Below are 115343 nucleotides of genomic sequence, written 5' to 3' on the forward strand. Positions count from 1 at the left end.
AGGAAACCGTCCACCGTGGTCTTGTGGATGACCGTCTCGTCATCGGCGGGGGCGAGAGCGGGCGCGATCCGCCAGCCCTCGGTGCCGGCCTCCAGACCGTCACCCCGGTGCTGGATCGTCACGATCGGCACACCGGCCGCCTTGGCGCGTTCGCGCAGCCCGGCGATCACGGTGACGGTCTCGGTGGCCCGGTGCGCGATGGCCATCAGCGTGTTCTGCATGTCGATGACGAGGAGGGCGGAGGTGTGAGGCATGGCGCCACGGTAGCGGCGCTCGGCTCGGGGGCGAGGTGCTCGGGAGGGGAACGGCCGGATGTCGTGGGCGTGATGGTCAGCCGGTGTGCGGTGCCCGGGTGAACTCCCGGATCAGCCGGGCGAGTTCCGCCGGCTGGTCCAGTGGAACGAGGGTGTAGCTGTCCGCGACCTCGGCCAGCCGGCCCTGCGGCAGGAGTGCGGCGAGGCGTCGGCCGTGCTCGGGCGGCATCACCCGGTCTTCGGCGGCCCAGACCACCAGGGCGGGACGCTTGAAGCCGGGCAGGCGTGCGGCCGTGGACAGCAGGAGGCCCGTGTCGGCCGCCGCGGCCCGCAGGACGCGTACGGCGTCGCGGCGGATGTCGGGCTGCCGCAGGACCGGCCCGATCCAACGCGCTGTCGCCGCGTCCCCTCGGCGGGTCAGCCACCCGAAGGCGATCGGGAGCCGTCGGAGCATCCGGAGCCGCATCTGCTGCATGAACAGCCCGAACAGCCGGGGCGGGAGCCTGCCGGAGAGCACGAGCGTTTTGCCCGTCAGCCCGGGCGGGAAGTTGTCGAACGCGTCGCACGAGACGAGAACGGCCCGGCCCACGCGATCCGGGCCGTCGCACATCAGCAGCTGGACGAGCGCCCCGCCGGTGTCATTGCCGACGAGGACGACATCCCGCAGGCCGAGACGGTCGAGGAACTCGGCGACCAGACGGGCCACCCCGGGCAATGAGAGATCGGCGTCCGCGCGCATCGCCCGGCGATGGGCGCCGAGGGGGAGCGTCGGGACGACGCAGCGATGGTCGGCGGCGAGGTCCGCGACAGGTCCGTCCCACAGCGAGGCGTCCATCATCAGACCGTGCAGCAGCACCAGCACGGGACCGTCACCGCCGGTGTCCTCGTACTCGATCGTCCCGGCGGACAGCTCGATCGTGGCGCGGACCTTCTCCTGCATACGTGCCTCCTGTGAGTGTCTCCAACCAAGAGGACGCCAAGCGGCCGAAGTGTGACATCACTTCAGGACGGCGAGGCCTCATCGAGCCCGAAGTCCTTGGGGAGCGGCCCGGGTCGGAACAGCCGGGCAGGGACGGTGTCGGCGAGGAGCTGGTAGCCGGCCGGGTTGAGATGCAGATGATCACCGTCGTCGATCGTCGCCAGGAGCCGTACGGGTTGCAGCGGGTCCCGGGCCGCCTTGTCGAAGTCGACCACGGCATCGAACCGGCCGCTGGTGCGAATCCACTGGTTGACGGCCTGCCGGGACGCCTCGCGGTACCCGTCCGCGTCGTCGTAGAGCGCGTTGCCTCCAAAGGGAGTCAGCGTCGCCCCGTACACCCGGATGCCCTGCGCGTGCGCCCTGACGACGATCTGGTCGTAGGCCGCGATCAGGTCGTCCGTGACCTGCTTCTGGGCGGCTTGCGTGGGCTCGGCGGTCCCGATGTCGTTGACGCCCTCGAAGACGAGCAGCCAGTCGACTCCGCTCTGCGCCAGCACGTCACGGTCGAGGCGCGCGATCGCGCTCGGTCCCAGACCGTCGTTGAGCACCCGGTTGCCGCCCGCCGCCTGATTGAGGATCGCGGTGCCGGCCGTGCCTGCCTGGGACCGCAGGCGTTTGAGCAGCTGGTCCGGCCAGCGGTTGTTCCCGTTGGTCGTGGAGCCGCGGCCGTCCGTCAGCGAGTCGCCCAGCATGACGGCCGCCGCGGTGCCGGCCCTGGACCACGTCTCGACGCCGCTGAGGAAGTACCAGTGGTTGACCGGCGTGGCGCCGGCCAAGTCGTCGTCCGTGACGTGGTTTCCGGCCCGCAGGTAGGAGGTGGTTCGGGAACCGGGATGGGACGTGATGTCGTTGGACGCCTGCCCTTGGGCCAAGTACGTCGTCACGGTGAGATTGGAGCCCGGCTCCAGGTCGAAGTCCAGTGGATCGGAAACCATCTGCGCTCCGACCGGCACCACCGCCGAGGACCGGCCGTGGAACGTCACCGACCTGGAGGTCCCCGGCCGGATCGCACTGACGCCGGCCCGACCGTCGACCGGCAAGGCCACCGAGACGGCGGTGATCGGCAGCACCGCACCCCCGAACGCGTTCGAGAAGCGCAGCCTCATGTGCCGTCCCCCGACCGACACCTGGACGGTCTGCCGCACCGTGGCATCGGCCAGTACGCGCTTGTCCTGTGTGAACGGCGCGGGTGGCATGTTGCCGGGCTCCGTGAGCTGCGGCATGGACACCCAGGTGTTCACCCAATGCGCGTTCTCGCGTGGGGAGTCAGCCGCCTCGGCCGAGTGAGGAGCGGAGGTCGAGTGAGGAGTGAGGCCGGAGTGAGAAGTGACGGCGGCGGAGGCCGCGAGAATCCCCGCGACCACGAGGCTCACGAGCGGCGATCTTCGATTCATGGATGGTGCGCCCTCCCTGTTTCCCGGGATTCCGGCGATGGCACTGAACCGGTTCAGTGGCGCACCGTAAGGCATCTCCGCGGGGTCGGACGAGCGGAGGGACGAGATCGGCCGAATGTGAGCCCCCGCCTCGGATCAGTGCCCGTCACGGCTGCGTCCTCTGCTTTGACCGGATCGGTCCGCTGCCGGACCCGATGCGGCCTGTCGCCGCCCCGTCCGCGCGGCTCAGGCTTGGGGCATGACCCGAGCACTGATCGTCATCGATGTCCAGGAGTCCTTCCGCGCCCGTCCCCTGTGGGAGACCACCTCCGACCTGAAGATCGCCGACCAGGTGAACCGCCTGGTCCGGCTTGCCCGCGAGGCCGGGGAGCTGGTGGTGTGGGTGCTGCACTCCGAGCCCGGCAGCGGCGATGTCTTCGACCCGGCCCTCGGCCATGTCCGGCTGATGGAGGAGCTGGAGCGGGCGGACGGGGAGCCGTTGATCCACAAGACCTCGCACAACGCCTTCACCACCACCAACCTGCAGCAACTTCTCACCGAACGCGGCATCCGCGAGCTCACCGTCTGCGGCATCCGCACCGAGCAGTGCGTGGAGACCACCACCCGCGTCGCCAGTGACCTCGGCTACCAGGTCACCTTCGTCGTCGACGCGACCGCGACCAATCCCATCCCGCACCGCGACGCTCCCGCCGACCAGAGCGTCGCCGAACTGCTGGCCGACCCCCGCACACTGCCTGCCGACGAGGTCATCAGGCGCACCGAGTACGCCCTCGCAGGACGCTTCGCCACCATCGCGACGGTCGACGAGCTGGAGGCCGCGGCATCACCTCGGGCATGATGACCGGATCGTGAGCCACATCGTCTTCTTCCTGGTGCCCGGGGTCCACTTGCTGGACCTGGCCGGTCCCGCGCAGGTCTTCTCCACAGCCGCCGACTTCGGGCACCCCTACACGCTCTCCTACGTCGCCGAGCAGCCCCAGGTCTCCACCGCCCAGGGGCTGCCGCTGGTGGCCGGGCTCGACTGGCCGGAGCTCGGGCCGGAGGATCTGATCGTGGTGCCCGGCTGGCGTTCCGTCGCGCTGGCCGACAGTCCCGCCGTCGGCGCCGCCGCCCTCCAGGTCTTCCGGGACCACCATGCCAGGGGCGGGACGGTCGCCAGCGTCTGCGCCGGAGCCGAGGCGCTCGGCCAGGCCGGTCTGCTCGACGGCCGCCACTGCACCACCCATCACGACGTGCAGGACGAGCTGGCCCTGCGCCACCCCAGGGCGCTGGTCGTCCGCGACGTCCTGTTCACCGCCGACGACCGGGTGATCACCTCGGCCGGCATCGCCAGCGGCATCGATCTGGCCCTGCACCTGGTCGCGACCCGGCACGGCCCGGCCGTCGCCGCCCAGGTCGCCCGCGACATGGTCGTCTACGCCCGCCGCAACGGCCATGAACCGCAGTCCAGCGCGATGCTCCGGCACCGGTCCCACCTCGACGACACCGTGCACCGCGCCCAGGACCTCATCGACGCCCGCTTCGACCAACCGCTTCCCCTGCCCGCCCTCGCCTCGGCCGTCGGCGTGAGCGAACGCACCCTCACCCGCCTCTTCAGCCGCGCCACCGGGCTCACCCCACTGCGCTACCAGCAGACCCTCCGCTTGGAGCGCGCCCAGCACCTCATCAGCCACGGCGCGACGATCGACTCCGCCGCCCGCTCGGTCGGTTTCGAGGACCCGCGCATGCTGCGCCGCCTCCGCGCCCGCACGGCCTGACCCCGCCGGCCCTCAGTCCGCGTGGGCCGGGAGCCGCAGCCTCACTTCGTAGCCGCCGTCCGCCGTGGGCCCGGACTCGAAGGTGCCGTCGAGGAGTTCGGCACGCTCTCTGAGGCCGATCAGCCCGTGGTGCGAGCCGGGCAGGGGCAGTGACGGACGTGTGGGCGCCGTGTTCGTCACGCTCACGCCGAACCCGTCGCCGTCACCGTCACCGTCGTTTGCCTGCCACAGCCGTACGGTCGCGGTGGCGCCCGGCGCGTGCTTGCGCACGTTGGTGAGGGCTTCCTGCACGGTGCGGTAGACGGCGCGCTGGGCGGTCGTGCCGATGTCGGAGGGGAGCTCACCCGTCAGCTCCGCGTCGATGCCGCTCGTCGAGACGAGTTTGTGCAGGTCGGCGAGCGTGGGCTGCGGGGTGAGCTCGGTGGCGCTGCCGCCGGATGCGCGGAGCAGCGTGACCATGTGGCGCAGTTCGTCGAGCGTGTCGACGCTCAGCGAGCGGATGGTGCGGGCGCCTTCCTTGAAGTCCGGTTCCTTGGCGGCGACTTGCAGGGCTCCGGCCTGTACGGCGATAAGGCTGACCTGGTGCGAGACGACGTCATGCATCTCGCGGGCCGGCTGGGCGCGTTCCCGGGCCAGCACCGCCTGCGAGTGCAACAGCCGTTCGTGCTCGCGCGCTTCCTCGATCTCGATGAGCTGCCGGGACAAGTCTCGTCGTGCCTGGACGAGTTGGCCCAGCAGGACGGGGGCGGCGGCCGTTGCCAGCGTGTAGACGAAGTAGATCAGGGTCCAGGTGCGGTCGCGTGAACCGAAGTCGTCCAGGGGCCACGGAGCGGCGGAGGCGATGGCGAACAACACGGCGCACACGACGAGGAGCCGGCGGTCGCGCGACCGCTCGGACAAGGTGAACAGCGCGGCGAACGGGGCGAACACGATGTCCAGCGTCAGGCCGGCCGGAAGCGTGAGCAGGAACACGGTGAGCGGGAAGCGCTGCCGGAAGGCCAGCGCGGCGCAGGCGACCGCGGCGAGCGCCTGCGTGAAGGATGTCGAGTCCCACAGGTTGACCCAGACATCCACGGCCGCGACGGCGATGACCAGGGCGTCGACGACCGGAGCCGGGATCCGCGCCCACCACTCCTGGCGCACGGTCATCGCCCGGACTCCGACCGGCCGCGCTCGTCCAGCAGCCCGGCCCGCTGGGCGAGCGGCGCCGCCTGGACCCGGCTGCTCACCCGCAGCTTGGTGAGGATCGAGCTGACATGGTCCTTGACGGTGCCCGCGCTGAGGTGGACGCGCGTACCGATGTCGGCGTTCGACAGCCCCTCAGCGATCAGCACCAGCACCTCGCGCTCGCGCTCGGTGAGCCGTCCCACGCGGGCGGCCTCCACGTCGTCGACGGCCGCTGCCCCGGGGTGGCTCTGCCACACGGCACGCGACGCCTTCGGCGACATCACGACCCCGCCCGCGGCCAATGTCCGTACCAGCTGGGCGAGTTGCTCGGGCTCGGTGTCCTTGAGCAGGAAGCCCGCCGCGCCGGAGCGCAGCGCGGTCAGGATGTACTCGTCGGCGTCGAACGTCGTCAGCATTGCCACCACGGGGGTGCCCGGCAGCGCGCGCAGCTTCCGCAGCACGGTCAGCCCGTCGACGTCCGGCATCCGGATGTCCAGCAGCACGACGTCCGGGCGCTCCCGCAGCACCGCGTCTACCGCCTCCGCGCCCGCCGTGGTCGAGACGACCTCGATGTCGTCGGCCGCGTTCAGAATGAGCCGGAAGCCGGACCGCACCCTTCCAGTCGTCCGGGGGGAGGGCCTGGACGCCCGGTGGGGTAGTTCCGGCGGCGCGACGGATGGTGGTGTCCTCAATGACTCGATTGTCATGGGCTCAGGTAGATGATTCCTGCCCGCGCATGACAGACACCGACAGCCGAGGGACGTCCACGATGCACACTCCGCACCTCCTCCGCCGCGGCGGTCGCGCCCTGCGCCGCGAGGCCACGCGCCCCAACGTGCTGTTCGGCGGCGTGTACGGTGCCGTGCTGGCCAGCTCGATGGTCGCCGCGCTCACCCAGTACGGCCCCACGGCACGCGAGGTTCGGCTGTACGACGCTCAGTGGCTGCTGGTCACCGCGTTCGCCTCGGCGTCGGCCCACGGGTACGCGCACATCATCGCCCGGCGCGGCGAGGGGTCCCACCCCGGGCTGACCGGCGCGCTGCGGCTGCTGCTCGACGAATGGCCCCTGGTGATGGCCACCCTGCCCACGGTGGTGATGCTGCTCGGCGCGGGCTGGGGCTGGTGGCCGTCCGAGGACATCGAGTACGCGGCCTTCGCGTTCAACATCGTGTTCCTCTTCGGCTGGGGCCTGACCGCGGCACGCGCCGCGCGGCGGCCCTGGCGTACGGCCCTGGCGATCGGCTGCGTGGACGCGCTGCTCGGGGTGATCGTCGTCGTGGCCAACGCGTTCATCAAGTAGCCCCCGGGAGCCCGTGAGTTGGGTGGTGGCCCCCGTCCGGCGGGGTCCCTACCCGCCGGGCGGCGGATAGGGACCGGACGGCTGCCGGATACGAGTCGGCGGGCGTTCTCTCCAGCCTGAAGACATGACACAGAACGCAGTCGACGCAGCGCTCCCGACCCCGGCCCGGCCAGAGGCGCCGACCAGTGAGCGCACCCCGCTGGGACGGCTGATCGGCGTGGACCTCGCCCGGGGACTCGCGGTCTTCGGCATGTACGCGGCCCATCTCGGCCCCGATCCCTCCCAGGGCGGCACCACCGGCTTCTTCATGGAGCTCGCACACGGCCGTTCCTCCGCGCTGTTCGCCTTCCTGGCCGGCTTCTCGATCGTCCTGATCACCGGACGGCGTACCCCGAAGACGGGCCGGGCGGGCCGCCAGGCCGTCGCCAAGGTGGTCATCCGGGCCCTCATCCTGCTGGCCACGGGCACCGCGCTCACCCTGAGCGGAACCCCGGTCGAGGTGATCCTCGCCTTCTACGGCCTGTACTTCCTGCTCGTCCTGCCGCTGTACCGGCTCAGCGCCCGACCGCTGGCGATCATCGCCGCGAGCAGCGCGCTGATCCTGCCGCAAGTCCTGTACGTCATCCAGCACGCCCTGAACTCGGGCGGCGCCGACGGCGGTCCGGGCGCCGGACCCGGCGGCATCTGGGCCTGGCCCACGGGCGCCGACGGCATCGTCTCGCTGCTCTTCACCGGCAGTTATCCGGCACTGACCTGGATCTCCTTCGTCATCGCGGGTATGGCCGTGGCCCGCCTAGACCTGGCCGCCCAGGCCGTCCGCGTACGCCTCGCCATCACCGGTGTGTCCCTGGCCGTGCTCGGTTACGGCGGCTCCTGGCTGGCTCTGCGCCTCGTCCCCGGCGCCGCCTCGGCGATCGACGCCTCCGGCTGGGGCGAAGGCGGCGGCGCCCTGTCCGCCTGGTGGGCCGATACCGCGGGCTATCCGTCCGGCGACACCCCGGCCTGGCTGCTGGCGGCCTCCCCGCACAGTGAGACGACCCTGTCCATCGTGGCCAACACGGGTGTGGCCATCGCGGTCCTGACCGCCTGCCTCGCCGCCGTCGACGCCTTCCCGCGCCTGCGGCGGCTCGCCAAGCCGGTCATCGCCGTCGGCACCATGTCCCTGACCGCGTACGTCTTCCACGTCATCGGCATCCGCGTCCTCGGTATCGAGGAACTCCCCGGTTCGCCCCTGCACGTGCTGCTCGGCTTCATCGTGGCCGTGACCGTGTGCGCGGCGGTCTGGTCGCGCTTCTTCCGGCGGGGCCCGCTGGAGTGGCTGCTCGGCAGGGCCACCAGGATCGCGGAGTGTGTGCGCTGAGGCGCCGCGTGCCGATCACGAAGGCACATGCTCCAGATCGAGGAGCTGCCGCTTGCGCTCCAGCCCCGCGGCATAGCCGGTAAGGGCTCCGTTCGCACCGATCACCCGGTGGCAGGGGCGCACGACCAGCAGCGGGTTCGCGCCGATCGCCGTGCCCACGGCACGCACCGCGGCCCTGGATGCGCCGATCCGCGCGGCGATCTCGCCGTAGCTGAGCGTGGTCCCGTACGGGATGGTCTCCAGGGCCTTCCAGACTCGCTGCTGGAAGTCGCTGCCGCTCGTGACGTACTCGATGTCGAAGTCGGTGAGCGTGCCGTCGAAGTAGGCGCGCAGCTGGGCGGCGATCTCCGCGAACGCGTCCGCGTCCTCGACCCAGCCGTCCTGGACGACGGCCCCGCGCTTCTGGCCGGGCATGGACAGTGAGGCCAGCGCCGTGCCGCCCTTCGCGGTGACCGACACCTCGCCCACGAGCAGCAGTTCGCCCAAGGGGCTGTCGATGGTCGTGCAGACCGTCATCGGAAGTGTCCTTTCGAGAGTCCTCAAGCGCTGCCGGCATCGCTTCACCAGCAATCCTGCCGCTTCTCCGGCGCTCCGTCCGGCGGGATTCGGACACCGACCTGGCGCAGGTGAGGGCCGACGGCGTCCGCCGTCGGCCCTCACTCACGCCCCAGTGGCGATCAGCGCTTGATCAGTCGTACGGACAGCCCCTCGCCCGTGTACACGGGCACTGCCCGGTATCCGTCGGCCTGCACGGTGATACCACCGAACTGGCCCCGCAGCGCGGGCGCCCAGATCACCGGAACCGTGGTTCCCGAGGCCGGCGGACGGTCGGCGTCCAGCCGCAGCGAGAGCGCGCTGTCCCGGCCCAGCAGCACGCGTCGGTCCACCACCAGCGCGGGTATGCGGCCTTCCCGGAGCGTCACCTCAAGGGTCGCCCCGGACGCCTGCGCGTAGGCGCCGCGCACGCGGGCCGCCGTGCCCGGAGCCACCCGCAGCGTGCCGCCCTCCACCCGGACGTCACCGTGGCCGAGCGCGCCCGCGGAACCGGCCGTCAGTGTGCCCTCCTCCAGTACCGTGCCGCCCGTGTGACGGTTGGCTCCCGTCAGGGTCAGTGCACCGCTGCCGCGCTTGACCAGGCCACCGCAGCCGGAGATGTCGTTGCGCCAGGTGTCGGCCGCGTCGAAGCCCCCGGCGGCCGCGTCCATGGTGACGGTCACGTCGGAGTCGAAGGCGCCGTACCCGTCGGCGGCGGCGAACAGGTTGAGGCGGCCCCACTGCTCGAAGCCGTCGAGCAGCACGTACCCGGAGGGGAGCGCGGTCGTGCGGAGCACCTCGCGGCGCTGCGCGGCGTCGAGGTAGGGCAGCCGCGTCTCCAGTAGAACCTCGGCGCCCTTGGGCACGGTCAGGTCCTCGGAGCGGCCGTGCCGGGTCAGGACGTACGTCAGCCGGGGCGTGAGCGCGCGGGCGTTGGCGGCCCGGTCGGCGTACGGGTCGGCCTCGACGCCCGCCGAGTGCGCGTAGGCGTACAGGGTGTCCGCCGTCGTGCCGGTCTGCTGCTGGAAGTACGCGGCGGCCTGGGCGCGCGCCGCTGCCTTGAGGGCGGCGTTGGCCGGGTCGGCCAGCGTGGCGGCGGCCAGCGCGGTGGCCATGATGCGACCGCCGAGGACGTCGACGGTGGAGTGCATGCCCGCCATGATGCGGGTGTGGCCGAGCTCGAAGGCGCGGGTCACCAGCTCCTGGAAACGCTCCGGAACGGCGTACGCGTACGCCAGCGCCGCCAGATGGAAGGCGTTGGTGTGCCCGCTGGGGAAGCCGCCGTCGTCGACCGGGGCCGTGCTGCGCTGCCACAGCAACTGCGGGGCGACGACCACGGCGGAGTCGTACACGGGGTAGCCGAGCGCGTCGATCTCGCCCGTGTCGACGACCTCGCTGTCCTCGTTCATGCGCCACGGACGCGGGTATTGGTACGCGTACTTGGACGGGTTGCCCGAGGCGTAGTTGCCGCGCACGGTGTCGACCAGCTCGGCCACCTTGCCGAGCGCCGAGTCGTGCGAGCCCGCGCCGAGCGCGGAACCGGCAGGAGCGCCGGACGGCACGGCGTCGTTGATCTTCCCGGAGGGGGTGCCGTCGGGTGCGCGGGTGATCGACGTGACCGCCTGGGCGCCCGACTTGTAGAGGTCGGCCAGCGGCCCCAGGCCCGCGATGATCGCGTAACTCTGGTGCTGCCGGTCGTAGATGAACGCCTCCTTCGCCTGCGCGTCGGTGCGGGCGGCCGTGATCCGGGCGCAGTAGCGCATGTTGGCGCGCAGCACCTCGGGCATGAGCGGCGTGCCCGTGTTCCACGTGCCGCCCGTCTTCCACACCTCGGCCATGCCGCCGAGGATCCGGACCACCGCGTTGGTCTCGGGCGTCAGGTTGGTGAGGACGTTGGTCGTGTAGTCGTCGACGAACGCGGCGGGGCTCGTGGCGGCCTTCGCGTCCGCGGCGGCGAGCCAGGTGACGAGGGTCGGCGCGGCCAGCAGACCGGCCGAGGCGCCCAGCGAGGTTCTGAGGAACCCCCGCCGGTTGACGGTGAGTCGACCGGCCGACGAGGTGGAGTGGTGCCCGGCTGGTGACGGCATGGGTGTGCCTCTCTTGAGTTCTTCGGCCGTGCGGCCGGTAGGAGGTCGTTCGAGCAACCGGACGCCCAGGGGCCTGTGAGACCTGTCAGTCGCAGGTGCCCCGTGGCGAGGATGTGTCGTACGAGCGAAGATCTACGGCCGAGTCATGGCGGGCTGGGTATGGCTCGGCGACCGAGACATGTCATAGGAGTGAACGGGCCAGCGACACGGCCCCTTCGACCGGCGGCACCCGCAGGGGCCTCGGTCGCGCCCCCGGCACGGCCTCGGCCAGCCAGGCCGCGAAGGCGTCGTACAGGGCGGGTTGGGCGAGCACGGCAGTGCCGGCCACGACGACGTCGTCGACGGCGACCCCACGTTGGGCGAGTCGTACGACGAGCGCGGCGAGCGATCGTCCGCCCTCGGCTATGACCTGGCGGGCGAGGGCTGAGCCCGCTGCTGCGGCGGCGAACACGACCGGCGCGTGCCGGCCCCACTCGGCCGAGACGTCCGTGGCGCTCTCCAACGCCGCGCCGAGGGCGGGCACTTCGCTCACCCCGAACGCGGCGATGAGTCCCAGGGCCAGCTCGTCCGGGTCCTCGCCGCGATCGTGCGCGGCCCACGCGGCGCGCGCCGCCTCACGGACGAGACCGGCCGAGCCGCCCTCGTCGCCGAGCACCGCACCCCAGCCACCGACCTGAACGGGGCTGCCGTCGGAGAGCCGGCCGACCGCCACCGAGCCGGTACCGGCGACCAGACCGACGCCCTTGTCCAGGCCCGCGGCGGGGACCAGGAGTTCGGCGTCGCCGACGACGAGCGCGGGCACATCGAGAAGCTCCCGGAGCGCGAGGCGGATCCCGGCGCACTGGCGAGGTGTCTCGCAGGCGTGCCCGCCCACGGCGACGGCGGACGGACGGGTGCCGGCCGGCAGGGCCTCATGGACCAGCGCGGCCAGCCAGGCTGCGGCGGCCTCGGGGTCGTGCGGCCGCCAGCCGCTGCTCGTACGGACGTGATCGGTGACCGTGCCGTCCTCGGCCACCGCGCGGAGATGGGTCTTGGTGCCGCCCACGTCGATACCGACCACGATGGGGCACGAGGGGGGTACGTCCTGCACGGATCCTCTTTCGTCGTTGCAGTGAGCTACGACGGCGGGCGAACCGTGTCTGGACAGGGGAGCAGAAGAACTAGGGAAGCCCCGGGACGGGCCTCTGACGGAGCACGGCAGGCGAGTACCGTGAAGTTCGTTAGGAAACTAACTAACGAAGTATGGTGCGTCAAGAGGCATCGCGCACTCGACCACCGGGACGACCGTCCGGGCCGCCGTGGGGCGGGAATCGCGTGACGTCAGGGCAATCCATCGCCGCATCCCCGGAGCCGATCGACCTGGGAGCGCGGCCCTCGACCCGTGTGGGGGAACTGTGGAACATGGCGTGGCGGAAGCCACCCGCCTGACCGAGAGCGCGAGCACGGTCTTCGCCGTGCTGGCCCAGGCGGGCAGTGCGACCCGGCCGCAGCTCGCGAGCCTGGCGGGCCTGTCCAAGCCGACGGTGTCCTCCGCCGTCTCGGAACTGGAGAGCGCCCGGCTCGCCGCACATTCCGGCACCGCGTCCAGCGGCACGGGCCGCTCCGCCGCCGTCTACCGTCTCGGAGCGGCCGCCGGGGCCGTGCTCGCCGTCGACCTCGGCCCCGCGCTCACCCGGGTACGCGGCTGCGCCCTGGACGGCACCCTGCTCGCCCAGGCCACCGGCTCCCGCGCGGACGCCGCCGCCGTCGTACGCGAGGCCCTTGTCGCGCTGCCCGCCGACACCCCGCTGCGCACCATCGTCGTCGCCGTCGGCGACGTCACCGCGCAGGAGGAGGGCGCCCGTGTGCGCCCCGCGACCGCCAAGGCCGGCCCCGTCTTCGACGCCATGGCTGTCGCGCTGCCGCCGGGTGTTCCCGTCCACCTCGAGAACAACGTCAACTGCGCGGCGCTCGCGGAGCTGCACGAGGGTGCCGCCCGTGGCCGCCACACCTTCGGCTATCTGCGGATCGGCGTGGGCATCGGCCTCGGCATCGTCGTCGGGGGTCAGGTGCTGCGCGGGGCGAACGGTGCCGCCGGAGAGCTGGCCCGACTGCCCTACCCCTGGGACGAGGGCCGCGAGCCGCGCCAGGAGGCCCTGGAGGAGTACATCGGCGCACGCTCCCTGCTGCGCCGGGCCGCGGAGGCCTGGCAGAACGCCGACGGGCCGTGCCCCCGCACGGCTGAGCGCCTCTTCGCCCTCGCCGGAGAGGGCCGGGCCACGGCCCGCGCCGTCGTCGGCCGCCATGCCGCGGACATCGGCCGGCTCGCCGCCGCCGTGGTCGCCGTGCTGGACCCGGGACTGATCGTGCTGGGGGGCAGTACCGGCGCGGACCCGCAGCTCCTGCCGGGTGTGCGGGCCGAACTGGAGCGGCTGAGCTGGCCCACCGAGGTGGTCAGCAGCACGGTCGGGGATCTCGGCACCGTCGTGGGCGCCGCCCGGCTCGCGGTCGCCCGGGGAGTCCAAACCGTGACCGAGGCCGCGCAGACGAAGGATTGACGGCCTCCGACTCGGTCTGCCAATGTCCGGACAAGCGCTTTCTAAGTTGGCCGGGACGCCGACTTGGGGTGAGCGTCCCGCCCGTACGAGACGTACGGCAGCCACGCGAGGGCGTGCTCGCGTGACGACGGCCATGGTGGCCGGGGATCCCACCCGTCAGGATGGTGCGGCCGGGCGAGGCCGTGCCCCGGGAGGCGCATTCCGAGAAGGACGCACCCGTGCCCGCAGCGACTGGCCGGGAATTCCATCACGCACATCCAGGGAGGACCCGGTGGGTCACCAGATCTCGCGCAGAACCCTTTTCCGCACCGCGAGCGGACTCGCCGTTGCCGGTGCGCTCGGCGGCTCGCTGAGCGCCTGCGGCGGAGGCACCGGTGCCGGCAGCACCAGCTCCAAGCTGACCATGACGTGGTGGGGCAGCGACGACCGTCACAACGCCTACAAGAAGGCGCTCGCGACGTTCCAGAAGAGCAACTCGAAGATCAAGATCGAAGAGCGCTACTCCGGCTACGACGGCTACTTCGACCGGTTCAACACCAACGTGGCCGGCGGCAGCGCCCCCGACCTGCTCCAGATGGACACCGCGCTGGTGGCGCAGTACGCCCGCAAGGGTGTCCTCGCTCCCATCGACGAGTACGTCGGCAAGTCCCTGGACCTGACCGGCTTCTCCAAGACGCTCCTCGCGGCCGGCACGGTCGACGGCAAGCTGTACGGCGTGCCGTCCGGCATCGGCGTCAACATCCTCACGGTCAACGTCACCGGCCTGAAGAAGCTGGGCCTGGAGCTGCCGGACCGCGAGTGGACCTGGGCCGACCTGAAGAAGGTCGCGGTCGAGGTCAACAAGAAGAGCGGCGGCAAGCAGTTCGGCGTCGACGACGGCGGTGGCGGCACCCTCCAGGCGTTCGAGGTGTTCGCCCGGGAGAAGGGCCAGACCTTCTTCGCCACGGACGGCAAGAAGCTCGGCTTCACCGCGGACACCCTCCAGGAGTGGTGGGAGTTCTGGGCCGAGATGCGCAAGGACAAGGCGTCCCCGCCCGCCGCGATCACCTCGGCCGCGCACAACGACCTCACCAAGAACGGCGTGGTCATCGGCAAGACGCTGTTCACCTTCGACTCCGGTGTCTACGGCGCGGGCGGCGCGATCACCGACGCGGTCCTGGACTTCCTGCCCACCCCGAAGGGCGACTGGTCCGGCGCCCGTGAGGGCAACTTCGTCAACGGTGGTGTCCTGCTGAGCGCCACCAAGGCGAGCAAGCACATCGCCGACTCGGTGAAGATCATGAGCTTCTTCGCCCAGGACGCGACGGCGATCAAGGACATGCAGCTGCTGCGCGGCATCCCGCCGACCGAGAAGGCCCGCTCGCTCATCGCCGCCGGTCTGTCGGACACGGACAAGAAGTCCATGGACATCGCCGACTACATCTCCAAGCGGGTCGCCAAGGCGACCGACGCGCTGGCCGCCCCCCAGCCGCCGCCGAACGGCGCCGACCAGATCTGGGACCTGCTGTTCCAGTCCAACCTCGCCATCGCCTTCGGCAAGAAGTCCATCAAGGCGCAGCTGACCGCGTTCTTCGACCAGGCGGGATCGATTCTGTCGCAGTAGGCGTCGGCGCGGCTGTGGGCCGCGGTGCACAGAAGGACCGGGAAAGGGCCAGGGAGATGAGCATGACCACCACCGAGACCGACGCGGTCGTCAAGGAGCCGACGGCTCCCGCGACCCCGTCCGACCAGCGCGAGCGTGAACGGATGCGTCGCCGCGCTGCCAGACGGCGCGGTGGAGGCTGGTGGCCGTACCTCTTCCTGGCCCCGTGGTTCGTCGGCCTGTTCGGGCTGACGATCTACCCGATGCTCGACTCGCTCTATCTGTCGTTCACCGACTTCGACCTGCTGTCTCCCGCCAAGTGGGTCGGCACCGAGAACTACACCCGGATGTTCACCGACGACCCGGTCTTCTGGGACTCGGTGCACGCCACGCTCTTGTATGTCGTGGTCTCCGTTCCGCTGAAGCTGGCGCTCGCCCTCGGCGTCGCGATGCTGCTCAACCGCGACCTGAAGGGCATCGGCCTCTACCGGGCCGCCTTCTACCTGCCCTCGCTGCTCGGCGGTGCGGTGGCCATCGCCATCGTGTGGCGGCAGGTCTTCGGCGGCGACGGGCTCTTCAACGACTTCCTCGGCTGGTTCGGCATCAAGGGTCAGGACTGGATCTCCAGCCCCGACACCGCGATCTACACCCTCATCCTGCTGGCCGTCTGGCAGTTCGGCACCCCGATGGTCATCTTCCTCGCCGGTCTGAAGCAGCTGCCGAAGGATGTGTACGAGGCGGCCGAGATCGACGGCGCCAGGCCCGTCACCCGGTTCTTCCGCATCACCCTGCCGCTGCTGACCCCGATCGTCTTCTTCAACGTCGTCCTGCAGATCATCGACGCGTTCAAGACGTTCACCCCGGCGTACGTGGTCAGCAACGGCACCGGCGGACCGCTCAACTCGACCATGCTGTACTCCCTCTACCTGTACAAGAAGGGCTTCACCGACCTCCAGATGGGATACGCCTCGGCGCTCGCCTGGGTGCTGTTCCTGGTCATCGCAGGCTTCACGGCGGTCAACTTCATCGCCAGCCGCTACTGGGTCCACTACGACGACTGACGTCTGAGCGAGGAGTCCTTCCCACCATGTCCGCCATCACCCCGCCCCGTTCGTCGCTGTCGCCGCTTCAGAAGCTGCGGTCGGCCACCGGCTCCCGGCGCATCCTCATCCACACCCTGCTCATCGGCGTGGCGATCGTCATGCTGTATCCGCTGCTGTGGATGCTGAGCAGTTCGCTCAAGCCCGACACCGACATCTTCACCCACCCGGGAATCATCCCGGCCAAGCTGCGTCCGGAGAACTACTCCGAGGGCTGGAGCGGCTCCGGCAACTCCTTCTCCCTCTACATCACCAACTCGCTGATCGTCACGATCGGCGCGGTGATCGGAAACGTGATCTCCTGCTCGCTGGCCGCCTACGCCTTCGCGCGCTTCGAGTTCCGCGGCAAGAAGATCTGGTTCGGCCTGATGCTCGGCACGCTGATGCTGCCCACACAGGCCGTCCTGATCCCGCAGTACACGATCTTCTACAACCTGACCTGGATCAACACCTACCTGCCGCTGATCGTCCCGAAGTTCCTCGCGGTGGACGCCTTCTTCATCTTCCTGATGGTCCAGTTCATCCGCTCCATCCCGCGCGAGCTCGACCACGCGGCCATGATGGACGGCGCCAACCCCTTCCAGATCTACTGGAAGATCATCCTGCCGCTGATGAAGCCGGCCCTGATCACCACCACGATCTTCACCTTCATCTGGACGTACGACGACTTCCTCCACCAGCTCGTCTACCTCCAGCAGAACGACAAGTTCACCGTCCCCCTCGGTCTGACCCTGTTCCTGGACCAGACCAGCGGCTCCTCGTACGGCGCGATGTTCGCCATGTCGACACTCGCCCTCCTGCCCACGCTCATCTGCTTCCTCATCTTCCAGAAGAGGCTGGTCGAGGGCCTGGCGACCTCCGGCATGAAGGGCTGACATCCGGTGCATCTTCCCCACCAGCGCGGTCCGCTGCACGACCTCCCGGACGATCCCGCCGCATACGACACCGTCCTCGCCGCCGTCACCGAGGAGGCCCTGGCCCGCCTCACCCCCGAGGGCAACCTCGAACACCCCGCGGCCCTCGACGACATCGGCGATACGTCACTGGGCATCACCTCCCTCCTCGCACTCGCCTGGCAGCGTGCGAAGGACCCGCGCCTGCCGGAGGCCGTGCACCGCAGCCTCGCCTTCCATCTGCGCGAACGGGTCTTCACCGAGGACAACCCCGGCTACCCGAACCTCCGGCGACGCGACACGCGTGAGCCGTACGCCCGATACGTACTCGAAGCGGGCGCGCACCCCATCGGCGACTGGCCGAGCACGGTGTGGGCCCTGCTCCAGGCGGTGAACGTCCTGGACGCGGCGGACGGGCTCATCGACGACGAACAGCGCCGTGAACTCGTCGAGCTGGCGGGCGGTTACTGGCACTGGCTGACCGAGTCGACCTTCTTCAACCCGCAGGAGGCCGGAAACCAGGCCATCGGCTGCATCGTCGGCGGCCTGATGCTGGCCCGCCATCTCCCGCCCGCCGACGGGGAGCTGGTCCACTCACGGGCGATGAGCCTGTACGTCGACGAAATCCGCGCCCGTCGCGTACGGGACCGGGGCGCCCTTCTGCCCCCGGAGCACGGCGGCGCGTACGACAACAACTACGGCCCGATCTCCCTCTCCTTCCTCGCGCAGGCCCACCGGATCAGCGGCGAGGAGATCTTCGCCGAGGACGGCGACGCGCTGGCCCGCTACATCGACGCGCGCCTGACCGCCGGCGGCTACGACAACGGCGGCCCCCGCTACAGCGAGCAGCACTCCGGCTTCGAGTCCGTCCTCGGCCTGCGCTACTTCGGCCACCGCGTCGGCGCCGACCTCGGCCGCTACCGGGGAGACACCCGCTGGGGCCGGCACGCCGTCAACCAGGACGGCGGCATCGACGGCCACTTCGCCTTCATGCTGGTCTGGCAGATCCAGGACGCCACGCGCTGGCACCGCACCCCGTCGAAGGACCCCGTACGCCATCAACTCCGCGCGGGCACCGTCTCGGTGGCCTTCGACGACCGGATGACGCCGTCACTGGTCGAGGCGGCGGGCACCTACTACCTGCCCGCCGCGGTCAACCGCCAGCACGGCTTCGGACCGGTCACCGACGGCTTCCTGCTGTGCCGGCCCATGGGCGAGACCCGGGTCCGCGATCTGCGCACCGACGCCCTGACGGCCAAGCTGGTCACCAAGCCGGTCGTCGGCCGCGACCATGTGCTGCGCCACATCCGGTCCCTGTACGTCACGGACGGCACGAGCCTGTGGGTGACGGTCGCCGTGGAACGCCTCGACGGAACGCCGTATCTGCTCGCCGGGATGCCGTACGCCGAGGACGACGGCGACCGGGTGCGCAGGACCGCCGAGGCCGACGTGACCGCCGCCGGTGCCCTCCGGCTGACCCACCCGGCGACGGAGGGCGCGGACCACTTCGACGCCCGCTCGGAGACGACCCAGCAGCAGGCGGCCTTCGCCCTGGCGGCGGACCCGCGCGGCTACGGCAATCCGGACGAGGGCTGGCGGCACCTGGTCGCCTCCACGGCCTTCGAAGCGGACCCGGCTCCCGGAGCCCCGGAGGACCTGCACGTCTTTGGCGTGCGCCATGGCCCCGGCGGCCCGTTCACCCCGGCCTTCGCGCGCACCCCGGCGGGACTGACCGTCCGCACCGAGAAGTTCACCGCACTGATCGGCGATCCCGCGGGCGATGCGCGCGGGGAGCCCGAACTGGAGCTCCAGCCTCACTGACCGCCGCCTCGACGACCAGGTCGGCGCGGTCCCGTGTCGCGGCGACCAGGTCGGCGTTGCGCTGGTCCGTGCCGAGCACCCACGCCACCGCCGTGTCGTGGTCCTTGCCGAACTCCTCGTGCCGGGCGACGAGCCGCCGCAGACGTTCGGCTTCCTCGACCTCGCAGAACCAGACCTCGTCCAGCTGCGACCTCGCGCGAGCCCAGCCGTCGTCCCGGAGCAGCAGGTAGTTGCCCTCGGTGACGATCAGACGGGCGGTGCGGGGCACCGGAACGGCACCCGCGATCGGCTGCTCAAGAGTCCGCTCGAAGCCGGGCGCGTAGACGAGGTCGTCCTCGTCCTCGCGCAACCGGCGCAGCAGCGCCGCGTAACCCGCCGCGTCGAACGTGTCGGGGGCGCCCTTGCGGTCGCGGCGGCCGAGGCGGTCCAACTCGACGTCCGCGAGATGGAACCCGTCCATCGGCACATGCGCGACCCAGGCGGGCCCGTCCCCGTTCAGCTCCCGCACCAGGCGCTCGGCGAGCGTCGTCTTGCCCGCACCCGGGCCACCGGCGATACCGAGCAGGGCGCGCCGCCCCGGACGTACGAGCGACCCGGCGCGCTCCAGGAGATCGTCGAAGCTCATGCCCGCGGCATCCGTACGACGGCGGTGACCATTCCGGGCGGAGTCATGAAGACGGCGAATTCCATGCGCCCAGTATTGGGGCATGCATGGACCATGAGCCAAGACGAGGACCAGATCCGCACCCTGATCGAGCACTGGGCCGCCGCCGTGCACCGCGGCGACCTCGACGGTGTGCTGGCCGACCACACGGACGACATCGTGATGTACGACGTGCCGCCGCCCTACGCGGGGGTCCGCGGTATCGAGGCGTACCGCGAGGCCTGGCCGCCGTTCTTCGAATGGCAGGCGCAGGGCGCGACGGTCGAGATCGAGTCCCTCGACATCACCGCGGGCGACAACGTGGCGTACGCGCACGCCCTGCTGCGCTGCGGAACGCCGAAGGAATTCGCCGAGAAGCCCGCCCGGCGGCTGCGGCTCACCCTCGGACTGCGCAAGGAACAAGGCCGCTGGACGGTCGCCCACGAGCACCACTCGTTCCCGCACGACTGACCCGGCGTACGACCGGTGGTGTCCTCCCGTCCGGACCCGAGGCTGCGCCCCGCCCCGGACCAGCCGCCACACACCGGCGGCCGGCCCTCAGGAGATAGGCGCGGTGCGAGAGGTCAGTCGCGGGCGATGCCGGGGGCGATGTCCTCGTTCCGCTCCAAGGGCGTGGCGGCGCGCGTGGCGGCCTTGGTCGCGGACTTGCCGCAGAACGCGGATTCCAGAGTGCCGTACATGGTGTTCAGCACATTGGTGTTGTTGGAGGTGTTCGCCAGCGCGCTGACGCTGCGCTTGCCGTCCTTCGAGGTGAACGCGTACGTGTAGAAGCCCTGCACGGTGCCCGTGTGCCCGTAGACGGAGACCCCGCACGACAGGGTGCGGCGGCGCAGACCGAGGCCGTAGCTCGTGGTGCTGTTGACCGTCGTCCACTTCTGCATCTGCGTCAGCTGGGCGCCGGACATGAGCTTTCCGCGGATCAGCGCGGAGAAGAAGGTGTCCAGGTCGTGCGTGGTCGAGATGATCGCGCCGGCGCTCTGCGCCCAGGAGGCCGTCTGCTTGGTGGAGTCCACCAGCGCCGCGCCGGCCTCGTCGGGGGTGAGATATCCCTTGGCGTGGGTGCCCGGGATCGCGGTGCCGGGGTGGACGTAGAAGGTGTTGGTGAGGTTGAGCGGTGTGAAGATGCGCTTCTTGTACTCCGTGCCCACGGAGTGGCCGGTGAGCTTCTCGATGAGCATGCCCGCGACGACGAAATTGGTGTTCGAGTACGAATAGGCCGCCCCCGGCGCGTTGGTGCGCGGCTTCTTCAAGGACAGCTTCACCAGGTCCCGGTAGCTGAACACCTTGTTGCGGACGGCCTCGAAGCCCGGGACCGTCTGCGCGAACATGTCGTTGGTGTAGTCGTACAGGCCGCTGCGGTGGCTCAGCACATGGCGCACGGTGATGCCGTTGTCGGGCAGCAGCCCCGGCAGATAGCTGTTCACAGAGTGGTCCAGCTTCAGCTTGCCCTCGTCGACCAGTTGGAGCAGCACCACGGCGGAGAAGCTCTTGGTGACGCTGCCGACGCGGAACCGGTCGTTCGTGCTGATGGCCCGTCCACTCGCGCGGTCGGCGACTCCCTCGGTCAGCCGGTGCACCGTGCCGTTGTCGTCGATCCTCGCCATCGCGCCGGGGGCTCCCTGCGTCAGCGCCGTGCGCAGCACCTTGCGCAGTCCCGCGTCGTCGGGGGCCGCCAACGCCGCCGTGGCCGCGACTTGTTCGGTGTCGGCGCCGTCCGTGGCCGCGGGTGCCGCTGCCTGGGCGGGGGCTGCAAGGAGGGACACCAGAACCGCGCCCAGCGCCGTACCCGTGCCCACCGTTCCTGAGACCATCTGATTCTTCTCCCGAGTTCCGTCCGCCGGTGCGGGTGCCCGGCACGAGACGCGCCGCGGATGCGGGCGTCGGCACCATCTGTACGCGCCGGACGGGCGCGTGGGTTGCATTGCCCGGGGAAGAATCAGAAACGGTGAATTCGAATCGGTGAATTGGCGGAAAGGCAGCAGTCGAGGCGCGTCAGCCGCCGAAGAGCTGCGTCCAGTACGTGCCCGCCTTGCCGCCGCCCGCGAGGCCGATGCCTATGTGGGTGAAGTCGGGCTTCAGGATGTTGGCGCGATGGCCGGGGCTGTTCATCCAGCCGAGGACGACCTCGGCCGGGGAGCGCTGCCCGCAGGCGATGTTCTCGCCGATGGTCCGGCGGGTGCAGCCCGCGGCGGCGGTCCGGTCCCATGGCTGGCTGCCGTCGGGGGAGGTGTGGGAGTAGAAGGCGCGGGCCACCATGTCGGCGCTGTGCGCCTGGGCCGCGACGGTGAGCAGAGGGTCGCCGGACAGGGGCGGCAGACCGGCCGCCCTCCGTTCGGCATTGGTGAGAGAGATGACCTCACTCGCCGTCCGCGTCAGGCCCGCGGAGCTGAACGGGTGCGCCCACAGCGCCGTCCAGTACAGGTCGCCGGAGCGATCGCCGGCGACGTACGCCAGACCTGCCTGGCTGAACACGGGATCGCACAGTGTGCGCCGGGACTGCTCGGCGGAGAGGCAGTACTCCACGAACTCGCCGGGTGTGCGCGGGCCGGAGACCAGGTGCTCGCCGACGGTGAGATACGGGTATCCGGCCGAGGTGACGCGCTGGTAGACGGAGGTGCCGTCCGCACTCTCCGAGCTGAGGAGTCCGCGGGCGGCCATGGCGGAGGCGTGGGCCCGGGCCGCGGCCGCCAGCCGTGCGTCGAGGGACACCGGTGGGGAACCGGCGGCGGCGCGGGCGGAGTTCACCAGCCCCAGGAACCCGTCCGTGTCAGGCACGCCACGAGGCATCGCACCGGGGGCCGCACCGCGTGTCGCACCCGCAACGGCACCCGGGACAGCACCAATCGTGGCGTCGTCCTCGGTGACATCGACCCCGAAGTCCCGCGCGATGCCTGCCAGTCCGTCCGCGTACCCCTGGCCCAGGGCGCGGAGTTTCCACCCGGTGCCGCGCCGGTACAGCTCGGCGAGCAGCAGCAGGGTCTCCCGCTGCGGACGTGGTGGGGTGAACCGGGCGAGGGGACGACCGTCCGGCGCGGTGACGTGCAGGGTGGGTGCGGGCAGGCGGCCCAGGGGCGTCGCGGGGTCGGCGGGGCTGACGACCACGGTGACGCGGCTCGCTCCGGCCCGCAGCCTCGGCGGATCGACGGTGAGGCGCTCGCCCTGGAGACGGGCACCGGGCGCGGTCGGCTGGTTGTAGAACACGAAGTCGCCGTCCCCGCGCACCTTTCCGCTGTCGTCGGTGATGAGCGCGGACACGTCGAAGGGGCCCGGCACCCTGAGGGTCAGGATGCCGCCCGGCAGGGGCATGTTGGCCCCGGGAACCAGCTCGCTCATGGTGCCGCCCGTCGACGTGGTGCTCGTTACAGGCATCAACGTCCCGTCGGAGCGCGCGGGTTCCCGCGCGCTCCGGGCAGCGCTTCCTTCGGCGTGTCACGCAGCGAGCGCAGGGCCAGCAGCAGGACGCCGATGTCGTCCAGGTAGATGGGGTCGGGCAGCAGATCGGTCGGGAGCACGAGATAGACGACGGCGCCCCAGAAGATCCAGCGGGGTCCGGACGGAAGTCCGGCGCGCCGCAGATCACGGCGGGCGCGGACCAGCCGGACCAGGAGCGCGAGCGCCACCGCCAGCGCGGCGGCTCCCACGACGGCGACGATGAGGATCACTGTCCACACGGTGGAATCCATGAGTCCGTCCCGGGGCACGTAGGGCTGCTCTTCCCCTTCGTGTTCCCGCCCATGGGATGCCTACCACCCCGGTTCGGCCGTGCGAGGGTAACCGGGGCGCTAATCGCTCCCGGACGCGTCGAGGCGGCAGATGACGAATTCGTCGAACACATGCCGTCCGGGCTGCTCGCCGACGGACTCGACCGCCCTCCGGATGTCCCGCAGCTGATCCGTCGTCATCTGCAGCGGCGGCTCGTCGGGCTGGTACGTCGTGCGGACGGGATAGTCCTGACCGGGCTTCCGGCTCATCTCGATGTGACAGCCGAGCACATGGGTGACCGGCCGGTCGGCGCAGAAGCCGATCAGCCGGTCGAGGGTGCGTGTGAACGCCCGCCAGTCGTCGACGTACAGACGGCCGGGGTAGACCGTGTCGCCGGTGAGCAGGAACCCCGTCCAGGGGTCGAAGAACGTCACCGCCGCCTTGTGGTGCCCCGGGGTGGCGAGGCATTCGAGGACCCGGCCGCCGAGATCGACCTCGGCGACGCCGTCGGGGTCGTCCCGGAACCCGAAGAACTCCCAGGCGCTGTCGAGGGCCGCGTCCACGACCCGCGTGCCGGGGCGGTCTGCGAACTGGCCGTCCCCCGCGATGTGGTCGCCGTGGGGATGGGTGTGCAGCACCAGCAGCTCGTAACCCTCTCGGGGATGTGCCGCCAGCCACCTCCCCATCACCTCGTCGACCACTCGTCGCAGGGGGAAGAACTCGGCCGAAGCCGTGGCGCCGGTGTCGATCAGAACGGCCTGTTCCTCGCCGAACAGCAGGAACAGGAAAGGCGCTTCGTAGTTGATCGCCATGTTCTGCCGAAGGATGACCGTGTGCTCGTCGTACGTGTGGACCTGGATGTCGGGATCCGTGTTGTGCTTGGCCGACGGCGAGCCATGGATCCACCGTACGTCGAGGGTCCCGTCCACAATGTCTCCTTCGGTCACGGTCCGCCGGGACCACGACCAGGGCCCGGGACCTCAGTTTCTCGCGACGTTGCTGTCCACGAGAGCCTGGGTCACCGCGCGGATGCTGCGGGCGATGTGCTGGAGCTGCAGGACCTCGGCGGCGTACAGCTTGATGGTGTGCTCGATGACGCCCTCGTGCAGGCCGAGCGCGGGCAGCTCGGCCCGGGCGGTCTGCAGGGCGGTCCGGGCGACCCGTATTTCGTGCTGCACCTGGATGTGCGCGTGACGGGCGAGGAGCACGGGGTGCTTGAGCAGGACGGGGTAGCTCGCGTAGCGGGTCGGGACCAGTTCGCGCAGCCATTTGACCGCCGATCGTTCCCAGTCGTAGCTGCCGGGTGTCTTGACCTGGCACGGCCAGTCCGAGGTGATCGGTGAGTAAGTCAGGGCCATGTTCATCGCTTCCGGGTTACGTCGGCGGGAAGGGGTCGTGGGGGCGTCTGGGGCGGCCCCGGTCTAGGGGATTGGCCGGGGCCGCCACCACGGGCCCCGCGCGAGCGGGGCCCGTCTGAACACCCGGGGCCCGATGCGGGTAGGAGCGGACGGCCCCGGGTGGTCGTGGGACGTGACCAGGAGGCCTCCTGGTCACGATCCGCGAGCAGTATTTATATATACCGCCGGTAGCGCAAGAACATGAAAACATTCATGCGTGAAATGGTGTGAATGATCCCGTGATGCCGTGGTGACAGGCGGTACGGGGGAGGGGGTTCCGCAAGGGCCACGCAGCCTCGGGCCTTGGGGGAGACGGCCTCGGACCTTGCGCGGGAAAGCGTCAGTCCTTGAGGAAGAACTGGTGCTGCTCGGCGACCTGCTCGTACTCCTCCAGGCGGGCCTGCGTCCGCTCCGGATCGGCGTCGGTCATGGCCTGCAGCAGCGCCGCCGACAGCACCACGGGCGCGGCGTAGGAGTCGAAGACGAGACGCGAACCGGTGCCGGTGGCGAACGAGACGTCGGCCTCGTCCACGAGCGGCCCGAGCCCCAGGTCGGTGATCAGCGCCACCTGCAACCCCGCGCTGTGCGCGACCCGCAGCGCCGTGAGCGTCTCCTGGGCGTGCCGGGGCATCCCGAAGGCCAGCACCCAGGTGCCGCCGGCCTCGCGCGACTGGAGCAGCGCGTCGTAGGCGACGCTGCCGCCCCGGGTCACCAGCCGGACGTCCGGGTGGATGCGCCGCGCGGCGTACGCGAAGTACTCGGCCAGCGACACGGAGATCCGCAGCCCCAGGACCGTCAGCGGCGTCGACTTCGACAGTGCCCGGCCGACGCGGATCACCTCGTCCGGATCGGCGAAGTCCCGCCGCAGGTTCTCCAGGTTCTCGATCTCCGCGTCGACCGCCGCCTGCAACTCGTTGCTCGTGGCCTCCGCCGGCGTGCCCGGCGCGCTGCCGAGGGCGCTGAGGGCGATCGACTGGAGCTTCTCCCGTAGCGCGGGGTAACCGCTGAAGCCGACCGCCGCGGCGAAACGGGTCACCGAGGGCTGGCTCACGCCCACGCGCTCGGCGAGATCGGTGATCGACAGGAACGCCGCCTCGGTGATGTGCTCGATCAGGTACTGCGCGATACGCCGCTGTCCCGGGGAGAGCCGGGGGCCGTCGAACAGCTCCCTGAGCTGGGACATGGGTGCCGCACCCGCCTCCGGGGCGGTCTTCCCCGAGGTGATCGCAGATGCCTGCGCGCGTGCCTGCTGCGGCGATGGCACCGGTGCGCCTCCTTCATGTCCCACAAGAACTCAACATAGCTCACGGACCGTGTTGACCTGGGCGTGTATCGCCGTATGCAATGCGTGCGGTCTCGTTCCGCCCGCATCCGCCGAGGTATCCGCGCCGGCGCGCGGCCGAGCCGGCCTGCCGACAAGTCGGCGACGGGCCATGGACACCGCGTGAGGCGGGAGTTGAGGATGGGAGTCCCCATCCGTAGGAGTTGTTCATATGCATAGACGACGCCTGCTCTCCGGCGCTGCCGCGCTCACGGCCTCCGCATCCCTGCTGCCCTCGCTGACGGGCACCGCACAAGCCGCCCCGCGTGCCGCCTCGCCCGGGCTGCCGCCGAGGGCCGAGATCACCGCTGTCCTGCGGCGTGTCGCCGACCAGTGGATCGGCGCCCACACGGATCCCGGCGACAACGGCTGGGCCAACGCCACCTTCTTCAGCGGGCTGCTCGCCCTCCAGCACCTCACCGGCAGCGCCCGTTACCTCGCCTACGCGCGCGGCTGGGCGGAGAAGCACGCCTACGGCCTCAACGGCGGAGTGACCACACGCCACGCGGACAACCACAACGCCGGGCAGGCCTACCTCGACCTCTACGAACGCGAACCCGACGAGCAGAAGCTCACCGCGATCGAGACGTCCCTGCACCGCATGGTCTACGAAGACCAGCCGGACAAGAACGACGACTGGTGGTGGGACGACGCCCTCCACATGGCCATGCCGCCCTTCGCCCGCATAGGCGTCCTGCGCCAGGACCCCCAGTACGGGGAGAAGCTGTACGCCCTCTACCACCACACCAAGCGCATCGAGGGCGGCCCCGGCCTGTACGACGCCGCCACCGGCCTGTGGTACCGGGACAAACGCTTCCTCCCCGGAGGGATCACCTCCCCCACGGGCAAGCCGGTCCTCTGGTCCCGCGGCAATGGATGGGTGACGGGCGGACACGTCAAGACCCTCAAGGCCCTGCCGCCCGGCGCACCGCACACCGTCGAATACCGCGACACCCTGACGCGCCTGGTGACGGCCGTGGCCGGCGTGCAGCGCGGCGACGGCTTCTGGAACGTCAACCTCGCCGACGCCACCCATCTGCCCGGCCCCGAGACCAGCGGCACCTCCTTCTTCCTCTATGGCACGTCGTACGCGATCGGGGCGGGCCTGGTCGACCGGTCCACCTACCTCCCGGTGGCGGCCAGGGCCTGGAACGGCCTGGTCACCACCGCCGTACACCCCGACGGCTTCCTGGGCTACGTCCAGAACGTCGGCGACCGTCCCGAGTCCAGCCAGCCCGTCACCTACGACACCACCGCCGGCTTCGGCGTCGGCGCCTTCCTGCTCGCCGGCACGGAAGTCGCCCGCCTGTCCCGCTCCTGACGGCCACGGACCGGAACCCCCGTCGCGGGTCGCGGCGGGGGCACCGTGGGGTCGGCCGGTCAGGGCTGCGCGGTGAGCGTGAAGCTCTGTGCCGAGGAGCCGTCACAGGTGCGCTGGGTGAGCTGGACGCTGTTCGTCGAGGCGCTCGCCGCGGTCAGGCACTTGCCGCTGTGGCGGGCCGTGAAGTGGTAGCGCCCGGTGCTCTCCTTCACCGGCAGCCACTGCTGGTTCTGTCCGCCCGAGTAACTCCACAACTGGAGTGGCGCGTTGTCGGCCGTCGAGACACCGGTCACGTCGATGACCTGCTGGGGATTGGCACGGATGGCGGCCTGCCGGTACCCGCTGTCGGTCGGGCGGAGCTGGAACTGCTGGGCCTGAGTGCCGTTGCAGGCGTACTGCTGGATCGCGGTCCCGTTCGCCGTGGCGGCCGAACGGGCGTCCACACAGGTGCCGTTGCCGGCATTCGTCAGCGAGTACCAGGCGGTCTCGGAGGGGGAGTCCGCCGGGGGCGTACCGGTGTCGGCCCCGCCGAGCCACTTCAGGCCGTCCAGCAGGAACCGATTCTGTGTCGCGCTCGCGAACGTCGACGACAGACGCGTGTTGGTCGAGTAGTCCATCGCGTTGTGGCCGAAGTTCGCGTACAGCATCTTGTACTGCGTGTTGGTCCACAGGATCGGGTAGTAGCCGCTGTACCAGGACTGGTTGGGATCAGTGCCCACCGGGAAGCTGCTGGCGTCGATCGAGGCCAGGATCTTGATGTTCGGGTTCTGCCGCAGATCGTTGGACCAGCTGTACCACTCGCTGACCGCCGAGGTGAACGTGGCCGGCAGATTCTTGGTGGCCGGGTGCGTACGGTCCTCGACCTTCAGGGTCACCGAGGTCGGACCCCAGGTGTTCGACTGGAAGTTCCCGGAGCCGAGGAACTGGTTGTGGTACCAGGACCAGCCGGCCGCGTCGGTCGTGAAGGCGGAGACATGGAATCCCATCCAGGCACCGCCGCCCCGCATGTACGCCTCGAAACCGGCCCGTTGGGCGGACGTCTGCGGCAAGTCATCGAGAAACAGGACGACTTGGTAGGCGTTGACGCCGCCATTGCTGAGCAGGTCCCAGTTGGTACTGGCCGTGTAGGTGAAGCCGTTCGCCGCGGCCTGCTGCGGGAACCAGGTGTTCGCCTCCTTGTCGAAGTCGATGTGCGCCGCGTCCCAGGTGCCGCTGTAGAGCGCGAGCACCTTGAACGGTGTCGCCGCGGTGCTCGCCTGCGCGGCGGGCGGTACCGCGAGGCCGAGCAGCGCCGCCAGCAGCAGGAGGACTCGTAGGGCCGCGCGGGCGGATCCGGATCTGATGATGTGCATCTGGTGATCGATCCTTTCCGTGCTGTCTACGGGTAGTTGGTGAGGTAGGCGACGTTGGTGCTGGAGTTGGAGGGTCCGCCGGTGCTGTTGATGATGTGGCTGATGGTGCCGACACCGCCCAGCGAGACGGTCACCATGTCGTGGAACTTGACCCCTGACACGCTCGGCACCTCGAAGGCGCGATCGGCGACCACGCTGGAGTTGGCGCTGAAGTAGCAGTAGCTGCCCAGACCCCACGCCTCGTGGGTGGTGACGGAGGAGGCGACCTTGTAGGCGGGATAGCCCTTTCCGGTGCCGTTCATCCAGGAGGCCTGGTTCGGCGGGTCGTAGGGCATCTCGTTCTGGAAGAAGTACGTTCTGCCGCCGTTGCCGTTCCAGGTGACCTGGGTCTTCTGGAAGTGCTCGACGAACAGGCCGTACGCGGTCACGTTGTTGCCGTTGACGGTCAGGCCGTTGTCCGCCGTGTTGGTCGTCCAGCCGACCGTGCCGGAGTTGCCGTGGTCGGCCCGCCAGATCCAGGTGTGGTCGATGATCGTGTTGGCGCTGTTGATCACCAGCGAATTGGTCGCCTTGCCGACGGTCGCGCCGCCGATCCGGATGAAGACGTCGGACAGCTGCGTCGGGTCGGCCGCGTGGGTGGCGGACGAACCGGCCGGGCCGATCTGCATCAGCGTCGGGGAGTTGGTGGTACCCGCGTCGATCAGCAGGCCCGCCAGCTCGATGCCGTCCACGTCGGCGGTGGTGACGGCGGTGATCCCGCCGTCCGGCACGAAGGTGGCCAGGCCCATGCCCAGCACCACGGTGTCGGGGCGCGTGATGTTGATCGTCTGGTTGAGGTGGTAGACGCCGGGGGTGACCAGCAGGTTCTTGCCCGCCGCGAGGGCCGAGTTCATGTCGGCCGCGGTGGCGCCGGGCTTGACGATGTAGAACTGGTCGATCGGCAGGGACTTGCCCGCCGGGGTCTTCCCGCTCCACGTGGTGCCGACGGCGTTGGTCTGCAGGCCGGGCACGAACACCTGGTAGGCGCCCGCGCTGTCGACGTACAGGAAGGGCTTCTCACGGATCGTCGGTGAGCTGGCGACGTTGGTGTACGTCGGGAAGGACTGGGCGGGCGCGCCCTGGTCGCCGACGAAGACCATGTTCCAGTTGGAGCCGGACCAGCTGCCCATCTGCGAGTTCCGGGTGAGGAACTGCTGCTGGGAGCCGGACTGGATCTGCCCGTCGACCTTCGTGTCGGAGATGAAGCCGCCGCTGGACCAGCCGCCGTCGTCGAGCGCGAGGTTGCCGCGCACGTGCATGCGCCGGTACGGGGCGGCCTGGGAGACGGCCCAGCGATCGGTGCCGCCCGTGGGGTTGACCGACAGGTTCTCGGCGTCGCGCCAGAAGTTCTGGGTGGCGTTGCCCTGGAACCAGTCGGCCTCCGCGTGCACGGAACCGTTGATGGTCACGTCGTCCGGCGAGAAGCCCAGGCCGGCGACCTGGGTGTAGAAGCCGACGTTGGCGTTGGCGCTGTACGTACCCGGCTTGAACAGCAGGGCCTGGCGGGCCGAACCGAACTGGTTGGTCTCCTGCTGGGCGAAGACCGAGTCCAGCTTGGACTGGATGCTGGAGGCCGACATCGACGGGTCGAACACCGTCACGTTGGGACCGAAGTCCGGGGTGCCCGGCGGGTTCGTCGTGCCGCCGCCCAGCGTGAAGGACTGCGCGGCGGTGCCGTTGCAGGTGTACTGCGCGAGCTGCACGCTGTCCGCGGTGGAGGCGCTGGGGACGTCCAGGCACTTCCCGCTGTTGCGGTTGACGAAGTGGTAGGCGCCGTCGGACTCGACGACGGGCAGCCACTGTTGGTTGTTGCCGCTGGAGTACGTCCACAGCTGGACGGGTGCGGAGTCGGCGGTCGAGACGTTGGTGACATCCCATGCCTCGGCGGCGTTCAGGTTGCTGTTCACGCGGTAGTAGCCGTCGCTGGTGGCGACCAACTGCCAGTTCTGGGCGGTGCTGCCGTTGCACGTGTACTGCTGGACGGCGGTGCCGTCGGCACTCGCGGCCGCGCGGGCGTCGACGCACTTGCCGCTGCCCTTGTTGACCACGGTGGTGTACCCGGTCGGGATGGCGGCGGCCGCCGCGGTCTGCGCGTTCGCCGAGCCCTGCGCGGCGAACTCGATGCAGGTCACGGTGGTCGCCACGAGCGCGGCCACGGTCAGAATCCTCGGTATCCGGTGGTGGCCGGGCAGTCTCTTCCGTATGAGCACGGATCTGGGCACGGATTTCTCCTGTGATGGTGGGGGGTGAAAGGGAGGAGCGCGTCCGTCAGCCGGTGTACTTGGCGAAGATGCTGGTGAACTGCCAGTCGCTCTGGGCCACGCCCGAGCAGGTGTCGTTGTTCGGGTAGCTGCCCGGGCAGAGACGGTCACGGTTGGCCGACCAGAACGTCAGCCGCGCAAGGTGGTGCTGCTGCGCGTAGCCGAGGATGGTCTGGAAGTCGGCGGTGGTGACGGTCTCGTTGTTGTCGGTGATCCCGTTCATGGAGGAGATGCCCATGTCCCGGTACGCCTGGTCGTCGCTGTAGCCGTACGCGTTCCTGAGCGCCGTCTTCAGACCCTCGGCCGCCCGCTGGGTGAGCGTCCCCATGTTCTGCCCCGCGCCGCCGAAGTCGAACGGCATGATCGTCCAGCTGTCCACGGTCAGCCCGGACGCCGCGGCCCGGTTGATGAGGCCCGTGTCGGGACCGCTCTGCCCGGTGCCGATGGTGACGTACACCTTGATGCCCGGGTTGTTCGCCTTGATCGTCTTGAGCGCGTCCACGGTGCGCTGCTGCACGGTCGTGTTGCTGTAGGCGTCGGCCTCGATGTCGATGTCGATGGCCTTGAGCCCGTAGGCGTTGATGACCTTCTGGTACGCGGCCGCCAGCTCCCCGGCGCTGGAGCAGGAGCTCTCCAGCTTGTTGCCGCTGTAGCCGCCGAACGAGGGGATGATGTCACCGCCGTTCGCCCGCACGGTGTTGACGGTCTGCTGGTCGACGCCGCCGGTCAGTGCGCGGCTGCCGTCCCACTGAGGGTTGCAGTAGCCGTTGCTGAGCACGAAGGCGAGCGTGAACCACTTGACGCCGGTGGCGTTCATGACGGTGGTGGGGCTGGGCGGGTTGCCCCAGCCGTTGTACAGGTACGGGGCGACGGCCATCGGCGCGGAGGGGGTCGTGCCCCCGTCCGCGGCGGGCGCGGTCCACTTCTGGTTGGCGGCTCCGGTGCAGCTCCAGATCTGGATGGGTGTGGCGTTGACCGAGGTGTTGCCCGTGACGTCGGCGCACTTGTTGGCCTGCGGATTGACGATGTCGCGAGCCGAGGTGACCGTCCACTTCTGGTTGGCGCCGCCCGAACAGTCCCACAGCTGGAGCCTGGCCCCGTCCGCGGTCGAATTGCCGGTGACGTCAAGGCACTTGCCGAGCGCCCGTATCGTCCCGTCGGAGCCGACCGTCCACTGCTGGGCGGCGGTGCCGTTGCAGTCGTAGAGCTGTACGGCCGTGCCGTTCGCGGAGTTCGCCCCGGCCACGTCGAGGCACTTGCCCGCGAGACCGGTGATCGTGCCGGTGGCGGCGGAGGCGGGCGTCACGCTCAGAGCGCCTGCCGAGAGAGCGAGTACGGCGGTGGTGAGAGTGCCGCGCCATGCGGTGGAGCGCGCAAGGGAATGTCTGGCCATCAGAGGGATCACAGCCCTTCACAAGTGGCTGGTGGGGGGTTCACGCGAGTTCACGTCCGTGAACAACAAGTGCATTCATGGGACGTTGGTGATCGGTGAACCTAAAGGTCTGAACCAGACACGTCAAGATGTGAAGCAGTAACACCCTTCAAATGCTCCATCAGCACAAGGAGTTGAAGGCGTGATCCCGTGGCGCGGCTCTCTCGTCTCAGCCGAACAGCCTCCCGAGAAGGGTGTTGTCGTATACCCGATGCGGATCGAGCCGCTCCAGGACCGCGGCCGTCTCTCCCCAGTCCGGACCCACGCCGTCGTCGAACGTGCCCGGCACCTCGGTACCCAGGACCTCCGTGTCGGTCCAGGCGGCGTCGTCCGTGTAGCCCCAGCCCTTGGACCACTCGACACGCGCGAGCGCGAACCCGCCGTCGTACGTCGAGAGCAGGAAGCGCTCCAACTCCCGGTAGAACGCCTCCGCGTCGGGAGTGCCCGGCAGGGTGAGCACGTCCAGCCAGACGGCCGTGTCCCACTCGGGGTGGTCGGCGCGGGGCCGCAGCGCGGACAGCAGGGGGGCGCGGGCGCCGGACGACTCGACGTCGGAGGGGTCGTCGAGTCCGGTCACCCGGATCTCGACCTGGCCGTTGACGGGATAGCTACCACGGAGGGCGTAGGCGGCCAGTTGTGCCCGGAAGAAGTCGGTGAACTCGGAGACGACACGCTGCACTTCGGCCCGCGAGGTCAGCACCGCGTAGCCGTTGGCGGTCACGCGCAGGGTGGTGGGCTTGATGTAGAGCAGGGTGTTCTTGGACGGCCCCCAGATGTCCGCCGACAACGTGGCCGTCAGCCCCAGAGTGGCCGCGGTGAGCTGCGCGGTGCCCAGGACCGGAGCCAGGTACCAGGCCGCGTCGGACACCATTCGCCCGGCGAGATCGGCCACGACCGTGGGGATGTTGTCGGAGAAGGGATAGTTGTACGGCGCGGTCACGCTGCGCGAGGTGAGCGGCCGGGTGGGGGCGACGCTCCACACCTTCAGCCAGGGGAACTCGGTGAACGCGAACCAGATCGCCTCGGCCCGCCCGGACTCGTCGAGGAAGCTCGCGAAGGTACGGCCGTCACCGCCCGGCGCGGCGAACAGCTCGGCGGCGGGGATGTCGACGCGGCTGACGCAGCGCAGGTTGGTGTTCACGCCCACCCGCAGCACGACCTCGGTGACGAGGGCGCGGCCCAGATGCGTGAGGAGCGCCGCGCCGTCCGCGTCGGCACGGTCGTAGGTGCGCAGCACATAGGCGTCCGCGTCGGCGTCCCAGACCACCGCGGTGAGCGACAGCACGAGATTGCTGAGCGAGCCGTAGGTGTGCCCGGGCAGCCGGCTCTCGCCGTCGGCCGGTACGGCGGTGCCGTGCGCGTCGATGGCCAGCGCGCCGCCGAGCGTCAGGTCGCCCGGCGCGGGCGTCGCCGTGAGGCCGAGTCCGTGGTCCTCCAGGAAGCCGAGCAGCGCTTCGAGGGTCACGCCGGCACCGGCTCGTACGGCGGCGGGCTCCGTCGACTCCAGTGACAGACCGGTCAGCCGGGTGGCCGTGTCGACCAGCAGCACGGGGGCGTCCGCCCCGGTCCCGGCGGGGATCGTCAGCGGTGACCAGCCGTGCGAGCAGCCCCGCGCGCGGACCGTCCAGCCCTGCTGCCAGGCCCAGTTGACGACCTGCACGACCTGGTCCGCGTCGCCTGGAGCGCAGGCCCACAGCCCGTCCGCGGTGATCTCGCCGACCCAGTTGCGGTACGCCGACCGGTAGACGTCGACGCCCTCGGGGAACCCGGGCAGATCTGCCGCCGCGGCACTGCCCGCCACCATGATCGGTGGCCCGGCGAGGAGCGCGGCGGCGCTCAGCAGAAATCCACGGCGCGACCAGGCGGGTCGCCCTTCACTTCTTAAAGGGTCGGTCATGTGCTGCACGCTAGGCGGCAGTTGACACGAATCAACCTTTCGTCGAAGCGCTTCACCCATACGAGTGACAAACCCTCACAGGGAGTTCTTTGCGGACGCACAGACAGGGCCGGGGAAACGGAGACCGGCACCGGGCGGCGGGTGGCGTCCTGCGCGACGGCGGGGAAGTGTCAGACTGACGGCATGGACGAGCGCGAATTCGGCAGGTCAGGTCAGCATGCTTCGGTCATCGGTCTCGGCACCTGGCAGTTGGGCGCCGACTGGGGTGATGTGAGCGATCGGGACGCCCTGGCGGTGCTGGAGGCGGCGGCCGAGTCGGGGGTGACCTTCTTCGACACGGCCGACGTGTACGGCGACGGGCGCAGCGAGGAGACGATCGCCACGTTTCTGCGCGGCCGGCCGGACCTGCATGTACTGGTCGCGACCAAGATGGGCCGCCGCGTCGACCAGATCCCGGAGAACTACGTCCTCGACAACTTCCGCGCCTGGAACGACCGTTCCCGCCGGAACCTGGGCGTCGACCGCATCGACCTGGTGCAGCTGCACTGCCCGCCCACGCCCGTCTACTCCTCCGACGAGGTCTTCGACGCCCTCGACACCCTGGTCGAGGAGGAGCGGATCGCCGCGTACGGCGTGAGCGTCGAGACGTGCGACGAGGCCCTGACCGCGATCGCCCGCCCGAACGTGGCGAGCGTCCAGATCATCCTCAACCCCTTCCGGATGAAGCCCCTGCGCCAGGTGCTCCCGGCGGCGCAGGAGGCGGGCGTCGGCATCATCGCCCGCGTCCCGCTGGCCTCGGGCCTGCTCTCCGGCAAGTACACCAAGGACACGGTCTTCGCGGACAACGACCACCGCACGTACAACCGCCACGGAGAGTCCTTCGACCAGGGTGAGACCTTCTCCGGGGTCGACTTCGTGACCGGCGTGGAGGCGGCGGCCGAGTTCTCCGCCCTCGCCCCGGAGGACTGCACCCCGGCCCAGCTCGCACTGGGCTGGATCACCAGGCAGCCCGGCGTGACCACGGTGATCCCGGGCGCCCGCTCACCCGAGCAGGCCCGCGCCAACGCGGCGGCCGCGAAGCTGCCCGAGCTGTCGCAGAAGACGCTGGACGCGATCGATGACCTGTACGAGCGGCGGATCAAGGAGCAGGTGGAGAGCCGCTGGTAGGCGACCGCTCGACGCGCCCTCCTCTTGTCGTCCCGGCCATCCACGGCAGTGCGGGAAGTGGCGCGGGCCGGGTCACGGAGTGCGCCCCACCGCACGTGGCGCACTCCCGGCCTCGGGCCGGGGGAAGCGATCCGACTGCTGCGCGGGAACACCCACCGGCCCGAGCCGTTCCGCCCGCGTACCGCCGAGCGCCGCAAGCTGCCGGTCGTGCAGGCGGCTGAGAAGAAGGACCGAGACGGTGGCCCCGATCAGGGCGCAGAACATGTCCCACTGGGTGTCCCACACATCGCCCTGGGTGGCGAGGAAGGCGTCCGCGGAGTGGCCGCCGATCACCGCGGCCGCCCATTCGAACATCTCGAAGACCGCGCTGAAGGCGAGACAGGCGCACACGGTCAGCGGCGCCAGCCATCGGCTGCCGCGCAGCGGTGAGGTCCGGCTGAGCAACTCCCGTACCAGGACGGCGGGTACGAAGCCCTGCATGAGGTGTCCGAACCGGTCGTAAGGATTGCGGTCGAGTCCGAGCCCGTCCCGCACCCAGTCGCCCAACGGCACCTGCGCGTAGGTGTAGTGGCCGCCCACGGCGAGCACCAGCGCGTGCGCCGCGAGCAGACAGCACAACAGATTGGTGAGCGGGAACCGCCGTCGGCTCAGGACGACCAGCGGCAGACCCACCAGCACCCACACCGTCTCCAGCAGCCAAGTCGTCGGGTCGTGCGGATGCCAGGCGGAGAGCGCCATGCCCGCGATCACGATGACGAGGAGTGCGGCCGGGAGCGTCCGGTGCGGGACACGATCCCCGGACGCGGAGTGGCGGGCGGGCGGGGCGAGGACAGATCCGGGCATGGGAAGGGCTCCTTGGTCCAGGTGGCCCCATCGTGCTGGAGCGCGGGAACGAGGGCATGAGTACGGCTACTCACCCGGGGACCGTGCAGATTTTCACGAACATGTTCGTGGCGTACTCGTTCGTGACGAACATGTTCGTTACCTTGGAGGAGTGACAGCACACCCCACTCCCCGCCCCAGCCGTCGCGAGCGCCCGGCGAAACCGGCCCTGACCAGGGACGGCATCATCGAGACCGCCGTCGCGCTCATGCGGGCCGAAGGCCTCCAGCGCGTCACCATGCGCCGCCTGGCGCAGGAGCTCGACACCGGCCCGGCCTCGCTCTACGTCTATGTACGCAACACCGCCGAACTGCACGCGGCGGTGCTCGACGACCTGCTCGGCGCCGTCGACCTGAGCCCGGCCGGGGCGAGCGGCGACTGGCGCGATCGGCTCGTACAGGTGCTCGGCTCCTACACGGACGTTCTCTTCGAGCATCCGGGCCTCGCCCGCTCCGCGCTGGTGGCCCGCCCGTCGGGCGAGCGCTATCTGAACCTGCTCGAAGCGTTGCTGTCCCTGCTGAGCGAGGGCGGTGTCCCCGACGCGCGGGCGGCATGGGCGGTCGACCTGCTGCTGCAGTTCGCCACCGCGACCGCCGCCGAGCACGCGGCGGGGGAGAAGGACCCCACGGACGCCGAGGGCGAGTGGGCGGAGCTCGCCGCCGCGCTGCGCGGGGTTTCCGGGCACCGGCACCCGCACATCGCCGCGCTGGGCACCGAACTGCTCTCCGGCCCCGGCGAGGCTCGCCTGAACTGGGGCTTCCACGTCCTGATCAACGGCGTCCTGCACACGCCCAGGCCGGAGACACCCGGGCCGGACACGCCCGAGACGTCTTGATGGACGCCCCGGCCGTCACCAACCCTCGACCGTTATCGATCCATATGTGGATCGACATATGGATCGACATATGGATCCTCATATCGATCCGCAAGGAGAATCTGCCATGTCGACACCTCCCCACCACCCCATAGCCGTGATCGGCGCCGGTCTCGGCGGCCTCACGCTCGCCCGCGTACTGCGTCTGAACGGCGTCGAGGCCGCCGTCTTCGACCTCGACGCCTCACCGACCGCCCGTACCCAGGGCGGCATGCTGGACATGCACGAGGACTCCGGCCAGGCCGCACTGCGGGCCGCCGGTCTCTACGAGGAGTTCCGCGCGATCATCCACACCGGCGGTGAGGCCATGCGCATCCTCGACAAGGACGCCACCGTCCGGATGGAGGACGACGGCGACGGCGGCACGCGCCCCGAGGTCTCCCGGGGCGCCCTGCGCGACCTCCTGCTGGGCTCCCTGCCCGAGGGGGTCGTCCGCTGGGGCGCCAAGGCCACCGGCACACGGACGCTCGGCGACGGCCGGCACGAGGTGACGCTCGCCGGCGGGGAGACGTTCACCGCCGATGTGCTGATCGGTGCCGACGGCGCCTGGTCGAGGGTGCGGCCCCTGGTCTCGGACGCCACCCCGGTCTACAGCGGGATCTCCTTCGTCGAGGTGCACCTCCTCGACGCCGACACCCGCCACCCCGAGAGCGCCGCCGTCGTCGGCACAGGCATGCTGTTCGCGCTCGGTGAGGAGAAGGGCTTCCTCGCCCACCGCGACCCCGACGGCTCGCTGCACGTCTACGCCGCCCTGAGGACGTCCGCCGACTGGGCCACGGCCGGCGTCGGCGCCATTGACTTCGCCGACACGGAAGCGGCCAAGGAGAGTGTCCTGGAGTACTTCGACGGCTGGGACAAGAGCCTGCGGTCGCTCATCGCCGACGCCGACGGCGCGCTCGTCGCCCGGCCGATCCACGCGCTGCCCGTCGGCCACCGGTGGGACCGCACCCCCGGCGTCACCCTGCTCGGCGACGCCGCCCACCTGATGTCCCCGTTCGCGGGCGAGGGCGCCAACCTCGCCATGCTCGACGCGGCCGAGCTCGCGACGGCGATCGCCGCCCACCCCGACGACGTGGAAAAGGCCCTGGCCGAGTACGAGGGCGCACTCTTCCCGCGCGCCGAGGAGGCGGCGACCGGGTCCGCGGTCAACCTCGACATCTGCTTCAGTCCGGACGCCCCGCAGAGCCTGGTCGACGTGATGGCCGGCTACCGCGCCGAGTCCGCTTGAGGGAGAGCGGCCGTGCGGCGGCACGAGGCGGCGGGCGTGTGTGCACCGCCCACCGCCGAGGAGGGCGCGCCGCCCCTGGTCACTGCCGGGGAGCCGCCCCGCGCAGCGCCGCGATGGCGGAGCCGATCGCCTGCTGGAGGTCCTCCAGACGCTGCACCATGTCGTCCTCGTAGATGTCGTCGGCGTCGTCGAAGGTCAGCTCCTCGAAGACCTTCGTGGCCTTCTGGAGGCTGTTGTAGAACTTCGTCCGCCGTTCCTGGACGCGTAGTTCGGGGTCGGCCTCGACGGTCTCGACGACGAGGTGCTTCATGGTGTCGTACGCCTCCGTCGCCCACTCACCCGAGTCCTCGCCCTCGTCCAGCTCGTCGAGCAGGGACAGATGGCGCTCGGCCTCGGAGCGGAGCCCGGCCGGAGCATCCAGGGTCTGCCCGGCAGGCGTCCTGATCTGACCCTTCTCCGCGATCTGGCGCACATAGCCGATGCGGTCGGCCGCTCTGCTCTCGGTGGCGACCGCCTTCTTCAGTTCGTCGGTGCGGGCGATGTCCCGGGCCAACTCGGCCTGCAGCGCCGGGTCTTCCTTCACCCGGTCGAGCAGTGCGTGCCGCGCGGCCTGGGCGGTGGAGGGGTCGGCGAGGATCGCGGCGCGCAGCGCGGTCGGGTTCTCGGCGACCTCCAGAGCCTTCGTGGGACGGATGCCCTCGGCCTCCGCGGCCTGAGTGATGGCGGTGCCGCGCTCCGAGGTGGCGCTGGAGCGTGAGACGTAGTAGGTCTGCCACACCTCGGCGTCCGGAAGCTCGATGTCCGCACCGGGGACCAGGAGTTCGAAGTGCGGGACGAGACCGTCGTCGGCTGCCCGGTCCCACGCCTTGTAGTAGCGCATCACACGCTCGGGCGAGCATCCGGCCAGCTCGGCGAAGTCCTTCGCGGACACCTTCGGCGTCTCGTCGGCGGACTGCCCGCCGGGACGCACACTGCGCGCCACCTTCAGCGCGAAGGCCCAGCCGCCGGTCCGCGCGTAGGCCCCGAAGTCGTGTGCGTCCCGCGCGACGGGGTCCAACTCGCCCTGGCGCACGGCGGATTCTTCGGATGGGGCGATGGCTACGGTCACCGGGAACTCTCCTGGGATGGTGCGGCGTTCATGTCACTGAGGGCGAAGCGTTGGCCGAAGGTCTGGTCGGAATCAGGCAGGAAAGCGAGTGGACCGGAACCAAGCGGACACCCCAGTAAACCGGAAACGAGCAAGCGGGAAACGACGCGATGTGATGACCTTCACCCCGATGTGGCGGAAAGTGATGAATTCCTTACGGTCATGACACGTACGGGTGGGCGTCGAGCATCGTGAGACCGCGGGAGGATCTTTCGTGCGACCGTTCACTCTCAACTACGCCTTGCCTACGGGGCAGTCGGCCGCAGTACCCCCGTACCACTTCGATGTGTCCCTGCAATTGAACGTGCTGCCCGATGGCCGCCCGGCCGTCAGCGACCGCGCGCTGCTGATGGCCACCGGCACCACGACGTCCACGGCCGGCTCGCAGACGCATTTCGACGACTGACGGCCGCCCGGGCACATGACTGTCCTCATTCTCACGGCCGAGCAGGACGTCACCGCCGACATGGTGGTGGCCAAACTGCATGAGCGGGGCGTGCCCATGGTGCGCCTCGACCCCGCCGATCTGCCGGGCAAGGCGGTGCTGTCCGCCGACTACGCCCATGGTGACTTCGACGGCTATCTGTCGGTCAACGGCCATGTGCTCAGCATGGGCGGCCTGCGATCCGTGTGGGTGCGCCGGCCGGGCGAGCCGGCCGCCCACGCCGCCGAGCCCTCGCCATGGCTCACCGCCGAGACCCGGCAGGCCCTGTTCGGCATGCTCTACTCCGCGTCGACCCGCTGGATGAACCACCCACGCCGGGCCGAGCAGGCCCGGCACAAGCCCTGGCAGCTGCGGGTCGCCCACAGCAGCGGTTTCGCGGTGCCGCCCACCATCATCACGACCGCTCCGCGGGTGGCCCAGCAGTTCGTCGAGGAGTACCGGGACGTCGTGGTCAAATCGGCCTCGGGGCCTCCGCCCGGCGAACCGTCGGCGGCCCTGCCCACCACCCTGATCGGACCCGGCGCGGACTTCTCGGGCGTCGCGGCCGGTCCGGCACTCCTCCAGCAGTACATTCCCAAACGCGCCGACATCCGGCTGACCGGCATCGGCAGCCGCCTGTTCGCCGCCCGGAAGGCCGCCGTGCCCGGACAGATCGACGGGCGGTTCGGCGACACCGGATTCGGCTGGGAGATCACCGCGGTGCCCGACCGTATCGCCCGCGCGGTCCATGAGTACCTCGTCTACACCGGACTCGCGTACGCGGCCTTCGACTTCGCCGAGGACGAGGACGGCGTCTGGTGGTTCCTGGAAGGCAATCAGGGGGGCCAGTTCGGCTTCATCGAGCTGGAGACCGGACAGCCCATCGCCGAGGAGGTCGCCCTGTGGCTGTCGCAGCGAAGACCCGAACTCCGCATCCCCGAGGGGCATTGAGGCCGGCATCCACCGGCGGGTGACCCGGCATCACTGCGAAGCCGGCTGAAAGGACTGGAAGAAGACGTCCAGCGCCCGCCGGTTGGCGGAGGTGTTCCAGTCGTCGGCCGGGGTCGTCCAGCGCAGGGAGAACCCCCGGTGGTCCCCGATGAGGAAGCCCCGGCCGTACGTGCGCTCGCGGACACCCTGGGACACCGACAGCCACTCCATGTCGGCACCCTTGAGGCCGCGATAGTTCACGGCGCGGATGTCGCCCACCCGCTCGTAGCCGGTGGACTCGCTGCGCAGGGACGGCTCCAGCGCGCTCCAGACCGCGACGGGATCCGGTCCCAGTTGCGTGCTGTAGGTGACGGCCAGCGTGCGCGGGTCACCGCTCGCGCCGAAGGTCACCCGGTAGGACCCGTCGGCGGAGCTCGTGGTCCGGACGGGCTTCCAGCCCTTGGGGAGGTCGACGGAGAAGCCTTCGGGAGCCTTGTAGCGGAAGAAGCCGGACGGCACCTTCTCTCCGACGGTGAACGAGGGGGAGGGAGAGGGAATGGAGGACGGGGAGGCCGTGGGCGACGCCGACGGAGTCCGCTGGGGGAGCGTGCCGGGGTCGGTGGGGCCGGCGGACGGGATGCCGGAAGCGGTCCGTGCCGGAGCCGCGCCGGATGCGGACGTGTCCCCGTCGGGCAGTCCGCCCGCCGCGGTGAGCACGGCGAAACAGACGACGGTGACGGCCAGCGCCCCGCCCAGCACGACCGGCCGGCTGACGTGCCTCCCGCCCCAGGTCCGTCCCGCGCGCCGGGAGGCGACATCGATGTCCTGGAAGGGAGGCAGCGGCTCCGTGGGTGTCGCATCGTCGAGGTCCTCCTTGAGGATGCGCGTCAAGGCCTCGCGTACGACCGGCTCGGGCACCCGTTCCAGGGGATCCCAGCGCAGCAGACCCTGAATGGCGGGTCCGAGCGGTCCGGCGTTCAGCGGGGCCCGGATGGGCAGCCGGTCCACGGCGCGGAGCGTGGCGTCGAGCCGTCCCCGGTCCCGGATCGGCGGCCGGCCCTCGACCATCGCGTACATGAGCGCGCCCAGCGCCCACAGGTCCGCCGCCGGTCCGGTGCCCTCGCCGCGGGCCTGCTCCGGTGAGGCGTACGACGGCGCGGTGACGCGTGGCGAGGAGGTGGCCCCCATGAGGCCGAATCCGCTCACGAGGACCGCGCCCCGCTCGTCCACGGACACCTGGCCGGGGCTGAGGTCGCCGTGCGTCACCCCCGCGAGATGGGCGGCCGTGAGGACATCGAGGAGGCCGAGCCCGATGCGGGCCGCATGGACGTAGTCCACGGGACCGCGCCCGAGAAGCTCGGTCAGCGGGGCGCCCGGGGGCCGTTCCGTGACCGTCCAGACGACGTCGTCGCCTTCGATCACATCGAGGACGGTGGCCACGCGGCCGGGGCAGACCAGCGCCAGGCGCTCTGACGCGCGCAGGATCCGGGCCGCGGTACCGCGCTCCGCCTCCTCGCGCCGATGCTCCGGGAGCCGCGACCGGATCAGGGTGACCGGCCGCTCGAAGTCGACATCCTGACCGAGCCAGCCGTCGCGGCCCTCTTCCCGATGGACGACCTCGAACAGCCGGTATCTTCCGGCGACCAACTCGCCCGTGGGGTCTTGCACCTTGACCATGGTCATCCCTCGCTGCGCACCGGGCTCTCGCCTTTCCCGGAAGTACGGAGGGTGTGACGTTGTGTGTTCAACGTCAGACGGTTCCAGGGGCCTGTTTTTCCTCGGCTCCGGCGCCGTCGCCCAGGCGTGCGAAAGGTTCAGGCCAGCGGTCCACGGCGGTTCACCTCACGGTGCCCTGCCTATGTACGAGTCCGCGAAGGTGGCCGCCGCGGCGGGTGAGCCGAGGATCCGCCGCAGCCGCGCGATCGCGGACCCCGCCCGGAAGGGATCGCCCGACGAGGGCCCGTGCAGCAACTCCGCGAACCACTGGGAGAATTCCTGGTACTCCCACACGCGCCGCAGACAGGCCGCCGAGTAGTCGCGCAGCCCGCTGCCGTCACCCATCCCGAAGTAGGCGACGAGGGCGTCCGCCAGGAGCAGCGCGTCGTACAGCGCCAGGTTCATGCCCTTCGCGGCGATCGGCGCCACGAGGTGGGCGGAGTCACCGGCCAGGAACAGCCGTCCGTACCTCATCGGCTCCACGACATAACTGTGCATGTCGAGCACCCGCTTCTCGATCAGCCGTCCCTCGGTGAGCGGTGGGGCACCCGTCACCGACAGCCGGGCGTGGAGCTCCGACCACACCCGTTCCTGCGGCCAGTTCTCCGGGTCCTCGCCCGGCGTCACCTCCAGGTAGTAGCGGGTGACCTGCGGGCTGCGGGCCATGTGCGCGGCGAATCCGCGCGGGTGGACACCGAAGACGACGCAGTCGGAGGACGGCGGGGCCTCGGCGAGCAGCGCCAGCCAGCCGACGCCGTAGTCGTAGCGGGCCGTCGAGCCGCGCTCCGGCGGCACATAGGTGCGGGTCACTCCGCGCGCGCCGTCGCAGCCGGCGATCACCTCGCACTCGATGCGCCGGCGTTCGCCCGTCACCGGGTCCGTGTACAGCACCGAGGGCTGGTCGCCGTCGATGGCGTGCAGGGCCACGTCCCGTACGTCGAACCGGATGTCGCCGCCCCGCACGTCGGCGTACTCACGCACCAGGTCGGTCACCAGCAGCGGCTGCGGATAGACGAAATGGCGGTCCCCGGTGAGTTCGGCGTACCGGAACCGGTGACGTTCGCCGTCGATCCGGAACTCGCACTCGCTGTGCGGCTGCCCCCGCTCGCCCAGCCGGTCGGCCAGCCCACGCTCCCGCAGCGCGCGTACCGCCCACTCCTCGATGAACCCCGCCCGGGGCCGCTGTTCGATGAACTCCCGGCTCTCGGTCTCCAGGACCACGCAGTCGACGGACGCGGCGCGCAGGATGTTGCCGAGGGTGAGACCGGCCGGTCCCGCGCCGACGATGACGACGGGGACGCGCTGTACGGGTGTGGGGGAGGGGGTGATCACCCGAGCATTATGGCGGTGGCCCGTCAACACCCGACATCCAACCGTGTGTTGACGCCCAGCCGGCGCACGCCCGCGTGCACCACCACTTTACTCCCGCCGAGCCCCCATGGACGCGCGGCAGCCCGAACGGGAAGGATGGTGCATGCACATGGTGTCCGTCCGCCGCGTCACGGCCACGGCCCGAGCGCCGCCCGCACCACTGCCCGCACTACCGCACGCCACCCCGAGCCGCCCGGAGGCCGCCCGTATGAGCGCACGTTCCCTGCCCGTCAGCTCGCCCGGCGAGCAGGGCGTCGACGCGTCGGGCGTTCACGCGTTCCTCGATGCCGTCGAGGCCGCCCCGGACATCGAACCGCACAGCCTGATGATCCTGCGCCACGGCCACGTCGTGGCCTCCGGCTGGTGGGCGCCGTACACCCCCGATGGCCTCCAGCTGCTCTACTCGCTGAGCAAGAGCTTCACGTCCACCGCCGCGGGATTCGCCACAGCCGAAGGGCTGTTGCGTCTCGACGATCCCGTGATCTCGTACTTCCCCGAGTTCGAGGCCGACATCACCGACCCGCGCAGCCGCGCCATGCTCGTACGGCATGTCGCGTCGATGGCCAGCGGTCATCTCGCCGAGACCTACCCCGAGGCGTTCCGGCTCGACCGGAAGGAGGCCGTACGCGGCTTCCTGCTGATCCCGCCGGAGCGCGACCCCGGCACCGTGTTCGCGTACAACAACCCCGCCACGTACACGCTCGCCGCGATCGTGCAGCGCGTGACCGGCCAGTCGCTGACGGCGTATCTGCGGCCCCGGCTGTTCGACCCCCTCGGCATCGGCGAGACCGCCTGGCAGCAGCGCCCGGCCGGACGCGACCTCGGCTTCAGCGGCCTGCACGCCGCGACCGACGCGATCGCCCGGCTCGGCCAGCTGTATCTGCGGGACGGCGTCTGGGAGGGCCGGCGGCTGCTCGCGTCCTCGTGGATCGCGGAGGCCACCCGCGCGCACATCTCCAACGCGGACGGTACGGCCGAGGGGGCGCTGTCGGACTGGCAGCAGGGGTACGGATTCCAGTTCTGGAGGTCCCGGCACGGATACCGAGGCGACGGGGCCTATGGGCAGTTCTGTGTCGTCCTGCCCGAGCACGACGCGGTGATCGCGACGACCGCGGCCACCGAGGAGATGCAGGACCTCCTGAACCTGGTGTGGCGTCACCTGCTGCCCGCGTTCGCTGACGCTCCGCTGCCGGGCAGGGAGGACGACGGGCTGCGGCGACGTCTCGCCGGGCTCGCCCTCCCTCCGGTCAAGGCGCATCCGGAGCCCCCGGCGCGCGGCGACGCCTGGGCGGGCGCCGAGTTCCTTCCGGAGGGCGGCGTCTGTGCGGATCAGCGGACACTGACGGGAGTGACGGTCGCGGCGGGCGAACAGGGCTGGCGGGTGTCGCTGGCCGAGGGGGACGGGCGACTCGACTTGCGGCTCGGTGAAACCGACTGGACCGTCGACCCGGGGCCGGTTCCCACGGCGGTGAGCGGGGGCTGGACCGACCCGGAGACCCTGCACGTCGACGTGCTGTTCCTGGAGACCCCGCACCGCCTGACGGTGACCTGCTCGCTCCCGGACCGTACCTTCACGGCGCGGTGGCACACGACCCCGCTGCACGGCGGCCGACTGCGCTCACTGCACGCTCCCCGGCACGTGCCGTAACGGCCGCCGGAAAACGCCAGACCGCGCCACCCCTTCCGCCGCCTAGAAATATCTACCAACATGCATATGCCTAGGGGCTGATGGGCAATCGCAGTCCCCGCTGGCCGTGTCTTTCTCCGTGCCTGTCGCGGAGTGGAATATCCCAGGGGTGGGCGATGACGAACGCGATGTGGACGCAGAGTGTGGAGTGGCTCGCCGCAGCCGCCACGAACCCCCGGGCGTGCAAACGGGAGTGGGATCAGGGGAGCGGGGGTGTGCTCCTGGAGGCCGGGCGCTTCTGGGACGTGCTCAGCGTTCCCGAACAACTGGGTCTGCTCGCCCTGGACATCCTGTGGTGCGATCCGCTTCAGGTGCCGGGGCCCACGCTGGTGGACTGCGCGGCCCATCGCGTCGGTTTCTTCCTGGCGCCCGATCCGGCCAGCCGCTGGGTGGGGTCAGGACTGCGCCACCTCGGCAAGGGCTCATGGGTCGCCGTGCCGCCGCCGTACCGGTCCGCGGGGTTCCTTGAGTGGATCATCCCTCCGGACGGGACGGGCGCTCTGCATCCCGCCGTCCCGTTGGAGCTGGCGCTGCGTCAGGCCAACGGAACACTGGCCGTCCTGGCGCCGCTCAGCGCGGAGTAGTCCTCACCAGCCGGGGAGGCCACGGGGCACGGGCACCGCCGGCACGGGTTCGGCTTCGTGCCTCTCCGGAGCCGGTGCGGCGAAGGAAGCCCACAGCACCTCACGGACATCACGACGCTCCGGAACCCCACGGCCCTTGGCCCGCCACTCCGCGACGAGCTGCGCGTAGATCGGGGGATGGCTCCGGTAGTCGTTGGTCAGTTCGGCGTACGGGCCGCCCGTGATCGCGCGGCTCGGGACGGGTCGCAGTGCTGTGTGAGTGCTGTCCATGCCGGGGCAACGTCTCCGTGCAAGCCGGTGGTACGTGTGGTTGTCGCCGCCCACCGGGTTGAGTGAGCGCGCCCCCCCGATCGGAGTAACGGGGTCGCCCGCTGCCGTCCCCGTCGGTGGCCCGCCCGCATCGCTACTATGCGGCACCGTAGTAGTGGGCCTGCCCCCCGCGCCACTTCACCCATGCCGGATCGTCCAGGAGATCTTCCGCGTCGGGCAGCCCCGCCCGGCCCAGGAACTCGAGCAGATCCTCGTCGGTGAACGCCACGCCGAGGTTCTCGCCCCGCGCGGTCACCTGGCGACCGCCGGTGCCGAGCGCTGGATGAACGATCAAAGGAGCCCGTCCGGACATGTCTCCAGCATCGTCCTGAGCGCGGCAACGCGCATCCGGACGGGTGACCCCTCGGAGGGAGCCTCCTTGCCTCCCGGACGAGGAACGCCGGATTCCGCGTCCTTTCCGGGCACGTCCTCAAGGCGAGCGTTACGGAGAACGGGCACTGAAGAGCCGCCGCCCGACCGATGGGCAGGCGCCCGGGTCCGCGGGATGCTGGGTGGGTTCACGCAACCGCAGGCCCGGCCCCGCGTTCCTCGCGCCGGGCCCCGAACTCGGCGTGTTCCCTCGGAGAGGCGGAAGCCCATGAGTTCCTCCGGCACACCGCATCCCCTCCCGGTGGGGGAGCGGGTCCCCGATCCCGACGCCTACCCCGGCGTGCTGGAGATCGAGCACGGCCTCCAGGTGCGGACGCACCTCGTCAACTGACCTGAACCGGGGGAGAGATGGACGAACGCACCGAGAGCGCCGAGCGTCGGCGGCTGGCCGACGCGGACGGCTCCGGGGTGCCCTGGCGCCGCTGGGGCCCCTATCTGAGCGAGCGCCAGTGGGGCACCGTCCGGGAGGACTACAGCCCGGACGGCGACGCCTGGTCGCACTTCACCCACGACCAGGCACGCTCCCGCGCCTACCGCTGGGGCGAGGACGGCATCGCCGGCGTCAGTGACGACCAGCAGCGGCTCTGCTTCGCCGTGGCGCTGTGGAACGGCCGCGACCCGATCCTCAAGGAGCGCATGTTCGGCCTGACCAACGCCGAGGGAAACCACGGCGAGGACGTCAAGGAGTACTACTTCCACCTGGACAACACGCCCACCCACGCCTACATGAAGTACCTCTACAAGTACCCGCAGGCGGCATACCCGTACGAGGACCTCGTCACCACCAACGGCAAACGCGGCCGCCACGAAGGCGAGTACGAACTCCTCGACACGGGAGTCTTCGACGACGACCGCTACTTCGACGTGTACGTCGAGTACGCCAAGGCAGGCCCGGAAGACCTGCTCATCCAGATCACCGCGCACAACCGCGGCCCCGACGAGGCGGCCCTGCACGTGCTGCCCACCCTGTGGTTCCGGCACACCTGGTCCTGGGCCGGCGGCACCGCCGTACCGAGCCTGCGGCAGGAACCGGGCGGCCGGATCCGCGCCGAGCACGAGGAACTCGGGCGGCGATGGCTCCACGGCGCCACCGGCACCCCAGCCCTCTTCACTGAGAACGACACCAACGACCAGCGCGTCTTCGGCAGCCCCAACCCCTCCCCGTACGTCAAGGACGGCATCGACCGCTGCGTCGTCCACGGCGAGAGCACGGCCGTCAACCCCGAACGGACCGGGACCAAGGCAGCCGTCCACCACGTCCTGTCCATTTCCGGCGGGAGCAGCGCCACCGTGCGCCTGCGCCTGAGCGACACCGAACTCGCCGACTGGGAAGCCGGGTTCGACGCCATCATGAGGCGACGTCGGGCCGAGGCCAACGAGTTCTACGACGAGCTCGGCGCGCCCGGGATGAAGGACGACGAACGCCTCGTCGTACGGCAGGCGCTGGCCGGCATGCTGTGGAGCAAGCAGTACTACGCGTACGACGTCGAACGCTGGCTCGCGGGCCATGGCGTCGACCCGCTCGCCGCCGACCCCAAGGTCCGCAACAGCGGCTGGTACCACATGGTGGGCGGCGACATCCTGTCGATGCCGGACACCTGGGAGTATCCGTGGTTCGCCGCCTGGGACCTGGCCTTCCACACCATCGCCCTGTCCATGGTCGACATCGCCTTCGCCAAAGGGCAGTTGGACCTGCTGCTGCGCCGCCTGTATCTGCATCCCAACGGGCAGATCCCGGCGTACGAATGGAACTTCGGCGACGTCAACCCACCCGTGCACGCCTGGGCGACCCTCTTCGTCTACGAGCTGGAGAAGCAGCGCACCGGCCGCGGTGACCGCGCGTTCCTGGAGAACGCCTTCCAGAAGCTGATGAAGAACTTCACCTGGTGGCTCAACCGCAAGGACCCCGACGGCAACAGCGTCTTCCAGGGCGGTTTCCTCGGCCTCGACAACATCGGTGTCTTCGACCGCAGCGCGCCCCTGCCCACCGGCGGCACCCTCGACCAGGCCGACGGCACCGCCTGGATGGCGCTGTACTGCCAGAACCTGCTGGAGATCGCCATCGAGCTGGCGCTCGACAACCCCGTCTACGTCGAGCACGCGCAGGCCCTCTTCGAGCACTTCGCGTGGATCGCCGTCGCCATGAACCGGATCGGCGCCGCCAACGACAGCCTCTGGGACGAGGAGGACGGCTTCTTCTACGACCTGCTGCGGCTGCCCGACGGCACCGCGACCCGGCTCAAGGTGCGCTCCCTCGTCGGCCTGATCCCGCTCGCCGCCACCACCGTCATCGGCGACTGGGCCGACAAGCGATTCCCCCAACTGATCGCGGGGGCCAGCGAGTTCATCGCACGCCACCCGGCCGTCGAGGCGGTCGTCGCCTCCCACCGACCCTTCGACGACAGCGCGGGCGGACGGCACCTGTTCGCGCTGTTCGGGGAGGACCGGCTGCGCCGGATCCTGTCCAGGATGCTGGACGAGGAGGAGTTCCTCGGCCCGTACGGCATCCGCTCGCTCTCACGCCACCACGCCCGGCATCCGTACACGTTCGACCTGCACGGCGAAGTCCACCGCGTCGCCTATCTGCCCGCCGAGTCCGACTCCGGGATGTTCGGCGGGAACTCCAACTGGCGCGGACCGGTCTGGTTCCCCATCAACCTGCTGATCGTCCGCGCCCTGCTGAACCTGTACGCCTACCACGGTGACCGCTTCACCATCGAGTGCCCCACGGGCTCCGGCCACGAGATGAACCTGTACGAGGTCGCCCGCGAGATCTCCACCCGGCTCACGGACACCTTCCTCGCGGACGACACCGGCCGCCGCCCGGTGCACGGAGCACAGCACAGGTTCCAGACGGACCCGCACTGGCAGAACCTGCCGCTGTTCTACGAGTACTTCCACGGCGACAACGGCGCGGGCATCGGCGCGAGCCACCAGACCGGCTGGACCGGCCTCGTCGCGGTCACCGCCACCCTCTTCCACCTCGTCGACCCCGGACAATGGCCGACACGCAGCCGCGACGGCCTGCGAATGTCGCCGGATCAGGAGGAACCTCTGTCCTGAAGTGGTTGGATTCAGTACCAAGCGTGTAGTTACTTCCCTACTTGAGGAGCTTCCCGATGGGTGCGGTGGACCTTGCAGCGATCGAGGCGGAGCGTCAGCGGATCCGGGACGCGTATCTGCACCAGGAGAGGCCGGCGAGCTCCGCCCGCGGAGTGCACCATGTCGCGCTGCTCTCCTCGGACGTGGAGCGGACCGTGCGGTTCTACCAGGGAGTCCTGGGGTTCCCCCTCACGGAGATGATCGAGAACCGCGACTACAAGGGCTCGACCCACTTCTTCTTCGACCTCGGCAACAGCAATATGCTCGCCTTCTTCGACTTCCCCGGACTCGACCTCGGCCCGTACGCGGAGGTGCTCGGCGGGCTGCACCACCTGGCCATCTCGGTCGACCCCACCACCTGGCGGGGGCTGCGCGACCGGCTCGACGCCGCCGGGGTCGAGTACATGGAGGAGAGCGGCACATCCCTCTACTTCCGGGACCCCGACGGCGCCCGCGTCGAACTGCTCGCCGAACCGCTCGGCGAGATGTACGGCAGGTCGGTGCGCTGACGGCGCGGCTCCTGGCCGACGCCGGCCGGGCGCACAACAGGACCGGCCGAGCGCACAACAGGAGCCGACGCGGGCTCAGCGCAGATCGAAACGCTCCGCCCAGTTCATGACGTCCCGGGTGGTCGCGTTGCCCCCGCACAGCACCAGCCCGATCCGGGCCCCGTCACCCACGCGCTCCAGCACCCGCCGGGCCGCGGGCAGCAGACAGCCCGCGGCCGGCTCGGCCCACACCTTGGCGTGGTCGGCGAGATCGAGGGTGCCCCGCACGGCCTCGCGGTCCGGGACCACCAGCACCTCGTCGACCAGGGCGGACACATGGTCGTACGTCAGCCGCGAAACGGCCGGCGCGCTGAGCGTGGTCACGATCGAGGACAGCGCCACCGGCACCGGACCGCCCGCGGCCAGTGCCTCCGACATGGCCTGCGCGCCTTCCGTCTCCACACCCCAGATCCGCACCCCGGGCCGTAGCGCGCGCAGGGCCGCGGCGACACCGGAGATCAGGCCGCCGCCCCCGATGCTGACCAGCACATCGGTGAACTCGCCCGCGTCCTCGGCGAACTCCAGGCCGACGGTGCCCTGCCCGGCGATCACCAGCGGATCGTCGAACGGGTGGACGAGCGTCAGCCCCTCGGCCCGCAACCGCGCCATCAGCGCGAACGCCCCGTCCATGTCATCGGTCAGCCGCAGTGAGGCGCCGGCCGACTCCACGATCTCGGCAGCACGGGCCGACGCCGACCGCGGCATCACTACGGTCGCCTTCACGTCCAGGGCCGCGGCCATCACGGCGAGCGCGATCCCGTGGTTGCCGCCGCTCACCGCCACCACACCCGCCGCACGCTCGGCCTCGCTCAGCGCGAGCAGCCTCGCCGTCGCGCCCCGCGCCTTGAACGACCCGGTGCGCTGCAGCAGTTCCAGCTTCACGGTGACCGGCACGCCCAGCAGCGAGGACAGCCCCGGACTCGTCACCGTCGGCGTCCGCACGACATGAGCGCCGATCCGCTCGGCCACGGCCCGGATCTCCGGGATGCCGATCAAGGCAGCCGACCCATCCAACCCTTTCAACCCTTCCAACTCTTCCAACTCTTCCAACTTTTCCGTCCACAACTGGCCGCGCGGGAAGGACAGTTCTCCTCAGCGCAGTGTCTCGGCCCAGTTCGCGGGAACCCGTCCGGCGGGCCCGGGCGTGGGCTGGTCGGCCGGGTGGCTCACCGGGGGAGCGAGGTCGGGGCCGGACTCGTACATCTCGGAGGTGTCGTAGTTCCAGAACCAGTTCTCGCCCGGTTCGAAGCTGCGGATGATGGGATGCCCGGTGCTCTGCGCATGCGCGGTGGCGTGCTTGGACGGTGAGTCGTCGCAACAGCCGATGTGACCGCACTGGGCGCAGCGCCGCAGATGGAACCACCAGCCGCCGGCGGCGTCGCACTCGGTACAGCCGGTGCCGCTCGGCGGAACGGTGGGGTCGATTCCGGTCGGCGCGGTCATGACGACTCCTCGGAGGTGTCCGTGGCGGTCAGTGGAAGACGTACCTGGAAACGGGTGTCACCCGGCACGGACTGCACCTGGAGGCTCCCGTGGTGCTTGTTGACGACGATCCGCCACGAGATGTCCAGGCCGAGCCCGGTGCCCTCGCCCACCGGCTTGGTGGTGAAGAACGGGTCGAAGATGCGGCCCTGGATCTCCGCGGGCACCCCGGGTCCGTTGTCGCGGAACTCGACGAGCAGGTGGTCGTGGTCGAGCGCGGTGCGCACCGTGAGCACACCCTCCCCTGCCATCGCCGAGACGGCGTTGTCGATGAGGTTCGTCCACACCTGGTTCAACTCGCCCGGATAGGCGGGGATGTTGGGCAGCGTCCGGTCGTACTCCTTGACGATCGTGATTCCGGAGCCGATCTTCCCGGTGAGCATCATCAGGGTGCTGTCGAGCAGTTCGTGCACATCGGCGACCTGGTAGGGCGCGCGGTCCAGCTGCGAGTACTGCTTGGCCGCGTTCACCAGGTTCGAGACGCGGGTCGTGGAGTCCTCGATCTCGTTCATGAGGAGCTCGGTCTCCACCGTGTAGTTGAGCCAGCGGATCGCGCCTTCGAGTGTCTCCTCGTCTACGGCCCCCGCGATCTGGTCCAGCCAGTCCGTGTCGAGCCCCGCCTGCACGAACGTCGGCGCGAGCTGCCAGCCGCCCGCGATGCCGTGGTCGTCCAGCCAGTCGGCGAGGGCGTCTTCCCGGTCGGAGGCCTCCAGCGGGCTCAACGGGGTGGCCTTGGCGACCTGTTCGGCCGTACGTTCCTGGATCTCGACCAGGGTCTCCATGGCGTCGCGCGCGTACCGGCCCGACGCGATCATGCCGAGCTTGTGGCGCATCCCGGCCACCCGGTCCCGCAGCGCGGACGTGGCCCGCACCGCCGCGGCGGCGGGGTTGTTGAGCTCGTGTGTCAGCCCGGCGGACAGCGAGCCGAGCGCCAGCAGCCGCTCGCGCTGCCCGATCATCCGCTGGGTGTTCTGGCTGCCGAAGAACATCCCCTCCAGCAGATGCACCGCCATCGGGAACCAGTCGCGCAGTATCGAGGCGAACGTCTCGGCGGGCAGGATGAAGAAGCGGGACGGCTCGGTGACCCGCGCGGAACCCTTGTAGCTCGCCTGGCTTGATCCGTCGAGATAGGCCTGCATGGCGCCCGCGTACACCCCGCGCTGCGAGGTGCGGCTGATCTCCACCTCGTCGCCGCCGACCCGCCGTGACATCACGATCGTGCCTTCGAGGAGCACGAAGAAGCAGGTGGCCGGTTCGCCCTCCTGGTAGATGTAGCCGGGCTCGAACAGCTCCACCCGGCCCTCCCGGCACAGCCGCTCGAGCTGCTCCGTGTTCAGCTTCTCGAACAGGAACAGCGTGGCGAGCTCCGCCATGTCGCACGGCATCGGCCGCCCGCTCATGACTGCTCCAGATAACGGTGGACGAGCATCACGGCCATGGCTCCCTCTCCGACGGCGGAGGCGACACGCTTGGCGGACTCGGCGCGCGCGTCCCCGGCCACGAACACGCCGGGCACATTGGTCTCCAGGTGATACGGCGGCCGGTCCAGCTCCCAGCCCGCGGGCGGCTGCCCGTCGGGCGTCATGTCCGGGCCGGCCATGATGAAACCGCGCGTGTCCCTGAGCACGGTCCCCTCCAGCCAGTCGGTGAGCGGGGCCGCGCCGATGAACACGAACATCCATTGCGCGTCGACGAGTTCGGTGTGCCCGCTCGCCACATCGCGCAGGGTGAGCTGCTCCAGATGGTCCGTGCCGTGCGCCGCCTCGACGACCGTACCGGTGCGCACACTGATGTTGGGCGCGTCGCCGATCTGCTGGATCAGATAGTGCGACATCGACGCGGACAGAGACGAACCTCGGACCAGGATGGTGACGGACTTGGCGCCCCGCGCCAGGTACATGGCGGCCTGACCGGCCGAGTTCGCCCCGCCCACGATGTACACGTCGTGGCCCTGGCAGGCGGCCGCCTCGGTCAGCGCCGACCCGTAGAAGACCCCGCATCCCGTCAGATCGGCCAGGCCCGGAGCCTCCAGCTGCCGGTACGACACACCCGTCGCCAGAATCACCGAGTGCGCGGCGATCGCGGAACCGTCCGAGAAGTGGATGGTGCGCGACGCCCCCGTGACCTCGAGACGGGTCACCTCGCGCGCGGTGAGGATCTCGGCGCCGAACTTCGCCGCCTGCCGCCGTGCCCGGTCGGTGAGCTGCGCCCCGGACACACCGTCGGGGAAGCCGAGATAGTTCTCGATGCGTGAGCTCTGCCCCGCCTGCCCACCGGTCGCCTGGCGCTCCACGAGAACGGTCCGCAGCCCCTCGGACGCGCCGTACACGGCCGCTCCGAGCCCCGCCGGACCGCCGCCGATGACGACGAGGTCGTAGAACTCCTCCGTCGGCGTCGTCGCCAGCCCCACCTGCGCCGCCAGATCCGGGTCCTCGGGCTCCACCAGCGGCGTACCGTCCGGGGTGATCACCAGCGGCAGCCGCTCACCGTCCTGCCCGGCGGCGGCCAGCAGCCGCAGCCCCTCCGGCGTGTCGGACGAGTACCAGCGGTAGGGCACCTGGTTGCGGGCCAGGAACTCCCGTACGCCCGAGGAACGCGCCGACCACCGGTGCCCGACCACCTTGCAGGTCGCCACGGGCCGGTAGTCGCTGGCCCGCCACGCGTCCAGCAGATCGTCCACGACCGGATAGAGCTTCTCCTCCGGCGGATCCCACGGCTTGAGCAGGTAGTGGTCCAGATCGATCACATTGATCGCGTCGATCGCCGCGTTCGTGTCCGCGTACGCGGTCAGCAGCACCCGCCGCGCGCCCGGATACACGTCGAGGGCCTGCTCCAGGAACTCGATGCCGTTCATCTGGGGCATCCGGTAGTCCGCGAGGATCACCGCCACCTGGTCACCGCGCAGCTTCAGCTCCCGCAGCGCGTCCAGGGCGGTCTCCCCGGACTCGGCGCGCACGATCCGGTGCGCCTCGCCGTAGCGGCGTCGCAGGTCGCGGGCGACGGCGCGCGACACTCCGGGATCGTCATCGACGGTCAGAATGACGGTCCGCGCTGGACTGGCGGCCTGTGCCATACGTCTCCCACCCCGAGCAGGTCAGTTTCGTTCCGGCCGCACGGACGCATTCGGGCTCCGCTCGGCCGGTACAGGCCCAATCGTATGTACGATCGGTCACCTTTGCTCAGAAACCGGCTTCTCAGGCAGGCGACGCGGGGGCGTCCGCCCGGGGCGGCAGGGCGTCGCGGACCTTGGGCAGGATGGTCGTGACGTAGTCCTCGACGGCCGTGTCCAGGCCGATGTCGTGCTGGGCCTGCTCGGACAGGAACCAGCGGTGTTCGAGGAGCTCGTGGTAGACCTCGGCCGGGTCCATGGATCCCCGCAGGTCCAGCGGCACGGCCCGGACGGTGGGCCGGAACACGTCCCGCACCCAGCGGTGGGCGAGGACCTCCGGGCGGGCGGCGAGGGGGTCGCCGGGCGCGTAGTCGTCCTGGGTGGCCATCCAGCTCTCCAGGTCGTTCAGGAGCCGGCGTGCCTGGTTCTCCTCGGTGTCGAGCCCGGTCAGCCGCAGCAGCTGACGCTGATGGTGGCCCGCGTCGACGACCTTGGGGACGAAGGTGACGGTGTCGCCGTTGGCGGAGTGGGCTATCTGCATCTCGGCGACATCGAAACCGAGGTCGTTGAGGCGGCGTATCCGGCGGTCGATGTAGTGGTACTTGCCCGCCGGATACACGGACGTGCGGGTCAGTTCCTCCCACAGGCCCTGGTAGCGCGCGCAGATCTCCATGCCGAACTCGATCGGGTCCACCGAGGGGTGCAGGGCTCCGGCCGCCTCCAGGTCCAGCAGCTCCCCGCTGATGTTGACCCGGGCGAGATCGAGATCGTACTCGCGCTGCCCGCTGCTGAGCTGAGGGTGCAGGTCCCCGGTCTCGGCGTCCACCAGATACGCCGCGTACGCCCCGGCGTCACGCCGGAACAGCGTGTTCGACAGCGAGCAGTCGCCCCAGGCGAACCCCGCCAGATGCAGCCGCACCAGCAGCACCGCGAGCGCGTCCATCAGTCGGTGCATGGTGGCCGGACGCATCGTCGTCTCGAACATCGACCGGTACGGCATCGAGCCGCCCAGGTGCCGGGTGATCAGTACGGGTTCCAGCGGCTCGCCGTCGCCGTCGGTGCGCCCGGTCACCACGGCGAGCGGATCGACCGCCGGGATGCCGATCCGGTCCAGGCTGCGCAGCAGCTCGTACTCGCGCACCGCGGGCCGCTCGGCGAGCTCCTTGACGGCCACCACCTCGTCCCCGGCGCGCGCGTAGCGCACCACATGCCGGGAGATGCCGCGCGGCAGCGGCACGAGGTAGTGCTCGGGCCACTCCTCCAGGGGCAGCTGCCAGGGCAGTTCGAGCAGGAGCGCGGGATGCTCCGGGTTGGTGGCGCTGATCTGCAAAGCCATCGCTGGGCTGCCCTCACCTCAGGGTCGAACGGTGTCGGGCTCAAGCATCTACGAATGATCCGGGAGGCGGAAGACGGATCGGGCGTTGCCCGACAGGAACAGCTCCGTCGTCTCGTCGTCGAGGCGCAGGTCGGCGAGGTGTTCCAGCGCCCGAGCGGGCGTGATCATGGGGTAGTTGGTGCCGAACAGGACCTTGTGCCGTCCCCGGCCGCGCAGATACTCCACCAGCTCGGGCGGATAGCGGCGGGCGGTGTACGCGCTGGTGTCGATGTGGACGTTCGCGTGCTTGTCGGCCACCGCGATCATCTCGGTGGTCCACGGGTAGCCGATGTGCCCGCAGACGATGGTCAGTTCGGGGAAGTCGAGCGCGACCTGGTCGATGTACGGGATGGGCCGGCCGGTCTCGGAGGGGCGCAGCGGTCCGGTGTGCCCGACCTGGGTGCAGAAGGGGACGCCGAGCTCGACGCAGGCGGCGTACAGCGGATAGTAGAGCCGGTCGGTGGGCGGCAGCTCCCACAGCCAGGGCACGATCCGCAGGGCCACGAAGCCCAGCTCCTCGACGGCCCGCCGCAGCTCCCGCACGGCCGCGACGGGCTTCGTGAGATCGGCGCCCGCGACACCGCGCAGCCGCCCGTCGGACCGGGCGACGAACCCGGCGACCTCGTCATTGCTGATGAGGGCGCCCTGAGGCCCGTACCAGGCCGCCGAGAGGCCGATCTCCACGTCGGCCTCCGCCATCGCGGCGACGGTGACCTCGACCGGCAGCGGCTCCTTCAGCAGCTCCATGCCCGTCCACCGGCGCAGCGACTCGAACATCTCGTGATTGGAATGACGCAGTGTGGGGTGCTGCATCCACGCGTCGACGACCGGCATGGTCCCGTGCCTCCCCTGGGTCGGACAACCTGACTAAGCGATTGCTTACCCCGACCCTAGGGGTGATCGCGCCCGACGGCCACCTCGATGCGATACCTCCCGACGGCTACGTCGACACGGCATCGAACATCGACACGGCATCGACGAGCGCGGTCAGCGCCGCGGCCAGGCGCGCCAGCCCCGGACCCGCCGGACCGCCCGGTTCGGTCATGTACGTGTCCCGCCGGATCTCCACCATCAGGGCCGCGACCCGCGGCTCCCGTTCGTAGAACCGCAGCGGCACGTACGCGCCGGAGAACGGGCTGTCGATCCCCACACCCCCCACGCCCGCGAACGCCTTCTCCGCGAGGGCGACCAGCTCGGGCGGTGTGTGAAAGGAGTCGGTCCCCACGCAGACCGGCGGCCGCGCACCGTCGCCGTGCAGCTCGTAGGGCAGCCGGGCCGCCGGATACGAGTGGACGTCGACGACCACGGCCCGCCCGGTGGCGGCCAGCCGGTCGGCCACCGCCGTCGTCATCGCCCGTGCGTAGGGGTGGAAGTAGCGGTCGATCAGCGGCCGCGGATCGACGTCCGCGGGCCGCAGCGGCGCGCGATGCGTGGTCCGGGTGTAGACCGCGCCCATCCCGACGGCCAGCATCTCCTCCCGTTCGTCGGGAAAGCGCTCGGGATCGATCACCAGCCGGGACAGCCGGTTCACGAACCGCCACGGCGTGACGTCGGCCGCCTCGGCGACGGCCGCGGCAAGCTCCGCGGTGTGCGCGTCCGTGATGTGGTCCAACTCGCGCTCCAGCCCCGCGTCGTCGAGCACGATGCCGTCGCGCAGAGACGCCGGTACGGACCGCGAGGAGTGCGGCACATGCAGGATCACGGGCGAGTCGGCCGCGCCGGGCAGAAGCTGGAAGGAATCACGGGCGTCCGGGGAATCCAGGGTGTCGTCCATACGAGATTCCTATCCCAGCCCGGCCGGCCCGAGGGCCTGCCCTCACCGGCTGCCGCCGTGGCGCGCGTAGTGCTCGATCAGCGCCGCCCGCGTCGTCTCCAGCCGGTGGGCCAGGATGGCGCCGATCGTCCGGGTCAGGGACAGCTCCAGCGTCGGATCCTGGTCGCAGAGAGTCCGCACCTGCGCCGCGTCGAATTCATAGGCGCGTACGGGACTGAAGGCCTCGGCGCCGAAATCCCAGGTGTGGGGCGGGAACAGCCATGACCAGCCGAGCAGATCGCCGGGGCCCAGTTGCGCGACGGAGATACGTCTGTCCGCGACGACCCGCTGGTACAGGGAGACCGTCCCGGAGCGGACCACCCAGAAACGGTCCGCGGTACCCCCTGCCTCGAAGATCCTTCCGTCCGCGGGGAACGAGACCTCGCGGGCCACGCCCATCAGCCGTTCGCGATGCTCGGGGGAGAGAGCGGGCAGGAGCCGGAGAGCTGTGGGCATCGCGGACCTCCATCGCGCCGCCGCGGAGAAGCGACTCGTTCCGCGGATGTCGTGCCGGTCGTATCCCGTCACTCTCCATTGGAGCCGGTTCTACGGGATCCGGCTATTGGAGCCGGTTCCACGGGATCCGGAGCGTCGGGGCAGGAATCCGTCGGAATGGGCCCAGGAAACGCGCCCACCATGCGGCACCTCCGGCCCCTCATCCGGCGCCGGACAACGACTGTGGGACTCATGGCAGCTGGTGTGCAACCAGGGAGCGGGCCCGATCGTCATTGGCATGAGGGGTGAGGGGGAGCGGATGGGTGTGGTGCGGATCCTGCTGCCCCTGCCGCGTGCGCTGGCCCGGGTCAGCCCGCGGGCGGGTGGGCCGTTGCTCGGCGCCGCGCTGCTGCGGTGCCTCACACCGGGGTGGGTGTGGATGCGGCCACAGCCGCCGGCGCGACGCGTCGCATGGAGCGCGGAGGCCGTCGCCGCGTACCGCAGCCTTCTCGTGGGTGAGCACCCTCGGCGACGTGACCGGGACGGTCTGGCCCGCGCCCTGGCCCTGTACGCCAACGCGCTGCTCCTGGCCGGCCGTCATCAGGATGCGCTGATGGCGGCCGACGAGTCCCTGACGGTCCCTGGCGCCCGAACGTCCCGGGCACAGGCCGCCTCCGTCCTGCACACCCGAGCTCAGACGCTGACCGAGGCCGGTCGGCTCGAGGAGGCTTTGGAGGCGGCCCGGGAATGCGTGGCGGCGTACCGGCATGCCCTGCCCCGGCGCCGGGACAGGCCGCTGGGGACCCTTGCCGGCGCCCTGCGCACCTACGCGCTGGTGCTGGGCGGCCTCGGTCGTGCGGAGGAGTCCGTCGCTGTCTACGAGGAGTGCGCCGGGCTGCTTCGGGACATGTCGTTCAGACAGCAGCAACGCGTGCAGCTGGTGAAGCCCCGCGTGCTGGTCGAGCTGACCGGCGGACTGCGCGCGCTCGGTCGGTACGGTGAGGCTGTCGAGGTCGGAGCCGAGGCCCGGGAAGCGACGGACGAGATCCCCGCGTGGATCTACCCGGAGATCATGCTGCCACTGCGTGCCCGGCTCCTGACCGACCTGGCCCGGTGCCAGGAATTGACCGGTGACCTTCCCCGGGCGCGCGAGACCGCGGAGCAGGCCGTCGCCGTGAGCCGCACGCTGGCCGAGCGGAATGCGGCCATCGGCGAACCGTGGCTGGTCGAGGCCCTGGAGTGCCTGGCCCACCACCTGGGCCGGCTGAAGAAGACCGGCGAAGAGCGCTCGGCGCTGCGGGAGTTGGCCGATCTGTGCACCCGGCTCACCGTAAGCAGCCCCGAGGTCTACGAACCGAGACGCGCCCAGGCCCTGGACGACTTGGCCTTCTGCTGCGAGGCGGAAGGCGCCGACCGTGAGGCAGTCGAGGCGGGCGAACAGAGCGTGGCCGCGTATCGCAGCGCCGCGGAGCGCAGTCCCCAGACCTACGAACCGGAACTGGCCCGGGCGCTGGCCAATCTCACCATTCGGTACTACGGCACGGGCAGCCCGGACGCAGCCGTGGCCGCCGGCCGCGAGGCCCTGGCCATCACCCGTCGGCTGGCCGAGTCCGACTGGGACACCTACCAGCCGCTGACCCCCCGCCGCCTGCGGGTCCTCGCCCGCGCACTGCGACACGCCGGGAACGACGCGGGGGCACTGGCCTGCTACGAGGAGGCGGAGACGATCCTGCGGGAGCTGATGGAGGGCACCGACCCCGAGCGGTACGAGACCGGGCTCGCCGTCACCCTCTCCGCCCTCGCCAACACCCTGCGCACCGCCGCCAAGGCCCACCTCACCGGTGACCGCCTCGACGAGGCGGTCACCGCCCTGCGCAGTCTGCTGGCCCTGACCCGGCGCACCGACCAGACCGACGTCCATGCCGCCTGCCTCACCGCCTTCGCCGTGGCCCGCGCGCAGGCTCCGGATGAGGTCAGGTCGGCCTGGCAGCGGGTCACCGCGGACCCGTACCCGTCGTTCGTCTACCGGATTCCCGCGGCGCACAAGGCCTCCGCTACGAACTGAGGCTCGGGGGAGTGGCCTTCGAACCGCCGGTCAGCGCTGCGGGCACGGGCCACGTCAGCACCGCCAGTGCCCCGGCGGTCAGCAGCCCGCCGATCAGGAACGTTCCGCGCACCCCCACGGCGGACAGCAGGGCGCCTCCGGTCAGCGCGCCCGCCGCCACCCCCGTGTTGAAAGCGGCCGAGTTCGCCGCCAGGGCCAACTCGGTGCGCCCGGGCGCGACATGGAGCACCTGGCTCTGTGTGGCCATGAAGACGGGTCCCAGGGAAGCGCCGAGCAGCATCAGCATGGCGACGGTCACCGGCTGGCTGCCACCGCCCGCGTACAGGCCGAGCAGGGCCACCGCCTGGGCCGCCACCGGGACGGTCAGTGTCCCGCGCGGGAAGCGGTCGAGGAGCGGCCCGGCCGCGGTGACGCCCGCGATCCCCGCCACCCCGAACACCATCAGCAGCGCGCTCACCGAGCCCTCCGAGAACCCGCTCACCTCGTCGAGGAAGGCGACCACATACGTGAATCCCGCGAAGGCTCCGGTCACGGACAGCGCGGTGGTGGCCAGCACCACGGCGAACCGGCGGGCGTCGGGAGCGGCCCCGTACGCGGCATGCCCCTCCTCCGCACGCGAGGTCGGCAGCAGGACGGCGATCGCGACGAGCGATACGAGTCCGATCGCGCCCAGGACCAGAAACGGCGCCCGCCAGCCGCTGTGCCCGCCCAGCCAGGTACCGGCCGGTACCCCGAGCACCGTGGCGAGGGAACCCCCGACCGACAGCAGCCCGATGACCCGGCCGCGCCGCTCGGGCGGGAACAGCCCCACCGCGACCGGACCCATCACCGCCCAGAACAGCGCCTGGGCCAGCGCGGTCGCCACGCGTGCCCCGAGCAGGAACCCGTAGGAGAGGGCACCCAGTGCCGAGACCCAGCTGGCCAGCACGAGCAGCGCCAGCAGGCCCGACAGCACATGTCGGCGCGGGATCGACCGGGTCAGGTGCGCGAGGGGCAGTGACACGACGGCCACGGTCAGGCCGTAGCCGGTGACCAGCATTCCGACGGACGCCAGCGGCACACGCAGGTCGTCCGAGATGAGGGAGAGCAGCCCGACCGGCAGATTCTCCGTGGTGTTGAAGGTGAAGGCGGCCAGCATGAGCGCCGCGACGACGGCACCTCTGCGCCAGGCGGTGAGGCGTTCGCTCCCCATCAACGAGCCTTTCTGCGACGGGTTGTTGAGAGTGGCCGGGTGCGGCCACGGGCAAGCGTGCGGGGCGCTCGCACGGCCTTCTACTCTTTCGGCTGGAGCCGAATCACTCGTGGAAGGCTCGTCGAAGGCTCATCGAGGCTCACCGGAGGCCGTTTTGCCGCTGACTCTGCGCCTGGGCACCGACGACCTGACCCGGTGCCGGTTCGCGGTGTCCCCGCTCTGCCAGACGCACGAGGCGCTGCGCATGCTGCGGCGGCCGGCCCGGCACGCCTTCCACCGGGACTGGCTGCGGCGCGTACGCGACACCGTGGCGGGCCTGGACCTGTCGGAGCTGTGGCTGTTCATCCCCCGCAAGGGCGGCTACACCCCGGACTTCCTGGGACCGCCGCCCGAGACCCCGAACGCCTCCTTCGAGCAGGAAATCGCGCGGATGCGGGCCACCGACCCGGCCATGGCCCATGCGGAGCTGGCGCGTTCGCTCGCGTGCACGCCGGGCGCCACCGAATCGCCGTACGGGCGCGCTGCGTTGGACGACCCCGCGGCCACCGTGCGACGGCTCGCCGACCTCACCGAGCGGGCCTGGCAGGCGCTGCTCGCACCGGACTGGCCGCGCCACCAGGCCGTACTGGAGGCCGATATCGCCCACCGCACACGGCAGTTGGCGGACGGCGGCCTCGAAGCGCTCTTCGGCGACCTGCACCCGGGGATCGACTGGGCGGACGACACCCTCACCCTGCGCATGTACGCCGACCACCAGGAGGCACAGGGCGCCGACGGCCGGGGCATCCTGCTGATGCCCAGCGTCTTCGTGCGGCCGGACGTGGTGAGCGGCTTCGCCCGGCCCTGGCAGCCGACGGTCATCTATCCGGCGCGCGGCCCAGGCCTCCCGCCGGCCCCGGCCGCCGAGGCGCCCACGGCCCTGGCCCGGCTGCTGGGCCACCACCGCGCCGCCATCCTCACCGGCCTCCACAGGCCCGCTTCGACGACGGCCCTGGCGGACCGCCACGGCCTGGCTCCCTCGTCCGTCTCGGCCCATCTGTCGGTGCTGCGCGAGGCGGGGCTGCTGGTGTCGCACCGGCGGGGCCCGTACGTCCTCTACGGGCGCACGGCACTGGGGGAGGCGCTGGCAGCTGGGGCCTGAGCCCCTACACGTCGGCCTCGGAGGTCACGGTGAAGTGCGCCCCGTCGGGGTCGATGAGGACCGCCTCCGTCGAGCCGACCCCCTGCTGGTGGGCCGTGCCGCCGTGGGCCCGCGCGGCCCGGGCACAGGCCTCCACGTCGGAGACCGTGAAGTGGATCTGCCAGTGCGGCCTGATGGTGGGATCGGGAGCCGCCTCCACCGCGCCCGAGTGGATCCGGGCCACGATGTCCCCCTGGCTGCGCAGCACGACCTCGTTCTCTTCGTAATGGACCTCGCAGCATCCGGAGGCCTTGGAGGCCCAGCCCAGGACCTCTCCGTAGAACATGGCGGCGTCGAAGGCGTCGCGGGTGTGCAGCCGGATGAAGGCCGGCGCCGCGCGGCGCCACGCCTCCCAGCCGGCCACCAGCTCGCCCTCCCAGATACCGAAGACCGCTCCGTCCCGGTCGGCCAGCAGTGCCGCCCGCCCCGGCGGCAGCGAGATCGGCCCCACCGCGGTCGTACCCCCGCGTTCCTGGCTCCTGGAGACGGTCTCGTCCGCGCTCGACACCGCGAAGTAGGGAGTCCAGGCGACAGCCGTCTTCGCCACGAAGTCCACCTCGGAGACCCCCGCGACCGGGACTCTGTCCACGCGCGCGATCCTGTACTGATCGCCCATCTTGGTGTCCGAGGCCCACTCCCAGCCCAGCACGGCATGGTAGAAGGCCTCCGCGGCCCGCAGATCGCGTGTGGTCAGACTGACCCAGCACGGCGCGCCGAACACCGAGTGACTGGTGACGACCTCATGGTGGAGTGTTCCGTCGCTCTTCATCGCCGTACCGTCCTGACATCACTGGCCGGCAGCGGTCGCGGGGTGCATGCCAGACCCTCGGCATCAGCCCAGCCATAAGAGGCCTCCCGTGCCGGAAGGCCTCCGACGGCATCAGTAGCACCTGCGGATCCGCTGTCCCATCAGCTCCAGCATCCCCCGCCTCGGCGCCTCGCGCACTACGCGCGGGCTATCCGCGCGGCCGCTCCAGCGTCAGCAGCAGCCCCTCGACCGCGCCGGGGCCTATGCGGCCCTTGACGTCGGCGGAGGTGATCGCCTTGAGCTGCCACCCGTCCTCGGCGTGCTTGTTCAGGACCTTCTCCAGCTTGCCGCTGTCCAGCGCGTCGCCGATCAGCGACTCCCGGAAGGTGACGACCTTGTACTCGTACGTGTAGGGGCTACTCATGGCTGCGAGGCTCTCCTGCGTTTCGTTGGGCGTGGCCGGGCCCACCCAATCACTGTTCTCCGGCGCGGCACAGGGGCGGGCCCCGCCTGACACAAGGCTTTGTTGAAGCTTCAGGGATTGTTGGCACCCACACGCTTCGGCGGAAGGTGACGTGGACTCGGATCGGGGTTCCTCGGCGTTCCTGTCAACGACGGGCATGGCTTCCGGGCCCCGTAGCGTGGCGCACCCCAAGGCGGGATCTTGTGACGGCGGACCCAGGGTGACGCGATGTGCTGGAGTGCGACGGCCGATCTGGCAGCAGGTGCCGGTATCGCCGCTGTCGGAGTGGCCTGTGTGACGCGGGTGCGCAGAACAGGGGATCTCCCGCTGGCCGCGCTGCCGTTGCTGCTTGGCGCCCACCAGATCGTCGAGTCCGTGGTCTGGGACTCCGGTGGAGGAAGCGGTCCCGCCACTGTCGCCTGGGCCGTGATCGCCCTTCCGCTGCTGGCGGTGTGGGTACCGGCGGGCGTGCTCTGCGCGGCGCCGCGGCACGCCCGGCGCCGGTTGACGCTCCCGCTCGCGTCCGGTCTCGCGACCGCGGCGGCACTGGCGTACGCTCTCGCCGCCCGTCCCGCCACGGCCGAGATCCGCGGCCACGCCCTCGGCTACATCGTCGACCTGTCCCACGCGGAACTGCTCATCGCGGGCTATCTCCTCGCCACCGTCGGCGCACTGCTGCTCTCCGGTGATCGCGGCCTGCTGCTGCTCGGTGTCCTGGTCGCCGTGGGGGCGGTGATCTGCTGGGCGCTGTGGCAGCTGGAGTTCGTCTCGACGTGGTGCGCGTTCGCGGCGGTGAGCTCGGTGGCCCTGCTCGGGTGGGTGCGCGGAAGGGGAGCGGTCACCCGGGTGGCCTGACCTGACGAGTTCCTCATATCTGTCGGTCAGGGTCGACGCATGATCGATCCCGTACAGCGTGTTCCGGCGGTGGTTCTGGCCGCCTCGTTCCTGCTCGTCGGCTGCGGAGCCGGCGGCACGGTGGAAACGATGGGCCAAGGAGCCGGCGGCCCCGCGGTGAGGGAACGCGTGGCAACCTCCGCTCCCACGCCCACCGCATCCCTGGACGTGGCACCTCAGCAGCTGCCCGGTCTCGGGCCCAAGACCTTGGCCGCCGTCCCGTCGACGACCCGCCAGGCCGTCGTGGTGACCGGCCGGGGCAGGAACTCCCCGATATCCACAGTGGTGTTGTACGAGCGCACGGAGGCGGGCTGGCAGGCGGGACCGAGCTGGCCCGCGCACAACGCCCTGAGGGGATGGACCGACCACCACCGCGCCGGTGACCTCCACTCGCCCATCGGCGTCTACACCCTCACGGACGCCGGCGGGCTGCTGCCCGACCCCGGTACCCGGCTCCCGTACGACCACTCAGGCGCCTTCACCGCACCCGGCACGGGCTTCGAGGGCGAGCCCCTGACCGGCTCCTTCGACTATGTGATCGCCATCAACTACAACCGCAGGCCCGGCACCACACCCCTGGACTGGACCCGCCCCCTGGGCGCGGGCCGAGGCGGCGGCGTCTGGCTGCACGTCGACCACGGCGGTCCCACGCACGGCTGCGTCAGTCTCCGCAAGAACCACATGAGGGAGCTGCTGCGCGCGGTGGATCCCGACCGCGACCCCGTCGTCGTGATGGGCGACGCCGCCTCCCTCAGACGCTGAACCACCCGGCGCGGCAGGCCGGCGGGGCCCGCACATGAGGGTCTGCCCGCGAGCATCGCAGGCAGTTGTGAGGAAGGTGTCAGGGTGTGGCAAGCCCCTCTCACCCGCACTTTTCCCGCCCTTGTGCGCTTAGCATCGGCCGCGTGTGCGCATATGTGCTGGTCGCGGAGGACGACGAGAAGCAGGCGGAGCTGATACGCCGCTCACTGCTGAAGGAGGGACACACCGCCACCGTGGTCCATGACGGCGGGGCGGCTCTGGACGAGGCTCGACGCCACCGTCCGGACCTCGTCGTCCTGGACCTGATGCTCCCGGTGGTCGACGGCTTCGGGGTGTGCCGGGTGCTGCGGCAGAACGACGACATTCCCGTACTCATGCTGACCGCCCGCTCCACGGAGGACGACGTCCTGCTCGGCCTGGAGCTCGGCGCGGACGACTACATGACCAAGCCCTACAGTCCGCGCGAGCTGATGGCCCGCATCCGCACCGTGCTGCGGCGCAGCGGACGACCCGCCGCCGAACAGCGCGACGATCCGGTCGTCCGTGCCGCAGGAATCGCGGTGGACCCGGCACGGCACGAGGTGGTCTGCGAGGGCTCGCCCGTGGAATGCACCCCGGCCGAGTACGAGATCCTGCTGGCGATGGTGACCGAACCCGAGCGGGTGTTCTCCCGCAGGCAGTTGCTGCACCGCACCAGGGGCATCGACCGGGCGTCGACCGAGCGGGCCATCGACGTGCACATCATGAACCTGCGCAGGAAGATCGAGGCGGACCCCCGCAGACCGGTCCGCCTGCTGACGGTCTTCGGCGTGGGATACAAGCTCAAGGGAGACCGGGCGTGAGCCGCGGAACGCCCCCGGGCAGGAGCCGCGCCATCCCGCTGCGCAAGAGCCTCCTGGTGCGGCTGCTGATCACCTCCGTGCTCATCGCCGTGTGTTCCGTGGCGGCGACCGCCTGGCTCGCGATGCAGATCACCACCCGCGCCCTCCAGGAGGAGCAGGGCCAGGTACTCGCCGACGACATGGACATCCTCCGGCAGCTCAGCGGATACGCGGCCACCCATCCCGACTGGTCCGGCGTGGAGAAGACCGTACGGACGCTGTCGGACAAGACCGGGCGGCGTATCGCGCTGACGACCTCGGACCGTAAGGCGATCACGGACTCCGCGGTTCAGAAGACCGCCCTGCCGCCCCGTGCCGCCGCCACGGTCGACCCGTTGCACACCGACACCTTCACGGAGCCGGGAGCACAGCTCAGCGGCATCGATCCGCGGGCGGTGGGCCCCTACCGGCTGACGGTCAAGGAGCGCCTCCGTGTGGACAAGCTCGCCCTCGTGCGGCACGACTGCTTCGCGCGCAACGGAATCGACACCGACATCACGCGTACGCCCAGCGGCCGTTCCGTCCTCACGACCGCGGACGGGAGCCCCGAGTCCGGTTATGTGCCGGATGCGTGCGCGGACGGGAAGCTCTACACCCCCACCCCGACGGAGAAGAGGGCCCTGGCCGCATTGACGAAGGACACGGAGGCGTGTCTGAGCCGCCATGACGTGCACCTCGCCTCACCCACCGCCCTCACCGTCGACCTCACGGCCACGACCATGCGGCCCCGCTTCGTGCTGGAAAAGATCCGGAATGGGGGGCGCGACGCGGCGACCGCGACGACGAACAAGTGCGTCGACAGCGCACGCCGGGAACAGCTCGCTCCCTATGTCGCCCCGGCCGCCGAGCTGTTCCTGGGCACGGGGGACAGCGCCGTCCCGCGCTTCAACCTGTCCACGGCCAACAAGGCCAAGGTCGTGGGTGTCGCCGGTCTCGTCCTCGCCCTCACCGTGGCCGTGACCGCGCTGGTCGCCACCCGGCTCGTACGCCCCCTGCGCGCGTTGACGCAGGCCGCACAGCAGCCGCCGGAGCAGCATGTGCGGGTTCCCGTCACCACGCGGGACGAGACCGGCATCCTGGCCCTGGCGTTCAACGAGCTGACCGAGCGACGCGAACGCATGGAGGCCCAGCGCAAGGCGATGGTCAGCGACATCGCCCATGAACTGCGCACCCCGCTCACCAACATCCGGGGCTGGCTGGAAGTGACCCGCGACGGCATCGTCGACCCCGACCCGGAACTGCTCGCCTCCCTGCACGAGGAGGCGGTGCTCCTCCAGCGCGTCATCGACGACCTGCAGGACCTGGCCGCCGCCGACGCGGGTGCCCTCGGGCTGCACCGCGAGGAGGTCCGTGCCGACGAGCTTCTCGAACAGGTCGCCGCGGCACACCGCGTGGGGACCGAGGCGGCGGGCATCCGCCTGCTCACACGCGTGGACGGCTCGCCGTGGCTCGACGCGGATCCGGTGCGGATGCGGCAGGCGCTGGGCAACCTGGTGTCCAACGCGACACGCCACACTCCGTCCGGCGGCACGATCACCCTGTCCGCCCGCAGCCAGGACGGTCAGGTCGTCCTCGAGGTGGCCGACACCGGCAGCGGTATCGCTCCTGAGGATCTGCCCAGCGTCTTCGACCGGTTCTGGAGGGCCGAGAAGTCCCGCAGCCGGCGCACCGGCGGCAGCGGGCTCGGCCTGCCCATCGTCCGCCAACTCGTCGCCGCCCACGGCGGAACCGTCACCGTGACCAGCGACCTCGGCGCGGGCTCGGTCTTCACCCTGCGGCTACCCTGCGCGATGGAGCCCTCTTCCGCCGCCGTCGGGGCCGACTGACCTGTGACCGGCGCATTCCCGCCGATCGTGGTGGCGTCGCTACCAGGACCAGCGGTCCTGCTCTCCGGAGGGATCTGGTTGCCCCGACCGCCTTCGCGCAAGGTGTCCGTATGAACACCACCACCAAGCAGCCGGAAGTCAGGGGCCGTGTGACGCCTCTGAGGGCCCTCCTGGGAGGCACATACGTCCCGCACCGCGACGGCGCCCGCCCCTTTCACCTTCACCGGAATACGTTGTCCGAGTCCTCCCAGATCGAGGAGTCACTGGACGCGTACTCCCGCGGAACCCGCGACGACGTCTGATACATCGCCTCGATCTCGGCGGCGAACCGCTGAGTGATCGCATCCCGGCGCAACTTCATCGAGGGCGTCAGCAATCCATTGGCCAGATCGAAGGGCTCCGGGAGAACACGGAACACCCGAATGGATTCCGAGCGGGACACGGTGCTGTTGGCCGCGGCGACCGCGCGTCTGACCTCCTCCCGCAATTCGTTCTCCTCGCGCGCGTCCCGGACCGGTGTTTCGCCCCTGGACCGGGACGCGCGCCAGTGCGCGACGAATTCGGGATCCAGAGTGATGAGCGCCCCCACGCAAGGGCGGTTGTCACCCACCACCACGGCTTGGTGGATGAGCGGGTGGACCCGCAGGCGCTCTTCGAGAGCCGCGGGAGCCACACTCTTTCCACTACTCGTGATGATGATCTCCTTCTTGCGCCCGGTGATGGTCAGATATCCCTCGAAGTCGAGACGCCCGACGTCGCCCGTGGCCAGCCAACCGTCCAGGAACGAGTCCTGAGTGGCCAGGGCGTCGTTGAGGTATCCCTGGAACACCGAGGGCCCCGACACGAAGATCTCCCCGTCGTCGGCCACATGGATGTCCGTGCCCGGCAGCGGGCGTCCGACCGTTCCGAACTTCTCGCGTCCCACGGGCTGTGCGGTAATTCCTCCGGCTGTCTCCGTGAGCCCGTATCCGTCGTGCACGAAGATTCCGATTCCCGCGTAGAAGAGGGCGAGTTCACGATTCAGGGGCGAGCCGCCCGACACCGCGCCACATACCCGTCCGCCCAGCGCGGCGCGCAACTTCTTGTACACCGTCTTCTCGTAGAGCGAGTGCTGCAGTCGCAGGTCGAAGCCGGGGCCCGAACCCTTGCCCAGCCGATGACGTTCTTCGGCGAGGGCGAAATCCTGCGCGGTGCGGACGGCACGCTCGAACAGTGAGGCGCGGCCCGTCTGCTGGGCCGCCCGCAGGAAGTTCTTGTAGATCTTCTCGAAGACGGACGGAACCGCGTACAGGTAGGTCGGCCGGAAGGACAGCAGCGCCGCGGAGAGCGCCCCCTCCCCGAGATCGGGCTCGTGCCCCATCAGGATGCCGCCACGCAGACAAAGCCCCTGGATCATCAGGCCGTACACGTGGGAGAAGGGCAGGAAGGCGAGGATGGCGGGCTGCTCTCCGGGAGGAGCCGCCGTATGTCTCCAGCCTTCGAGCAGCGTGTCGCAGGGGCTCGCCAGGTTGCGGTGCGTCAAGGCGCAGCCCCTCGGGTGGCCCGTCGTGCCGGAGGTGTAGGCGATGACCGCGGTCGAGTCGGGCAGCACGATCCGGCGCAGCGAGTCGACCGCCGTCGCCGGTATCGCCCGGCCCCGCTCGACCAGCTGCGGCAGCGCCCCGCTGTCCAACTGCCAGACGTGGCGCAGGAACGGGAGCGCGGCGCACGCCGAGCCGACCGTCATGACCCCCTGCTCGTCCTCGACCACCACGGCGACGCAGTGTGCGTCCTTCAGAATCCACGCGACCTGCTCGTGCGACGACGTCGGATAGATCGGCACGATTTCGGCGCCCACCGACCACAGCGCATAGCTGAGCACGGTCCACTCGTAGCGCGTACGCGCCATGATGGCCACGCGGTCGCCCGGGCGTATGCCCGAGGTGACAAGCCCCCGCGCCAGGTCGACCACCTCGCCCCACAGTTCCGCGGCGGTCACCGGCGTCCAGGACGTGGAGGAGGCATCGGGGCGGCGCGCCAGCTGCGGAAGGTCAGGGGTGCGGTGTGCCGCTTCGAAGAGACTGTCGGCGAGTCCCCCCTGGATCAGTGCTGTGGCCGGTCGAGGAAGTTCGGACTGGTGCATTCGCCGCTCCGGAATTCTCCTCAACGTGGCCTCACCCAGAGACGCCGGTGCCGAGGATTCCCGAATGTAGCCCACACCGGCGACGACCGTGCACGATTCACCGAGCAGCTCGCCCGCGGCCGAGTTCCCGGCCCACGACCGTCGCTTTCGCGGGACGGTTCTTCATCTCCAGCCCCTCCCCAAGGCTCCCCAAGGCGCTCCCCGAGGCCCCATTCTGTTCGTCATGGACGGTCAGGACAGAGCGGACCGTCCGCGCGGCGGTGGGAGTGCCCGCAGCAGCTCCCACAGCGGTCGCGATCCCGCCGCCCAGGTGGCGAGCAGCCGGCGGTCGACAAGGTGGAGCCGCTGCTGCTCCGCGAAGTCCCGCGCGGGGCCGGTTATTCGGCCATTGGTCACCATGACCGCCACATCGGCCCGGTGCACGGGTCGCGCCGTGCCATTGAGGACCTGTAGATCCGGTGTGCCCACCGCGGACCCGCGATCCCCGTCGCGGCGGTGCTTGCACTGGATCACCCAGCGCCGCCCGAACGGGTCCGTCGCCTTCACGTCCGCGCCCAGATCCCCACGGCCACCGACCCGCGCGGAATCCGGGCAGCCGTCACGGCGCATCAACTCCCGTACCGCCTGCTCGAACTCCTGGTGGTGCAGCCCGTCCAGCTGTGCCAGCGCGTACCGCAGCCCGCGCGACCGCACTTCCTCCCACCGCGCCCGCTGCCGACCCCGGTACAACCACCCGGCGCCCGCGAGACCCGCGAACACCACAGCGGTCACGACGACCCACCAGTGGTCCGCGAGCCACCGGAGCACCAGGACGGCCGCGCCCGCGATCACCAGGATCACCAACAGTCGTGCGTCCGCCTCCCGTTGCCGCCGGCTGGGCCGCCGCCCCCGCCACCGGACGGGCGGCCGACGGCGCGTCAAGGGGCACCGCCCGGCCGACAGGCTCTACCGCTCTTCCCGCACACGTCGATCCAAAGCACCCGTACCTCCCGTAGTCATGTGATCGCTCACCGTGCCACGACCCATCATGGCAAGGACCACTGACAATGGGTCACGAACGACCGCGGGACGTGATCGACGCAGGCCGAAATCCGGCCAGGCGGCGGCGGTTCAACCAGGGGCGTCACTCCGAGGTGTTTGCGACGCGTCCTGCGTCAGCTGCTCCAGAGTCCCGCTAGCTGCTCCAGTAGTCCCGCTCAGGCAGTTCAACCCATGCGTCGGGCGGCCCGACGACGGCGCGCGCGTCCGTCGGCCGCAGTCCCGCGTAGGAGCACGAGTAGGCCACCGCGCTGCTCTGGAAGAGGTAGGCGGCCAGGACTTCCCCGGGTGTGGCGTCGAGGTCCGGTGCACCGCCCGGGTGGAGGTCCCACGCCTCGATGACTCCGTCGCGGGCGATGCTGCCCTGGTTGCCGCTCTTGGGATTGGCGTACAGGCCGTAGCAGACGGTGCCGACGGACAGCCGGCTCAGGACGCCCGGCATCTGTGGCGCGTACCCCCACGGCTGGGTGACGACACAGCCGCCCGGCACGGTCGTCACACCGATGATCTGCAGGGTCTCGTCCATGTCGTACGCGTACGGATCCTCGATCAGTTCGTCCAGTTCCTCGCCTTCCGCCGGTGTCGCCTCCAAGCGGCGTATCGCTTCCTCGGCGTCGATCCCGGCGACGCATGCCAGGCCCGTGCCGTCGTAGTCGATGCTTCCCAGCGCCGCGACCAGCCGTCCGCCCTCCTTGGCCACCGCGCGTTCGGCCTCGGTCAGCGTGCGTTCCCCCTCGGGTACCGCGAACAGGTCCGGCGTCGGCCCGGCCAGGCTGAGCCGACCCGGCGACCAACCGCCGATCTGGGGGCGCCAGAGATCTGCTCCGGCGGCCGCGAGGGCCCGCGCGTTGTCCGGTCGGTTGGTGAAGAGGGCCTCCCACAACGCGGTCGTCCCGTTCTCCGCCGCGTCCACGTCCGCGACCCGTCCGGCCAGCTCCGCGACGACCTCCGGCGAGCCGAACCCCGCCGCCCGGTGCAGAGGCCGTCCTCCGCTCCAGGCCTCCGGATCGGCGCCCTGATCGAGACGCCGCCGAATGCCGTCGTAGTCCCGCCAGTCTTCCCAACTCACGCCTGCCCAGCCGCCAACCCGACCTGCCACCATGCCCCCTCCGGTCCCCATCAGGGCGACTCCTCATGGCGCCCGTACACATACCCTCGCAGACGGGTGTGACAACGCCCCGACATGCCGTGTCGCGAGGACCGATCCGGAACTCCAACCGCCGTCATCTCAGCCGGAAATGAGGCATGCCTTCCGGGCGGGACGCCCCCGCGGCGCGTCCCGCCCGTGCGCTGCGCGCCCCCGCTTCCCGCGAGGTCACCGACCCCGGTGACCGTCGCCCGAGAGCTCCTCGGATCGACGGCGAATCCCCGCGAGCAGTCGCCGCACACCCACGCCGTGCCCGCCCGTCCCGATGACGAGCCGTCGGTAGAGGCCGCCGGTCAGGCCGGGGAAGGCGGCTCTCGTTTCGGCCCGCAGGCGCGATCGGTCCGGCCCGAGTTCTTCGAGGCGGAAGGTCAGGGCGTACGTCGAGAATCGATGACGCCCTTCCAGGACCAGCTCACGTCCCGGTACCGCCGCCGTCACCCGGAAGCCCGGGAACGTCGAACCCTCGGCAAGGGGACGTGGTCCGGACGCCGTCCGCTCCGCGCAGTTCACCAGCCTCGCGTAGCCGACCGCGCCGGGACGTGAGGACGACCGGTCCAGCATGTTGCCCAGCACGCGCCAGACAACCTCGGTTCCGGCCGCGATCGCCGTCGTGTGTTCATCGACGTACGGCAAGAGATCGCCCATGTTCACCACGCCCTTCCTGGCCGATGTATGCGCCTGTTCCTCGGCACCGTAGGCGATGGCGGTCGGGCATGGCGGCGGTGCCGCCCCGGGCGTTCACCCCCAACTCCGCCCGGCCGGGGCGTCCCTGGCGGAGGCCCCGGGACGGGTTCGGCGTCCATGCTTTGCGAATGGTCCCCCGTTCACCCTTTCGACGGAGGGCCCGCGACTGACAGACTCCGGAGGGTGCCTGACTTCGACATGCTCGTCATCGGATCCGGCCCGGGCGGCCAGAAGGCTGCCATCGCTGCGGCCAAGCTCGGCCGCCGGGTCGCCGTCGTCGACCGCCCCGACATGGTCGGCGGGGTCTCCATCCACACCGGGACCATCCCCTCAAAGACTCTGCGTGAGGCGGTCCTGTATCTCACCGGCCTCACCCAGCGCGATCTGTACGGCCAGAGCTACCGCTTGAAGGACGACATCACCGTCGCCGATCTGACCGCGCGCACCGAGCACGTGGTCAGCCGCGAAGTCGACGTCATCCGCAGCCAACTGTCACGCAACCACGTCTCGCTCTTCGCGGGCACCGGCAGCTTCCTGGACGACCACACCATCGTCCTGCGCGAAGTGAACGGCCATGAACGGCAGTTGAGCGCCGAGCACATAGTGATCGCCACCGGCACCCGTCCGGCCAGGCCCGCGACCGTCGAGTTCGACGGGCGGACGATCATGGACTCGGACAACGTGCTGAACCTGGAGCAGGTGCCGCGCTCCATGGTCATCGTCGGGGCCGGTGTGATCGGCATGGAGTACGCCTCCATGTTCGCCGCCCTCGGCAGCAAGATCACGGTGGTCGAGAAGCGGCCCGGGATGCTCGACTTCTGCGACGTCGAGGTGATCGAGTCGCTGAAGTACCACCTTCGGGACCTGGCCGTCACCTTCCGGTTCGGCGAGACCGTCGCCGCGGTCGAACGCCACCCCCGAGGCACCCTCACCATCCTGGAGAGCGGCAAGAAGATCCCCGCCGACACCGTCATGTACTCTGCGGGCCGGCAGGGTCTGACCGACGAACTCGACCTGGACAAGGCCGGATTGTCCGCCGACCGGCGCGGCCGGATCACGGTCGACGAGCACTACCGCACCGAGGTGCCGCACATCTACGCCGTCGGTGACGTCATCGGCTTCCCCGCCCTGGCGGCCACCTCGATGGAGCAGGGGCGCACGGCGGCGTACCACGCCTGTGGCGAGCCGGTGAACCGGATGCACGACCTCCAGCCGATCGGCATCTACACCATCCCGGAAATCAGCTTCATCGGGCGGACCGAGGACCAACTCACCGAGGACTGCGTGCCTTTCGAGGTCGGCATCTCCCGCTATCGCGAACTGGCCCGGGGCCAGATCATCGGCGACTCGCACGGCATGCTCAAGCTGCTGGTCTCGCCCGACGACCGCAAACTGCTCGGCGTCCACTGCTTCGGCACCGGCGCCACCGAACTCATCCACATCGGCCAGTCCGTCATGGGTTGCGGCGGCACGGTCGACTACCTGGTCGACGCGGTGTTCAACTACCCGACACTCGCCGAGTCCTACAAGGTCGCCGCTCTCGACGCCACCAACAAGATCCGGCAGATCGACCGTCTCAAGGACTGAGGGACCGCCGGTTCTCGCAGCTGATCGAGGCCCTTACCCCGAGGAACGCCGCGCCATCGGCGTCGCCCTGCCCGCGTCGGCACGGATGGCCGCTTTCATGGACACCGAGCGCTGACCGGCAGCGCGGCCTTCTCCCGACCCGGAAGGAATCCTCATGGCAGCCACAGCGCGGTTCCCGCTGGAGCCCGTGCCCATCCATGTGCCCGACGCCGTCCTCGACGACCTCAAGACGCGGCTGCGGCTCACGAGATGGGCCGACGACGCGGGCAACGAGGACGGGTACTACGGCGTCAGGCGTGGCTACCTCCAGGAGCTCGCCGACCACTGGCTCCATCACTACGACTGGCGCAAGGCCGAAGCCGCGATCAACGCATACGAGCACTACAAGGTCGACGTCCAGGGCGTTCCGGTCCACTTCATGCGCCGACCCGGCGTCGGCCCCGACCCCACGCCGCTCATCCTCACACACGGCTGGCCCTGGACGTTCTGGCACTGGTCCAAGGTCGTCGACCCGCTCGCCGACCCCGCCGCGTTCGGTGGTGACCCGGCCGATGCGTTCGACGTCATCGTCCCCTCCCTGCCCGGTTTCGGCTTCTCCACGCCGCTGCCGGACCACCCCGACATGAACTTCTGGAAGGTCGCCGACCTCTGGCACACCCTGATGACCGACACGCTCGGCCACCAGAAATACGCCGCCGGTGGATGCGACGTCGGCGCCCTCGTCACCGGCCAGCTCGGCCACAAGTACGCCGACGAACTACACGGCATCCACATCGGCTCCGGACTGAAACTCACCTTCTTCAACGGCGACCGGGCCTGGGACCTCAGCGGGGGGCAACCGATCCCCGAAGGCCTGCCCGAGCCCGTACGCCGGCAACTGGTCGCCTACGAGCGGCGCTTCGCCGTCCACCTGGCCGCCCACCTCCTCGCCCCCAGCACCCTCGCCCACGGGCTCTCCGACTCACCGGTCGGGCTGCTCGCCTGGATCCTGGAACGCTGGGCGAGCTGGAGCGACGATCACGGCGATGTGGAGAACGTCTTCTCCAAGGACGACCTCCTCACTCACGCCACGATCTTCTGGGCCAACAACGCCATCGGAACCTCGATGCGCTACTACGCCAACGCCAACCGCTACCCCTGGGCGCCCTCCCACGACCGCCAACCGGTCATCGAGGCCCCCACCGGCATCACCTTCGTCGGCTACGAGAACCCACCCGGCGTCACCACCACCGACCAGCGCATCCAGAGCTGGCTCTCCAGCGACCGCGCCGATTGGTACCACCACGTCAACCTCACCGCCCACGACAGCGGCGGCCACTTCATCCCCTGGGAGACCCCGGACGCCTGGGTCGACGACCTGCGCCGTACCTTCCGCAACCGACGCGGAGCCGCGCCGTCGGCAGGGTGAGACGACCTCAATCCTTCAGCCCGCTCCACCCGTCAGCGGCGTCGGCCTTCAGACTGACGGTTGCCAGCCGAGCGCCGGGCCGAGCCTGGTGGCGATGTCGGTGAGGATCTGGACGTAGTCGTCGTGGTCGAAGCTGAAGGGCAGCGCGAAGGCGACCTCGTCGATCTCGCGGAACGCGACGTGGGAGTAGAGCCGTTCGGCGATCTGGTCGGACGTTCCCACGAGATCGGGCGCGAACATCATGCGCGCCGGCCCCTGCGGCGTCGCGGTGCGCGGCATCCGCTTGCGGGCGTACTCCTCGTACTTCGCACGCTGCTCGGGAGAGGCACTGTCCGTGGGAATCACGACGAGTCCCTGGGAGACACGGGCCTGGTCGCCGTCGGGATGGCGGGCACGGAAGGCGCGTACGTGGGAGAGCTGGACCTCGGCGAAGTCCTCGGACTCCTCCGCCTTTACGACGCTGCTGGTCAGGAAGTTCATTCCGTGCTCACCGGCCCACTGCGCCGACCGCAGGCTGCCGCCGCCGTACCACATACGGCGGCCCAGACCGGGGGAGTGGGGCTGGACGCGGTCGGAGAACACCTCGAAGCCCTCGACTCCGCTGAAGTCGGTGGCCGACTTGCCGCGTACGAAGTCCAACAGCCGCTCCACACGCTCGTAGCCGAAGTCCTCGGCGTCCGCGGTGTCGGGATAGAGGGCGTGTTTGACCTGCTCGTAGTGCATCGGCGGGCCGACGCTGACGCCCGGATTGAGGCGGCCCGAGGACAGGATGTCCACGGTTGCCAGGTCTTCGGCCAGCCGCAGCGGGTTCTCCCAGCCGACCGGGATGACTGCGGTCCCCAGTTCGATGCGGCGGGTGCGCTGGGAGGCCGCTGCCAGGACCGCGACGGGGGAAGAGATGCCGTACTGGAGATGACGGTGGCGCACCCACGCACTGTCGAAACCGAGCCGTTCACCCAGTTCGATGATGTCGAGCGTCGACTCGTGACCCCGGCCGGGGTTGTCCTGGTCGAACAGCCCGATGGTCAGGAATCCCAGCTTCCGCAGAGGGTCTGAGGGCAGTGGCACAGGGCTCCTCCATCGTCCGCGGCAAGCTCTGCCGCACACCAACGCTGCCGCAATTCTGGCAGGCGATCACTGTGGGCAGACCGGGAGGCCCCCCGTGTCCGGTGGTCAGCGCTCACAATGGCGCTGATCGACAAGGAGCACGGGCGGTCTTCCGTGGTCCACGAACCCCGAGGGACCTGCTTCGGCCGGGCCACAGTTCACCCGAGAGGCCATGATGAGCAGCGCAGCACCGATCGACCTGCGATCCGACACCGTGACCCGCCCCGATGCGGAGATGCGTGCCGCGATGGCTGCGGCCGAGGTCGGGGACGACGTCCTCGACGGCGATCCCACCATGCGCGCTCTGGAGGAGCGAGCGGCTGAACTGCTTGGCGTGGAAGCTTCGTTGTGGGTGCCGAGCGGCTCCATGGGAAACCTCGTGGCTCTCTTCCTCCACCTGCAACGAGGTGACCGCTTCTTCGCACCCCAACAGGCCCATGTGCTGGACAGTGAGATCGGTACAGCGGCATGGCTCGCCGGCGGCATGCCGCAGCCGCTGCCCTGGGCGGCCGGTCCGGGCAGGATCACCGCACAGGCCATCCGCGCCGCGGCGTCCGGCCGCGGCCCGTACTTCGCCCTGCGCAACCGACTCCTGTGCCTGGAGAACACGCACAACACGGCCGGCGGCACGACGACATCGCCTCTGGAGCACGCCGAACTGGTCGCCGCGGCAAGGGAGACGGGCCTGCTGGTCCATCTGGACGGCGCCCGGATCTGGAACGCGGCCGTGGCGCAGAAGACCACCCCGGCCGAGCTCACCCGGGGTGTGGACACTGTCCAGGCATGTCTGAGCAAGGGGCTGGGCGCACCGGTGGGTTCGGTCGTCGGCGGGAGCGCCGACTTCGTGCGCGAGGCCCGGCGCGTGCGCAAGATGCTCGGCGGGGGAGTACGGCAGGGCGGCGTGCTCGCCGCCGCCGGGCTGGTGGCGCTGGAACGCGTCGACCGGCTCGCGGAGGACCACGAGAACGCCCGACTGCTCGCCGGCGGTCTGCGCGAACTCGGTTGGGACGTGGCGGCACCCGAGACGAACATCGTCATGGTCCACGTTCCCGATGCGGCAAAGGCGGTCGAGGAATGCGGACGAGCGGGAGTCCTCGCCCTGTCACTGGGCGGCCGCCTGCGCCTGATCACCCACTGCGACGTCTCACGCGCCGACGTGCGGCGGGCGCTCGACCGTATCGCCGCCGTAGCTGGTCGGTAGGGCTCCGGCTCCGTTCATGAGCCCGGACAGGCCCTGACTCATTGGGTAGTCGGTTCCGCGCAGGGGCTCCAGCCAGCGGCGCACGCTGCGGGCGCTGCCAAGGTCTGCCTGGACCCGCCGAACGAGCCCTGGCCCGCTCCGGTCGAAGCCGCCAGGCCGGACCTGACAAGACCCGCCTGATTCGTCCGGCTTGACGCATGCCGATATCGGAATATGATGGATCCATGGCACGAGCAGCGACGACGTCGGACGTCTTCAACGCGATCGCCGAGCCGCAGCGCCGGGAGATCCTGCTGCTGCTTCGGGCGGGTGAGCGGCCGGTGACCGAGTTGGCCCAGGAGCTGGGGATGACCCAGCCGGGGGCGTCCAAACACCTGCGGGTGCTCCGGGAGGTCGGGCTGGTGCGGGACCGCAAGGCAGGCAAGCAGCGCCTGTACGGCCTTGACGCCCGCGGGCTGCGACCGATCCACGAGTGGACCGGCGGGTTCGAGCGGTTCTGGAACGAGAGCTTCGACCGGCTGGACGAGTACGTGCAGGACCTCAAGCAGGCAAGGCAGGAGGGGTGACCGATGGCAGCGACAGGACGGGACGCACCGGCGCAGTCAGCGACGGCCGACCGCGAGATCGTGATCTCCCGGGCCATCAGTGCCCCACGGGAGCTGGTGTTCGAGGCGTTCACCGAGGTGCGGCATCTGTCGCGGTGGTGGGGACCGGAGGGGTTCACCACCACCACGCGGGCGTTCGAGTTCCGCGTCGGCGGGGCGTGGGACTTCGTGATGCACGGACCGGACGGGACGGACTACCAGGAGTGGATCTCCTGGACCGAGATCGCCCCGCCGGAGCGGATCGCGTTGCTCCACGGTGAGTCCCGCGGCGACCCGAACGCCTTCGAGTCGGTCCTCACATTCGCGCCAGACGGCGCGGCGACCCGGATCGAGATGCGCACGGTGTTCCCCACCAAGGAGCTGCGCGACGAGGCGGTCGAGAAGTACCACGCGATCGAGGGCGGCCGGCAGACCCTGGGCAACCTGGCTGCCTACGTCACCGAGATCGTCCGGAAGGGAGTTGAGGACTGATGGCCGGAAAGGTGTTCTTCAGTGTGACGATGTCGCTGGACGGGTTCATCGCGCCTGAGGAGCGCATGGATGACCCGGATGCGCAGCGCTGGATGGCGCAGTGGATGGAGCTGCAGCAGTGGATATTCCCGCAGCGGTTCTTCCAGGAGAACCTGAAGCTCGGCGAGGGCGGCGAGGAAGGGCGCGACAACGACATCGCGCGGGAGACGTTCGAGCGCACCGGCGCGAGCGTGATGGGCAAGCGCATGTTCGACCTCGGCGAGCAGGCGTGGCCGGAGGAGGCGCCGTTCCACACGCCGGTCTTCGTCGTGACGCACGAGAAGCGTGACCCCTGGGAGCGGCCGGGCGGGACCACCTTCCACTTCGTCAACGACGGCATCGAGACCGCGCTCGACCAGGCCCGCGAGGCCGCCGGCGACCGCGACGTCCGCATCGCGGGCGGCGGCGCGACGATCCTGGAGTACGTGAACGCCGGCCTGATCGACGAGTTCTCGATCGCGCTCTCACCCGTGCTGTTCGGCTCCGGAATCCGCCTGTTCGAGGGCGTGGACGCGGGCCGCGTGGCCCTGGAGCCGGTCCGCGCGGAGCCCTCCCCAAGGGTGACGCACCTGACCTACACCGTCCGGCAGCGGTAACTGTCCCGAACTCAGCGCTCTCCCGCCGAGGTCAGCTGCCCGCGGACAACCCGGCCCGCCCCGGCGCCCCGCCCGTCCACGTCACCCTGGACTTCTATGTGAGCGCCGCGCGCCAGAAGTTCGGCACGCCACCGGCGATCCGAACGGTCCCGGTCTGCCCAAGTGGCCCGCCTACAGCCCCGGTTCACCCACCGTGATGGAAATCGGCGAGCACTACGGACCGATGCGCGTGGCATCCCCAGAGAGGCTCGCCTTCTGGAAGCGGTATTTTGCGACGCAGGATGCCTGGTAGGTGTGGAACGGTCAGTCCACGGCGCCTCGGTTCGCCGCCGCCACTCGGTGAGTTGAGGTGATCCAGTCGCGGATCGCCTCCGCCGTCGTCGGGGCGTGCTCCTCCAGCACGCTCAGGTGATGGCCGGGGACATCCACCGTGTCGTGGACGACCGGCCACGACGACCGCTCCGGCATGTCCGGCAGCGGCTCGGTGGCGCGCACCAGCAGCGTGCGCACACCCGTCGGCTCCGGTTGCCAGCCGCGGAACATCCGGGTGTAGGCGCCCAGCGACAGCAGCGTCAGATCGTCCACCGCGGTGTCGAACCGCTCGCGCAACGCCAGTGGAATCCGGGCGGGCAGCGCCAGCAGCCACGACTCGGCCTCCCGGTCCGGGGTGACGTGGTACGAGTCCACCAGGACGAGCCCCGCCGGGGGAGTGCCGTCGGCCGTCAGACGCGCGGTCAGCGCATGCGCGACCGAACCGCCCATGGAGTGGCCCAGGACGACGTACGGGCGCTCACCGAGGTGGCGCTGCACCGTCGTGGCGTGCAGTTCGATCAGCGTCTCCAGGTCCCGCGCCACGGCGTCCCCGTGGTCGACCCCCGGGTGCCGCAGCTCGAAGACGTCCCGCTCGCCGTCGAACCGGGGCGCGAGCCCCGCGTGCCACGGTCGGCCGAGGGTCGTGGCGAAGCCCGGAACGCACACGAGCGCCGGGCCTTCCCCGCCGGTGGCCAGCCGCAGCGGGGACAGCGTGTGCCGGGCGCTGTCATCGCGGCCGAAGGAGGGCGCGGCGACCGACGCGGTCACCAGCAGGTGCATCGCCGAGACCACGTCGCCCGTCTCGCAGACCTGCCGGTAGAGGCTCGGCAAGGACTGACCCGCGCGGGCGCTGCGTGTGCCGCCCGGCTCGGGCGAGGCGAACGGTGACGGAGCGGGGCGAGCCGGGAGAGCGGGGCGAGCGAGGTGATCGGCGTGAGCGGTGCGCGGGGGAGTGGACGGGACAGCCGCGGAGAAGGCCGGAGTTGCGGTCTCCCCGGAAGCCGGCAGCGGGATCTCAGCGGGCTCGGAAGGAACGGCCTCGGCGGCCTCGGAGGGAAGAGCCTCGGTGGGACCGGACAGGGCGGTGTCACCAGGATGATCCCCGTGCACCCTCTCCCGATCGTCCGCCCCCGACCCGGCGGCACCCGCCCCCTCGGACAGCACCCCGCGCATCTCCCCGTACACGTGATCCGCCAGCTCCTCCACGCTCGGCCAGTCGTACGCGACGGTGGCCGCCAGCGGGACACCCGCCAGCAGGTTCAGCCGGTTGCGCAGCAGCACGCTCATCAGCGAGTCGAGGCCCAGTTCGGGGAAGCCCCGGTCGACGGCGCTCGCATCCGGGTGCCCGAGGAGGCCGGCGACTTCGGCACGGATCAGCTCCCGCAGGGCGGGGACCCGCTCGGGCATGGGGAGTGACACCAGCCGTTCCCGCCAGGCTCCGGCGGTGCCGTCCGGTTCGTCGCCTCCGGCCGCCGCCCCGGGCGAGGCCGACGGCCGAGCCGGACGCAGCAGCCCGCGCAACGGTGGCGGAACCGGTGCCCCGGCGGCCGGCGCCCCTGGCGAGCGGTCCAGCGGCAGCGGCGCGAGGACCGGTTCGCCGCTGCCCAACGCGGCGTCGAACAGGGCCAATCCCTGCTCCGGGGAGACCGCGCGCACGGGGCCGCCGTGGACCCGGCCGACGCGGGCCGCCATCCCTTCGTCGTCCGCCCACGGCCCCCAGGCCAGCGACAACGCGGGCAGTCCGAGCGCGGCGCGGTGCAGGGCGAGGGCGTCCAGGAAGGAGTTCGCCGCCGCGTAGTTGGCCTGGCCGGGATTGCCGAGCAGACCCGCGGCAGAGGAGAACAGCACGAATTGCGACAGCGGCAGATCCTTCGTCAGCTCGTGCAGATGCCAGGCCGCGTCGGCCTTCGGCCGCAGCACCGCCGCCAGCCGCTCGGGCGTCATCGCCTCCAGTACGCCGTCGTCCAGGACCCCGGCCGTATGCACCACGGCAGTGAGGTCGGGCCCGAACTCCTTGACCAGGGCGGCAAGTTGGCCCCGCTCGGCGGTGTCGCAGGCCACCAGGTCGACCTGGGCTCCCGCTTGTTCGAGCTCGTCGCGCAGCGCCTGCGCCCCAGGTGCCTGCGGTCCGCGTCGGCTGACGAGCACGAGATGCCGGGCCCCGTGCCGGTCGACCAGATGACGGGCCAGCAGCGCGCCCAGCGAACCCGTTCCGCCGGTGACCAGGACGGTGCCTCGGCCGAGGGAGCCGACGGCCGCCGATCCGGGAGCGGCCGTCAGCCGGGGGACGCGCAACAGGCCGTCCCTGATGGACAGTTGGGGTTCACCTGTGGCGACGGCGGCAGGCAGCAGCCGTACCGAATCGGGACGACCGTCCACGTCCACGAGCGTGAGCCGCCCGGGATACTCCGCCTGCGCGGCCCGCAACAGCCCCCAGAGGGCGGCGGCGGGCAGGTCCGGCATCTCGGCGGAGGCATCGCGCGTCACGACGACCAGCCGCCCGGAACCGGCGAGCCGCGTCCGCAGCAACTCCAAGGCCCGCACGGCCAACTCGTACGCCGCGACGGCCGGATCGCCGCCCGAGGCGACGGGAGCGGCGAGGGACGCGACAACCGTCTCCGAACCGCCCTCGGACAGTGATGCCCCGGCCCCTTTGGAAGTCTCCACGGACTGAAGGACCGCGCCCACGCCCAGGTCGTCGATGTCCGTCACTGCCAGGGCGGACCCCTGTCCAGTCGCCGGAACTCCCGTCCAGCGCAGCCGGTACAACTCTCCCGCCGGTGCCGGCCCTCCCTCTGGGACGGGACGCGTCGTCATCGAGTCCAGCCGGGCCACGGGGGCGCCCGAGGGGGTGGCGAGGTCCACGGCGACCGTGTCCGGCCCGGTCGTCCGGAGGCGTACGCGCAGGGCGGTGGCCCCCGTGGCGTACAGCGTCATGCCCTGCCATGCGAACGGCATCCGGGCGGGTCCGGTGGGCGGTTCGGCGAGCAGTCCGCTGTGCAGGGCGGCGTCCAGGAGCGCCGGGTGGAGGGCGTGGCGGCGGGCCTCCGTGCCCGGCACCGGGCCGACCTCGGCGAAGAGTTCCTCGCCGCGCCGCCACAAGGCCGTGACGCCTTGGAACGCGGGCCCGTACGCGTGGCCGGTGGCCGCCAGCCGCTCGTAGGCGCCGGTGAGATCCACGGCGATCGCGTCCGGTGGCGGCCACGCGGTGAGGGCGGCCGCTCGGTCCCGGTCGCCGGGGACGGCCGGGCCGAGCCGCCCCGTCGCATGCTGGGTCCAGGCGCCGAGTGCCCCGGACGTCTCCGGCCGGGAGTACACGTCCGCGGTGCGGCGCCCGGTGTCGTCCGGTTCCCCCACGACCACCTGGAGCTGCACCCGGTCCCCCTCGGCGGCGGGCAGTGCCAGCGGCGCCAGGAGAGCGAGGTCCTCCAGTACGTCGAGACCGCACGCGTCGCCCGCGTGGAGCACCACATCGGCGAACGCGGCACCGGGCACGACGACGTGTCCGCCCACGGCGTGGTCGCGCAGCCAGGGCTGGGCCGCGCCGGACAGCCAGCCACCGCACAGCACGCGCTCCGTGCCCGGCACGGTGACCGTCTGGGTCAGCATCGGATGCCCGGAAGCGGCTGCGGTGTCGGCGGTGGCCTCGGACAGCCAGTAGCGCTGCCGCTGGAAGGGGTAGGTCGGCAGGTCGACCCGCCGGGCGCCGCTGTCCGCGTACACCCGCCGCCAGTCCACCGGTAGGCCGTGGACATGGAGTTGGCCCAGCGCGGTGAACAGTGTCCGCGGCTCGGGCCCGGGGGCGCCCCGGCGGGCGACGGCCGTGAACAGCGGGTCCCCGTTCGTCTCGGCCAGACCCGTCATGGCCTGAGCCGTGAGCTGAGCGTCCGGGCCGATCTCAGCGAACGCTGTGACCCGCCCCTCGCCCGCCAGCCACCGCACGGCGTCCCCGAACCGCACGGCCTCGCGGGCGTGCCCCACCCAGTACGCGGCCGACCGCAGCTCGTCCCCGGTGGCCGGACGTCCGGTCAGCCCCGATATCACAGGGATGCGGGGCACGCCGTACGCCAACTTGCCCGCGAGGCGGCCGAATTCGGCGAGCATCGGTTCCATCAGCGGGGAGTGGAAGGCGTGGCTGACCCGCAGCCGGGCGATGCGGCGTCCTCGTACGGCGAATCGCTCCGCGAGCGCGAGGACGGGCTCCTCCGCGCCGGAGACGACGACCGCGCGCGGGCCGTTCACGGCCGCGATCGAGACACCGTCGGTGAGCTCGCGGTTCACCTCGGCCTCGGTGGCGTCCAGTGCCACCATGGCGCCGCCCTCCGGCAGCTCCCGCATCAACCGGCCTCGGGCCGCCACCAGTTCGACCGCGTCCTGCTCGGACAGGATGCCCGCGACGTGGGCCGCCGCCAGCTCGCCGACGGAGTGCCCGGCCAGGAAGTCCGGCCGCACGCCCCAGGACTCCAGCAGCCGGAAGGCGGACACCTCGAAGACGAACAGAGCCGCCTGGGCGAAGTCCGTACGATCCAGCAGCCCTTCCTCGTCCGCTCCCCAGAGAACCGAGCGCAGCGGACGCTCCAGATGGGCGTCGAAACGCTCGCACAAGGCGTCGAAGGCGGCGGAGAAGACCGGGAAGGTCTCGCACAACTCCCGCCCCATCCCGCTTCGTTGGGCGCCCTGGCCGGTGAAGAGCAGGGCCAGCCGACCGGGCGACACCGCAGGCCGCGGCGCAGCGGACGCGGCCAGGGTGTCCAGCGCGCCGAGCAGCTCCTCGCGGTCGTCGGCGGACACGACAGCCCGGTGGGAGAGCGCGGCCCGCGCGGTGGCCTGGGTGAACGCCACGTCCAGCGGCTCGAGTTCGGGCCGCTCACGCAGCGCCGCCGCCGTGTGTGCGGCCTGCGCCCGCAGGGCCGCCGGGCTCGCCCCGGAGAGCGGCAGCGGGGGCACCGCCGAGCGGCGGCGTGGTCGTACGACGGTGTTGTCCTCGGCTTCCTCCAGGATCACGTGCGCGTTGGTCCCGCCGATCCCGAACGCCGACACCCCGGCCCGCCGGAGCCGCCCCGCCTCGGGCCGCCACTCCTGCTCCCGGCTCAACAGCCGTACGGCGCCCGACGACCAGTCCACCCGGGGTGACGGCTCGTCGGTGTGCAGAGTGCGGGGGAGCCGGCGGTGTCGCATCGCCAGTACGGTCCTGATGACGCCGGCGACGCCCGCCGCGGCCTGGGTGTGGCCGAGGTTGGACTTCAACGAGCCCAGCCACAGCGGGCGTTCGGGGGAGCGGCCCTGCCCGTACGCGGCCAGCAGAGCCTGTGCCTCGATCGGGTCTCCGAGCGCGGTGCCCGTGCCGTGCGCCTCCACCGTGTCGATGTCGGCCGGCGAGAGCCCGGCGTCGGTGAGGGCCGCGTGGATCACCCGTTGCTGTGCGGGCCCGTGGGGCGCGGTGAGTCCGTTGGACGCTCCGTCGGAGTTGACCGCCGAGCCGCGCAGCACGGCGAGCACCGGATGTCCGTTGCGCCGTGCGTCGGACAGCCGCTCCAGCAGCACCAGGCCGACGCCCTCGCCCCAGGCCGTGCCGTCGGCCGCCGCCGAGAACGGTTTGCAGCGGCCGTCGGGGGCCAGCCCGCGCAGCCTGCTGAACGCGATGAACGGCGCGGGCGAGGCCATGACGGTCACCCCGCCCGCGACGGCCAGCGAGCACTCGCCCTCGCGCAGCGACCGCGCGGCCGCGTGCAGGGCCACCAGCGACGACGAACACGCGGTGTCCACGGTCACGGCGGGCCCGCGCAGCCCCAGGGTGTACGCGATCCGGCCCGACGCCACGCTGCCCGCCGAACCGAGCGCGAGATGGGCTTCCAGCTCGTGCCCGGAGCCATGCAGCAGACGGCCCGCGTAGTCGGCGTGCATCACGCCGACGAAGACACCGGTGTCGCTGCCGCGCAGCTCCGACGGGTCGAGGCCCGCGCGCTCCAGCAGTTCCCAGCCGGTCTCCAGCAGCAGCCGCTGCTGTGGATCGGTGGCCAGCGCCTCGCGCGGCGACATCCCGAAGAAGGCGGCGTCGAACTCGGCGGCCCGGTGCAGGAAACCGCCCCGGCGGGTGACGGAGGTACCCGTCCGGTCCGGATCGGGGTCGTGGAGCGCGGCCACGTCCCAGCCCCGGTCGGCGGGGAAGTCGGAGGTCGCGTCGACGCCGTCGGCCAGCAGCCGCCACAAGTCCTCCGGCGACTCCACTCCGCCCGGGTAACGGCAGGCCATGGCCACCACGGCGATCGGCTCCCCGCCGCCCCCGGGCTCCCCGGCCTCCGTGCCGGACGTCCGAGCGGGCCGCACGCCGACGTCACCCCGCAGCGCGTCGCGCACACATGCCGCCACAGCCCCGGGCGTCGGATGGTCGAACACGAGCGTCGCGGGCAGGTCGAGGCCGGTCGCCGCGCCCAGCCGGTCGCGCAGCAGCACCCCGCCGAGCGAGGTCAGCCCGAGCTCGGTGAAGGCCCGGTCGACATCGATGTCGTGGGAAGACAGCCCGGCCGTACGCGCCGTCTCTTCGAGCACCAGGTCCAGCACGGCGTCGGAAACCGCCGCCAGCCGCTCACGCAGCCCCGCCGAGGCCGCCGTCCGCTCCGCCGAGAGACGCCGCACCAACTGCTCGGCGAGCGCCGGCCGGAGCACCTTGCCCGACGGGGTACGGGGGATGGCGTCGGTCTCGTAGAACTCGTCCGGCACCTTGAACGCGGACAGCCGCTCCCGGCAGTCGGCGAGGGCCCGCGCCAGGTCGACCCCGTGCGGTCCCGGCACGACGAAGGCGACCGGCACCTCGCCGAGCACGTCGTGCGGCCGGCCGACGACGGCGGCGTCGGCGACATCGGGGCGGGCGAGCAGCACCCGCTCCACCTCGGACGGGTTGACGTTCTCACCGCCCCGGATGATCAACTCCTTGACGCGGCCGGTGATGTGGAGGTGGCCGTGCGCCAGTCGCCGGCCGAGGTCCCCGGTGCGGTACCAGCCGTCGCTGAACGCCTCGGCGGTGGCCTCCGGGCGCTGGTGGTAGCCGGCCATCAAGCCGGGGCCGCGGACCCAGATCTCCCCCTCGTCCCCGTCGTCGACCTCGGCGCCGGTGGACGTATCGGTGAACCGCACCGCGAGCCCGGGCAGCGGGGGACCGCTGGAGGCGTCGTGCCGGGGCCCGTCGAGCAGGTTGAGCGCGATCTTCCCGCAGGTCTCGGTGGAGCCGTAACCGTCGAGGAGGGGAGCGGCCAGCGCGTCCTCGACGGCCGCCCGCAGTTCCGGGGGACAGGGCGCGCCCCCGCTGACGCACACCCGCAGTGAAGGGGGCACGGGGGCCGCCGCCTCGTGCAACGAGTCCAGCAGCAGACGGTAGGTGGCGGGCACTCCGGCCAGCACGGTGAACGGCTCCGCGGCGAGCGCGCGGGCGACGTCCGCGCCCCGGTCGAGGAGGCGGGCGCTCGCACCGACCGAGAGCACGCCCAGCAGACAGAGCGAGTGCGCGTAGCAGTGGAACATCGGAAGGGGCCACAGCAGGCGGTCCTGCTCCCGCCAACCGAACGCGGGCACGTAGGACGCCGCCACCGACCACAGGGCGGAACGCTGCGTGGAGACCACGCCCTTGCTCTCGCCGGTGGTGCCCGAGGTGTAGAGAATCCAGGCCGGATCGTCGAGGCCCAGGTCGTCCCGGGGTGCCTGGCCCGGATCCGTCCCGGCGAGGTCCTCGAAGGCGACCGTGCCCACCGGCGCGGCGCCCTCCCCTGCCACCACCACCCGAAGTGCGGGCCGCTCGGCCGCCAGCCGGGTGACGCGCGGCAACAGCGGCTCCTCGGTGACGACCAGAACCGCGCCGCTGTCGTCGAGGAAGTACGCCAACTCCTCCTCCGAAGCACCGGGGTTGAGCAGCACACCGACCGCCGCGGCCCGCAGCGCGCCGAGACAGCTCTCCACCAACTCCACCCGATTGCCCAGCAGGATCGCGACCCGGTCCCCGCGCCGCACCCCGAGCCGCGTCAGATGCCCCGCCAGCCGGCCGGTGCGCCGCTCCAACTCCCCGTAGGTGACGGCGCGGTGAGCATCCGCGTAGGCGGTCTTGCCTTCCAGTCGAGCCGCGTGCTCCTTCAGAGTGACGGGCAGTGCACGCACCAACTCGCCCTGAAAACCCGCCATTCCCACCCCGTCGCCGCCCTGTGCCATCCGGCAACCGTACGTCAGCCGAATGCGCGGGCGAGGGGTCCGACATGCGGTGCCGGAGCCCGGGTGCGCGTCCCCTGTCGCCGTCGCACAATTGACCGTACAGTGACAAGTCATAGATTTTCAGGCGTGATTGACGGGGGGAACGTCATGTCCTGGGACCAGCACGGCCCGCGCGACGATGCAGTCGTACCACCGATGCCGTCGGCACCACCGACACCGCAGATGCCCTTCGCGCCGCCACCCACCGCACCTCCACCCGAAACCGGCCCTCCTCCTGCTCCGGCCCCTCCTCCCGCTCCCGCGGACGGATGGAGATCCGCCGCGGTGGGCCTGCTGAATCTCTCCGGTCTCGGGATCGGCTACGCGCTCCTGCGCCGCTGGGGATTGATGGCCGTGTGCTGGACCGCGACGGCGATTCTGCTCGTGGTGGCCCTTCCCGCGGACCCGGACGGTCTCCCCGGCGGAGCCCTCGTCCTCTACCTGGTCCTTCTCGCGCTCGCGGCCGTCCACGGCGCGGCCGTGGGGCTGCGGACCCGTCTGTCGTGGCCGCCGCGTCCGGCGGTCGCGCTCGTGCTCGGCGTCGTCCTCCTGGCCGTACCGGCCGGAGGTGCCGTCCTGTACGACGGTGCGCGCGACGAAGCCACCGAGCAGATGCTCATGGACCGGCTGGAGCGGGCGGACGCCGTCGTCCGGGCCGCCGGGAAGCAGCCGTTCGCCAGCGCGGAGTCCGACTACAGCCGGGCGCTGGCCGTCTACCACGCTCTGCGCGCGGACCACCCGGGATCGCGGGCGGCCGCCCAGGTCCCCGACCGGCTCAAGACCTACTACGCGACGGTGGGCGCTCCCTATGGGCAGGAGCGGTACTGCGACGCCGTGGCACCCCTGAAGTACCTTCGCACCGTCCCGGGGACCATGGGCAAGCAGGACCTCGGAACGCTGTCCACCTGGCCCGACGACCGCCTGGCCACCTCGCTCTACGCCTGTGCGTCGCAGTCCCTGAGCGGCGGTGAGGCGGACTGGACCGTGCAGTTCAGCGACCTGTTGTCGACGTTCCCGCGGTCCGCGCAGGCCGCGAAGGTGGAACCGGCCGTCTCCTCCGCGGTCGACGCGGCCGTGAAGCAGGTCGGCGGCGACGAGCCCTGTGCTGCGGTCCAGCGCCTGGAGAGCCTGAGTTCCCAGGTCGGCGGGTTGCCGGGGGAGCAGGCGGGAGTGGCGGAAGCCCTCGACAAGGATGCCTCCCGCGCCGACCGGAGCGCCTCCTCGGGCACCTACGCCTGCGGCGTGGACCAGTACAAGGACGGGAGCTTCGACGAGGCCGTCACCACCATGGACGACTTCGTCAAGAACAACCCGCACCACAAGAACCGGGCCCGCGCCCAGAAGATCGCCATCGCCGCGGAGGTCGCGCAGACGGTGCCCGCGGCGGGCAAGCGCCTGCCGACGACGGCATCCGGCGGCAGTATCAGCGTCACCGTCAAGAACGACAGTCCCGACGACATCAGGGTGCTCTACACCGGGCCGGTGACCGGCAGCTTCACCCTCAAGGGCTGCGGAAGCTGCACGTCCTACTCCCTCACCAGCACCCTGGTGCGGGGCTTCACACCGTGCGACGACAGCGGCAAGAACTACCCGCAGCGGACCATCCGGCTGCCGGTCGGCACCACGTACTTCGTGCACAAGTCGCAGGACAGCAGCGGAAAGTCGCCGGCATCGGACACGGTCAAGCTGTCACCCGGCTACATCTACACCGAGTGCGCCTATACGACGGGCTTCAGTTACTGACAGCCGCGGCCGGCACCCCAGGGCGCCGGCCGCGGTGAACCGATCCCGGGTCAGCCCTCGATGCGGTGGGTTGTCCAGAACGACGTCAGGTCCGTGGTCGTGGCGGCCTGGGCGGCCGCCTTGAACTCGGCCGTGGTGGAGACGCCGTACCAGTGCGAAGTGGCGTAGTCCTTCAGGAGTTTGGCCATGACGGTGTCGCCGAGGACGCGCCGCAGATCGTGCAGCGCGCACTTGCCGTAGCCGTAGACGACGGTGGAGTAGCGGGACGAGTGGGCGTCCCAGTACGCCATCGAGTTGGTGATCTTCTCCGCCGTCGAGGCCCACGAAACGCTGTTCCAGCAGCTCGTGCCGGTCTTGTTCAGCGCCAGATCGGTGGCGTAGTCGGTGAACGCCTCATCGAGCCACGGGCTGTTGTACTCGTCGTCGCCGACGATCCCGTAGAACCACTGGTGGCCGATCTCGTGGGTGAGCGCCGTGGTGCTGACCAGGTCGAGGACGAACCCGGGGTACTCCATGCCGCCGAACCAGAAGTTGTTGTCGATCACCGCGTCCAGCTCGCCGTACGGGTAGGCGCCGAAGCGTCCCGCGTGGGCGTCCACGGCGGTCTTCGCGGTGGTGAGCATCGACTGGGCGTCGGACGAGCTGATGCCCGAGACGGAGTAGATGTTGATCGGGGTGCCCGCCGTCGACGTACCCGAGATCTTGGTGAACGGGCCCGCCGCCCAGGCGAAGTCACGCACCTTGGAGGCGGTGGCCGTGGTCACCGTACGTCCGCTGGAGCCGGGGGTGTCCACCGAGGCGCCGGTGGCGGGCACCAGCAGGGTGGTCGGGTGGTCGAGGGTCACCTTGAAGTCGGCGGCCAGGGAGTAGAACGACTCGCCGTTGTTCGTGTACGGGTCCAGATGCCAGCCGGCCCCGTCCTTGACCGCGAGCACGGGCAGGGCGTTGCCGATCATGCTGAACGCCCCGTCGTAGCCGAACCGGTCGGCGCCGCTCGGGACGGTGATGCCCAGGTCGAAGCCGATGGTGGCGCTCTGGCCCTGGGCCAGCGGGGTCGGCAGGGCGATCTGCTGGGCCGTGCAGCCGACTGACAGGGCGCCCGCGGTGCCGCCGGTGACGTTGCTGACCGCGATCGGCATCGCGGAGCAGGTGCCGTGGTAGTTGTCCCACAGCCTCAGGTACACCTCGCTGAGCGCGGTGGAGGAGGCGTTGGTGAAGGTCACGCTCTCGTGGCCGGTCCAGACGGTGCCGCTCGTGTTGCTGCTCAGACTGACGGTGTACGACGGCGCAGCCGGCGTGCGCGTCGAGTCCGCGGGCGGGGTCGTGTCACCCGAGGTGTTGAGCGCGATGTCGTCGAGGACGAAGCTCGTCTGGAGGCTGGAGTCCTCCGTGCCGGTGAAGGCGACGCTCACGGTCTGGCCCGCGAACGACGACACGTCGAACGACTTCTGCACATAACCGGTGGCCTTGTTGAGGTTCGAGTACGTCGCCAGCGTCGTACTGCCGATCTTCGCCGTCAGCTTGTCGTACGCGGTTGACGAGGTCGTCTCGGTGGTGTCGATGTGCAGCCAGAAGGTGAGCGTGGCGCTGCTGCACCCGGAGGGGATCGTGACGCTCTGCGAGAGGGTGTCGGTGTGTGTGCTGCCGACACCGTCCAGCCAGGCGAAGCTGCTGCCGCCATGGGCGGTCTGGCCGGTGCGGTTGGTGATCACACTGGTCGACGACTGGGTCCAGGGCGAAGTACCGCTCTCGAAACCGCCGTTGGTGACCACCTGGGCCGGGGTGCAGGCGGCGGCCAGTGGCGCCGCGGTCGGTGCTGCCGCCGCCGGGGTGACGGGGAGCAGGAATCCGGCCGACGCGACGAGGGCGAGTGCGCCCGCCGCGAGGGCCCTGTGGGGGGTTGGTCTCACGCGAATCTCCTTTGAGGCGGCCGGGGTTACGGCCTGCTCGGTGGCCGCCGGGAGGCTTGGGTGCGCCGGAGGGCGGCCGGGTGAGATGTCCGTTGCGCCTCCCTGGGATCAGGGCGACGGCTGCCGGAAGCGTGGCAGATTTGACGGAGTCATGCCATCGAAGTGAGTGAAAGTGGTCCTACTGATCCGTTTCGCCCAGCGCGGGCGTCAACCGCGACCAGGGGTTGGGGCGCGCCCGCCGTCACTCCCGCGCCATCTCGGACTCCGCCGAACTCGCCGCCGACTCGGCGTCGTTCACCAGCTTCCGCAGCTGAGCGAGGTCCGTGGAGGAGGAAGAGGAAGGAGAGGAGGAAGAGGAGGAAGGCGCCGGGCTGTGCGTGTTCTCGGCGTGGCCGCCGCATGCCGTCAGCGACAGCAGCAGTACGGCGGCGCAGGTGGCCACGCCGGCGTGGGGGGCGCGCATCAGTTGTCGGCTCCGTTGTCGTGGGCCTTGCACCACTTCTGTACGTCCGCCAGATCCTTCTGACGGGCTTCCAGGGTGGGAACGAGGGAACGCCGGAAGGTGAGCCTGTCGTTCAGGTAGGTCTCGATCTCCGTGTGTCCCGCCGACTTGGCGGCGGCCACGCGCTGTTCCAGGCGGGCGAGGGAGCCACGCCGTGACGCGTCCGCGTGCAGCCGGTCGAGGATCCGGTCGATCCGGTGGTCGATCTTCGGCGCGCGCTTGCAGAGCCCCGGCGCGCCGTCACCCGTGGGGGTGCCCGACGGCCCGGGGTGCGGGTCGTCGGCCGTGGCGGCGCCCGCGGTGCCGAGCAGGGTGCCGACGGCGATCAGCGAGATGACGGTTGTCCTGGTCCTTGGCATGCGAACTCCTTCGTGTTGCGCGGCGGTTGCCCTCACGGGCCCGCACGAGCCCTCACAGGCCCTCACGCCCCGGCAAGTTAGGAGTCTTCTTTGTGGAATTCTTGTGGCCGGTCCGCGGTCGAGATCATCCAGTTGCGCTGGAGGGGAAGCGTCGTTTCCGTGCCGGCCGCGCCGTCGAGGAGCGGCAGGACGACCTCGATCCGGATGCCCGGCCCTGCCGGCGGGTCAACGACACGGATGCGGCCCCGGTGCAGGTCGATCTGCTGGGCGACGAGGGTGAGTCCGAGGCCGGAACCCGGGCTGTCCGCTCGGCGATTGAAGCGTTCGAAGACCTCGGCGCGACGATCGGGCGGGATGCCCGGACCCCGGTCGTCGACGACGAGGATCGCGTGGCCGCCGCTCGCGCGCAGCGTGACGTCGACCCTCGCGGGCCGACCGTGCTCGCACCCGTGCACGAGCGCGTTGGCGAGGAGGTTGTCCACGACCGTGCGCAGTCCCGGCTCCCAGCCGTGGACATACAGACCGGGCGGGCAGTCGCTGGAGATCCGTGCGAGCGGATGGCGTCGCACCTGGTCCTCCGCGCTCGCCTCGACGACGTCCGCCAGATCCACCGGGCCGAAGGCGTCCGCCTCGACCAGATCGCCACGACCGAGCTCGCGCAGCATCACCAACAGCCCCAACAGCCGGGCGTGTTCGCGGCGAAGGTCGCCCAGCGTTTCGTCGCGGTCGGGTCCGGGAAGCTCCGGATGCGCGGTGAGGATCTCCAGGTTGGTCTGCATGCTCATCAGCGGAGTGCGCAGTTCGTGCGAGGCGGCCGAGGCGAAGGAACGGGCCGTGGCGAGTGCTTCGGCGGTTCTGGCGGCCTGTTCGTCATAGCGGGTCAGGACCGTCTGGAGGGTGTGCGCCAGATCGTCGACCTCGGCGATCCGGGTCGGCGCGTGGTCCAGCCGGGCGGTGCTGGTGCGCGGGTCCAGGCCGCTCGCGCTGTCCCGCAGGCGGCGCAGCGGACGGCTCGCACGCGAGGCGACGGCCCCGGCGAGCAGCCCGGACAGCGGCGCGGCGAGCAGCGCGACGGTCACCACGCGTCCGCGGACCAGACGCAGCTGTGCCTCCCCCGCCGTGTCCGGCGCGAACAGCCAGAGCGTGCCGCGGACGCCGGGCCGCGCGCCGGTCACCCGCGTCGACAGCACCCGCCAGCTCCGGCTGCGGGCCGCCGGTGAAGGTCTCCTCGGGACCGATCAGCCGTACGCCGACGTCCAGGGCGGAGGTGAACAGCCGCCGCTCGCGGGCCTGTTCCACCGCCGCCGACCGGTCGGCGGCGCTCGCCCGCAGCAGCCCACGGGCGTCCTTGGCCACGGCCGTGGCGCGCTCGCGCAGGTGAGCGTCCTGCTGGTCGTGCAGATCCGCCGCCACCAGCCGCAGCAGCAGCCAGCCGGTGGCCAGAACCAGTACGGGCACGCTGGCCCCGACGGCCAGGGCGATCCGCGTGGACAGCCTCATCGCCCGGAACCCGCACTGTCGTCCCGCAGAACGAAGCCCACTCCCCGTACGGTGTGGATGATCCGGGAGCGGCCCGATGTCTCCAGTTTGCGCCGCAGGTAGCTCACGAAGGTGTCCACCGCGTCGGTGCGCACATCGAAGTCGTACCCCCAGACGCGGTCGAGGAGCTGGTCGCGGCTGAGCACGAGACCGGCATTGCGCGCGAGGACATGGAGAAGCTCGAACTCGCGCCGCGTCAGGTCCAGGGGGTTCCCGTCGAGCATCACCCGGCGGGCCGCGGGATCCAGCAGTAGCCCGCCGACCCGTACGGTGTCGGTGTCCCGCGGAGGCCGGCGCCGCAACAGCGCCTGCAGGCGCAGGACCAGCTCCTGCAGGGCGAAGGGCTTGACCAGGTAGTCGTCACCGCCGGCCTGCAGTCCCGCGATCCGGTCGGCGGTCTCGTCGAGCGCGGAGAGCATCAGGACGGGTACGTCGTTGTTCTCGCCGCGCAGCGTCCGGCACACGTCGATGCCGCTGAGGTCCGGCATGGAGATGTCCAGCACGATCGCGTCCGGCGGCGTCCGTCGGGCCACGGCCAGTGCCGGGCGGCCGCCGTCGGCGAGGTCCACGGTGAACCCGCCGAGCCGCAGACCGCGTTCCAGTGAACGGCGTATCGCCGCGTCGTCGTCGACGACCAGGACACGGCCCAGGTCTCCGCTCATCGCCACACCCCCAGCTCGGTCGAACAGGCCGTCGCGCTCCTGTTCGCCGCCCATAGTGCATCAGCTCGCCGTCCGCAGGCACGAAACGGTAACGAAGGATTTGTGCGGCGTAATGGAGCGACCGCGAAGCGTAACGTCCCCTGTCCTGAGGGCTCGTGGGGGAGCCATCAGGTGTGGGGGAGGGGATGTCATGTCCGTCATGACAGGTGGGGGAGTGCTGCCCGGATTCACCCGGGCCCGCCCGATCGCAGCGGTCTGTCTGGGGCTCATGTGCGCCACGCTGACCGGCTGCGGGGACGACGGCTCGCCGACAGCCGGAGCGTCGACGGCTCCCGCGAGCACCATCGCGTCCAGTCCGTCGGCGTCGGCCTCGCCGCCGGAACCGACGCCCTCGGTCACCGACGTACCGACGACCGAGTCCGAAGACCCGGTCACGCCCTCGCCCCCGGACGATCCGGCGTCCGACGGCACGTCGGACGCCTCGGCGTTGTGGGGCAAGGCCTACAGCGGTACCGCGGACATCTCCGTCGACGTCTACGACTACTGCAATGCCGACGGCTCCCGCCGCCTGGCCGACAGCCAGAGCTACTCCCTGGACAGCACGCTCAACCTGAGCCGGCCGCGGACCGGCGGCGACGAGACCGAGAACAACCCGTTCTCCCTGCTGTTCGCGGCGGGTGACCCGTCCCGGGCCGGCGCGGTCTCGTTCTGGTCCTCGGCGGTCAGCACGACCTCCGGCCAGGACGTGGCGGGCAACCCCCGTGATCCGCAGGTGCTGTTGACGTACTGGGACATGGACTGGTCCGACGGCGAACTGGACGCCCGGCTGACCGACCCCCACACCCAGGAGGCCGTGGCGCTCAATCTGTTCAACTGGTCCAGCCCCGTCGTGGCCTGCCGGTCCGACCTCGGCCAGCTGCCCGGGGGCTACCCACACGCACTCGCCTCCGGTACGACCCTCAATGGACAACTCGACGACTCCACGGCAACCCTGACGGCCGAAGGCAGCAGCACCGACAGTCTGATCGAGTTCCACTTCACGTTCGAAGGAACCGCCTCGTGAGACGGCGGGGGCGGCCAACCGGACATGCGCCAACCGGACATGCGCAGATCGGATATCGGCAGAACGGACATGGGCAGAACGGACTTTGGCAGAACGGACATGGGGAGACCGGATGACGGCGACCGACCGACTCGACCGCTGGGGTGTGAGGATCGCCGCGTGGTCCGCGCCCGGCGAGACCGCGCTCGCAGCGCAGACCACTCGGGCGTACGCGGCGGGCGGCGCCACTCGCCGAACCCTCTTCTCGCCGAGCGGACACGCGCCGGGTGGGATGGGAGGCGGGACGGCATCCGTCCTGCCCGCGGTGCTGGACGGGCTCGCTTACGCCGCCGAGGCCCTCAAGTCCGCTTTGGGAAGTCCACAGTTGAGCAATGTGCTGTCCGTCACCGGCTTGCTGGTCGGACTGCGGGCACATCGTTCCGGCTCCGCGTCCGACCATGCCGAGACCGCGCCGGCCTCCACCGAGTCACCGCAGCCGGGAGAGGACACCGCGCCCGGCCCCGGAGCGTCGTCGGCCGCGCCCGACCCTGGAGCATCGTCCGCCGTGCCCTCGCTGGAGGTCATGCGAGCCGCCCTGCGGATGAGTGAACGGCTCCGAGCCCGGGGGATCGAGCCGGCCGAAGCCGACGAACTGGCCGCCAGGGTGACCGCCCAGTTCCTGACCGAGGGGGATCCGGCCGACGCGGCAGCGTTCCTCGACGCTCTCGTGGGCGAGGAGCCCCCGCAGCCGGACGTGAGCGCCACCCGCCTCCGGCAGACGGGACCGAGCCGGTTCATCGCCGCCGCGTCGGGCCTGCTGTCCCGCGTCGGACGCCATCGCACGACGCCATGAGTGGGCCTTCTCCCACTCGGCCCGCCCGCTCATGGAATCCCCCTCCGTGGCTGTGGCTGACGCTGCTCCTGTTCTTGGCGCAGGTCCCCACCCTGATCGGCCACGCCTTCGGGGTCGGTACGGGACTGGGGCAGTTCAGCGAGGCCGGCCATGGCCGGTTCGTCACCGCGCTGCTCAGCCTGGTCCAACTCCTGCCCCTCTTCTTCCTGCTGGCGGCAGCCCTCGCGCTCTTCGCCCCGCGGGCCCGCTGCCACTTCGTCGAGCGGCGCTACGGACTGCTGCCGCCCGACCATCCGCTGATGGCTCCGGCGGCAGGGGCGCCGAGGGCGCCGGGCGAAGTCCCGGAACCGCATTTCCACGATGAGATGGCGGCCTTCCTCACCGAGCACGCGCCCGGCACTCAACTGCGCTTCAGTACCCAGGCGGGCTTCTCCGCCCGCGTCTACCCGGGCGGTTGGCGCGTCACGCGGATCGGCGTCTTCGCTTCGCTCGTCCACCTGTGGGAGGCGGATGTGGAGGCGGCCCGCGCGGTCCTCCTGCACGAACTCGGGCATCTGCGCCACGGCGAGCAGCATGTGGCCGGGCTCGGCAGCCCCTTCACCGCCCTCGTCCGTGTCTGGCCGTACGTGCTCGGGGGCCTCGTCGTCGTACCGGTCACCCTGTTGTTCGTCACCGGCAACGCGACCGCCCCTCTGACGCTCGCCGAGGTCGTCCTGGTCCTGTTCAGCGTGCCGAAAGTGCTGCTCCTGGTGGTCGCCGCGCTCTGGTCGGCGGAACTGGGGGCGGATCGACACGCCGCCCGGGCAGCGGGGGCCGACACCCTCGTACGTGCGCTGCGTCGCCTGGAGGAGGGGGATCGCGGAGGGCCGGCCCGGCTCTATCACCCGCCCGCGGGGTTACGGATCTGGTTCGCGTCGCGCGCGGAAACCGGCGGGGTACTGCTCCTGTTGACGCTGCTGTGGCCGTTCGCCCTGCTCACCCAGCTGCTCCTGACGATGCTGGGTGCGGTGCCGGCATACGTGCTGCTGGGCGCTTCGTGGGATCGTGCCAGCAGGGAGGTTCTCGCGCTGGCCCATGACGCGCTGACGGCGGACCCCGCCTGGTGGGCCACGCTCGCCGTCGTCCTTGTCTGGCCCCTGGCGACCGGCGTCCGGTCGTCGGCCGGAGCCCGGTCCGCTGTCTCCGTCTCGTCGAGGGTGTACGCGACAGCCGTCCTGTTTCCCGCGGTTGTCCTGCTCGTCGGACTTCTGCCCCTTGTGTCCAGGCCGACCGGGGACGTCTTCGCCGAGGGCCACGACGGGCACGCGACCGCGTCCACCGGGGTGCCGGGCGGGGGCGGCGGCGGGGGCACCTCGACCGTGTGTCCCAGCGCTTCGGCACCACCTGCTCCGACGCGTCCGCCGGGGCTCCCCTCCTTCACGCGAGGAAGCCCGACGGCGTCCGGCGATGCGGCACCGCACCAGTCGGACGGACCGCAGACCTTCCGCACCCTGAGGGTCACGTCCGTCGAAGCGCTGTCGGGATCCACGGCTCAGGCCCAGGACGTGGGCGAACGGCTCCGTGGGGCCCGCTGGACGCTGCACGGCGACGGCAGCCTGAGCGCCGATGTCGCCGGTGTTCCCGTTCTGCGCGGTAGCGGCACCGACGGCGCGACACGATGGTTCACCGGGCAGCGCACGGAACACACCGCTGTCGGCACGACCACGACCTGGACGGAGGCCCGCCTCGTCGTCGGCACGGACCAGTCGCCCCGACTGGACCTCATCAGGGCGGCGACACTGGCCATGCGGGCCGTGGTCGACTGCCGGGAGTTCACGTCCACTTCGAGCACGGCGCAGCGCTTTTCCCTGACGCTGAGCGGTCAGTGACTGCCGAAGCGTGGCGCCGGGGGAGTCACATCTCGATGCGCGTGCCCACGTCGCCGTCTTCGGCGACGGTGTGGGCGACATGCGCGGCGGCTACGTCCAGCGCGGCATGGCCGGTGGATTTGAAGAGGGTGAGTTCGGCGTCGGTCCGGCGGCCGGGGTGGTGGCCGGAGAGGACGGAGCCGAGGAGTGTGACGGGCCGCCCGGCAGGGAGGTCCTGCAACTCGTGTGCGCCGGACGGGGGTTGGGTCGTGGCGGCGCCGGGCCACTCGGCGAAGAGTGTGGCGTCGTGGACGGTGCCGGCGTCCAGTTCGGGCCCGTGGGATCCCCCCACCGAGCTGATGTGTGCGCCGGGGGCGAGCCAGGCGCGGAGGATCACGGGCTCGACCGCTCCGGTGCAGCAGAAGACCGTGTCGGCCTCGCGTACCGCCGCCTCGATACCGGGTGCGGCCCGGCCCGCGGGATGGAGAGCGGCGGAGCTCTCGGCGCGTTGTGGGTCGCGGCCGCCGACGCTGACCGGGGTCGTGGGATCGATGGCGGCGAGCAGCCGGATCTGGGCACGCGCCTGGGCGCCGGTCCCGATGACGGCGACGCGGGTGGGGTGGGGGCGGGCCAGGACGCGGGCGCTGAGGGTGGCGGCGGCCGCGGTGCGGATCTCGGTGAGGGGCTCGGCGTCCATCAGGGCCAGCGGGCGGCCGTCCTCGGCGTCGAAGAGCGCGACGATGCCGCGGTGACTGCTGCGTCCGGGCTGTGCGGGGTCGGCGAACACGGAGACGAGTTTGGCCGCGAGCCCGAGTCCGGGAACGTAACCGGGCATGGCGCCCAGCAGTCCACCCGGGGCGCGGGCCGCGATCCGCGGTGGCGCGGAGGCCTCGCCCTGGCTGATGGCGATGAGGGCCGTCGCTACGGCGTCGATGACGCGGTGCGGGTCGAGCGCGGCACGCGTCTGCGCGCCGTCGAGGAAGCGGATCTCGCTCATGACGGACCGTCCGAGGGTGTGGTGGGTGCGCCGGAGCCGGAGAGGATCCGCCGCAGTTCGTCGGTCGCCTCCCGCAGGTCCTGTCGCAGCCGGGGAAGGCGGGAAGCGTCGAACTCCGCGTTCAGGCCCACGACGGTCAGGGCACAGACGGGCGCGCCCGGCTGGGGGACAACGGCACGGCTGAGGGAGGCGACGGGCTGCTCGTTGCGGCCGTACTCGACGGCGAATCCGGACCGCTCGGTGCGCTCGATGTCGGCCAGCAGCCCGTCCGGCCCGGTCAGCTCGTACCCGGCCTCCTCCGCGGGGCGGAGATAGGGGGCGCGAGCGGACGGGTCGAGCGCGGCGACCAGGGCGAGGGGGCCGGCGAACCGGTGGACGGGCAGGGCCTCGCCCATCAGGTGACTGATCATGGCGAGGCGATCGGGCCGTACGACGTCGATCACCCGGGACCTGTCGGCCTCCGGCACCTGGAGGTTGACCATCAGGCCGGTGCGTTCGGACAGGGTGGTGAGCACCGGACGGGCGAGCGCGGCGAGGGAGTTCCTGGCCGCGGAGGACGACAACCGCAGCACCGCGGTGCCGGGCAGATAGCGGTCGCCGGCCCGCAGCACCCAGCCGCGGCGTACGAGGTCGAGGAGCACGCGGTAGGCGGTGGCACGGTGCAGGCCGACCTCCTCGGCCAGGTCGGTGAGGCGCGGCGGCTGGGACGCACGGGCCACTGCCTCGACCAGGTCAAGGGCCTTGTCCACCGCGGTGCGAGGCGCTTCGGGCAATTCCGACCACTCCTTGTGGCGTCGGGAGGTGCGAGCGTACGGTAACGCATGTTTCTGCAGGCGATACATCTGTTACGCAGAGCGTAACAAGCCCCTCTGGCAAGCACCGCAACAAGCAGAGACTGAGGTGAAGATGACGAACGAGGTATCGGGCGCACCCACCCCGCACGCGCCCCCGCAGAAGGGGGCGGTCGCGGTGTACCGCGGTGCCACGCTGTTCGACGGCACCGGTCGGCCGCCCCGGCCCTCGACGTCGATCCTGATCGACGGCCCGACGATCCGCGCGGTCGCCGACGATGCCGTGCTCGCCGAGGATCTGCCCGCGCACGCGCAGGTCTTCGATCTCGACGGACGTTTCGTCATGCCCGGCCTGATCGACTCGCATCAGCACATCGCGACCCCTCCGGACCGGCCGGTGGCCGAGGCGGTGCTGCGCAGGCTCGTCTACAGCGGTGTCACCGCGATCCGCGACATGGCCGACGACCTGCGGCAGGTGGGCGACCTCGCGCGGGCCGCGTTGGTCGGCGAGATCCCCGGCCCGGACATCCGCTACGCCGCGCTGATGGCGGGACCGGGCTTCTTCGACGACCCGCGCACCCACCAGGTGTCCCAGGGGGAGACGCCGGGCGCCGTGCCGTGGATGCAGGCCATCACGGACGACACGGACCTGCGCCTGGCCGTGGCCCTGGCGCGCGGAACGCACGCCTGTGCGATCAAGGTCTACGCGGATCTCGACCACACCGCCGTCGCCTCGATCGCCGCGGAGGCACACCACCAGGGCATCCCCGTGTGGGCCCACGCCACCGTCTTCCCCGCCACGCCCCGACAGGTCGTCATGGCAGGCGCCGACAGCGTTTCGCATGTCACCCTGCTCGCCTTCGAGGGCGCCGAAGGGCAGCTGACGAGCTACAAGGACAAACCGCAGGTCGACCACCAGCGGTTCGCCACCGGCGACGATCCCCGTCTTGAGGAACTCTTCGCCCTGATGCGACAGCGCGGGACCGTCCTCGACGCGACCGCCGGCATGTGGGCGAGCGACGCCCTGGCCGGCGACGGTCCACAGGACGCGGCCCGCGCGGCCGCCAACACCGAACTCGCCGCACGCATCACCGCCCAGGCGTACCGCGCCGGCGTCGACATCTCCACGGGCACGGACTACGAGACCGATCCCAAGGACCCCTTCCCCGCGCTGTACGAGGAGTTGGCCTTCCTCGTACGCCGCTGTGGGATCCCGCCCGAGCAGGTGCTGCGCTCGGCCACGCTGATCGGCGCCCGGAGCGCCGGTGCCGAGGACGTCATGGGAAGCGTCGAAGCGGGCAAGCTCGCCAACTTCGTGGTCCTGGAGGACGATCCGCTGCGGGACATCGGCCATCTGCGCAGTGTCACGCTGACCGTCAAGCGTGGCCGTCGCTTCGAACGCGGCGAGTTCGTGCCCGGAGACAGCCACGCCGAAGAGCCCGGCCGCGACGAGGAGACCCGATGACCACCACCCCCATGATCATCAACGCGCTCGGGCAGCTCGACAATCCCAACGCACCGCGGTCGTCCGAGGCCGCCGCACAGCTCAACCCCTCCAGCGAGCAACTCACCGTCGACGCCCGGACCCTGGCCGACGCCCACGCCTCCGGCCTCACCGCCGTCAACATCACGCTCGGCTACACCATGGGCGATCTGCCGCCGTACGAGCACACGCTGCACGAGATAGCCGTATGGGACGCGATCATCCGGGACAACCCGGCGGATCTCACGAAGGTCCGCACGGTCGCCGATGTCCACCGGGCCAGGAGTGAGGGCCGGATCGGTGTCATCTACGGCTTCCAGAACGCCGTGGCCGTCGGCGAGGACACAGGTCGCATCGCCACTTTCGCCGACCTGGGTGTCCGTGTCGTCCAGCTCACCTACAACCAGGCCAACCACATCGGCGACGGTTCGATGGCGGCCGGCAACCGGGGGCTGAGCGACTTCGGCCGGCGCGTCGTCGAGGATCTGGGCGACCACCACCTCATGGTCGACCTCTCCCACAGCGGGGAACGCACCTGCCTGGAGGCCGCGAAGATCTCGCGCAGTCCCGTGTCGATCAACCACACGGGGTGCCGGGCACTGGCCGACCTGCCGCGCAACAAGACCGACGAGGAACTCCGGCTGGTGGCCTCGCGCGGCGGCTTCGTGGGCATCTACTTCATGCCCTTCCTCAACCTCTCCGGTCACGCCCGTGCCGCGGACGTCGTCGAGCACATCGACCACGCGGTGAACGTGTGCGGAGAGGACCACGTCGGCATCGGCACCGACGGAACCATCACGTCCATCGACGACCTCGACGCCTACCGGGCGCATCTCGCCGAGCACGTGGCCCTGCGTCGCGAGGCCGGCGTCGGCGCGGCGGGGGAGCGCGGCGACACACTCCCCTTCGTGCTCGACCTGCGCGGAGTGGACCAGTTCCGGGAGCTGATCCGCCTCCTGGAACGGCGGGGTTACCGCTCCGAGCGCATCGAGAAGATCCTCGGCACGAACTTCCTGGACTACGCGGACCGGGTGTGGGCGCCGGAGGGTTCCTCCTAGCCCGGCGACCATCACGACCCCTCCGAGCCGACGATTCAATCGTCGATGCAGCTGAATCGGTCGCTGAGCCTTGCTCCAGCGACGCTTTCATTCGTAGCATCGCTGCATTCGGTCACCAGATGAAGGGGTACCTCAATGGACCGCACCCGCCTCCAGCAACTCCTGGCCCGCGAGAGTGCCGAGGCCGAGCGCCGCAACCCGCGCTCCCAGGCCGCCTACCAGCGGGCCGACCACCTCTTCGGCCGGGTACCGATGACGTGGATGAACAAGACCGCGGGAGCGTTCCCCCGCTACCTGGACACCGCGCGCGGCGCCCGCGTCACCGACATCGACGGCCACGAGTACATCGACTTCTGCCTCGGAGACACGGGCGCGATGGCCGGTCATTCGCCCGCGGTGGTGGCCGAGGCGGTGCGGAGCCGGTTCGCGGAGCTCGGCGGCGCGACCGCGATGCTGCCCACCGAGGACGCCGAATGGGTCGGTGCCGAGCTCACCCGCCGCTTCGGCCTCGCGCGCTGGAGCTTCTCGCTGACGGCGACCGACGCCAACCGCTGGTCCATCCGGCTGGCGCGGGCGGTCACCGGACGTCCGAAGATCCTGGTGAACAGCTACAGCTACCACGGCAGCGTCGACGAGTCGCTGATCGTGGTCGGCCCGGACGGGCACGGCACCGCCCGCCCCGGCAACGTCGGCGCCCCCTGCGACGTCACGCTCACCAGCCGGGTCGCCGAATTCAACGACCTGGCGCAGCTGGAGCGCGAACTCGCCCACGGCGACGTGGCCGCCGTACTCATGGAGCCCGCGCTCACCAACATCGGCATCGTGCTGCCCGAGCCCGGCTACCTGGAGGGCGTGCGCGCGCTGACGCGCCAGTACGGCACCCTCCTCATCAACGACGAGACGCACACCTTCTCCGCGGGACCCGGTGGCTGCACCGCCGCCTGGGGCCTGGAGCCGGACCTGCTCACCATCGGCAAGGCGATCGGCGGAGGCATTCCGGCCGGCGCGTACGGGCTCTCGGCCGAACTCGCCGAGCAGCTGCTGGACCGTGACGACCTGGACCTGGTCGACATGGGCGGCGTCGGCGGCACCCTCGCCGGCAACGCCCTCTCCGTCGCCGCGACGCGGGCGACCCTGGAACACGTCCTCACCGACGAGGCCTTCGACTCGATGGCGAAGCTGTCGGAACGGTTCGAGGCAGGGGTGCGCGCCGGCATCGACACCTGGGCCCTCCCGTGGTCGGTGAGCAGGCTCGGCGCCCGCACCGAGTACCGCTTCACCGACCCCGCGCCGCGCAACGGAACAGAGTCCGCCGGGGCCGCCGACACGGAGCTGGAGGACTTCCTCCACCTCTATCTCGCCAACCGGGGCATCCTGCTGACCCCGTTCCACAACATGGCGCTCATGTGCCCCGCCACCACGGAGGAGGACGTGGACACGCACACTGATGTCTTCGCCGCCGCCCTGGCCGAACTGGTCGGCTGAACAGCGCCGTTGGTCCTGGGGCCGACGAGCGGGAGAGGAACAGCGTGGACGAGATCGACCGGGCCATTCTGCGCGAACTGCAGATCGACGGCCGTATCGCGTATGCCGAACTCGGCCCCAAAGTAGGCCTGTCCGCGTCGGCGGCCCGCCAGCGACTGCAACGACTGCTCGACTCCCAGGCCGTGCAGGTGGTGGGAGTCACCGACCCGATGGGCATGGGCGGACAGTCGATGGCCCTGCTCGGCATCGCCGTCGACGGCGACCCGCGAACGGTCGCCGACGCACTGGCCGAACGGGCCGAGGTGGTCTACTCGGTACTGACCTCCGGCGGCTTCGACCTGTTCGCCGAGGTGGTCTGCCCGGGCCCGCGGGATCTGCTGGACTTCATCAACGACGTCGTCCGTCCGATCGAAGGGGTCCGCCAGGTGCAGTCGTTCCCGTACTTCGGGATCCACACGCACCGGTTCCTGTGGAACGTGGGCTGACGGGTGCTCCCGTAGCGTGCTCGCGGCGGCCGGCTAGCTCGCTCTGCCGGCTGTCGAGACCTGCACCCCCAGCGGGCGGGCGAGGCCGATCACGCCCTCGTCCAGGCGTTGCAGATGCCGCAGCACCCGGTGCGTGACGCGGTCGTGCCGAGGGGCACCCCCTCCGTCCGTCTCCAGCATGGACGCGAGGCTCGCGCCGGTCTCGGCCACCCCGCTCGTGTCGTCGTCCTCGACCCGGGCGACCAGGACGTCGATGTTGTGGGCGATGCGCTGTCCCGCGACCTTGAGGCGGGGGTCCGCGGCGACGGTCTTGCTGTAGGGGAGGAGTTCGGCCGTCGCCGCCAGTGAACGCGCGTGGTAGGCGCACGTCTCCAGCAGGGCCACGACGTAGCGAACGGTCTGCCGGCGGGCCCGCAGCGGGGTGATCGGATGGGTCAACGGCTGCGTGGAGGACCGTAGATCGTCGAGTGCCTTGTCGAGATCCCGGGCCATGTCCAGCAGATCGAGCGCGGGCCCGCCGCTCAGCTGTTCCACCGCGGCACCGGTGACGTCACCGAGCCGGGTCAGCACCGTGCCGAGGAGTTCATCGGTGCGGCGATCGGTATTGACCGGCAGGATCAGGACGGCTGCGATCACACCGCAGGCGGCGCCGAGCGCGGTCTCCTCGATCCGCAGGACGAGGACCGCGGGACTGTAGGTGTTGAGCAGCGTGTACAGCAGCCCCAGCATCGCGGTGACGAAGAAGGACATCAGGGCGTACGACAGCGGCGCGGTGAAGAACATGGCGAAGATGAACAGCAGTACGAGGGCGAACGCCGTCCAGGTGTGCTTGCCGACCACGCCCGCCAGGACGACACCGGCGACGACGCCGAGAACGGTGCCCAGCAGCCGGCGGTAGCCCTTGACGAGGATCTCCCCGGTGGACGCCGTGTTCAGGAAGACGACCCAGCAGGTCAGCACCGCCCAGTACCAGCGCTGGCTGGACAGGAGTTCCCCGCCGACGATGGCCAGCGCCGAACCCACCGACACCTGGACGGCGGCACGGGTCGTGGGACGCTCCAGGCCCTTGGGGCGGTCCGCGTCCGGCTCGCTCTCCTCGGACCCGGCGATGGCGACGTCCTCGGCCTCCAGTTCCTCGCGCGAACGGGTCGTCGACGGTGTGTCGTCGGATTCGTCCTGGGGGCCGTCGAGGGCCAGCCGCAGGCCAAGGACGGCGCGCGCCGCCTCTCCGATGCCGCGGAAGACGTCCTGGACGGCCGCCGAGGCGCGCGGCAGATTCTCCTCGTCGCGGTAGCCGAGCAGCCGGTTGCGCAGATGGGCCAGCCCGGTGCCGCGGTCGAACGCCACGGGGCGGACGACCAGCAGGCGCAGTGCGTCGAGGTCGCGGCGCAGCATCGCGGTGGTGTCGTCGTGTGCCCGCAGCCGGTTGCTCGGCGCCGGCACGGGCGCGTCCGGGAGGTGCAGGGTGAGCGTGTGGGCGCGTTCGGCGCTGCGCGCGCTGAGGAGGAGGACATCGAGCCGCTCGGCGGCGATCTCGGCGTCGGCCACGCGGCGCTGGACGAGCGAGGCGGTGGCGCTGTCGCTGGTGCCCACTTCCAGCCGCCCCTGGATCATCAGCGCGCTCTCGTGGAGGCGCGCGGTGTGCCGGCGTACGTCCTCCAGGGCCTTCTCGACACCGTCGGGCCCGGCGTCGAGCAGGTCGATCTGGGCGGACACCAATTGGGCCAGACGAGCCCGGAAGGCCTCGCGCAGTCGCAGCAGGACACGTTCGGGCGTCTCGACGACCAGGCCGAACCGCACCACCGCACTGCAGGCGAACGCGATGGCCAGTGTTCCGCAGAGCCCGGGCAGAGCGGAGAAGCTGGCTCCGACGAACAGGGAGAGGAAGTAGATCTGAAACCCGATGAGCCCCAGGGCCGTACCGCGATCACCGAACCGGCGGCTGTACACAGCGGCGAAGATCAGGGCGATGAAGAACAGGTCGCCCGCGACGACCCTGGTGTTCAACAGCGCTCCCAGCGACATCGCCACAAGTGCCACGGGCAGACCGAGCGCGAGCGTGAGGGCCTGTTCGCGCCGCTGCTTCTCCTTGATGGCGAAGGTCGCGACCATGGCGGCCATGGCGCCGGCCACCATGTGGCTCACATCGGCCTTGAGCAGCGCCAGGACCGCGAGCGTGAGCGCGATGGCGCCGACTGTCCGCAGCCCGGCCATGAGCCGCAACAGCCCGGGGTCGGAGGCCGCGAACCGGTCCCAGATCCGGTGCCGGATCCGGCCCCAGATCCTCGTCCGGCTCGGCCGTGTCGCTGTCCTCACGCTGCCGCTTTTCCCCGTTCTCCGTCATGATCCGGAGTTCCAGCATGGCACGCGTCGGGGTCCCGCCCCGCGTTGCGGCACCCGCCTGACGCCGGACCGACCGCGCGGCGACGTATCGTTTCGTTGCCGATGACTCCGAGGGGAGCCGTTCATGACCACGGCCAAGGACCTGTTCATCATCGCCGTCGACGCGGAGCCGAGCTGTCCCGTGGGACAGGGCGACCTGTCGCTCGCGCTGGCCGGAGCCGAGGTGATCGACCTCCTCCGCGCCGAGGCCCTCATGCTGGCCGGCGACCGCATGGTGCCGACCCGGCAGCCGACGACGGATGATCCCCTGTTGGCCGAGGCCGCGTCGTCGCTTGCCCGGCAGGTGCCGTACGAGCGCGTCGAAGACTGGCTGTGGCGCCGAGGCCGTGACCTGTCCGCGACCTATCTGGCCGCCTTCGAGGAGGCCGGCCTGCTCACCCGGCAACGGCGCGGCCGGTTGTCCCTCGGCGCCGCCCGAATGGCGCTGGCCGACTCGCCCGCTCGCCGCCGGGCCATGAACCGCTGGGCAGCGGACGAGCCCGTCCTCGTGGCCCTCGCGGCGGTCGTAGGGATCCACGACGTGCACGGCACGGACTCCCCGGGCGCCGTCGACGACACGGTGACGACCGTGCTGGCCGCCGTCGACGAGGCGGTGCTGGAACTGGAAGCCGTACGCCAGAGGCGGGCCTTCGAAAACGCGGCGTTCGCCAATATCTGGCGAGGCGCGTGACGAGCACCCGCACGAGTGACGGCCACCCGCGGGTCGCGCGGCAAGGCCGGGAACGGACGCGTCGTCAGTGGTCTGGGCGGCTCGACCCGTCGTCGCTCGGTGCGCGCCGGGCCCTCATGGTGTCCGTGACCCGCTGAATCGTCTTCGCCAGCGGGTGCGGCGCGCGCCCGTCCTGTCGGCGTGATGTCCCGAGCGCGGAGGACGCCGTCCCCCGGAGCTCCTTGACCTCGGCGAGTGCCGCATGGGCGCGCTCGGTCGCCTCGCGGTACAGGTCACGCGACTTGGTCATGGCGTCGAGCGCTTCGGCATAGGCGTCCACCAGCGACCGCGCGTGCGCCAGTTCCTCTTCGAGGGTCAGCAGATGCCAGTCCTGCCGGAGAGAGTTGAGCGCCTGCGCCGCCTCGTCCGGCAGCGGCCAGGGCAGCGCGGCATACCGTACGACCTTGTCCAGGAGCTCGGTCGGCTCCGAGCCGTCGAGGAACACGCTGCGCACGCTGAAGTCCTGCTCGTCGTACCCGAGCCGGGCAGGCGTGCCGGGCAGAATGACGGCGCCACCGCGCGGCACCCGCGTCCCCACGTCGTACAGCGCCCAGTTGACGGCCTGGAACTGCTCGGGCGCGGCCCGGTGTTCCACGACGCGATGCCGCAGTCCGGGCGGAAGCAGCCGGGCCAGGGGGAGGCGGCCGAGGTGGTCGGTGGTCATCGCCTCGTGGACGACGACGTTGATGCTCCAGCTGTGGCGCGCCGCATCCCTCAGCAGGCGGCGCAGCGCCGCGTCCTCCTTCGGCAGCGGGTTGATGTCCCGCAGGCGCAGCCCTTCCACGCTGTCGTGGTCCCAGGAGAAGTCGCTGTCCTCGGGCCAGAACATGGTCGCGGGGGAGGGCCAGGCGGCATCCCAGGGCCGCTCCGCCTCGGCCGCCAGCGTCCAGCGACGCTCTTCGTCCGCGTGCTCGCGCGGGTCGGTGGTGAGCCGCGCCCGTACGGTGACGGCGTCGGCGACCAGCCAGCGGGCCTCGAAGACATGCTCGTCGGATGCCGCGGAGTTCTCCGACTCCAGGAAGTCCTGGATGGTCCCGGCGGCCTTCAGCTTGCGGAGGTTGTCCCGAAGGACGTTCTGCGGGGTGGGTCCGGTGTGGCGCCCGCTTGCCAGCCAGACTGATTCCGGGGCCGTGGCACGGTCGGTGGAGGACTTGGGCATCGGTCACTTTGCGGCTGGGGAGCGGTGTGCCCTCCCAGTATGGTCTGCGCAGGTCACCGGCCGAGAGGCGAGGTCCGCATGGATCGCATACGTCCAGTCTCGGGTAACTATTATCGATTTATTCCTATTTGTACCGATTGTGTTGATTGCGTGGGATGTGTCCTCACGGCTGTCCGAAGGTGCGTAGTGCCAGGCGGGTGCGCAGACGGGTCAGGCGGTCGATCTCGGCGTCGAGGGCTGCGAGTCTGCGGTCGACCACCCCGGAGCCGGGGACATCGGAGTCGGGGCGCCCGCATTGCCGTTGCGGATTCTCGACCAGCAGGTCGATCCGGTCGGCGACGCCGCGCAGATCCTCGACGGTGAGCCCAAGTGCCAGCAGCTCACGGATGACGCGGACTCTGGCCACCTCACCCGGCCCGTACTCACGTTGCCCGGTGGCGGTGCGCAGCGGTGGTGGCAACAGGCCGCGCTCCTCGTAGAACCGCAGTGCCCGCGGGGTGGTCCCCGCCGCTGCCGCCGCATCTCCGATCCGCATGTCCGACCTCACGCCTCAGTCTCCGTCGCCGCGACCGAGCGCGACGACGCATCACACAGGCGGCAACTCCACGACGACGGTCCCGAAGTGCCGCCCCTCGAACAGTTCCTGCAACGCCCGAGCCGCGTGATCCATGCCCGGTATCCGTACATGCGGGAAGGTGATCTCGCCGGAGCGCAGCCAGTCCCCGAAGCGCTTGGTCCATTCCTCCGTCACTTCCGGATGGTCCTGGCCGCTGTAGCCGTGCAGCGAGACGCCCTGGGTGACGAGCCGGAAGGTGTCGATCTCCGCGGGTGCGCTGCCACCGTCCCGGCTCGGCGACAACTGTCCTGACAGCGCGCCGACCAGTGCGAAGCGGGCACCCCGGCGCGCGGCGCGAACAGCCGCGGCCAGCTGGTCACCGCCGACGGTGTCCAGCAGCACGTCGATGCCGTCCGGCGCCGCCGCGGCCAGTTGCTCGTCGATCGGCCGGGGTCCCGGCGCCACGACCGCGTCGTAGCCGAGTTCGGCCCGCAGCCGCTCGGCCTTGTCCGGCGAACGGGTGCTCCCGATGACCCTCGTGGCGCCCAGCAAACGCGCGACGGGGCCCGCCAGCGTTCCCACGGCTCCCGCCGCGCCCGTGACGAACACGGTGTCGCCGGGGCGGACTTCGGCGAGCCGGGTCAGTGCTCCGTAGGCGGCCGACCCGGACGACAGGTGGGCCACCGGGTCGGGCAGGACATCGCCCAGCGGAGTGCAGTCGGCCGCCGCCACCAGCGCGTGCTCGCGCCACCCGAACAGATGCGTGACCGTGTCCCCCGGGCGCAACGGACCGCCGGGCGCGGCCGCGACGACCTCACCGACAGCGGGACCGAACAGCGCGTCGCCGGCGTGGATGCGGGGCAGCGGCACGCCGTCGACCTGGCCGCCGATCAGGGTGCGCAGCCCGGGGAACACGAGGAAGTACCGGTTCCGGACGACGACTTGTCCCGGACCGGGGACGGGGACCGGCTTCTGCGTGACCGTGAAGTGCTCGGGCCCGGGCAGCCCACGGGGGACGTCGGCCAGCAGGATCTCGCGGGTCGTGGAGGGCAGGACAGCGGCCATGTCGGGGCTCCTGAACGGGTTCGAGGGTGAGCGCGGGCTGTGACAGCCGGACCGGTCCGGCTGCCGGCGCGCAGACGCTAACCCCTGACGTGCGCGTCAAAGGCAAGACAGCTGCGAAGGCCCGACCGGAGAACCGAGGAGATCACATCGACGGAGCTGAACGGCCGCCGCTAACCGACGAGTTCGCGTACGAGCGCGGCGACCTGCTCCACTTCGATGAGGAAGCCGTCGTGACCGTAGGGGGATTCGATCACTCGGAGGTGATCCGCTGTGCGGATGCCGGCGGCCAGCTCCGCCTGCTGGGCGAGGGGATACAGGCGGTCCGAACTCACTCCGGCGACAACCGTCCTGGCGGTCACGCGGCGCAGGGCGGCGCGCGTACCGCCGCGACCGCGACCGATGTCGTGCGTGTTCATGGCGTCTGCCAGCACGACGTAGCTGCCCGCGTCGAAGCGGCGGACCAGCTTGGCGGCGTGGTGGTCGAGATAGGACTCGACCTGGTACCGGCCGCCGTTCCAGGGGTCCTCCGTACCCTGGGGCGTGCGACCGAAGCGGACCTGCAATTCCGGCTCGCTGCGGTACGTGACATGGGCGAGGCGGCGGGCCAGGCCGAGTCCCGCATGCGGACTTCCGCCCGTGTCGTGGTAGTCGCCGCCGCGCCAGTGCGGGTCGCTGCGGATGGCATGGAGCTGGATGTTGGCCCAGGCGATCTGCTCCGCGCTCGCCGCCGCCGTGGTGGCGAGCAGGAGGAGTGCGCTCGTGCGCCCCGGATACGACACGGCCCACTCCACGGCGCGCATCCCGCCCATGGAGCCGCCGACCACCAGGGCCCAGCGGTCGATGCCGAGTGCGTCGGCCAGGCCGGCTTCCGCAGCGACCTGGTCGCGCTGTGTCAGAGAGGGGAAGGTGCCACCCCAGCGGCGTCCGTCGGGACGCGTCGAGGACGGACCGGTGCTGCCCTGGCAGCCGCCCAGCACGTTGGGTGCGACGACGAACCAGCGGTCTGTGTCCAATGCCAGACCTGCCCCGATGAGTCCGTCCCACCAGCCGGGGGTGGGGTGACCGGGCTCGGCCGGTCCGGCGGCATGGCTGTCGCCGGTGAGGGCGTGGAGCACGAGTACGGCATTGGAGCGGTCAGGTGCCAGCCGCCCCCAGGTTTCGAACGCGAGCCGCGCACCGGGCAGTTCACCGCCCGCCTCCAACGGCAGCGGTTTCTCCCGCACGTGCCATTGGCGGCGACCCGGCGGGTCCCCCTCCCGCCAGGCCCCGGAGGCCGGCGGGAGGGGAACCTCGGAGGTCGTCAGTACGGTGTTCAGGACGCGCCCTTCGCCGCGCGGAAGCCGGCCTCCAGGTCCGCCTTGAGATCGGCGAGGTTCTCGATGCCGACCGACAGGCGCACCAGGCCGGGGGAGGTGCCGGTCGCCGCCAACTGCGCATCGTCCAGCTGGCTGTGGGTGGTAGATGCCGGATGGATGATGAGACTGCGTACGTCGCCGATGTTGGCGAGATGACTGAACAGCTCGACGGCGTCGACGAACCGCTTGCCCGCCTCGACCCCGTCCCGCAGTTCGAAGGCCAGGATTGCGCCGGCGCCGCGCGGCAGATAGCGGCGCCCCGCCTCGTACCACCGGTTGGACTCCAGGCCCGGGTAGTGGACGGCGGCGACCTCGTCGCGCTGCTCCAGCCACTCGGCCAGCGCCTGGGCGTTGGCGGAGTGCCGCTCGATGCGCAGACTGAGGGTTTCCACGCCCTGCAGCAGCAGGAAGGCCGAGTGCGGGGAGAGGGCGGGCCCGATGTCGCGGAGCAGCTGCACCCGCAGCTTGACGGCGAAGGCGCCCGGGCCGAGGGCGGGCCAGTACTGCAGGCCGTGATAGCTGGGGTCCGGTTCACTGAAGTCGGGGAAGCGGTCGGCATGCGCCCCGAAGTCGAAGGTGCCGCCGTCCACGACGACACCCGCGATCGTGGTGCCGTGGCCGCCGAGGAACTTGGTCGCCGAGTGGACGACGATGTCGGCGCCGTGCTCGATGGGCCGCAGGAGATACGGGGTGGGCACGGTGTTGTCCACGATCAGTGGGACGCCGGCCTCGTGCGCGGCGTCCGCGACCGCCCGTACGTCGAGCACATTGCCGCGCGGATTGCCGAGTGTCTCGGCGAACAGGGCCTTCGTGTTCGGCCGGATCGCCGCTCGCCAGGCGTCGATGTCGTCCGGGTCGTCGACGAAGGACACATCGATGCCGAATTTGGGCAGGGTGTGGCGGAAGAGGTTGTACGTGCCGCCGTACAGGGACGTGCTGGAGACGATGTGGTCGCCCGCGCTCGCCAGAGTGAGGAGGGCCAGGGTCTCCGCGGCCTGCCCGGAGGCCAGGGCCACCGCGGCGACCCCGCCTTCGAGCGCGGCGATCCGCTGCTCGAAGACGTCCTGGGTCGGGTTGTGGATACGGGTGTAGATGTTGCCCGGCTCGGCGAGCGAGAACAGGTCGGCGGCGTGCTGGGTGTCGCGGAAGACGAACGAGGTCGTCTGGTAGATCGGCGTCGCCCGCGCCCCGGTCGTCGGGTCCGGCGCGGCACCGGCGTGGATCTGCTTGGTCTCGAAGGACCAGGCCGAGGTGTCGGGCCCGGCGGGTTCGTCCTCGGGCGTGTGGCCGGCGGTGACGGAATCGATCGGCTGGCTCATGGTTCTCCCTTGTGCGGGCATGCGGGGTGCGTGAAGAGACCGCAGGGCTGCTGTCCGGACCCGAGGAGGGCAGGGCGCAGGACAGCGCGGCGCGGTGGTGAAGAGGGGGGATCAGATGCCGGAGCGGGGCGTCAGCTCACGGCGGAACAAGACGTGGTGGTGACACGCACGTAGTCAACGTGGCGGCGGGTCACGAGCACGGTCATGGGGTCAGGTAACCACAGTTGGTGACGGCGCACCAGCAGGACCGGGAGGGAGGCAATGCCTCGCGCGCCTCGCTCGGCCGTCGCCCTGGCCGCCGTCACACCCGTCGGGACACTCGGTGGTCTCCATGGCCGGACCACTCGGCGCACCCCTCTGCTCCGTCGGCAATCAACCTTTCCCGTACGGCCGTTGCCACGCGCGCAGCCCACGAAGTGGGGAGCCGTTTCGCTGCTGGGCGACGAAGGACGCCGTGCCGGGACGGGACAACCACGTGCCGCACCGTGATCGGCACTACTCGGAATCGGGCAGGACGAGCGGCGGAAGCTTGGCGGTCGAACCGGGCCAGAGGCTGACCCAGATTCCGGTGACGGCCCGCTGAGTGACCACCAGCCGCAGACCGGCCCAGGAGTACGGGTAGCCGTCGACATCGGGCCCCTTCAAGATGTGGGCGGGGTGCGGGCGCCCCGGGCCGAGGAGGTCTTCAGCCTCAGCCAGGGACATTCCGCAGCTCAGGGGCCCGATCCGGCCAG

Annotated in this window: 97 protein-coding genes and 1 pseudogene (2 of these 98 cut by a window edge); 42 read left to right on the plus strand and 56 right to left on the minus strand. The window is 70.7% G+C overall.

Features of this window, described 5'->3' with window-relative positions; genetic code table 11:
- The 3 genes from OG975_RS44690 to OG975_RS44700 form a co-directional block, all read right to left on the minus strand.
- Positions 1–254, minus strand: the 5' portion of a protein-coding gene (locus tag OG975_RS44690; RefSeq protein WP_406335449.1) for an isochorismatase family protein. It extends 301 nt beyond the left edge of the window; 254 of the gene's 555 nt are visible here — the first part of the coding sequence; its start codon is at positions 252–254; its stop codon lies off the left edge, out of view.
- Between the two features lie 76 nt (positions 255–330).
- Positions 331–1194: an alpha/beta fold hydrolase gene (locus OG975_RS44695; protein WP_406335451.1), complete on the minus strand. Its 864-nt coding sequence runs from the start codon at positions 1192–1194 to the stop codon at positions 331–333.
- A 62-nt stretch (positions 1195–1256) separates the two neighbouring features.
- Positions 1257–2627, minus strand: coding sequence for an SGNH/GDSL hydrolase family protein (locus OG975_RS44700; RefSeq protein ID WP_406335452.1), 1371 nt, complete (start codon positions 2625–2627; stop codon positions 1257–1259).
- A gap of 238 nt (positions 2628–2865) precedes the next feature.
- Between OG975_RS44700 and OG975_RS44705 the strand changes: the two genes are divergently transcribed.
- Positions 2866–3465, plus strand: coding sequence for an isochorismatase family protein (locus OG975_RS44705; protein WP_406335453.1), 600 nt, complete (start codon positions 2866–2868; stop codon positions 3463–3465).
- Between the two features lie 10 nt (positions 3466–3475).
- Positions 3476–4384 (plus strand): GlxA family transcriptional regulator, encoded by a 909-nt coding sequence (locus OG975_RS44710; RefSeq protein WP_406335454.1) that lies wholly within the window; start codon positions 3476–3478, stop codon positions 4382–4384.
- 12 nt (positions 4385–4396) lie between these two features.
- Here OG975_RS44710 and OG975_RS44715 read toward each other — a convergent pair whose 3' ends face one another.
- Both OG975_RS44715 and OG975_RS44720 read right to left on the minus strand, forming a co-directional pair.
- Positions 4397–5533: a sensor histidine kinase gene (locus OG975_RS44715; protein ID WP_406335455.1), complete on the minus strand. Its 1137-nt coding sequence runs from the start codon at positions 5531–5533 to the stop codon at positions 4397–4399.
- The gene (locus tag OG975_RS44720; RefSeq protein ID WP_406335456.1) at positions 5530–6165 is read right to left on the minus strand and encodes a response regulator; all 636 of its coding nucleotides are present in this window, start codon (positions 6163–6165) and stop codon (positions 5530–5532) included. The genes OG975_RS44715 and OG975_RS44720 overlap by 4 nt, the downstream gene beginning before the upstream one ends.
- 155 nt (positions 6166–6320) lie before the next feature.
- Here OG975_RS44720 and OG975_RS44725 point away from each other — a divergent pair, with 155 nt between their 5' ends.
- On the plus strand, positions 6321–6851 hold the full coding sequence (locus OG975_RS44725; protein WP_406335457.1) for a hypothetical protein: 531 nt from the start codon (positions 6321–6323) through the stop codon (positions 6849–6851).
- Positions 6852–6975: 124 nt separating this feature from the next.
- A complete protein-coding gene (locus OG975_RS44730) occupies positions 6976–8211 on the plus strand; it encodes a DUF418 domain-containing protein (RefSeq protein ID WP_406335458.1) in 1236 nt (411 codons plus the stop codon).
- 15 nt (positions 8212–8226) lie between these two features.
- Here OG975_RS44730 and OG975_RS44735 read toward each other — a convergent pair whose 3' ends face one another.
- The 3 genes from OG975_RS44735 to OG975_RS44745 all read right to left on the minus strand — a co-directional run bounded on the left by OG975_RS44735 (position 8227) and on the right by OG975_RS44745 (position 11922).
- Complete coding sequence (locus OG975_RS44735) at positions 8227–8727, minus strand: methylated-DNA--[protein]-cysteine S-methyltransferase (protein WP_406335459.1); 501 nt, start codon at positions 8725–8727, stop codon at positions 8227–8229.
- A 161-nt stretch (positions 8728–8888) separates the two neighbouring features.
- A complete protein-coding gene (locus tag OG975_RS44740; protein WP_406335461.1) occupies positions 8889–10832 on the minus strand; it encodes a phosphatase PAP2 family protein in 1944 nt (647 codons plus the stop codon).
- Between the two features lie 181 nt (positions 10833–11013).
- Positions 11014–11922 carry an N-acetylglucosamine kinase gene (locus tag OG975_RS44745; RefSeq protein ID WP_406335462.1) on the minus strand — a complete coding sequence of 303 codons (909 nt, stop codon included), beginning with the start codon at positions 11920–11922 and terminating at the stop codon, positions 11014–11016.
- 316 nt (positions 11923–12238) lie between these two features.
- On the opposite strand from OG975_RS44745, the gene OG975_RS44750 reads away from it, so the two are divergent.
- From OG975_RS44750 to OG975_RS44770, 5 genes are all read left to right on the plus strand, one after another.
- Complete coding sequence (locus OG975_RS44750) at positions 12239–13369, plus strand: ROK family transcriptional regulator (RefSeq protein ID WP_406335463.1); 1131 nt, start codon at positions 12239–12241, stop codon at positions 13367–13369.
- Between the two features lie 271 nt (positions 13370–13640).
- On the plus strand, positions 13641–14972 hold the full coding sequence (locus tag OG975_RS44755; protein ID WP_406335464.1) for an ABC transporter substrate-binding protein: 1332 nt from the start codon (positions 13641–13643) through the stop codon (positions 14970–14972).
- A gap of 62 nt (positions 14973–15034) precedes the next feature.
- Positions 15035–16012, plus strand: a complete 978-nt coding sequence (locus tag OG975_RS44760) for a sugar ABC transporter permease (RefSeq protein ID WP_327434215.1) — start codon at positions 15035–15037, stop codon at positions 16010–16012.
- Positions 16013–16038: 26 nt separating this feature from the next.
- On the plus strand, positions 16039–16926 hold the full coding sequence (locus OG975_RS44765; protein WP_330309512.1) for a carbohydrate ABC transporter permease: 888 nt from the start codon (positions 16039–16041) through the stop codon (positions 16924–16926).
- A gap of 6 nt (positions 16927–16932) precedes the next feature.
- Positions 16933–18765, plus strand: a complete 1833-nt coding sequence (locus OG975_RS44770) for a hypothetical protein (protein WP_406335466.1) — start codon at positions 16933–16935, stop codon at positions 18763–18765.
- On the opposite strand, the gene OG975_RS44775 is transcribed toward OG975_RS44770, so the two are convergent.
- On the minus strand, positions 18695–19474 hold the full coding sequence (locus OG975_RS44775) for a nucleoside/nucleotide kinase family protein (protein ID WP_406335467.1): 780 nt from the start codon (positions 19472–19474) through the stop codon (positions 18695–18697). The genes OG975_RS44770 and OG975_RS44775 overlap by 71 nt on opposite strands.
- Positions 19475–19483: 9 nt before the next feature.
- On the opposite strand from OG975_RS44775, the gene OG975_RS44780 reads away from it, so the two are divergent.
- Positions 19484–19879, plus strand: a complete 396-nt coding sequence (locus OG975_RS44780) for a YybH family protein (RefSeq protein WP_406335468.1) — start codon at positions 19484–19486, stop codon at positions 19877–19879.
- Positions 19880–19992: 113 nt separating this feature from the next.
- Here the strand turns inward: OG975_RS44780 and OG975_RS44785 are convergent, their stop codons facing one another.
- The 6 genes from OG975_RS44785 to OG975_RS44810 all read right to left on the minus strand — a co-directional run bounded on the left by OG975_RS44785 (position 19993) and on the right by OG975_RS44810 (position 25792).
- Entirely contained in the window at positions 19993–21240 is a 1248-nt protein-coding gene (locus OG975_RS44785; RefSeq protein ID WP_406335469.1) for a serine hydrolase domain-containing protein, read from the minus strand.
- Between the two features lie 181 nt (positions 21241–21421).
- Positions 21422–22762, minus strand: a complete 1341-nt coding sequence (locus tag OG975_RS44790; protein WP_406336737.1) for a CAP domain-containing protein — start codon at positions 22760–22762, stop codon at positions 21422–21424.
- 35 nt (positions 22763–22797) lie between these two features.
- A complete protein-coding gene (locus OG975_RS44795) occupies positions 22798–23112 on the minus strand; it encodes a YkvA family protein (RefSeq protein WP_330309518.1) in 315 nt (104 codons plus the stop codon).
- Between the two features lie 99 nt (positions 23113–23211).
- On the minus strand, positions 23212–24060 hold the full coding sequence (locus OG975_RS44800; protein WP_406335470.1) for an MBL fold metallo-hydrolase: 849 nt from the start codon (positions 24058–24060) through the stop codon (positions 23212–23214).
- 51 nt (positions 24061–24111) lie between these two features.
- On the minus strand, positions 24112–24495 hold the full coding sequence (locus OG975_RS44805; RefSeq protein ID WP_406335471.1) for a hypothetical protein: 384 nt from the start codon (positions 24493–24495) through the stop codon (positions 24112–24114).
- Between the two features lie 373 nt (positions 24496–24868).
- The gene (locus tag OG975_RS44810; protein WP_406335473.1) at positions 24869–25792 is read right to left on the minus strand and encodes a MurR/RpiR family transcriptional regulator; all 924 of its coding nucleotides are present in this window, start codon (positions 25790–25792) and stop codon (positions 24869–24871) included.
- 229 nt (positions 25793–26021) lie between these two features.
- Between OG975_RS44810 and OG975_RS44815 the strand changes: the two genes are divergently transcribed.
- A complete protein-coding gene (locus OG975_RS44815; RefSeq protein WP_406335474.1) occupies positions 26022–27170 on the plus strand; it encodes a glycoside hydrolase family 88 protein in 1149 nt (382 codons plus the stop codon).
- 59 nt (positions 27171–27229) lie between these two features.
- Here the strand turns inward: OG975_RS44815 and OG975_RS44820 are convergent, their stop codons facing one another.
- The 4 genes from OG975_RS44820 to OG975_RS44835 all read right to left on the minus strand — a co-directional run bounded on the left by OG975_RS44820 (position 27230) and on the right by OG975_RS44835 (position 34151).
- Positions 27230–28522 (minus strand): ThuA domain-containing protein, encoded by a 1293-nt coding sequence (locus OG975_RS44820; protein ID WP_406335475.1) that lies wholly within the window; start codon positions 28520–28522, stop codon positions 27230–27232.
- A 26-nt stretch (positions 28523–28548) separates the two neighbouring features.
- Positions 28549–30771 carry an RICIN domain-containing protein gene (locus OG975_RS44825; protein WP_406336738.1) on the minus strand — a complete coding sequence of 741 codons (2223 nt, stop codon included), beginning with the start codon at positions 30769–30771 and terminating at the stop codon, positions 28549–28551.
- Between the two features lie 58 nt (positions 30772–30829).
- A complete protein-coding gene (locus OG975_RS44830; protein ID WP_406335476.1) occupies positions 30830–32215 on the minus strand; it encodes a lectin in 1386 nt (461 codons plus the stop codon).
- Positions 32216–32423: 208 nt separating this feature from the next.
- A complete protein-coding gene (locus OG975_RS44835) occupies positions 32424–34151 on the minus strand; it encodes a cholesterol oxidase substrate-binding domain-containing protein (protein WP_406335478.1) in 1728 nt (575 codons plus the stop codon).
- 183 nt (positions 34152–34334) lie between these two features.
- Here OG975_RS44835 and OG975_RS44840 point away from each other — a divergent pair, with 183 nt between their 5' ends.
- Positions 34335–35318 carry an aldo/keto reductase gene (locus tag OG975_RS44840; protein WP_406335479.1) on the plus strand — a complete coding sequence of 328 codons (984 nt, stop codon included), beginning with the start codon at positions 34335–34337 and terminating at the stop codon, positions 35316–35318.
- Positions 35319–35390: 72 nt separating this feature from the next.
- On the opposite strand, the gene OG975_RS44845 is transcribed toward OG975_RS44840, so the two are convergent.
- Positions 35391–36161, minus strand: a complete 771-nt coding sequence (locus OG975_RS44845; protein WP_406335480.1) for a DUF2238 domain-containing protein — start codon at positions 36159–36161, stop codon at positions 35391–35393.
- 151 nt (positions 36162–36312) lie between these two features.
- Here OG975_RS44845 and OG975_RS44850 point away from each other — a divergent pair, with 151 nt between their 5' ends.
- Positions 36313–37035: a TetR/AcrR family transcriptional regulator gene (locus tag OG975_RS44850; RefSeq protein WP_406335481.1), complete on the plus strand. Its 723-nt coding sequence runs from the start codon at positions 36313–36315 to the stop codon at positions 37033–37035.
- A 106-nt stretch (positions 37036–37141) separates the two neighbouring features.
- The gene (locus OG975_RS44855; protein ID WP_406335483.1) at positions 37142–38302 is read left to right on the plus strand and encodes an FAD-dependent oxidoreductase; all 1161 of its coding nucleotides are present in this window, start codon (positions 37142–37144) and stop codon (positions 38300–38302) included.
- A gap of 79 nt (positions 38303–38381) precedes the next feature.
- On the opposite strand, the gene OG975_RS44860 is transcribed toward OG975_RS44855, so the two are convergent.
- Positions 38382–39410 (minus strand): hypothetical protein, encoded by a 1029-nt coding sequence (locus OG975_RS44860; protein ID WP_406335484.1) that lies wholly within the window; start codon positions 39408–39410, stop codon positions 38382–38384.
- Positions 39411–39663: 253 nt separating this feature from the next.
- Here OG975_RS44860 and tgmA point away from each other — a divergent pair, with 253 nt between their 5' ends.
- Both tgmA and tgmB read left to right on the plus strand, forming a co-directional pair.
- Positions 39664–39855, plus strand: a complete 192-nt coding sequence (tgmA, locus tag OG975_RS44865) for a putative ATP-grasp-modified RiPP (RefSeq protein WP_028804150.1) — start codon at positions 39664–39666, stop codon at positions 39853–39855.
- A 15-nt stretch (positions 39856–39870) separates the two neighbouring features.
- On the plus strand, positions 39871–40824 hold the full coding sequence (gene tgmB, locus OG975_RS44870) for an ATP-grasp ribosomal peptide maturase (protein WP_406335486.1): 954 nt from the start codon (positions 39871–39873) through the stop codon (positions 40822–40824).
- A 30-nt stretch (positions 40825–40854) separates the two neighbouring features.
- Here the strand turns inward: tgmB and OG975_RS44875 are convergent, their stop codons facing one another.
- Both OG975_RS44875 and OG975_RS44880 read right to left on the minus strand, forming a co-directional pair.
- Positions 40855–42480 carry a serine/threonine protein kinase gene (locus OG975_RS44875; RefSeq protein WP_406335487.1) on the minus strand — a complete coding sequence of 542 codons (1626 nt, stop codon included), beginning with the start codon at positions 42478–42480 and terminating at the stop codon, positions 40855–40857.
- 165 nt (positions 42481–42645) lie between these two features.
- Positions 42646–43851: a 4-hydroxybenzoate 3-monooxygenase gene (locus OG975_RS44880; protein ID WP_406335488.1), complete on the minus strand. Its 1206-nt coding sequence runs from the start codon at positions 43849–43851 to the stop codon at positions 42646–42648.
- A 247-nt stretch (positions 43852–44098) separates the two neighbouring features.
- On the opposite strand from OG975_RS44880, the gene OG975_RS44885 reads away from it, so the two are divergent.
- Positions 44099–45538 (plus strand): serine hydrolase domain-containing protein, encoded by a 1440-nt coding sequence (locus tag OG975_RS44885; protein WP_406336739.1) that lies wholly within the window; start codon positions 44099–44101, stop codon positions 45536–45538.
- A 155-nt stretch (positions 45539–45693) separates the two neighbouring features.
- Positions 45694–46161 carry a hypothetical protein gene (locus OG975_RS44890; RefSeq protein ID WP_406335489.1) on the plus strand — a complete coding sequence of 156 codons (468 nt, stop codon included), beginning with the start codon at positions 45694–45696 and terminating at the stop codon, positions 46159–46161.
- A gap of 3 nt (positions 46162–46164) precedes the next feature.
- On the opposite strand, the gene OG975_RS44895 is transcribed toward OG975_RS44890, so the two are convergent.
- Together OG975_RS44895 and OG975_RS44900 are read right to left on the minus strand one after the other, a co-directional pair.
- Positions 46165–46431, minus strand: a complete 267-nt coding sequence (locus OG975_RS44895; RefSeq protein ID WP_406335490.1) for a hypothetical protein — start codon at positions 46429–46431, stop codon at positions 46165–46167.
- 136 nt (positions 46432–46567) lie between these two features.
- Positions 46568–46783: a hypothetical protein gene (locus tag OG975_RS44900; protein WP_406335491.1), complete on the minus strand. Its 216-nt coding sequence runs from the start codon at positions 46781–46783 to the stop codon at positions 46568–46570.
- Positions 46784–47068: 285 nt separating this feature from the next.
- Between OG975_RS44900 and OG975_RS44905 the strand changes: the two genes are divergently transcribed.
- The 3 genes from OG975_RS44905 to OG975_RS44915 are packed head-to-tail and all read left to right on the plus strand — an operon-like array spanning position 47069 to position 50471.
- Positions 47069–47191: a hypothetical protein gene (locus OG975_RS44905; RefSeq protein ID WP_406335492.1), complete on the plus strand. Its 123-nt coding sequence runs from the start codon at positions 47069–47071 to the stop codon at positions 47189–47191.
- Positions 47192–47208: 17 nt separating this feature from the next.
- A complete protein-coding gene (locus OG975_RS44910; RefSeq protein ID WP_406335493.1) occupies positions 47209–49923 on the plus strand; it encodes an MGH1-like glycoside hydrolase domain-containing protein in 2715 nt (904 codons plus the stop codon).
- A gap of 56 nt (positions 49924–49979) precedes the next feature.
- A complete protein-coding gene (locus tag OG975_RS44915; RefSeq protein WP_381258194.1) occupies positions 49980–50471 on the plus strand; it encodes a VOC family protein in 492 nt (163 codons plus the stop codon).
- A 75-nt stretch (positions 50472–50546) separates the two neighbouring features.
- Here OG975_RS44915 and OG975_RS44920 read toward each other — a convergent pair whose 3' ends face one another.
- From OG975_RS44920 to OG975_RS44955, 8 genes are all read right to left on the minus strand, one after another.
- Positions 50547–51506 carry a threonine/serine dehydratase gene (locus tag OG975_RS44920; protein ID WP_381258192.1) on the minus strand — a complete coding sequence of 320 codons (960 nt, stop codon included), beginning with the start codon at positions 51504–51506 and terminating at the stop codon, positions 50547–50549.
- 96 nt (positions 51507–51602) lie between these two features.
- Positions 51603–51953, minus strand: coding sequence for a UBP-type zinc finger domain-containing protein (locus OG975_RS44925; RefSeq protein WP_406335494.1), 351 nt, complete (start codon positions 51951–51953; stop codon positions 51603–51605).
- Positions 51950–53392: an ATP-binding protein gene (locus OG975_RS44930; protein ID WP_406335495.1), complete on the minus strand. Its 1443-nt coding sequence runs from the start codon at positions 53390–53392 to the stop codon at positions 51950–51952. Before OG975_RS44930 ends, OG975_RS44925 begins: the two co-directional genes overlap by 4 nt.
- Positions 53389–55065, minus strand: a complete 1677-nt coding sequence (locus OG975_RS44935) for an FAD-dependent oxidoreductase (RefSeq protein ID WP_406335496.1) — start codon at positions 55063–55065, stop codon at positions 53389–53391. Before OG975_RS44935 ends, OG975_RS44930 begins: the two co-directional genes overlap by 4 nt.
- 121 nt (positions 55066–55186) lie before the next feature.
- Entirely contained in the window at positions 55187–56437 is a 1251-nt protein-coding gene (locus OG975_RS44940) for a DUF4032 domain-containing protein (protein WP_406335497.1), read from the minus strand.
- A 48-nt stretch (positions 56438–56485) separates the two neighbouring features.
- Complete coding sequence (locus OG975_RS44945) at positions 56486–57310, minus strand: amidohydrolase family protein (RefSeq protein ID WP_406335498.1); 825 nt, start codon at positions 57308–57310, stop codon at positions 56486–56488.
- Positions 57311–57416: 106 nt separating this feature from the next.
- On the minus strand, positions 57417–58250 hold the full coding sequence (locus tag OG975_RS44950) for an N-formylglutamate amidohydrolase (protein WP_406335499.1): 834 nt from the start codon (positions 58248–58250) through the stop codon (positions 57417–57419).
- 42 nt (positions 58251–58292) lie between these two features.
- Positions 58293–58745: a cyclic nucleotide-binding domain-containing protein gene (locus OG975_RS44955; RefSeq protein ID WP_327434252.1), complete on the minus strand. Its 453-nt coding sequence runs from the start codon at positions 58743–58745 to the stop codon at positions 58293–58295.
- A 277-nt stretch (positions 58746–59022) separates the two neighbouring features.
- Here OG975_RS44955 and OG975_RS44960 point away from each other — a divergent pair, with 277 nt between their 5' ends.
- Positions 59023–60789, plus strand: a complete 1767-nt coding sequence (locus OG975_RS44960; RefSeq protein ID WP_406335502.1) for a hypothetical protein — start codon at positions 59023–59025, stop codon at positions 60787–60789.
- Here the strand turns inward: OG975_RS44960 and OG975_RS44965 are convergent.
- Positions 60779–61981, minus strand: a complete 1203-nt coding sequence (locus OG975_RS44965; RefSeq protein WP_406335503.1) for an MFS transporter — start codon at positions 61979–61981, stop codon at positions 60779–60781. The two genes, OG975_RS44960 and OG975_RS44965, sit on opposite strands and share 11 nt — an antisense overlap.
- 154 nt (positions 61982–62135) lie before the next feature.
- Here OG975_RS44965 and OG975_RS44970 point away from each other — a divergent pair, with 154 nt between their 5' ends.
- Positions 62136–63122, plus strand: coding sequence for a DUF5937 family protein (locus OG975_RS44970; RefSeq protein ID WP_406335504.1), 987 nt, complete (start codon positions 62136–62138; stop codon positions 63120–63122).
- A gap of 4 nt (positions 63123–63126) precedes the next feature.
- Here OG975_RS44970 and OG975_RS44975 read toward each other — a convergent pair whose 3' ends face one another.
- Together OG975_RS44975 and OG975_RS44980 are read right to left on the minus strand one after the other, a co-directional pair.
- The gene (locus tag OG975_RS44975; protein WP_406335506.1) at positions 63127–63930 is read right to left on the minus strand and encodes a VOC family protein; all 804 of its coding nucleotides are present in this window, start codon (positions 63928–63930) and stop codon (positions 63127–63129) included.
- A gap of 187 nt (positions 63931–64117) precedes the next feature.
- The gene (locus OG975_RS44980) at positions 64118–64333 is read right to left on the minus strand and encodes a DUF4177 domain-containing protein (protein ID WP_327434257.1); all 216 of its coding nucleotides are present in this window, start codon (positions 64331–64333) and stop codon (positions 64118–64120) included.
- Positions 64334–64600: 267 nt separating this feature from the next.
- On the opposite strand from OG975_RS44980, the gene OG975_RS44985 reads away from it, so the two are divergent.
- From OG975_RS44985 to OG975_RS45000, 4 genes are all read left to right on the plus strand, one after another.
- On the plus strand, positions 64601–65227 hold the full coding sequence (locus OG975_RS44985) for a DUF6629 family protein (protein ID WP_406335507.1): 627 nt from the start codon (positions 64601–64603) through the stop codon (positions 65225–65227).
- A 39-nt stretch (positions 65228–65266) separates the two neighbouring features.
- Complete coding sequence (locus OG975_RS44990) at positions 65267–66028, plus strand: L,D-transpeptidase family protein (RefSeq protein ID WP_406335508.1); 762 nt, start codon at positions 65267–65269, stop codon at positions 66026–66028.
- 143 nt (positions 66029–66171) lie between these two features.
- The gene (locus tag OG975_RS44995) at positions 66172–66870 is read left to right on the plus strand and encodes a response regulator transcription factor (protein WP_406335509.1); all 699 of its coding nucleotides are present in this window, start codon (positions 66172–66174) and stop codon (positions 66868–66870) included.
- Positions 66867–68735 (plus strand): sensor histidine kinase, encoded by a 1869-nt coding sequence (locus OG975_RS45000; protein ID WP_406335510.1) that lies wholly within the window; start codon positions 66867–66869, stop codon positions 68733–68735. The genes OG975_RS44995 and OG975_RS45000 overlap by 4 nt, the downstream gene beginning before the upstream one ends.
- A 220-nt stretch (positions 68736–68955) precedes the next feature.
- On the opposite strand, the gene OG975_RS45005 is transcribed toward OG975_RS45000, so the two are convergent.
- The 4 genes from OG975_RS45005 to OG975_RS45020 all read right to left on the minus strand — a co-directional run bounded on the left by OG975_RS45005 (position 68956) and on the right by OG975_RS45020 (position 73687).
- Positions 68956–70857 (minus strand): AMP-dependent synthetase/ligase, encoded by a 1902-nt coding sequence (locus tag OG975_RS45005; protein WP_406335511.1) that lies wholly within the window; start codon positions 70855–70857, stop codon positions 68956–68958.
- Positions 70858–71088: 231 nt separating this feature from the next.
- Positions 71089–71778 carry a restriction endonuclease gene (locus OG975_RS45010; protein WP_406335513.1) on the minus strand — a complete coding sequence of 230 codons (690 nt, stop codon included), beginning with the start codon at positions 71776–71778 and terminating at the stop codon, positions 71089–71091.
- 253 nt (positions 71779–72031) lie between these two features.
- A complete protein-coding gene (locus OG975_RS45015; RefSeq protein ID WP_406335514.1) occupies positions 72032–73015 on the minus strand; it encodes an ankyrin repeat domain-containing protein in 984 nt (327 codons plus the stop codon).
- Between the two features lie 195 nt (positions 73016–73210).
- Positions 73211–73687, minus strand: a complete 477-nt coding sequence (locus OG975_RS45020; RefSeq protein WP_406335515.1) for a hypothetical protein — start codon at positions 73685–73687, stop codon at positions 73211–73213.
- Between the two features lie 222 nt (positions 73688–73909).
- On the opposite strand from OG975_RS45020, the gene sthA reads away from it, so the two are divergent.
- Together sthA and OG975_RS45030 are read left to right on the plus strand one after the other, a co-directional pair.
- Complete coding sequence (gene sthA, locus OG975_RS45025) at positions 73910–75313, plus strand: Si-specific NAD(P)(+) transhydrogenase (RefSeq protein WP_406335516.1); 1404 nt, start codon at positions 73910–73912, stop codon at positions 75311–75313.
- A gap of 154 nt (positions 75314–75467) precedes the next feature.
- Complete coding sequence (locus tag OG975_RS45030; protein ID WP_406335518.1) at positions 75468–76721, plus strand: epoxide hydrolase family protein; 1254 nt, start codon at positions 75468–75470, stop codon at positions 76719–76721.
- A 48-nt stretch (positions 76722–76769) separates the two neighbouring features.
- On the opposite strand, the gene OG975_RS45035 is transcribed toward OG975_RS45030, so the two are convergent.
- The gene (locus OG975_RS45035; protein ID WP_406335519.1) at positions 76770–77789 is read right to left on the minus strand and encodes an LLM class flavin-dependent oxidoreductase; all 1020 of its coding nucleotides are present in this window, start codon (positions 77787–77789) and stop codon (positions 76770–76772) included.
- 214 nt (positions 77790–78003) lie between these two features.
- On the opposite strand from OG975_RS45035, the gene OG975_RS45040 reads away from it, so the two are divergent.
- The 4 genes from OG975_RS45040 to OG975_RS45055 all read left to right on the plus strand — a co-directional run bounded on the left by OG975_RS45040 (position 78004) and on the right by OG975_RS45055 (position 80740).
- Positions 78004–79029 carry a threonine aldolase family protein gene (locus OG975_RS45040; RefSeq protein WP_406335521.1) on the plus strand — a complete coding sequence of 342 codons (1026 nt, stop codon included), beginning with the start codon at positions 78004–78006 and terminating at the stop codon, positions 79027–79029.
- Between the two features lie 224 nt (positions 79030–79253).
- The gene (locus OG975_RS45045) at positions 79254–79595 is read left to right on the plus strand and encodes an ArsR/SmtB family transcription factor (RefSeq protein ID WP_406335522.1); all 342 of its coding nucleotides are present in this window, start codon (positions 79254–79256) and stop codon (positions 79593–79595) included.
- Positions 79596–79598: 3 nt separating this feature from the next.
- Entirely contained in the window at positions 79599–80105 is a 507-nt protein-coding gene (locus OG975_RS45050; protein WP_406335523.1) for an SRPBCC family protein, read from the plus strand.
- Positions 80105–80740 carry a dihydrofolate reductase family protein gene (locus OG975_RS45055; protein WP_406335524.1) on the plus strand — a complete coding sequence of 212 codons (636 nt, stop codon included), beginning with the start codon at positions 80105–80107 and terminating at the stop codon, positions 80738–80740. Before OG975_RS45050 ends, OG975_RS45055 begins: the two co-directional genes overlap by 1 nt.
- A 303-nt stretch (positions 80741–81043) precedes the next feature.
- Here the strand turns inward: OG975_RS45055 and OG975_RS45060 are convergent, their stop codons facing one another.
- Positions 81044–89248 (minus strand): alpha/beta fold hydrolase, encoded by an 8205-nt coding sequence (locus OG975_RS45060; RefSeq protein WP_406335525.1) that lies wholly within the window; start codon positions 89246–89248, stop codon positions 81044–81046.
- A gap of 222 nt (positions 89249–89470) precedes the next feature.
- On the opposite strand from OG975_RS45060, the gene OG975_RS45065 reads away from it, so the two are divergent.
- Positions 89471–91030, plus strand: a complete 1560-nt coding sequence (locus OG975_RS45065) for a hypothetical protein (RefSeq protein ID WP_406336740.1) — start codon at positions 89471–89473, stop codon at positions 91028–91030.
- Between the two features lie 50 nt (positions 91031–91080).
- On the opposite strand, the gene OG975_RS45070 is transcribed toward OG975_RS45065, so the two are convergent.
- The 5 genes from OG975_RS45070 to OG975_RS45090 all read right to left on the minus strand — a co-directional run bounded on the left by OG975_RS45070 (position 91081) and on the right by OG975_RS45090 (position 96002).
- Positions 91081–92940 carry a M1 family aminopeptidase gene (locus tag OG975_RS45070; RefSeq protein WP_406335527.1) on the minus strand — a complete coding sequence of 620 codons (1860 nt, stop codon included), beginning with the start codon at positions 92938–92940 and terminating at the stop codon, positions 91081–91083.
- 241 nt (positions 92941–93181) lie between these two features.
- Positions 93182–93403, minus strand: coding sequence for a hypothetical protein (locus OG975_RS45075; RefSeq protein WP_406335528.1), 222 nt, complete (start codon positions 93401–93403; stop codon positions 93182–93184).
- Complete coding sequence (locus OG975_RS45080) at positions 93403–93801, minus strand: hypothetical protein (protein ID WP_406335530.1); 399 nt, start codon at positions 93799–93801, stop codon at positions 93403–93405. Before OG975_RS45080 ends, OG975_RS45075 begins: the two co-directional genes overlap by 1 nt.
- A gap of 77 nt (positions 93802–93878) precedes the next feature.
- Positions 93879–94991, minus strand: coding sequence for a sensor histidine kinase (locus OG975_RS45085; protein ID WP_406335531.1), 1113 nt, complete (start codon positions 94989–94991; stop codon positions 93879–93881).
- Positions 94992–95297: 306 nt separating this feature from the next.
- Complete coding sequence (locus OG975_RS45090) at positions 95298–96002, minus strand: response regulator transcription factor (RefSeq protein ID WP_406335533.1); 705 nt, start codon at positions 96000–96002, stop codon at positions 95298–95300.
- A 190-nt stretch (positions 96003–96192) separates the two neighbouring features.
- Between OG975_RS45090 and OG975_RS45095 the strand changes: the two genes are divergently transcribed.
- The 3 genes from OG975_RS45095 to OG975_RS45105 all read left to right on the plus strand — a co-directional run bounded on the left by OG975_RS45095 (position 96193) and on the right by OG975_RS45105 (position 99765).
- A complete protein-coding gene (locus tag OG975_RS45095; protein WP_406335534.1) occupies positions 96193–97065 on the plus strand; it encodes a hypothetical protein in 873 nt (290 codons plus the stop codon).
- A gap of 112 nt (positions 97066–97177) precedes the next feature.
- The gene (locus OG975_RS45100; RefSeq protein ID WP_406335535.1) at positions 97178–97897 is read left to right on the plus strand and encodes a hypothetical protein; all 720 of its coding nucleotides are present in this window, start codon (positions 97178–97180) and stop codon (positions 97895–97897) included.
- Between the two features lie 74 nt (positions 97898–97971).
- Entirely contained in the window at positions 97972–99765 is a 1794-nt protein-coding gene (locus OG975_RS45105) for a M48 family metalloprotease (protein ID WP_406335537.1), read from the plus strand.
- 25 nt (positions 99766–99790) lie between these two features.
- Here OG975_RS45105 and OG975_RS45110 read toward each other — a convergent pair whose 3' ends face one another.
- Together OG975_RS45110 and OG975_RS45115 are read right to left on the minus strand one after the other, a co-directional pair.
- Entirely contained in the window at positions 99791–100741 is a 951-nt protein-coding gene (locus tag OG975_RS45110; RefSeq protein WP_406335539.1) for an ornithine cyclodeaminase family protein, read from the minus strand.
- Positions 100738–101514, minus strand: coding sequence for an IclR family transcriptional regulator (locus OG975_RS45115; RefSeq protein ID WP_406335540.1), 777 nt, complete (start codon positions 101512–101514; stop codon positions 100738–100740). Before OG975_RS45115 ends, OG975_RS45110 begins: the two co-directional genes overlap by 4 nt.
- A gap of 133 nt (positions 101515–101647) precedes the next feature.
- Here OG975_RS45115 and OG975_RS45120 point away from each other — a divergent pair, with 133 nt between their 5' ends.
- From OG975_RS45120 to OG975_RS45135, 4 genes are all read left to right on the plus strand, one after another.
- Complete coding sequence (locus tag OG975_RS45120) at positions 101648–102997, plus strand: amidohydrolase family protein (RefSeq protein ID WP_406335541.1); 1350 nt, start codon at positions 101648–101650, stop codon at positions 102995–102997.
- On the plus strand, positions 102994–104073 hold the full coding sequence (locus OG975_RS45125) for a dipeptidase (RefSeq protein WP_406335542.1): 1080 nt from the start codon (positions 102994–102996) through the stop codon (positions 104071–104073). The genes OG975_RS45120 and OG975_RS45125 overlap by 4 nt, the downstream gene beginning before the upstream one ends.
- Before the next feature lie 135 nt (positions 104074–104208).
- A complete protein-coding gene (locus tag OG975_RS45130) occupies positions 104209–105558 on the plus strand; it encodes a transaminase (protein WP_406335543.1) in 1350 nt (449 codons plus the stop codon).
- 44 nt (positions 105559–105602) lie between these two features.
- A complete protein-coding gene (locus tag OG975_RS45135; protein ID WP_406335545.1) occupies positions 105603–106043 on the plus strand; it encodes an Lrp/AsnC family transcriptional regulator in 441 nt (146 codons plus the stop codon).
- A gap of 33 nt (positions 106044–106076) precedes the next feature.
- Here the strand turns inward: OG975_RS45135 and OG975_RS45140 are convergent, their stop codons facing one another.
- The gene (locus tag OG975_RS45140) at positions 106077–108257 is read right to left on the minus strand and encodes an FUSC family protein (RefSeq protein ID WP_406336741.1); all 2181 of its coding nucleotides are present in this window, start codon (positions 108255–108257) and stop codon (positions 106077–106079) included.
- A gap of 253 nt (positions 108258–108510) precedes the next feature.
- On the opposite strand from OG975_RS45140, the gene OG975_RS45145 reads away from it, so the two are divergent.
- The gene (locus OG975_RS45145; protein ID WP_406335547.1) at positions 108511–109116 is read left to right on the plus strand and encodes a GPP34 family phosphoprotein; all 606 of its coding nucleotides are present in this window, start codon (positions 108511–108513) and stop codon (positions 109114–109116) included.
- 64 nt (positions 109117–109180) lie between these two features.
- Here OG975_RS45145 and OG975_RS45150 read toward each other — a convergent pair whose 3' ends face one another.
- The 6 genes and pseudogenes from OG975_RS45150 to OG975_RS45175 all read right to left on the minus strand — a co-directional run.
- Positions 109181–110314, minus strand: coding sequence for a hypothetical protein (locus OG975_RS45150; RefSeq protein WP_406335548.1), 1134 nt, complete (start codon positions 110312–110314; stop codon positions 109181–109183).
- A gap of 163 nt (positions 110315–110477) precedes the next feature.
- On the minus strand, positions 110478–110849 hold the full coding sequence (locus tag OG975_RS45155) for a MerR family transcriptional regulator (protein ID WP_327434291.1): 372 nt from the start codon (positions 110847–110849) through the stop codon (positions 110478–110480).
- A gap of 51 nt (positions 110850–110900) precedes the next feature.
- Complete coding sequence (locus tag OG975_RS45160; protein WP_406335549.1) at positions 110901–111935, minus strand: MDR family NADP-dependent oxidoreductase; 1035 nt, start codon at positions 111933–111935, stop codon at positions 110901–110903.
- Between the two features lie 170 nt (positions 111936–112105).
- Positions 112106–113251 carry a homoserine O-acetyltransferase gene (locus OG975_RS45165; RefSeq protein WP_406336742.1) on the minus strand — a complete coding sequence of 382 codons (1146 nt, stop codon included), beginning with the start codon at positions 113249–113251 and terminating at the stop codon, positions 112106–112108.
- Positions 113248–114609, minus strand: a complete 1362-nt coding sequence (locus tag OG975_RS45170) for a bifunctional o-acetylhomoserine/o-acetylserine sulfhydrylase (protein WP_406335550.1) — start codon at positions 114607–114609, stop codon at positions 113248–113250. Before OG975_RS45170 ends, OG975_RS45165 begins: the two co-directional genes overlap by 4 nt.
- A 498-nt stretch (positions 114610–115107) precedes the next feature.
- Positions 115108–115343: pseudogene (locus OG975_RS45175) on the minus strand (hypothetical protein); its annotated part runs 37 nt beyond the window's last position; the annotation flags it as partial.

The sequence above is a fragment of the Streptomyces sp. NBC_00203 genome, assembly GCF_045206325.1.
GTDB classification, from domain to species: Bacteria; Actinomycetota; Actinomycetes; order Streptomycetales; family Streptomycetaceae; genus Streptomyces; species Streptomyces lutosisoli.

Coding starts and splice junctions, on each gene's coding strand:
- OG975_RS45150 (WP_406335548.1), bottom strand. CDS start 110,314: ATGCCCAAGTCCTCCACCGACCGTGCCACGGCCCCGGAATCAGTCTGG.
- OG975_RS44985 (WP_406335507.1), top strand. CDS start 64,601: ATGTGCTGGAGTGCGACGGCCGATCTGGCAGCAGGTGCCGGTATCGCC.
- OG975_RS45130 (WP_406335543.1), top strand. CDS start 104,209: ATGGACCGCACCCGCCTCCAGCAACTCCTGGCCCGCGAGAGTGCCGAG.
- OG975_RS45140 (WP_406336741.1), bottom strand. CDS start 108,257: ATGGCCGGGCTGCGGACAGTCGGCGCCATCGCGCTCACGCTCGCGGTC.
- OG975_RS44785 (WP_406335469.1), bottom strand. CDS start 21,240: ATGGTCTCAGGAACGGTGGGCACGGGTACGGCGCTGGGCGCGGTTCTG.
- OG975_RS45100 (WP_406335535.1), top strand. CDS start 97,178: ATGACGGCGACCGACCGACTCGACCGCTGGGGTGTGAGGATCGCCGCG.
- OG975_RS45125 (WP_406335542.1), top strand. CDS start 102,994: ATGACCACCACCCCCATGATCATCAACGCGCTCGGGCAGCTCGACAAT.
- OG975_RS45110 (WP_406335539.1), bottom strand. CDS start 100,741: ATGAGCGAGATCCGCTTCCTCGACGGCGCGCAGACGCGTGCCGCGCTC.
- OG975_RS45045 (WP_406335522.1), top strand. CDS start 79,254: ATGGCACGAGCAGCGACGACGTCGGACGTCTTCAACGCGATCGCCGAG.
- OG975_RS44910 (WP_406335493.1), top strand. CDS start 47,209: ATGGACGAACGCACCGAGAGCGCCGAGCGTCGGCGGCTGGCCGACGCG.
- OG975_RS45080 (WP_406335530.1), bottom strand. CDS start 93,801: ATGCCAAGGACCAGGACAACCGTCATCTCGCTGATCGCCGTCGGCACC.
- OG975_RS44905 (WP_406335492.1), top strand. CDS start 47,069: ATGAGTTCCTCCGGCACACCGCATCCCCTCCCGGTGGGGGAGCGGGTC.
- OG975_RS44885 (WP_406336739.1), top strand. CDS start 44,099: ATGAGCGCACGTTCCCTGCCCGTCAGCTCGCCCGGCGAGCAGGGCGTC.
- OG975_RS45155 (WP_327434291.1), bottom strand. CDS start 110,849: ATGCGGATCGGAGATGCGGCGGCAGCGGCGGGGACCACCCCGCGGGCA.
- OG975_RS45030 (WP_406335518.1), top strand. CDS start 75,468: ATGGCAGCCACAGCGCGGTTCCCGCTGGAGCCCGTGCCCATCCATGTG.
- OG975_RS44790 (WP_406336737.1), bottom strand. CDS start 22,762: ATGAGCGAGCTGGTTCCCGGGGCCAACATGCCCCTGCCGGGCGGCATC.
- OG975_RS45095 (WP_406335534.1), top strand. CDS start 96,193: ATGTCCGTCATGACAGGTGGGGGAGTGCTGCCCGGATTCACCCGGGCC.
- OG975_RS45055 (WP_406335524.1), top strand. CDS start 80,105: ATGGCCGGAAAGGTGTTCTTCAGTGTGACGATGTCGCTGGACGGGTTC.
- OG975_RS44735 (WP_406335459.1), bottom strand. CDS start 8,727: ATGACGGTCTGCACGACCATCGACAGCCCCTTGGGCGAACTGCTGCTC.
- OG975_RS45090 (WP_406335533.1), bottom strand. CDS start 96,002: ATGAGCGGAGACCTGGGCCGTGTCCTGGTCGTCGACGACGACGCGGCG.
- OG975_RS44815 (WP_406335474.1), top strand. CDS start 26,022: ATGCATAGACGACGCCTGCTCTCCGGCGCTGCCGCGCTCACGGCCTCC.
- OG975_RS44780 (WP_406335468.1), top strand. CDS start 19,484: ATGAGCCAAGACGAGGACCAGATCCGCACCCTGATCGAGCACTGGGCC.
- OG975_RS44705 (WP_406335453.1), top strand. CDS start 2,866: ATGACCCGAGCACTGATCGTCATCGATGTCCAGGAGTCCTTCCGCGCC.
- OG975_RS44855 (WP_406335483.1), top strand. CDS start 37,142: ATGTCGACACCTCCCCACCACCCCATAGCCGTGATCGGCGCCGGTCTC.
- OG975_RS44730 (WP_406335458.1), top strand. CDS start 6,976: ATGACACAGAACGCAGTCGACGCAGCGCTCCCGACCCCGGCCCGGCCA.
- OG975_RS44830 (WP_406335476.1), bottom strand. CDS start 32,215: ATGGCCAGACATTCCCTTGCGCGCTCCACCGCATGGCGCGGCACTCTC.
- OG975_RS45170 (WP_406335550.1), bottom strand. CDS start 114,609: ATGAGCCAGCCGATCGATTCCGTCACCGCCGGCCACACGCCCGAGGAC.
- OG975_RS44760 (WP_327434215.1), top strand. CDS start 15,035: ATGACCACCACCGAGACCGACGCGGTCGTCAAGGAGCCGACGGCTCCC.
- OG975_RS44975 (WP_406335506.1), bottom strand. CDS start 63,930: ATGAAGAGCGACGGAACACTCCACCATGAGGTCGTCACCAGTCACTCG.
- OG975_RS44895 (WP_406335490.1), bottom strand. CDS start 46,431: ATGGACAGCACTCACACAGCACTGCGACCCGTCCCGAGCCGCGCGATC.
- OG975_RS44740 (WP_406335461.1), bottom strand. CDS start 10,832: ATGCCGTCACCAGCCGGGCACCACTCCACCTCGTCGGCCGGTCGACTC.
- OG975_RS45160 (WP_406335549.1), bottom strand. CDS start 111,935: ATGGCCGCTGTCCTGCCCTCCACGACCCGCGAGATCCTGCTGGCCGAC.
- OG975_RS45050 (WP_406335523.1), top strand. CDS start 79,599: ATGGCAGCGACAGGACGGGACGCACCGGCGCAGTCAGCGACGGCCGAC.
- OG975_RS44940 (WP_406335497.1), bottom strand. CDS start 56,437: ATGGCTTTGCAGATCAGCGCCACCAACCCGGAGCATCCCGCGCTCCTG.
- OG975_RS44725 (WP_406335457.1), top strand. CDS start 6,321: ATGCACACTCCGCACCTCCTCCGCCGCGGCGGTCGCGCCCTGCGCCGC.
- OG975_RS45015 (WP_406335514.1), bottom strand. CDS start 73,015: ATGGGGACCGGAGGGGGCATGGTGGCAGGTCGGGTTGGCGGCTGGGCA.
- tgmB (WP_406335486.1), top strand. CDS start 39,871: ATGACTGTCCTCATTCTCACGGCCGAGCAGGACGTCACCGCCGACATG.
- OG975_RS44990 (WP_406335508.1), top strand. CDS start 65,267: ATGATCGATCCCGTACAGCGTGTTCCGGCGGTGGTTCTGGCCGCCTCG.
- OG975_RS44960 (WP_406335502.1), top strand. CDS start 59,023: ATGAGGGGTGAGGGGGAGCGGATGGGTGTGGTGCGGATCCTGCTGCCC.
- OG975_RS44875 (WP_406335487.1), bottom strand. CDS start 42,480: ATGGTCAAGGTGCAAGACCCCACGGGCGAGTTGGTCGCCGGAAGATAC.
- OG975_RS45005 (WP_406335511.1), bottom strand. CDS start 70,857: ATGCACCAGTCCGAACTTCCTCGACCGGCCACAGCACTGATCCAGGGG.
- OG975_RS44900 (WP_406335491.1), bottom strand. CDS start 46,783: ATGTCCGGACGGGCTCCTTTGATCGTTCATCCAGCGCTCGGCACCGGC.
- OG975_RS44955 (WP_327434252.1), bottom strand. CDS start 58,745: ATGCCCACAGCTCTCCGGCTCCTGCCCGCTCTCTCCCCCGAGCATCGC.
- OG975_RS44930 (WP_406335495.1), bottom strand. CDS start 53,392: ATGAGCGGGCGGCCGATGCCGTGCGACATGGCGGAGCTCGCCACGCTG.
- OG975_RS44805 (WP_406335471.1), bottom strand. CDS start 24,495: ATGAACATGGCCCTGACTTACTCACCGATCACCTCGGACTGGCCGTGC.
- OG975_RS44795 (WP_330309518.1), bottom strand. CDS start 23,112: ATGGATTCCACCGTGTGGACAGTGATCCTCATCGTCGCCGTCGTGGGA.
- OG975_RS45040 (WP_406335521.1), top strand. CDS start 78,004: ATGAGCAGCGCAGCACCGATCGACCTGCGATCCGACACCGTGACCCGC.
- OG975_RS44765 (WP_330309512.1), top strand. CDS start 16,039: ATGTCCGCCATCACCCCGCCCCGTTCGTCGCTGTCGCCGCTTCAGAAG.
- OG975_RS45145 (WP_406335547.1), top strand. CDS start 108,511: ATGACCACGGCCAAGGACCTGTTCATCATCGCCGTCGACGCGGAGCCG.
- OG975_RS44840 (WP_406335479.1), top strand. CDS start 34,335: ATGGACGAGCGCGAATTCGGCAGGTCAGGTCAGCATGCTTCGGTCATC.
- OG975_RS44845 (WP_406335480.1), bottom strand. CDS start 36,161: ATGCCCGGATCTGTCCTCGCCCCGCCCGCCCGCCACTCCGCGTCCGGG.
- OG975_RS45120 (WP_406335541.1), top strand. CDS start 101,648: ATGACGAACGAGGTATCGGGCGCACCCACCCCGCACGCGCCCCCGCAG.
- OG975_RS45075 (WP_406335528.1), bottom strand. CDS start 93,403: ATGCGCGCCCCCCACGCCGGCGTGGCCACCTGCGCCGCCGTACTGCTG.
- OG975_RS44945 (WP_406335498.1), bottom strand. CDS start 57,310: ATGCCGGTCGTCGACGCGTGGATGCAGCACCCCACACTGCGTCATTCC.
- OG975_RS44925 (WP_406335494.1), bottom strand. CDS start 51,953: ATGACCGCGCCGACCGGAATCGACCCCACCGTTCCGCCGAGCGGCACC.
- OG975_RS44890 (WP_406335489.1), top strand. CDS start 45,694: ATGACGAACGCGATGTGGACGCAGAGTGTGGAGTGGCTCGCCGCAGCC.
- OG975_RS44915 (WP_381258194.1), top strand. CDS start 49,980: ATGGGTGCGGTGGACCTTGCAGCGATCGAGGCGGAGCGTCAGCGGATC.
- OG975_RS45020 (WP_406335515.1), bottom strand. CDS start 73,687: ATGGGCGATCTCTTGCCGTACGTCGATGAACACACGACGGCGATCGCG.
- OG975_RS44980 (WP_327434257.1), bottom strand. CDS start 64,333: ATGAGTAGCCCCTACACGTACGAGTACAAGGTCGTCACCTTCCGGGAG.
- OG975_RS44965 (WP_406335503.1), bottom strand. CDS start 61,981: ATGGGGAGCGAACGCCTCACCGCCTGGCGCAGAGGTGCCGTCGTCGCG.
- OG975_RS44715 (WP_406335455.1), bottom strand. CDS start 5,533: ATGACCGTGCGCCAGGAGTGGTGGGCGCGGATCCCGGCTCCGGTCGTC.
- OG975_RS44950 (WP_406335499.1), bottom strand. CDS start 58,250: ATGGACGACACCCTGGATTCCCCGGACGCCCGTGATTCCTTCCAGCTT.
- OG975_RS45060 (WP_406335525.1), bottom strand. CDS start 89,248: ATGGCACAGGGCGGCGACGGGGTGGGAATGGCGGGTTTTCAGGGCGAG.
- OG975_RS44700 (WP_406335452.1), bottom strand. CDS start 2,627: ATGAATCGAAGATCGCCGCTCGTGAGCCTCGTGGTCGCGGGGATTCTC.
- OG975_RS44835 (WP_406335478.1), bottom strand. CDS start 34,151: ATGACCGACCCTTTAAGAAGTGAAGGGCGACCCGCCTGGTCGCGCCGT.
- OG975_RS44775 (WP_406335467.1), bottom strand. CDS start 19,474: ATGCCCCAATACTGGGCGCATGGAATTCGCCGTCTTCATGACTCCGCC.
- OG975_RS44935 (WP_406335496.1), bottom strand. CDS start 55,065: ATGGCACAGGCCGCCAGTCCAGCGCGGACCGTCATTCTGACCGTCGAT.
- OG975_RS44695 (WP_406335451.1), bottom strand. CDS start 1,194: ATGCAGGAGAAGGTCCGCGCCACGATCGAGCTGTCCGCCGGGACGATC.
- OG975_RS45065 (WP_406336740.1), top strand. CDS start 89,471: ATGCCCTTCGCGCCGCCACCCACCGCACCTCCACCCGAAACCGGCCCT.
- OG975_RS44820 (WP_406335475.1), bottom strand. CDS start 28,522: ATGCACATCATCAGATCCGGATCCGCCCGCGCGGCCCTACGAGTCCTC.